This window comes from Verrucosispora sp. NA02020, from assembly GCF_013364215.1.
GTDB lineage: Bacteria > Actinomycetota > Actinomycetes > Mycobacteriales > Micromonosporaceae > Micromonospora.
Genome location: NZ_CP054923.1, coordinates 6,641,357 through 6,755,493 on the forward strand (window position 1 = coordinate 6,641,357; position 114,137 = coordinate 6,755,493).

Genomic DNA, 114,137 nt, shown 5'->3' on the forward strand with positions numbered 1-114,137 from the left:
TGCTGGAACGCACCGGCGCGTTCGAGCTGCTCCGCCAGTCCGGCGCACCGCTGCGGGAACAGAAGATGAAGGGCATCAGCAAGGCCCACACCGGAGTCGCGTACGGCGGGGCGGCACCCGAGGTGCGTACCACGGCCGACGACGCGTGGAGCCCGATCGCCAAGCTGCCGGCCGCCATCTACGACAACGCCGCCGCGTGGCTGGGCGGAAAGATCTACTCCGTCGGTGGTGGCGGTGACACCGGCACCGAGCGGCGGGCCTGGGCGTACGACCCGGGTGCCGACGCCTGGACCGCCCTGCCGGACCTGCCGGTGGCGCGCTCCAAGCCGGTCGCGGCAGCGGTCAACGGCAAGCTGTACGTGTTCGGGGGCTGGGGCGCGGACGACCGTCCGGTGGCCACCGTCGACGTCTTCGACCCGGTCGCCGGCACCTGGAGCACCGTGCCGGGGGCGACGAACCCGGCACCGACCGCAGCGGCCGGTGGGGCGGTGGTCGACGGGAAGGTCTACCTGGTGGGCGGCTGTGCCGACGCCACCTGCACGGACTCCGACCGACTGGTGGTCTTCGACCCGGCGACCGGCACGTTCGGCACCCGGGCGGCCTACCCGCACCCGGTGTCCTGGCTGGCCTGCGGTGGGCTCGGCGAGACGGTGCACTGCGCCGGTGGCACCGGCAGCACCGAGTACACCGACGCCTACCGGTACGACCTGACGGCCGACGCGTGGAGCCCGCTGCCGAGCATGCCGACCGAGCTGTGGGGCTCCCAGTACGCGGCAGCCGGCGGGATGCTCGTGCTGGCCGGTGGCGTGACGGCCGGTTCGACGGCGGTCAGCAACCGCACCATCGCCTACGACCCCGCCACCGGGGCCTGGCGTGACCTGCCCAACGCCCAGTTCGGCCGGTACCGGGGCGCCGCCGCCTGCGGCGCGTACAAGATCGGTGGTTCGCCCAGTTCCTTCGTGGGCTCGGCGGACAGCGAGCTGCTCGGTGGTCTGGAGCAGTGTGCCGCCGCAGCGGACGTGCCCTGGCTGTCCAGCTCGCCGGCGACCTTCACGCTGGCACCGGGCGCGTCCCGGACGGTGACGGTGACGCTCACCGCCACGGCGGCGGCCGGACTGCAACAGCCGGGACGGTACGACGCCGAACTGGTGGTCGCCTCGGACACCCCGTACCCGGTGACACCGGTGTCGGTGGAGATGAACGTCTCGCCGCCGTCGAGCTGGGGCAAGGTCCGGGGCACCGTCACCGGCACCACCTGCGGTGGGGTGACGGTGACGGTGGCGGCGACCGTCCGGGTGAACCTGATCTCGGCCGGCACCGGCACGACGTTGACCTCCGGCGCCGACGGCACGTACGCCTGGTGGCTGCCGAAGGGCCGGTACGAGGTGATCGTGGCCAAGGACGGCTGGGTGCCGCAGGTCAAGCGGCACCAGATCGAGGCGGGCATCGTCGGCTCCCTCGACTTCGCCCTTGATCCGGCATCCACCTGCACCAGAGCGACCGGTATCTGACGCACTACCCCTGGTGGCCGCCGGTTCGTCACGAACCGGCGGCCATCGCCGCCCTGTCCGCCCGGAATACAGGTCAGGGCTTGCGAAGCCAGGTGCTCGGACGGTCACGACAACACCCTTGCCCTGCCGCCTGTCGATCATTTCGAGCGCCTCAAGGCGAGCAGAAGCGCGGGGAACCCGGGCGGTTGAGAACCGGGCGAAGGCAGCCGAGTCAATGCCAGCCGGACGCATGAACGCCGGACCAATGGCGGTAGCCGGACCAATGGCGGCACGCCGGACCATGGCGGCAGGGCGCGTGACCGTCGGACGAATGACCGGCGGGCGCATCGCGGTCGGGCGGACGAAACCGGACTGCGGCATGACGCCTGAACCGTTCTCGCCGTCAGCTCGAAAGGACCCGACCCGACAGGGTGCGCACCCGCCACCCACCGCCGCCGTCCACCCACCGCCGCCGTCCAGCCACCGGGCGGCGTCCAGCCCTGTCGCGCGTCAGACCACCCGACTGTTTCTCCTGGTCATCGGCGTTTCCGACCGACCGGAGGGCCATCCGGCCGTCGGCCGAACGGACGAAAGCGATCACCGCTCTTGGCGACCAGCGGTCCGTCACTTAGCGTTAGCAGCACGCCTCAACGCGAGCGGCGTTCACATCCCCTCCCGCCTGCGGATTGGCTGTCATGCTGGAAGTCCTCCTGGCCTCGACCATCACTGTGAGTGCCGTCGCGCTGCTGCTGATCGTCGGGTCTTTCGGCTACGGCTTCGTCCGCCCCGAGGTGGCCTACCGGCCGCGTCACGCGCTCCGGTCGCCGCGCTACGGCCCGGTACGCCCGGACCAGGTGGCCGTCCTGATCGCCTGCCGTAACGGCGCCGCGACCATCGCCGAGACGGTACGCGCGGCACGCGCCACCGGCAGCGACGTGTACCTCGTCTCCGACGCCTCGACCGACGACACCGCTCACCTCGCCGAGTCCGTCGGCGCCCGGGTGCTGGCCCTGGCCCGCAACGTCGGCAAGCCGGCCGCCCTGCACGCCGGATACGTCGAGTTCGGTCTCGGTACGCACTACCGCGCGGTCGCCATCCTCGACGACGACGTGGTGGTCGCGCCGGACTTCGTCAGCGCCGCCCTGGCCGAGCTGACCGAGGAGGTCGGCATCGCGGTGGGCCACAACGTCACGTGGTGGCCGCCGGAACGGCGGTGGAACCCGTGGCTGGCCAAGCGCGCCTACAGCTACTGGATGTATCAGGCGGTGATCCGCCGGATCCAGAGCCACTTCAACGTCATGAACTGCATCTCCGGCTCGAACTCGGTGTACCGCACCGAACTGCTGGACGCCGTGCTGCCGCAGCAGCCGCCCTACATCGTCGACGACACGTACTGGGTGCTGGAGACGCACCGGCGCCACCTCGGCCGGGTGGTGTACGCGCCGCGCGCACTGGCACACCTCCAGGACCCGACCACGCTGCCCGACTGGTACCGGCAGAACCTGCGCTGGATGTGGGGCACCTTCCAGGGCGTCATCGGGCACCGGGTGGGTCGGCACACGAGCCGCTTCGACTTCGCGTACCTGCTGCTGATGCTGCACTGGGTGCTCTATGTGGCCGGCGCCCCGATGACCCTCTGGCTGCTCGCCACCGCCGGTCCGGGGCTGTTGGCCGGGCTGGGGCTCATGCTGGCCGGGCAGAGCCTCTGGGTCGGGCTGGCCGCCTGGCGGCTCCGGCGCCCCCGCCTACCGCTGTTCCTCCCCGTGATCGTCTTCGCCGACCTGCTGTACCGGGTGATCCTGGTGCACGCCCTGGTGAAGGCGATCCGACAGCCGACGGTCGACCGGTGCGTCTGGGATTCCCCGGCGCGCATGGCGGTCGGCGTGAAGGGCTGAGGGAGGTGACAACATGTCCGCGAACCAGGACCTCCCGCTGACCGGCGCCTCCACCGCCACCGTCGGCCTGCTCGGCAGCATCCTGCTGGGGCTCGGCGCCCTGCTGGTGACCGCCGCCAAGTGGGGCGCCAAGGCCCGCCGCAAGGTCGGCTGACGTACCGCGTCGCGGAAGGGCGCAGACGGCTCGTGGCCCGGGTCCCCCGGTGGTATGGGGGACCCGGGCCACGAGGCCGATCAGAGCGTGGGTCAGTCGGTGACCGTGACGGTCACCTCGTTGACGCCCCGTCCGGCGGTGACGGCGGTGTCGCCGTTGCCGTGCCGGGACAGCGCCCGCAGGGTCCAGTTGCCGGGAGCGGCGAAGAACCGGAACTGACCGGCCGGAGAGGTCACCACCTCGGCGGTGAACTCGCCGGTCGAGTCGAGCAGCCGGACGTAGGCACCCGGCACCGGCTCACCCTCGGTGGAGCGGACGAGGCCGGTGATGACCGTCTCCTTCTCCAGGTCGATGCTGGCCGGCAACGGCGCGGCCTGATCCGGTGCGGCGCAACCGGCGGCGGTCGGTGCGGTCATCTCAGGCCTCCCCGGGCTCGTCGCCGAGCGCCACCGGCACGCCGACCAGCGAGCCGTACTCGGTCCAGGATCCGTCGTAGTTCTTCACGTTGCGGTGGCCGAGCAGCTCCTGGAGCACGAACCAGGTGTGCGAGGAGCGCTCGCCGATCCGGCAGTACGCGATGGTCTCCTTGCCGTCGTCCAGCCCGGCCTCGCCGTAGATCTTGCGCAGCTCGTCGTCGGACTTGAAGGTGCCGTCCTCGTTGGCCGCCTTCGACCACGGCACGCTGATCGCGGTGGGGATGTGGCCACCCCGCTGGGCCTGCTCCTGCGGCAGGTGGGCGGGGGCGAGCAGGCGACCGGCGAACTCGTCGGGGCTGCGCACGTCGACCAGGTTCTTGGTGCCGATCGCGGCGACGACCTCGTCGCGGAAGGCCCGGATGCTGTTGTCCGGCTCCTGCGCGACGTACTGGGTCGCCGAGCGGGTCACCTCGTCCCGGACCAGCGGACGGCCGTCCAGCTCCCACTTCTTGCGACCGCCGTCGAGCAGCTTGACGTCGCCGTGGCCGTAGAGCTTGAAGTACCAGTACGCGTACGCGGCGAACCAGTTGTTGTTGCCGCCGTACAGGACCACGACGTCGTCGTTGCCGACGCCACGCTCGGAGAGCAGCGCCTCGAACTGGGCCTTGTTGACGAAGTCCCGGCGGACCGGGTCCTGCAGGTCGGTCTTCCAGTCGAGCTTGATCGCACCGGCGATGTGACCGGTGTGGTAGGCCGAGGTGTCCTCGTCGACCTCGACGAAGACGACGCCCGGGGCGTCGAGGTTCTTCTCGGCCCACTCGGCCGAGACGAGTGCGGTGTCGCGACTCATCAGATCACTCCCTGGTGAGGATGGATGGTGAGCCAGCGCGCGGAATTCGCTGTGATGAAGGAGTCGCACCACGCGCGGGACCCATAGCTAGGAACGGATCACGGGATTCGTGCGACGGCGCCGCTGCCGGGCGTCCGGTGGGGTGCACCGGGATCAGGTACGCGTACCCCAAGTGCCGAAGGCCGCTAGGCGGCCCGAAACAGCCCCGCCGTCAGATGACGGGGCGACACAGGCAGGTGGCCACGCGGCACAGGTCGACCGCGCGCCGTTTGGTGAGGAGCGTCCCCATGACCAGGGAGCCTATCAGCGATCTCACGAATCTCCACCGGCCCGACCAGCATCCGGGACGTGGGCGCCGGGATCAGCCGACCGAGTTGATCGGCACGTCCCGTGCGTCCGCCGTCACCGTCAGCCCCTCCGGCCTCGGCACGACCTCCCGGACGGTGAGCTGGAACGGCAGCTCCGGCAGGGGTACGTCGACCGAGATGCTGCGGGCGAAATTGTTCAGCAGGGTGCGGGCGATCGGCAGGCTGGGCAGGCCCTCGGCGTCCAGGTCGTCGAAGCGGAGCGCGATCTGCCCCTGCTCCCCGACGACGATCTCGGCGGTGCCGGTGACCGTGAGGCGCTGGCCGAGCACGTCCAACGGGGCGGTCACCGAGAGCTTGCCGTCCTGCTCGCCGAGGGTCAGCCCCTCCCGGTCGAGCAACGCGGCGAGACTCTGGTAGTCGATGGTGCCGGTCCCGTTGACCGTCTCGGCCACCACGTCGCCCTGGCCGGTACGCAGCGTGTCCAGGCTGGCGCGGACGTTGCGGGCGTCCACGTCCAGGCTGGGCAGCGCGACCGCGTCGCCCTGCACCGAGCCCTGCACGTCCCGCAGCCGGATGGTGACCCGCTCGTAGCGGCCGTCGAGCACCTGGGTGAGGAAGGGGAACCCGCCCAGCTCGACCTCGGGCGGGGAGGACTGCGCACCCTGCTGGGCCACCTGCTGGCGGACCTCGTCGGCGATGGTGCGTTCGGCCACGTTGGCCGCGACCCGGTCGGCGATCGCGAGCAGACCGACGAGTACGACCAGCAGGACAACGAAGCCGATCAGTACCTTGCGCCCCCGTCGCCGCGGGCGCCGTCCATAGGTCTGCTCGTGCTCCACACCTTCTCCTTGTCCTGTCGCACGTCGATCCCGGCCGAATCGCCGGTACGCCCGGCGGCGCACCGGTGTTACCCGATGTCCGGATTCCTCAACCGCCCGCCGCAGCGGCCGGCTACAACACCAGTCGGCACATCAGGTACGCGGCCGGGGCGGCCATCGCGAAGCCGGCGAGCGGCCCCTGCACGTGCCGCGCCGCCCACGCGTCGGGCAGCTCGCCCGCCATCAGTCGACCGGCCTCGGCGTATCCGGAGGCCAGGTCGGCCAGCACGGCGACGACTGCGGTGACCAGGGCGATGATCGCGGCCCGGGTCGGGGTGAACGGGGTGACCAGATAGCCGCCGAGCAACGCGCTCCCGAGCGTACCCACCATCGCGCCACCGACCACCCCGGCGGCCCCTCGCGGCACCTGGGGGGCGAGCCGGGGCCAGGCCGCGACGGCGTCGGTCAGCCGGGCCACGGTGAGCGCGACCGCGCTCGCCGCGAGGCAGACCACGATCGCCTGGGTGCCGGCGGGAACCCGGGTGAGCACGATGAGCGTGGCGAAGGCGACCGGGCCGAGCACGATGGTCGCGGTGGTCCGCACCGAGTCGGTCACCCGTAGCCGGTCCACCCGCCGGACCAACTGGCCGAGCACCGCCACGAGCACCCCACCGGCCGCGACGTAGAACAGCGGCAGGATGCGGGGTTCGGCCGTCCGGATGGCCACGGTGTCGGCCACGGCGGCGGCCAGTACGCCGGCACCGATCACCACCGCGGCGGCGGGCGGCCGGTTCACCACCGTCCAGACCAGCACGAACAGCACCTGCACGAGGAACACCACGATGGCGAAGGGCACCCGGTCGCCGGGTCCGGAGGTCTGCGCGCCGATGATCAGCCCGATGCCGAGCAGCGCGGCGAACCCGCCGACGGCGAGGGAGAGCTTCGTGGGGACCTCGACCGGTGGCTCGTCGTACTCGTCCTCCTCCTCGTCGAGCGCGTCGTCGGCACGTCGGGGCGAGCCGCCGCGCCTGAGGCGTCGCGGGCCCCGGGAGCGGCCCCGCTCCTCGGTTTCCACGGCCGGACCGGTACGCGGTGCCGAGCCGTCCCCGGGGGGCACGTCGTCCACCCACTGTTCGCGGTCGGCCTCGGGCGAGTTGGAGGGAAACACGCACCGATCGTGCCAGACCAGATGCACAACTCGGGTGCCACGGTTTCCACGACGTTAAAACCTTGGCCGCGATCATGGGCAGAAGGGGCAAACCGGAAACCATTACGCGGTCCAAGCAGGGCCATCGGCTACTCTCAAGCCGAAACCCGCCCGTCAGCGACGCCGGGACCCACGGAAGTTCCCAGCGCCCACTCGTCCTGAGTGCCGCTGGTCGCGTGCGGCCACACCGGCCGCCGGGACGGAGGTGATCGTGGAGATCCTGCTGCTGGTGACCGCACGGGCAGGCGAACCATCCGCTGTGCTGCCCGCACTCGACCTGCTGCCGCACTCGGTGCGCACCGCACCACGCGACGTCCGCACCCTGGTCGCCGGTCCGAGCCCGGACGCCGTGCTCGTCGACGCCCGCTCCGAACTCAGCGAGGCCCGGGCGACCTGCCGCATGCTGCACGCCACCGGGCTGGGCGTACCGCTGGTCGCGGTCGTCACCGAGGCCGGCCTGATCGCGCTCAACGCCGACTGGGGCGTGGACGACGTCATCCTCGCCTCCGCCGGTCCGGCCGAGGTGGAGGCCCGGCTGCGGCTCGCGGTCGGCCGGTTGAGCAACGCCACGGCCGGTGCCGGCGGCTCGATCCGGGCCGGCGAGCTGATGATCGACCCCGACACGTACGCCGCCAAGCTCAAGGGCCGCCCGCTCGACCTCACCTACAAGGAGTTCGAGCTGCTGAAGTTCCTGGCCCAGCACCCGGGCCGGGTGTTCACCCGCGACCAGTTGCTGCGCGAGGTCTGGGGCTACGACTACTTCGGCGGCACCCGGACGGTGGACGTGCACGTGCGTCGGCTGCGGGCCAAGCTCGGCTCCGAGTACGAGTCGATGATCGGCACCGTGCGCCAGGTGGGCTACAAGTTCGTCGTACCGTCGAACCGGGCGCTGGCCGAGGCCACCGAGCACGCGTCCCTGGCGTTGCACCCTCTCACCGTCGAGGGCTAATTCCCCCATATGCCCCTTTTGGGCAACTCGTCAGCCTTATGGTGACTGCCGAGTTGACCAGCAAAAGGGGCTGCGGTGGGCACGTATTACGGGAGCTCGGCACGACGGCCGGTGAGTACGACACAGGCGGTCGGCATCATCGTGCTCGTGGTGTCCGCGGTGCTCGGCTCGACGTACCTGCTCGGGCGCAACCTGCTGCCCCAGGAGCCGCGCGACAACTCCGCGGTCACCGCGACCGGTGCCGAGCATCCCGAGTACGCCGACCAGGTCCCGCCCTCGGCGGACGCCCCCGCACCCACCGGCACGCCCGGCGCCGTCCCGCCCAGCGGCGTCCCGCACGACCCGGACCAGGGCGAGGCCCAGGACCCCAACTTCGGTCCGATGGGCACCCGGGTCACCACCGGCACCGGCACCGTCGCCCTCACCTTCGACGACGGGCCGAACCCGGACTACACCCCGCAGGTGCTCGCCCTGCTGCGGGAGCACCGGGTCACCGCGACCTTCTGCCTGGTGGGCCAGAACGCCCAGGCGTACCCGTGGCTCGTCCAGCAGATCGTGGCCGACGGCCACACGCTGTGCAACCACAGCTGGGAACACGACGTGACGCTGGGCGCGCGGTCACCGGAACGGATCCGGAACGACCTGCTGCGCACCAGCGAGGCGATCCGCGCCGCCGTGCCGGACGCCCCGATCGCCTGGTACCGCCAGCCCGGCGGCGCCTGGACGTACTCGCTGATCGCCACCGCCCGGGAACTCGGCATGACGCCGCTGCACTGGACGCTGGACACCTCCGACTGGCAGCGGCCCGGCGCGAACCGGATCGCCGCGTCGGTGCTCGACGGGGTGCAACCCGGCTCGATCGTGCTGCTGCACGACGCCGGAGGCGACCGACAGGGCACAGTGGACGCCTTGTACCGCATCCTGCCCGAACTGCGTGGCCGACTCGACGTCCAGGCGCTACCGCGTCACGGATTCTGACCGGCGCCGGCCCGCCCACCGCCGCGATGTCGCCGGTGACCCGGATACGGTGACGGGATGAGCGGCACTCGATCGACCGGCGACCAGGTCCACCGCACCGAACGGCTCGGGCCCACGGAGATCGCCGAGGTGCTGGCGCTGGCCCGTACGGCGGGCGACACCGACGGCGCGGACCCGTTGGACGAACACGTCCTGCTCCGGCTGCGCGACGAGCGGGCACCCGCGATCCACCTGCTGACCCGCGCCGACGACGACACCCTCACCGGGTACGCCCACCTGGACACCGGCGACCCGGCCGACGGGATCGGCGCGGAACTCGTGGTGCACCCCGCGTACCGCCGACGCGGCATCGGTCGGGCGCTGGCCCGCGAGATGGTCGTCGCCGCCACCGGGCCACTGCGCGCCTGGGCCCACGGCGACCACCCGTCGGCCGCCGCGCTCGCGGTGGACCTCGGTTTCCGCCGTGCCCGGGTGCTCTGGCAACTGCGTCGACCGCTGACCGCACCACTGGACCCGCCGCGCCTGCCCGACGGGGTGGAACTGCGCGCGTTCCGACCGGGTCAGGACGACGACGCCTGGCTGGCCCTGAACGCCCGCGCCTTCGCCGACCATCCCGAGCAGGGCCGCTGGACCGCTGACGACCTGCGCGTACGCCTCGACGAGCCGTGGTTCGACCCGGCCGGTTTCCTGCTCGCCGTCGAATCGTCGACCGGGCGGCTGCTCGGCTTCCACTGGACGAAGGTGCACGCGCGGGAAGGGTCGGCGCGCATCGGCGAGGTCTACGTACTCGGGGTCGAGCCCACCGCGCACGGCGGCGGGCTCGGTCGGGCGCTGACCATGGCCGGGCTGGCGTACCTGCGGGAGCAGCGCGGGCTGGACCGGGTGATGCTCTACGTGGACGAGTCCAACACCGGCGCGGTGGCGCTCTACGAGCGGACCGGGTTCGCCCGCTGGTCCGCCCACGTCAACTACCACCTCGGCTGAGGTGGGTCAGCGCGTCGGCGGGGTATCCAGATAGAAGCGGGGATCGGCCTCGTCGGAGAGGTCCAGGACCGGCGTGATCGGGCTGCCCGCGTCCCGGGCCGCCGCCGCCCGCGCCACCGCCGCCAGGTCGGCACAGGCGGCCACCTCGGCGAGGGTGACCTGGGTCGGCGGCAGCATCGTCAACTCACCGGCCGCCGCGCGCTCGCAGGCGTCGCCGGGCCTGATCCACAGGGCGTGGTCGGCCTCGCCGGAGACCTCCCGGGTCCGCTGCCCCTCGGGCAGCAACGCGACGAAGAAGTACGTGTCGAAGCGGCGCGGCTCGAAGTCCGGGGTCACCCACCGGCTCCACGGCAGCAGCAGATCGGACCGGAGCGTCAGGTCCCGCGCGGCAAGCAACTCGGCGAAGCCGGTCCGGCGCTGCTCCAGGTCGACCCGGGCGGCCTCCCAGCCGTCGTCGCTGACGTCGCCGACCACCCGTTCCGCGTCCGGACCGGCGAGCAGCACCCCGGCCTCCTCGAACACCTCCCGGGCCGCCGCGCAGACCACCGCCTGCGCGGCCTGCGGCGGCACGCCGAGGCGTACGCCCCAGTCGGCCGGTTCGGGCCCCGCCCAGTCGAGGTGCGCGGTCGAGTCCGAGGGGTCGACCCCGCCGCCGGGGAAGGCGTACATGCCGCCGAAGGCCATCGCCGCGACCCGGCGGATCAGGTAGACCTCGAAACCCTCGTCGGCGGGACGAAGCAGCAGCACGGTGGCGGCCGTCCGGGGCACCGTGGGAACCCCGCCCGACGCCTGGAACCGGCGGGCGTGCTCCACCAGTGCGGGCGGCGCGGGATAACCACGGTCCAGGGTCATACGCCGAGCTTAGAGCGATGTCCCGGCCGGTGGATCAGCGGTGCCGCCCGGAGGTGATCTTCGGTAGCGTCACGCCATGACTCGTTGGGGCATCCTGGCCACCGGCCACATCGCCGCCCGCTTCGCCGAAGACCTCCGCCTGGTGCCGGGCGCGGAACTGGTCGCGGTCGGCTCACGGACCACCGCCAGCGCCGAGCGCTTCGCCGAGCAGCACGGCGCGACGCGGGCGTACGGCACCTGGGACGATCTGGTCGCCGACCCCGAGGTGGACGTGATCTACGTGGCCACCCCGCACGCCGCCCACCACGAGGCGGCCCGCACCTGCCTGGTGGCCGGCAAGCCGGCACTGGTGGAGAAGCCGTTCACGCTCGACCTGGCCACCAGCACCGAGCTGGTGGAGATCGCGCGCGCGGGCAACGTCTTCCTGATGGAGGCCATGTGGATGCGGTGCAACCCGCTCATCCTGCGTGCCTGTGAGCTGATCGCCGAGGGGGCGATCGGCACCGTCACCGGCGTACGGGCCGACTTCGGCGTGGCCGGGCCGTTCCCGCCCGAGCACCGGATGCGGGCCCGGGCATTGGGTGGGGGTGCCCTGCTCGACCTGGGCGTCTACCCGGTGAGCCTGGCCCACCTGATCCTCGGTGTGCCGCAGCACCTTCGGTCGTGGGCGAAGCTGGGGCCGGAGGGCACGGACGAGAACACCGGCATCGTGCTCGGGTACGACTCCGGTGCCGTCGCCACGCTGAGCTGCGGCATGGTCGGAGCGACCGGGCTGACCGCCTCGATCGTCGGCACGACCGGGCGGATCGAGCTGCCCGATCCGTTCTTCCGGCCGGACGGCTTCACCCTGCACCGGGCGGACGAGCCGGCCGAGACGATCACCGCCGAGCTGGTCGGCAACGGCTACCAGTACGAGGCGATCGAGGTGCAGCGCTGCCTGACCGAGGGGCTGACCGAGAGCCCGTTGGTGCCGCACTCGGCGACCCTGGAGATCATGACCCTGCTGGACGACGTCCGCGCCCAGATCGGCGTCTCCTACCTCTGAGCGATGTTAGGAAGGGTCCCCTGCCATACGCGAGGCGTTAGCAGGGGACCCTTCCTTTCATCTCAGCTGAACAGGGGGCGGACGATGAAGTACATCAGCGCGCCGATCGAACCGGCGGCCGGGAATGTCAGGATCCAGGCGCCGACGATGTTGCCGGCCACGCCCCACCGCACGGCGGAGAGCCGCTTGGTCGCCCCGACGCCCATGATCGCCGAGGTGATCGTGTGCGTGGTGGAGATGGGCGCGCCGAGCACCAGCGCGTTGAAGTAGAGCACGCCGCTGGCCACGGTCTCGGCCGCGAAGCCCTCCGGCGGGCGCAGGTCGATGATCTTCCGACCGAGGGTCCGGATGATCCGCCATCCACCGGCGTACGTGCCGGCGGCCAGCACGGCGGCGGAGGTCCAGAACGCCCACTCCGGGATGTAGGTGGCGTCGTCCTGGTAACCACCGACGAAGAGGGCGAGCACCACGATGCCGATGGTCTTGGCGGCGTCCTGCATGCCGTGGCCGACCGACATGGCCGCCGCCGAGGCGGTCTGCGCCCAGCGGAAGCCCCGGTTGAGCTTGCCCGGGTGCCCCTTCCGGAAGATCCACTGCACGGCGATCATCGCGATGTAGCCGAGGATGAAACCGACCATCGGCGAGAGGATCATCGGAATGATCACGCTCTCGCCGATGCCCTTCCAGAGCACGGTGCCCGAGGCCGCGACGGTCGAGCCGACCAGACCACCGATCAGGGCGTGCGAGGAGGACGAGGGAAGTCCGAAGTACCAGGTGATGATGTTCCAGGTGATCGCGCCGATCACACCGGCGAAGACGATACCGAGGCTGGACACACCGGTGGGCAGGTCCACCAGCCCGCTGCCGACGGTCTTGGCGACCTCGGCGCCGAAGTGCGCGCCGATGAAGTTGCCGACCGCCGCCATGGCGAGCGCGACCCGGGGTGTGAGCGCCCGGGTGGAGATGCTGGTCGCGATCGCGTTGGCGGCATCGTGGAAGCCGTTGGTGTAGTCGAACACCAGGGCCACCCCGATCACCGCCAGCACCGCGATGAGCTCGGGACTCACAGGATCAGGACTCCTTGACCGCGATGGTCTCGACGGTGTTCGCCACGTGCTCGAAGGCGTCGCAGGCGGCCTCCAGCTCGTCGGCGACCTCCTTCATCTTCAGCACGGTCAAGGCGTCGTACTCGCCGGAGAAGAGTCGCACCAGCAGCATCCGGTACGCCTGGTCGCCGTCGTTCTCCAGCCGGTTGATCTCGATCCAGTAGTCCTCCAGGTCCTTCATCGACTTCAACCGGGGCATCGCCTCGGCGGTCAACTTGGCCTGCTGGTCGAGGACGTGCACCAGCTCGTGCATCTCCCGGGGCAGCGAGGGCAGCTTGGTCAGCCCGTAGAGGTAGAGCAGGTTGCCGACCGCCTCCAGGTGGTCCATCACGTCGTCCAGCAGCGACCCCAACCGGTAGATGTCCTCCCGGTCGAACGGAGTGACGAAGGTCGAGTTGATCTTCTTGAACAACTCATGTGTGATCTTGTCACTGTCGTGCTCGACCTCGGTGAGCCGCTCACTGACCGACTGCACCTCGACGTCGGGCAGGGCCAGCTCGTTCAGCAGCGCGGTACCCCGGACCAGGTTCTGCGCAGCCCTGGTGAAGAGCTCGTAGAAGGCGCCCTCGTTGGGGCGAAATGAAAACCTCACAGCACGGACCTCGTCGTGTCGGTGGTAGGGGTGCAGCCGCCGTCCGGCGCCCTGCTGAGGGAATGCTAGGGAACCCCCCGAGCGGACCTTCGGCGGCCCACCCCTGGCCAGGTGCCATTCACCGCTCGTTCAACTTCCGTTCACCTTCAGCAGACCCGTTGTCCTCAGCAATCGCTCCCGTTCCCCCGCGATGTCGAAGTCCGCGGGCGGATACCCCAGCGGGAGGGTGTCGAACGTCTCACGCAGCAGGTGCGCCACCGCCCAGTCCCGGTACCACTTCCGGTCCGCCGGCACCGCGTACCAGGGCGCGGCGTCGCTGCCGGCGCGGCCCAGCAGCTCCGCGTACGCGGACTGGTAGTCGTCCCAGCGGGCGCGGGCGTCGATGTCGGAGGGGTGGTACTTCCAGTGCTTCGTCGGATCGTCCAGCCGGGCCAGCAGCCGACGCGCCTGCTCGGTGTGGGAGATGTGCAGGAAGACCTTGACGATCGCCACCCCGTCGTCGGTCAGCTCCCGCTCGAAGTCGTCGATCTCGGCGTACCGGGGGCGCCAGACGTTCTCCGGTGCGCGTTCCTGCACCCGGGGCACCAGGATGTCCTCGTAGTGCGAGCGGTTGAACACCCCCAGGTACCCCGCCGGCGGCAGCGCCTGTCGGATTCGCCACAGGAAATGGTGTCGGAGTTCCTCGGCGGTCGGCGGCCCGAACGCCCGGATGTGCACGCCGAGCGGGTTCATCGCGCCGACCACCCGCTTGACCGTGCCGTCCTTGCCACCGCAGTCCATCGCCTGGAGGACCAGCAGCACCCGCCGCCCCGACCCCGGGTCGGCCTTCGCACCCGCGAACAGCATCTCCTGCTGGCGGGCCAGTCCGGCACCGACGTACCTGACCTGCCGACGGGCCCACCCCTTGCGATCCGGCCCGGTCACCTCCGGGCCGGGCAACCCGGGCGTCGCGCGCGGATCGATCGCCCCGAGGTCGACCGGCGCTCCGGGTGGCACCCGGAGCAGGTCGCGTACCGCGCCGCCGATCGGCGCCACCACGTCAGTTCCACCGTCGTCGCCCATCGCAGCATCATCGCGCGCCGACGGTGGTGGCGCGCGGCGACGCCGGAGCCGGTCGGGCTCAGACCACCAGAGCCAACCACTTGCGGTACGAGGAGGCGAACGGCTCGGTGCCGTCACCCAGGGCGCCGAGCAGCCACCGTGCCGCCGCCTCGGCCTCCGCAACCAGGTCGTCGGGGTAGCCGAAGCGGGCCCGGTGCTCGGCGAACTCGTCCTCGTCGCGCAGCTCGACCAGGCCGGTCTCCCGCCGCCGGACCACGTCCAGGTCCAGGTCGATCAGGTGCACCGTGTCCTCGCCGTCCCAGCGGGCCGGGCTGGTGATGTCGCAGTAGACCTCGCTGGTGCGCGGGGGCGGGTTGAACATGCCGGTCCACCAGGCGTGATGCGGCACGAGCAGCACGAACGGGATCTGCTCGACCGACGGGCGGCCGTGGTAGACGGAGCTGGTGCCGGCCGACACGCCGAGCCAGACCCCGAGGTCGTCCTCGGTCAGTCGGCGGGCCGGGTAGTCGCGGTGGGCGCTGCCGTCGTACTTGCGGTAGATCACGCGGACCACGTCGCTCGGCATGAGTCGCACCCTAACCGATTTCGCCCACCCGTCGCCGTCAGGAAGTTACCGGACGACGGGGAGATATGTGCCGCACCGTGACGCCGCAACACGGCCGATCGGTACGGCCCGCGTCAGCCCCGCCGGGTACCGTGCCACGGTGACTCCGCCCCGCGCCGCCACCGGCTCCGCCCGCGCCAAGGCCCGCCGCCGAGGTGACCGGCCCGGCGGGGCCGACCTGCTGGCCGCCGCCGTCGGCGCGGTGCCCGGCGGGGCCGCCCGCCCCGGGCAGCAGCAGATGGCCACGGCGATCGAGGAGTGCGTCGCCTCCGGCGACCACCTGCTGGTGCAGGCCGGCACCGGGACCGGCAAGTCCCTGGCCTACCTGGCGCCCGCCCTGACCGTCGACGGGCCGGTGGTGGTCTCCACCGCCACCCTGGCGTTGCAGTCCCAACTGGTCGAGCACGACCTGCCGCGACTGGCCGACGCGGTGGAGCCGGTGCTCGGTCGGCGGCCGACCTTCGCCGTGCTCAAGGGCCGCCACCACTACCTCTGCCTGGCCCGGTTGGAGAACTCCAACGAGGACGAGCCGGAGGACACCCTCTTCGACGCCCCCACCGAGCGCCCCGGCGGTGGCGCCAAGTGGCTGGGCGAGGCCGGTCGGCTCGGCAAGCAGATCCAGCGCCTGCGGGACTGGGCCATGGAGACCGACACCGGTGACCGGGACGAACTCGACCCCGGCGTCGACGACCAGTCCTGGCGGCTGGTCTCCATGCCGGCCCGGGAGTGTGTCGGCGCGAGCCGCTGCCCGTACGGCGCGGAGTGCTTCGCGGAGGCGTCCCGGGCCCGCGCCCGCGAGGCCGACATCGTGGTGACCAACCACAGCCTGCTCGCCGTCGACATGCTCGCCGGACGGCACATCGTCCCGCCGCACAAGCTGCTGGTGGTGGACGAGGCGCACGAGCTGGCCGACCGGGTCTCCTCCGCGGCCCAGGCCGAGCTGACCCCGGAGCTGATCGACCGTTCCGCCCGGCGGGCCCGTCCGTTGCTGCGGCCGGAAACCGCCGAGGCGCTGACCGCGTCCGGTGACGCCCTCGCGGTCGGGCTGGCCGAGGCACCGGCCGGACGGATCACCGACGGCCTGCCCGACCCGCTGCGGAATGCCTGCACGCTGCTCGACGCGGCGACCCGCGCGGCGCTGGACGGCATCGGCGACATCAAGGCCGACGACCCCGACCCGGTACGCAAACAGCAGGCGAAGTCCGTGCTGGACGAACTCTCCACCACCGCCCAGCGGCTGCTGGACGAGGCGGAGCACGACGTGGCGTGGGTGGAGCGCAACGACAACACCGGGCGGCGGGCCCTCGTCGTCGCGCCCCTCTCGGTCGCCGGCACGCTCGCCACCCACCTCTACGACGAGCGGACCGTGGTGGCCACCTCGGCGACCCTGGCCCTGGGTGGGCGATTCGACACCGTGGCCCGTGCCCTGGGTCTGGACGCGCCGCCGCCCACCCCGCCGACGCCGGCCGCCGCCGCGCTCGCCGACACCACCCGTCGACCCCGGACGGCACCGGGTGACGCGGCCCCCACCGAGACCGGGTCGGGCGGCGCTCCCGTCGGGTCCGGCGCGGCGACCGACTCCGGCTCCGGCTGGCGGTCGCTGGACGTCGGATCTCCCTTCGACTATCCCCGCCAGGGCATCCTCTATGTGGCCGCGCACCTGCCCCGGCCCGGTGTCTCCGGGCTACCGGACGCCGCCGGGGAGGAGTTGCTTTCGCTGGTCACCGCGCTCGGTGGCCGTACGCTCGGGCTGTTCTCCTCCCGGCGGGCCGCGCAGCAGGCGGCGGAGTTGCTGCGGGCACGCACCGACCTGCCGGTGCTGCTCCAGGGCGAGGAGGCGCTGCCGCTGCTGGTGCGCAGGTTCCGCGAGGAGCGGTCGAGCTGCCTGTTCGGAGTGATGTCGCTGTGGCAGGGGGTGGACGTGCCCGGCGACTCGTGCCAACTGGTGGTGATCGACCGGTTGCCCTTCCCCCGGCCAGACGAGCCACTGGCCGCCGCGCGGGCGGCGGCGGTGGACGCCCAGGGCGGCTCCGGCTTCGCCGCCGTCAGCGTCCCCATCGCGGCGGTCCGCCTGGCCCAGGGGGTCGGGCGGCTGATCCGGGCCAACGGTGACCGGGGCGTGGTGGCGGTGCTCGACTCGCGGCTGGAGACCGCCCGTGGGTACGGGCCGTTCCTGCGCCGGTCGCTGCCGCCGTTCTGGTACACGACCCGCCGTGAGGTGGTCCAGGGCGCGCTGACCCGGCTCGCCGCCGACTGACCGGGCCGGGCAGGGCCCGGCCCGGCGCTGCGGGTCAGGGGGCGCGGGAGGCGACGACCACCGCGTCCGGCGGGGTGTCCGGCACGGTGCGCGCGGCGAGGCGGCGGACCGCCGTGTTGAGCACCGCGATCAACGGCACGGCGACCAGGGCGCCGGTGATCCCGGCGAGCACCACGCCGGCGGCCAGCCCGATGATCACCGCGAGCGGGTGGATGGCCACCGCCCGGCCCATGATCAGCGGCTGGAGGATGTGCCCCTCCACCTGCTGTACGCCGATCACCACGCCGAGGATGATCAGCGCGGTCACCGGGCCGCTGTCGACCAGCGCCACCAGCACCGCCACGCCACCGGAGAGGGTGGCGCCGACGATCGGGATGAACGCACCGAGGAAGACCAGCGCGGCCAGCGGGAACGCGAACGGGATGTCGAAGATGACGAGGAAGATGCCGATGCCGACGGCGTCGATGAACGCGACCAGCACCGTGGCCCGGACGTAGGCGCCCAGGGTCGCCCAGGAGGCCCGGCCGGCGTCGTCGACCTTCCAGCGTGCCGCCACCGGCAGCAACCGGACCAGGAACCGCCAGATGACGGTGCCGTCGCGGAGGAAGAAGAACGCCGCGAAGAGCACCAGGACCGTGCCGGTCAGCACCTCGGCCAGGGTCGCGGCGGTGGAGAGGGCGCCGCTGGTGAAGCGCTCGGTGTTGTTGTTGACGAACTGCTGGACCTCCTCTATGTACCGGTCGAGGTCGTTGTCGGAGAGGTGCAGCGGCCCGGTCTTGAGCCAGTCCTGGATCTGTTGCAGGCCCTGGGTCGACTTCGCGGCCAGCTCCGGTACGCCCTTGATGAACTCGTTGACCACCAGGGTCAACGTGCCGATCACCGCGGCCAGGCCGGCGACCAGCACCACCGCCGTCGCCAGCGACCTCGGGAACCGGGCCCGCAGCAGCCACCCGACGGCAGGCGCCAGCAACGCCGACAGCAGCAGGGCGACGGCGAGCGGAATGATCACGATGCTGATCGTGCTGACGACCTTCACCAGCGCCCAGAACACGACACCGACCACGATCAACCGCCACGACCAGCCGGCGGCGATGCGTAACGCGTGCGGCACGTCCGCGTCGTCACGACTGGAGGTGGAGGCGGGCCCGGGCTCCGGGGACTCCTCGTCGACCACGGTGGCGGTCGGCGACGCCACCGGACCGGGCCGCGACGGCGAGGCCGTAGCGGCGGGCTCCGGGACGTCCGGCGGCCGGTTCCGGGCGGTACGCACCGAATCCCGACCCGACTCGTACGCGCGACGCACGCGGCTGCGGATCCGCTCGAACCGGCTCACGGGCACCTCCAGGCAGATTTCGGCCCGCGCATGGGCGCCAGGGGCGGACAGGATACGTCCGACCGCTCCACGGTAGGGCAAACTTCCGCCACACATTGCCCCCACGGACGGCTGCCCAACCCGGGTGACCACCGGCGGCGCGCCGGAGGCGACACGGTAGCGTCTGCGGCGTGACAGCGGACCCGAATCTCGACTCCGGCCTGCCCATCCGGCTGCTGCACGACCGCGTGCTGGTGCGGGTGGAGGGAAGCGAGGGCGAGCGCCGTTCCACCGCCGGCATCGTGATCCCCGCGACCGCAGCCGTGGGCAAGCGCCTGGCCTGGGCCACCGCCGTGGGAGTCGGGCCGCACGTTCGCTCGATCGTCTCCGGCGACCGGGTGCTCTTCGACCCGGACGACCGCTCGGAGGTGGAGTTGCACGGGCGCGGCTACGTGCTGCTGCGCGAGCGTGACGTGCACGCGGTGGCCGCCGAGCGGGTCGAGGAGGACGCCACCGGGCTCTATCTGTGACCCCGGCGGCACCGAGACACCCGAAGGCACCAGGACACCCGGCGACGACTGCGCCCCTCGTGGGCTGCCCGACCGTCCCCGGACGGCACTGACACCGTCCGCGTCGTTTGCCACGCTCCCCGGCGGGAAGCCAGCCGCACCACCGGCCCTGGGGAGGGACGATGCCGGTATTCGTGAAGAAGGTGCTGGCCTGGGGCAGCCTCGCGTTCCTGATCTATTTCATGGCCTTCCGGCCGGAGGGCGCCGCCCAGATGTTCCGGTCGATCGGAGCGGCCCTGATGATGATGGCGCAGGGGCTCGGGGACTTCCTGACCAGCCTGATGGCCTGACCGGGCACCCGTCCGCTCAGCGGTGGCCCGGCGGCCAGTGCGCGGGCGGGTGCTGCCCGTGCCAGCCGTACGGGCCGTACCCGGCGGGGTAGGCGGGCGGCGGTGGGGGCGGGGGCGTGAGCACCACCGGGATGGGCACCACCGGCTCGTCCGGTGCCTCGACCGCCCGCTGGGAGCCGTCCGGGAAGCGCAGGTGGTACCGCTCGCCGTCCCAGACTCCCACCGGGGTCTGCGGATCCCGGCCCACGAAGTACGACCGGTACAGGCTGATCGAGTCCAGTAGCTCCCGTTCCTCCCGCGCCGTCCGTTCCCGGTCGGCGGGCCGACGGTCCAGGCCCCGCGTCACACCGTCGCGCAACAGCGCCAACCGGGTCGCCGCGAACTGGTAGCCGCGCATCGCCCGCAGCCCGGCCTCGCCACCCACCCGCTGGGCCCACACCCGGGCCGCGTGCCGCCGCCCGAGGCTGCTCAACGCCGCCACCTCCGGCGGGGTCAGCCAGCCGGCGCGGACGTAGTCGGGCAGGGTCCGCTCGGTGAGCCGGCCCTCCCAGGCCCTCAGCCAGACCGCGAAACCGACCATGCCGAAGAAGATCGGCACCATCACCCCGACGATGCCGACCACCGAGATCAGCACCTCGCCGGTGGCCTCGGCCAGCGTCGGCAGCAGGTTCCACGCGCCGTGCAGCATCATCGCCAGCAGCAGACCGGCGACCGGGGCGAAGAAACGGACCCGCCGGTCCGCCGCCCGGGCGGCGATACCGAGCCCGATACCCGCCAACGAGGTGAACAGTGGGTGGGCGAAGCCGAACAGCAGGATCCGGCCGATGAAGATGGCGATGACCTGCTGCGCACCGGTCGCCGGGCCGTACTGCTCGACGCCGGAGGCGTACCCGAGGCCGCCGAGGTAGAGGATGTTCTCCACCATCGCGAAGCCGATCGCGGAGAGTCCGCAGTAGACCAGCCCGTCGGTGATGCCCGACCACTCCCGCCGCCGGAAGATCAGCAGCAGGATCGGGCCGAGGGTCTTGGTCAGCTCCTCGATGAACGGCGCGACCAGCACCGCGGTCAGACCGGCGGGCAGTCCCTGGTCGTCGAACCAGTTGGCGGCCGTCTCGTTCACCAGCAACGAGATCGAGGTGGAGACGAAGGCACCCCACGCGAAGCAGAAGACGAGGTATTTCAACGGCTCCGGCTCGTACCGGTCGAGCCAGAGGAAGCAGGCCACCAGCACCGGGACCGGCAGGATCGCGGCGGCCGTACCGACCAGCAACGCCTCCCCGCCGAGACTGGCACCGAGCGTGAAGATGATGAAGATCGCGCTGGCCGCGATCACCAGGATCACCCCGGCCAGCACCAGCGCCCGCCGCCAGCGGAACCGGCGACGCGGCATGCCGGGCGTACCGGGGCCACCGGGTGGCGCGCCGGGCACGGGAGGCGACGGCGGCAGGTATCCGCCGGACGGGGTGTCGGCCATGCGGTCAGCGTAGTCATGCCGAGCCCACCCGGCCCGGCGCATCGGCACCCCGCCCCCGGCTCAGCCGACCGGGGGTGCGGTGGGCGCCTTGGCGGCCGGTTCCGGGCCGGACGGCGCACCCGGCCGGTCCAGCTCACCGAAGGACTGCCGGACCAGCCGGTTCGCCTCCTCCTGGCTGATCCCCGACGCCACCATCAGGTCGCTGGCGGTGGTACGCACCTGGGCCACCACCACGCTGCCGGAGAACCCGACCCCCTCGGCGTACGCCCGGCCGGCCTCGCTGACCGCGCGCAGCGACCGTTCCCGGGCCTGCTCGGGCTCCTCGCCCTGGGCGAACTCCTTCTTGAGCAGACGGACCGACTCGGCGAGGTGTGCGATCGCGTCCGGCATCGGCCCCGGGACCGGTTCGTCGTCCTCGACGAGGGTGACGGCCCGCCGGATCAGCGTGCCGCTGTTGCGCATCGCCCGGTCGATCGGCTCGGCCGCCTCCGCGTAGTGGGTCAGTTCGCTGCGCCGGTGCCAGCGTGCCGGGGAGAGCAGGGCGGTCTCCTTCGCCCCCTCGATCGCCTCGCTGAGTGCGGACAGTTCCTCCTTGTTGTTCCGCAGCCGGTCCAGCGCCTCCTGGATCCGGTCGCGGTCCCGGTCGCGCAGGCCGCCGGCGGCGTTGTCGAGTTGCTCGGCGAGCAGGTCCAGGGCCGGCCGGGCGGCGCGGTTGAGCACCCGTAGCGGGTTGAGCGGCAGCAGGACGGCGGTGACCAGCAACGCGATGCTGCCGCCGACGAGCGCGTCGATGAACCGGGGGATCTCCAGGTCCTCGACGGAGGGGCTGAGCGTCGCGATCAGCACCGCGGTGGCCGCCGCCTGGATGACGATGGCGACGCTGCCACCGGCGAAGATGGTGAGCAGGATCGCCGAGGTGACGATCAACGCGAGCTGCCACGGACCGGTGCCCAGGAAATAGACCAGCAGGTCGCCGACGAACACCCCGACACCCACCCCGATGATCAGCTCGGCGGTCCGGCGGAACCGCTGGCCCACCGAGACGGCGAGGGTGCCGACCGCCGAGATCGGGGCGAAGACCGGCTGCGGGTTGCCCAGCAGTTCGTGCGCGGCCACCCAGGCCAGCCCGGCCGCGAGACCCGCCTGGAGGGCCAGGGCGAGCGACATCCGGACCCGGTGCAGGCGGTCCTTGAGGGTGGCCTTGCCCCGGTGGTGCAGTTGCGCCACCGTCTCCGCGATCCGCTGGGTGTCCACGTCCGACAGGCCGTCCCGCATGCGGTTGCCGCGTAGCAGGGTGAATCGTCGGTCCCGGGCCACCGCCATGGCCGCGACTACCCGCCGCACGTCGGGACATTCCTCGCCGACCGGGTGCATCCTCCCGTCGGGTGACGGTCCGCCCGTCCCGGAACACTGCCGGACGCGACGCCCGCCGGAGGCGGTTCGGGCCGGGCCGGCACGGATCCGGAACCGCCGCGACGCGGACTCCCGGCCGGTGCGGCAGACTCGTCCGGGTGACGGGGTTGACGCACCGGTGGCGCGCTGCCGCCCTCTCGGCGGGCGCGACCCGGCCGACGGCGGTGGACGACGCCGGGGCCGAGCTGGTCGCCCGGTGGCAGGAGCCGCACCGCCACTACCACACCCTCGCCCACCTGACCGCCGTGCTCGACGTCGTCGACCGGTACGCACCCGCCGCGCACCAGCCCGATCTGGTCCGGCTCGCCGCCTGGTGCCACGACGCGGTGTACGACCCCCGGGCGCCCGGCGACCGCAACGAACGTGACAGCGCGGCGCTCGCGGAGGTCCTGCTCACCCGGGTCGGGCTGCCCGCCGCCGAGGTGGCCGAGGTCGGCCGGTTGGTCCTGCTCACCGCCGGGCACGCGGTGGACCCGGCGGACGCCGACGGCGTACTGCTCTGCGACGCCGACCTGGCGGTGCTGGCCGCACCCGAGCCGGAGTACGACAGGTACGCGGCGGCGATCCGGCGGGAGTACGCCCACGTGCCGGAGCCGGACTACCGGGTCGGTCGGGCCCGGGTGCTCTCCGGGCTGATCGCCCTGCCCACGCTGTTCCGGTCAGCTCCGCTGGCCGACGCCGGACAGGCGCGGGCCCGGGCCAACCTGACCCGCGAGCTGGCCGCCCTCACCGGCCGGGAACCGGGCGGCGAGGTGTTTGGGGCGACGTAGGCCGGTGGCCCGCAGGAGCCGGGCGATCTCGCGGCTCGGCACCACCTGCGCGCCGAGCCAGACCGCCATCGCGAAGCGTTCCGCCGGGATGTCGTAGTGGTCCCGGTCGAAGCCGCGCCGGGGCGCACCGAGCGCCTCGGCGAAGGCGTGCAGCTCGGCGACGGAGACGTCACTGATCAGGTGGGACCAGAGTCGACCCCGTGCCGGCCAGGCCGGCCGGTCCACGTAGATCACGGCAGCCACGGTACCCGGCGGCGACCCGAGGTTGATGATCACCATCGGCCGGTCGTAGCCTCGGCCCCATGGCCAGCCTCCTCGACGACCTCCGCGCCGCGCTCGGCCCGGACGCGGTCCTCACCGACCCGGACCTGCTGCGCGGGCACGAGCGGGACGAGGCCGACCTGTGCGCGTCCGGCACCCCACTGGCGGTCGTCCGGCCGCGCAGCACCGAGGAGGTGGCCGCCGTGGTCCGGGCGGCCGGGCGGCACGGCGTACCCGTGGTGCCGCAGGGCGCGCGGACCGGTCTGGCCGGCGCGGCGAACGCCGTCGCGGGCGCGGTGGTGTTGAGCACGGTGGCGATGGACACCATCCTGGAGATCGACCCGGTGAGTCGGATCGCGGCGGTCCAGCCCGGCGTGGTCAACGCGGCGCTCAGCGCCGCCGTGGCCGAGCAGGGCCTGTGGTATCCGCCGGACCCGGGTTCCTGGGAGTCGTCCACGATCGGCGGCAACGTCGCCACCAACGCGGGCGGGATGTGCTGCGTCAAGTACGGCGTCACCACCGAGTACGTGCTCGGCCTGGAGGTGGTGCTCGCCTCCGGTGAGGTGCTGCGCACCGGCCGGCGTACCGCCAAGGGGGTCGCCGGGTACGACCTCACCCGGCTCTTCGTCGGCTCCGAGGGCACCCTCGGGGTGGTCACCGAGGTGACCGTGGCGCTGCGGCCCGCTCCGGCGGAGTCGTTGACGATGGTGGCGGTCTTCGGCTCCACCGCCGAGGCGGGCGACGCGGTGGCCCGGATCGCCGCCCGTGGCCTCTCCCCCAGCCTGCTCGAACTGCTCGACCGCACCCACCTGGTGGCGATCGAGGCGTACCGGCCGATGGGGTTGCGCACCGACGCCGAGGCGCTGCTGCTGGCCGCCGCCGACACCGGTCCCCGCGCCGCCGAGGACCTGGCCGAGCTGGCCGCCGTCTGCACGGCGGCCGGTGCCGCCGAGGTGTACGCGGCCACCGACGCGGTGGAGGCCGCCGCCCTCCTCCAGGCCCGACGCCTGGCGCACCCGGCGATGGAGAAGTACGCCTCGGACACGTATCCGGACGGCAACGGTGGGCTGATCATCGACGACGTGGCGGTGCCCCGGGCGGCGTTGGCCGCGCTGCTCGACGGGGTCGCCCGGATCGCCGCCGAGTGCCGGGTGCCGATCGGTGTGGTCGGTCACGCCGGTGACGGAAACATGCACCCCAACATCGTGGTCGACCGGGCCGATCCGGCCAGTCTGGAGCGGGGCCGCCGGGCCTTCGACGAGATCATGCGACTCGGCCTGGCACTCGGCGGCACCTGCACCGGCGAGCACGGCGTCGGGCTGCTCAAGCGGGAGTGGCTGGCCCGCGAGATCGGGCCGGTGGGCGTCCGGGTGCATCAGGCGATCAAGGACGCACTCGACCCGGCCGGGCTGCTCAACCCCGGCAAGGTGCTCTGATCCGGGCCGTCCGGGGGCGGGGTGCTTCTGACGGGCCGCCTCAGCCGACCATCTCGGCCGGGGTGTTCTGGGTGAGCAGCAGCAGGATCTCCTCGGCCACCTCGGGTCGTTCCTCGCCGGGGCAGTCCTGCGAGGTGATCAGGCCCGCCGAGGTGAGCAGGCTGGACGTCAACGCGCCGACGCAGGTGACCCGGTAACCCCGGGCCTCGTCGGTCTCCCGGGCCAGCCTCGGATCGGCGAGCAACTGCTGCAACCGCTCGCGGAGTTCCTCGTTGAGTGTGCCGGTCGAGGTGACGCCGTCGCCGGCACAGTCGATGCACTCCCAGCGGCCGTCGGGGGTCACGTTCAGGGTGCGCAGCGGCCCGTCGCTGCCGAGGTTCTGCAACAGGCTGACCCGCCCCTGGCCGCTGGTCGCGGCGCCGCCGGCACCCGGCTGGTCGGCGGCCGGTCCGCTCACCGACGTCTCCGGTTCGGCGCGCTGGCCGAACGGGGCGCATCCGCTCAGGGCGACCACCACCAGGGCGGTGACGGGCAGGGACAGCAGCCGTGACCAGGGTTGCGCTATCACGCGCGGAACTTACCCTACCGTAGGTAGGGCACGGAACCGTCCGGACGGACATCCACCGGCAGCGATATCCAGAATGGACCTGGTCAGCGTGGCAGCCCCGCCGCCCCGTCGTCGGCACCACGGTCCGCCGGATAGCCGCGCACGTCCGGCGCACCCAGCCGGGCGGCGTCCGCCGTCGCGTCGTCCGGCATCAACTGCGACTGCCGCTCCGCCTCCACCCGTGCCCGGTAGTGCGTCACCTCGCGCTCCCGCCGTGCCTCGTCCCAGCCCAGCACCGCACCCATCAACTCGGCCGCGTGTCCGGCCGACTCCAGCCCCCGGTGCGTGGTCTCGAAGGAGACCCGGGTACGCCGGGTGAGCACGTCCTCCAGGTGCAGCGCGCCCTCGGCACGGGCCGCGTAGGTCACCTCCGCCGCGAGGTACTCCGGCGCACCGGCCAGCGGAGACGCCTGCAACGGGTCGGCGTCGATCAGGGCGAGCAGGTCCATGGCCAGGCTGCCGTAACGCTCCAGCAGGTGCTCGACCACACCGACCGGCACCCCGTGCCGGCGGGCCAGGTCGGCCCGGTCCCGCCACATCGACGCGTACCCGTCCGCGCCGAGCAACGGCAGGTCGGCGGTGCGCGAGGGACGTTGTGCCCCGAGCCGGTGCGCGGCCCGGTCGACCACGTCCGAGGCCATCACCCGGTACGTCGTGTACTTGCCGCCGGCCACCAGCAACAACCCGAGCATCGGCTCGATGACGGCGTGCTCCCGGGACAGCTTCGAGGTGGAGTCGGCCTCGCCGGCCAACAACGGGCGCAGCCCGGCGTAGACGCCCTCGATGTCGGCCGTGGTGAGCGGCCGGTCCAGCACGGTGTTCACCTGTTGTAGCAGATAGTCGATGTCGCTGGCGGAGGCCGCCGGATGCGAGCGGTCCAACTGCCAGTCGGTGTCCGTGGTGCCGATGATCCAGTGCCCGCCCCACGGGATCACGAACAACACGCTCCGGGCGGTACGCAGGATCAGCCCGGTCTCACCGGTGATCGCCGAGCGGGGCACCACCAGGTGCACCCCCTTGGACGCCCGGACCCGGATGCCACGCCGCAACCCGACGTCGTCGAGCATCCGTGACATGTCGTCGGTCCACACGCCGGTGGCGGCGATCACGGTGCGGGCGCGTACCTCGAACTCGCCCTCCGGGGACCCGGCGGGCGACTCCAGGTCACGGACCCGCACCCCGGTCACCTCCCGGGCCTGCCGGATCAACCCGACCGCCCGGGTGCTGCTCACCACCGTCGCGCCCAGGCTCGCCGCGGTCCGGGCCAGCGTCACCACCAGGCGGGCGTCGTCCACCTGGCCGTCGTAGTAGCGGATCGCGCCGGCCAGTCCCTCGGTCCGCAGGCTCGGGAAGACCCGGCGGGCGCCCTCGCGACTGAGGTGCCGGTGCAACGGCATGCCCCGGCCACCGCCGAAGAGACCCGCGAAGGCGTCGTACGCGGCCACCCCGGCGCCGTAATAGGCCCGCCGCAGCACCCGGGCCGGAAGATCGCGTACGCCCTGCCCGGCGGGAAGCGGCACCAGGATCGGCACCGGACGCACCAGGTGCGGCGCCAGCCGGGTGGCCAGCAGACCTCGCTCGGTGAGCGCCTCGTGCACCAGGTGGAACTCCAACTGCTCCAGGTAGCGCAGGCCGCCGTGGATCAGTTTGCTGGACCGGCTGGACGTGCCGGCCGCGAAGTCGCGGGCCTCGACCAGGGCCACCTTCAGCCCCCGGGAGGCCGCGTCGACGGCGGCACCGGCACCGGTCACACCACCGCCGATGACCAGAACGTCGAAGCGCTCGGCCCGTAGCCGACGCAGGTCGTCGGCCCGGCGGGCGGGCGAGAGCTGGCCGGCAACGGATCGCAAGACGTGGGGATCGCGCACCCGTCCACGGTAGCCGCAGCGATCACCTGGTGGCATGCCACGGCCGCCGGGGACGACCGGTGGAGGCCGGACCGTAGGGTGTGCGGATGCGTGACGATCACTTGACGTCCGGTGACGCCGGGAGCCCCTGGGCCGTTGTCGCGGCGGTGCTGGTCGGCGGGGCGACAGTCACCATCGCCCTGCTGACACAGGCCGGTGGCTGGCTGGTCGACCAGGTGCTGCTGCTCAGCGGGCTGGACCGGTTCGTGCCGCTCTGGCCGCTGGCCGCACTGTTCACCGTGCTCCTGATCGGTGCCGCCACGCTGCCGCTGGCCCTGGTCCCCCGCTCGACGACGATCCGCGCCGCCGGCCGGGGCTGGCTGGTCGGGGCGCTCGCGATGGGCGTGCTCGGGCTGCTGCGGACGATTCCCCCGGTGCACCACGAGGCGTACCTGGCCGCGCTGGCCGTGACCGCCGCGCTGCTGGCGCTGCTCGCCCACCGGCTCTCCCCCCGTCTGGCCCCCGCTCCCCGCCCGGCCCGTCCCGGTCCCCTCCCGCCGCCCGGGTGGCACACCACACCGCCGGGTTGGCCCACGACACCGCCGGGTCCGACCGGGGCGGGGCCAGGTCCGACCGGGGCGGGGCCGGAGTCGTCCGGCGAGCAGCCCGTCCCCGCGCCGGGCGGCGATCGGGCCGAGCCGGTGGGTGATCCGCCGGGCACGGCCGGACCCGACCCGGCCGCTCCCCCGGCTTCCCGGCCGACCCCGGTGACCCTGCTCGGCATCGCGGGCGGGCTGGTCCTGCTGATGCCCTGGGTCCGGTTCGGCGCGCTCGGCGGGCTGCTGGAGACGGTGCTGGCCGGGCTGGCCGCCGCCGCCGTGGGCGCGCTGGCCGCCGAACTGCTGGACGCCCGCTTCTGGGGCCACCACGAGGTCGGCGAGCCACCCCGACCGGCCCGGCTGGTGCTGCTCGGCGGGCTGGTCGCCGGCGTGGTGCTGCTGCTGGTCGGCGCCGGTACCGGTCAGTCGGGTGCCCAGTTGCCGCTGCTGCTGACCCTGCCACCGGCCGCCTTCGCGCTGGCCGCGCTGCGGGCCCTGGCCCGGCGTACCGACCGGCGGCACGGTCGCCTCCCCACCGCCTGGCTGGTCGGGCTGGGCGTGTTCGGTCCGCTGGCCTTCACCGACCCGGAGGAGGTCACCCTGCTCCTGTCGGGCAGCCGGGACATCCCGTTCTGGGTGGCCGTCACCACCGGCGCCGGGCTCCTCGTCGCGCTGCTGCTGTCGGCCGCGTACGCGGTGGTGCTGGCCCGGCCCTCGGCGCGCCCGCCACGCCGGGCCACCGCCTGGACGACCGCCGTGGTGATGCTGCTGACGGTCGGCGTCGGTGGCGTCGTCGCCGGCCAGCCCGGGCTGCACGGGGAACGGTTGTTCGTGGTGCTGCGCGAGCAGGCCGATCTGACCGGTCTGCCCGCCGGGGCGGGGAAGGCAGGTCGGGACGCCCGCGCCGAGGAGGTCTACCGGCGTCTGGTCGACACCGCCGAGCGGACCCAGGCCGACCTGCGCCGGGACCTGCGCCGGCTAGGGCTGGACCACACCGCCTACTACCTGGTCAACGCGATCGAGGTGGACGGCGGGCCGGTGACGCGAGCCTGGTTGTCGACCCGACCCGAGGTGGCGAAGGTCCTGGTCAGCCAGCGGCTGCGTCCGCTACCGGTGCCGGACGGTACGACGCGCGGCGACGCGTCCGCGCCGACCGGCCCACCCTGGAACATCACCATGATCGGTGCGGACCGCGTCTGGTCCGAGCTGGCGGTGACCGGCGCCGGGGTGACGGTGGGGAGTTCGGACTCCGGAGTGGACGGTGGACATCCGACCCTCGCCCCGGGTTTCCGGGGCGGTGACGACTCGTGGTTCGACCCCTGGAACGACACCCGTACGCCGACCGACCGCAGCGGGCACGGCACCCACACGGCGGGCAGCGCCGTCGGGCGGGGTGGTATCGGTGTGGCACCGGGGGCGCAATGGGTGGGCTGCGTGAACCTCGACCGCAACCTGGGCAGCCCCGCCGCGTACCTGGACTGCCTCCAGTTCATGCTGGCGCCCTTCCCGCCCGGCGGCGACCCGTTCGCGCAGGGGCGCCCGGCCCGGGCCCCGGAGATCCTCACCAACTCGTGGGGCTGCCCACCGATCGAGGGCTGCGACCCCCGGGTGCTGCTGCCGGCCGTCGACGCGCTGGAGGCCGCCGGGATCCTGGTGGTGGCCGCCGCCGGCAACACCGGCCCGTACTGCCGGTCCATCCAGGACCCGCCGGCCCCGTACCCGGACGTGCTGACGGTCGGTGCGGTGGACGAGCGGCGGCGGGTCACCGACTTCTCGTCCCGGGGACCCACCCCGTCGGGCGTGAACAAGCCGGACCTGGTGGCGCCGGGCGCGGACGTCCTCTCCGCGATGCCCGGGGGCGGTTACGCCACGCTCGCCGGTACGTCGATGGCGACCCCGCAGGTGGCCGGCGTGGTGGCGTTGATGTGGTCGGCCAACCCGGACCTCGTCGGTGACCTGGACCGGACCCGGCGGATCCTGCGCGAGACGGCCACCCCGATCGACGCCCCGACCGGCTCCGGCAACTGCGGCGGTACGGCGAACGTGGCCGGTGCCGGGCTGGTCGACGCGTACGCCGCCGTCGAGGCCGCCCGGGACTGACGCCGGACCACGGACTGACACCGGACTCGATGTGATCTAGGGTCGGCTGCCATGGACGCGACCACCATCGCCGAGTTGACCGTCGAGCGGGCCGCCGAGGGGGTCGAGCTCTGTCGCCGGGCGCTCGACCTGCCGGAGGACGCGGCCGAGGCGGAACCGCTCGTGGCGACGCTCTGGCACCGGGCCGCCGCCGACCGGCCGGTGCGGGTGTTCGGCGCGTACCGGGGTGACGACCTGGTCGGGGTCCTGATCGGATCGCACTCCGGCGAGGCGGGGCACGTCGACCTGCTGGCCGTGCACCCGCGGGTACGCCGTCAGGGCGTGGCCCGGGCCCTGCTCGGGCACGCCGAACGGGCGCTGGCCGAGTCGGGCGCGGTCGAGATGGTGCTCGCCGGCAACCCGCCGTACTACGGCTGGCCCGGCATCGACGTCCGCTACACCCCGGCGATCTGTCTCGCGCTCGCCCTCGGCTACCGCCAGGACCGCACCGCGTGGAACATGACCGCCGACCTGTCGTCCGACTCGTCACCGGCGCTGCGCGCCACCGAGGCGGCCGAGGCCCGGCTGGCCGGGCAGGGCGTGACGGTACGCCGGGCCGAGCCGAGCGACCTGCCGGCGCTCACCACCTTCGCCCGTACCACCTTCGGCGGGGCGTGGGACGGCGAGCTGGCCGGTTCGGTGGGTCGCCCCGACGCCGGCTGCCATCTGGCCGAGCGCGACGGCGAGCTGCTCGGCTTCGCCGCGTACGGATCGTCCCGGCCGAGCTGGTTCGGGCCGATGGGCACCGTCCCCGCTGCCGAGGGGTCCGGCATCGGCGGCGTCCTGCTGCGGCGCTGCCTGCGGGACCAGCGGACGGCCGGCATCGAGTTCGCGCAGATCGGCTGGGTCGGTCCGGTGCCCTTCTACTCGCGCAGCGCGGGTGCCCGGATCGAGCGGGTCTTCTTCCTGTACCGCAGGGCGCTCGGCAGCCCGAACGAGTCAACCGGCGCATAGGCGCCGATACCACCGTTCACCCTCCCCGGTCATCGACGCCCCCTACGGTTTTGCGTAGAGGAGGCAGCCATGACCACGGATGACGAGCAGACCCGGGACACCCTGGCGGTGCCCTTGGTCGCGGTTCCCGAACTCCCGGCCCAACTGCCGATCGACCGGCTGGACTACGGCGACGCCGAGCAGTTGGCGGAGATGACCGGGGCAGCCGAACCACCCGAGGAGCCGCTCATCCTGGTCGACGAACCGGCACCGCACCGCCCACCGTACGACCGGGCGCAGCAGCGGCGCGACGAGCGGCCGCTACCGACATAGGAAAAGGGCGGACCGCTGACGCGGCCCGCCCTTTCCGGCGTGTGGAGCTGGACTCAGAAGTCCATGTCCCCGCCACCCGGACCAGCCGGGGCAGCCGGGGTCTTCTCCGGCTTGTCCGCCACGACGGCCTCGGTGGTGAGGAACAGCGCGGCGATCGACGCGGCGTTCTGCAGCGCCGAGCGGGTCACCTTGGCCGGGTCGATGATGCCCGCGGCCAGCAGGTCCACGTACTCACCCGACGCGGCGTTCAGGCCGTGACCGGCGTCGAGGTTGCGGACGCGCTCGACGACGACGCCACCCTCCAGGCCGGCGTTGACGGCGATCTGCCGCAGCGGGGCGTCCAGCGCGATCTTGACGATCTGCGCGCCGGTCGCCTCGTCGCCGGCCAGGTCCAGCTTGTCGAAGGCGGTCTTGCCGGCCTGCACCAGCGCGACACCACCACCCGGGACGATGCCCTCCTCGACGGCGGCCTTGGCGTTGCGGACGGCGTCCTCGATGCGGTGCTTGCGCTCCTTGAGCTCGACCTCGGTGGCCGCGCCGACCTTGATCACCGCAACACCGCCGGCCAGCTTGGCCAGGCGCTCCTGCAGCTTCTCCCGGTCGTAGTCGGAGTCGCTCTTGTCGATCTCGGCCCGGATCTGGTTCACCCGGCCCTGGATCTGCTCGGCGTCACCGGCACCGTCGACGATGGTGGTCTCGTCCTTGGTCACCACGACCTTGCGGGCGCGGCCCAGCATGTCGAGACCGGCGGCGTCCAGCTTGAGGCCGACCTCCTCGCTGATGACCTGACCACCGGTGAGGATGGCGATGTCGGTCAGCATGGCCTTGCGGCGGTCACCGAAGCCCGGCGCCTTGACGGCGACCGACTTGAAGGTGCCCCGGACCTTGTTGACCACCAGGGTGGCCAGGGCCTCGCCCTCCAGGTCCTCGGCGATGATCAGCAGCGGCTTGCCGCCCTGCATGACCTTCTCCAGGATCGGGAGCAGGTCCTTGACCGACGAGATCTTGCTGTTGGCGATCAGGATGTACGGGTCGTCGAAGACGGCCTCCATACGCTCCGGGTCGGTCATGAAGTAGGCCGAGATGTAGCCCTTGTCGAAGCGCATACCCTCGGTGAGCTCCAGCTCCAGCCCGAAGGTGTTGCTCTCCTCGACGGTGATGACGCCTTCCTTGCCCACCTTGTCCATCGCCTCGGCGATGATCTCACCGACGGTGTTGTCACCGGCGGAGATGGAGGCGGTGGAGGCGATCTGCTCCTTGGTCTCGACGTCCTTGGCGAGCTTCAGCAGCTCCTCCGAGACGCTGGCCACGGCGGACTCGATGCCACGCTTCAGGGCCATCGGGTTGGCGCCGGCAGCCACGTTGCGCAGACCCTCGCGAACGAGAGCCTGGGCCAGGACGGTCGCCGTCGTCGTGCCGTCACCGGCGACGTCGTCGGTCTTCTTGGCGACCTCCTTGACCAGCTCGGCGCCGATCTTCTCGTACGGGTCCTCGAGCTCGATCTCCTTGGCGATGCTCACACCATCGTTGGTGATGGTGGGGGCACCCCACTTCTTCTCGAGCACGACGTTGCGGCCCTTGGGGCCGAGGGTCACCTTCACGGCGTCGGCGAGCTGGTTCATGCCCCGCTCGAGGCCGCGGCGAGCCTCTTCGTCGAACGCGATCATCTTGGCCATACGGCGTTGTCCTCCTGGACACTCACGGACCAGCCGGGGTGTGCCCCGGACGGGCCGTCTGGTGTACGCACCTTGGGACGTCGCCACCTGGCGACGGCGACGTCTCCTCGGCCGGGCCGGATAGCCCGCGACGACCGGCCACTGCCCCGCCCGAGGTGATCCCCCGGGTGCGACGGTGGCCCCACCGTCCCGACCAACTGGCACTCACGCCATGCGAGTGCCAATGACTTGTTTAGCACTCTGCCCTGCCGAGTGCAAGCACGACCGCCGTGATCAGCCGAGTTCATGGGCCAGTTGGGCGTCGTTCACCGGCCCCTCGTGTCCCCGCTGCTCGGCGTACGTGACGACCAGCCCGACCAACTGGGCAAGCTGGCCCGGCAGGGTGAGCAGCGCCGCCAGCACCGTCACCACGACCGTGCCCGCCGTCACAGTCCGGGTCTCCATCGGGCCGGTGCCGATCAGCAGCAGGCCCACCTGCTCGATCGCAGCCGCGACCAACGACACGGCGATCACCGCGCCGATCACCAGCGCCAACCGGCCGAGCAGCAGGCCCAGGCGCTGCCGCAGCATCTGGTGCGAGCGGCCGATCGGGTTGTCCCGCTCGAACAGGTAGACCGGGCCGACCATGGCCAGCGCGAACACCGCGTAGATGCCGGGCAGGAAGCAGAGGCAGAGGCCGAACAGCACGATCATGCCGAACAGCAGGGTCCACCCCCAGAGCCCGAGCGCCCGCCGGACCCCGTAGCGCATGGCCGCGCCCAGGTCGACCGGCGCACCGGCCGCCTGCCGGGCGATCACCCAGGTCCCGGCCGCCCAGCCCACACACTGCACCAGGCTCGCGATCAGACCCGCCCCGAAGAGGCTGCCCACCCACACGAGGCTGTCGGCCCAGAATCCGGAGGGCAACGCGCTGCTGTCGTCGGCGAGCTGCTCCTCCCAGCGCGCGGTGGGGTCGATCACCAGCGCGAGCACCGCCAGCACCACCGCCGGCAGCACCTGGGTCAGCAGGACGATCGGCAGCAGGAGCGACCAGCCCCGGCGGAGCGCGCCGACACAGCGCGCGTACCAACCACCTACACCGGCACCGGGCGGATTCACCAACGGGCTGGCCGGGTCGAGGCCGTACCCCGGTTGCGGGTACCCACCGTAGGGCGACGTCGGATATGGCTGGCCCGGGTAGGGCTGGCTTGGATAGGGCTGGCTTGGATAGGGGGCGGTCGGGTCGACCGGTGGCCGCCCGTCACCCCGATCGGGCTCGTTCGCCGGCGGGGTCGGCTCGTTCGCCGGCGAAGGCCGGGCCGGCTCGTCGGGGGACGAGGACGGACCCGCCGGGGGCGGCTGGTCGGACATGGACGCTCCTCAGCGATGGCTGGATCGGCCCATGATCTTCCCTGGTCGGCCCCGGCGCCGCTGCCCTGCACCGGCCACGATCCCATAACCCCACCCGAGGATCAGCCGGCGAGGTGGACGCGGCGGGTGACTCAGATGGCGCGTACCCGCTCGGCCTGCGGGCCCTTCTGGCCCTGGCCGATCTCGAACTCCACCCGCTGGCCGTCGTCCAGCGCCTTGTAGCCGTCCATCTCGATCGCGGAGAAGTGAACGAAGACGTCCTGCCCGCCGTCGACGGCGATGAAGCCGTAACCCTTCTCGGCGTTGAACCACTTCACGGTGCCCTGTGCCACGGTGTTGTCCTCACTCTGCGCGGCGTACCACAACTCCGGGCACCGGCACGCCGAACACCCGGAGACCACCGGTTTCAGCGATCCGCGACGACCCCGAAAAACGGTGACCGAAATCGCACGGTACACGAGGCGTGACGACCGCGCACGACCACAAATCGGGCATATTCCGACTGACGGCATCGCCGTACGTCATTGTGGTAAGCATGCCGACATGACCAGCGCCATCGACGAGACCAGCACCCTGCGGGCGGACGTCCGTCGGGTCGAGCCGGCGGACGCCGCCCGGATGCGGGCCCTCCGTCTGGAGATGCTCGCCGACGCCCCGCTGGCCTTCCTGGAGACGATCGCGGAGGCCGCCGCCCGCCCGCACGCCGAGTACGCTGCCCGCGTCGCCCAGGTCTCGGCCGGCACCCACACCGCCCAGTTCGTGGCGGACCCCGGTGGCCGACTGGTCGGGCACGCAGGTGGCGTCGCCCATCCCACGGAACTCGCGGTCACCGTGGTCTACGCGGTCTACGTCACCCCGACGTGGCGCGGCACGGGCCTGCTCGCATCCCTGATCGACGCGGTCGGCGCCTGGTCACGGGAGTGCGGGCGGCAGGAGCTGATGCTCGAAGTCGTGGTGGGCAACGACCGTGCCTACCGCGCCTACCAGCGGATCGGCTTCGCCGACACCGGCGTACGGGTGCCGCACCCGACCGTCCCCGCCCTCCGCGAACTCCAGATGCGCCGCCGGGCGTAGTGGGGGCGGGGTGGGGATTTCCGGGCAGCCCACCCTGCTCCGGGCGGTCAGGCTTGATCCCGCCGCAGGGTGGGCTGCCCGGAAACCCGACGTGGTCCGGCTGATCGGGTGGGCCTGCCCTCGGATCGGACCGACCCACTCCCCTCGCCCTGCTCGGTAGCGACGGTCGCGGGCTGGCCAGGGTGTCCGGCGGATGCGGCGGGTGCCAGGTCTCCCGCGCCGCCTTTGCTCTGCTTCAACCCACGCAACGAACAGGGCGATTCGTTCCTCCTGGCAAATGCCGCACTGGCAAAGCTATGACAATTGACCAGAACCGGTGCGTTCTCCCGAAAGTATTGCGTGGAGTGAAGCAGAGCAAAGGCGGCAAGGCGCAGTACCGCCGCCCACCGTCCGCCTCCGCACCGCACCGCACCGCACCGCACCGCCCAAGCTCAACTCAGCTCAACTCAGCTCATGCTCCAACGGTGACCCAGCAGGGTTCCGGGGCAGCCTGACCCGCGCAGGGATCAAGCCTGACCGCCCGGAGCGGGTCAGGCTGCCCCGGAACCCCCACCGTGAGAAGACCCGACCCCCCCCACCGTGAGCAGCAGACCTAGGCGTGCCGCCGACTCTGCACGATGCGGAAACGGTTGGCGACGTACGCCCCGTCGGTGAGGGCCGAGTTGGCCGCCGCGTTCGCCCCGCTGCCGTGGAAGTCGGAGAACGCCGCCGACTGGTTCACGAAGACGCCTCCGGTGAGGTTGCCGGACAGGTGCACTCCGACCTCGATCGCGGCGTTCTCGGCGGCGTCCAGCACCGCCTCGTCGGTGGAGTAGACGGCTGCCGTGAGCGCGCCCTTCTCCCCCACGGTCGCCCGGAGGATGTCCAGGCTGTGCGTGGTGGAGTCGGTGGCGATGGCGAAGGAGATGGGTCCGAACCACTCCCGCGAGTAGGTCGCGGTGTCGCCGGCGTCCAGCTTGACGACGGTGGGCGTACGGACCACCGCGTCCGGGAACGACGGGTGCGTGACGGTACGCGACTCCAGCACCGGCGTACCGACCTTGGTGACCTCGTCGAGGCGGTCCAGGACGCCGTCGTTGACGATGGCGCCGGTCAGCTCGACCCCACGCGCCGGGTCGGCGGTGAGCTTGCCGACGGCGGCGGCGATCCCGGCGGCCACCTCGTCGAAGCTCTTGTGTCCCTGGTCGGTGTCGATGCCGTCGCGGGGAATGAGGATGTTCTGCGAGGTGGTGCACATCTGGCCGCTGTAGAGCGTCAGGGTGAACCCGAGGTTGCGGCACATGCCGGCGAAGTCGTCGGTGGAGTCGACCACCACCGTGTTGAGTCCGGCCTTCTCGGTGTAGACCGCCGCCTGGCGGGCGTTGGCCTCCAGCCAGTCGCCGTACTCGGTGGAACCGGTGAAGTCCACGATCTTGACGGCCGGGTGCAGGGCCAGGGTCGAGGCCAGCTTCTCGCCGGGCGCCTCCGGGGCGAGCAGGACCAGGTTCGGGTCGAAACCGGCCTCGGCGAGCACCTGCCGGGCGTAGCGCACCGTCACGGCCAGCGGGAGTACGGCGCGCGGGTGCGGCTTGACGACCACCGGGTTGCCGGTGACCAGCGACGCGAACAAGCCCGGGTAGGAGTTCCAGGTCGGGAACGTGTTGCAGCCGATGACCAGGGCGACTCCTCGCGGCACCACATGGAACGTCTTGGTCATCCGCAGCGGGTCGCCCTTACCGGCGGCCTTCTCCCAGGCGGCGGTCCCCGGGTGGCGGGTCATCTCCGCGTACGCGTAGGCGACGGCCTCCAGCGCCCGGTCGAGCGCGTGCGCGCCGCCGGCCTGGAAGGCCATCACGAATGCCTGCCCGCTGGTGAACTGCACCGCGTTGGCCAGTTCGAAGACGTTCTTGTGCAGCCGGTCGAGGATCTCCAGGCAGACCCCGACCCGCGCCTGCGGACCGGCGTCCCGCCACGCGGGCAGCGCCGTGGACGCGGCGGCGACGAGCTGTTCGGCGGTGGCGTGCGGGTAGCGGACGTCCAGCGGGACGCCGAAGGGGCTGGTCTCGGTGGCGACCTGGTCGCCGTCGCCCGGCTGGTCGAGCGGGAAGCCTCCACCCAGGTACGCCTCGAATGCGGCCTTGCCGTCGGCGGCTGCGGTCTCGCCGTACACCCGGGGGCTGGGTGATTCCGGGTAGGCGGACCAGTACCCGCGCTCCGTGATCGCGGTCAGCGCGCGGTCGAGGGTCTCGGCGTGCCTGTCGTACAGGGGGTGCGGGGTCTCCGTCATGCCCGCCATCATGCAACAGGAAGCCCCGCGATCAGTAGGGGCGTGTCACAGCTCAGACGTCGAGTTGCCAGTTGCTCCAGCGATCCATCACCCGGAAACCGAGCTGCTCGTTGATCGTGATCATGTGATCGTTGCTGTCAGCGTTGAAGGTGTCGATCACCTGGATCGCGGGTTCGTGGGCGAGCAGGTGACGAAGGTTCTCGATCTTCGTGAGCAGGCCGAGGCGGCGGCCCCGGTGCTCCGGGTCGACGATGGTGATCTGTTGGAAGGCGTGCCAGTCGGCGGTCGGTGACATGTCGAGCAGGGTCCAGGCGACCAGCCGACCGGACTCCTGATGCCGTACGCCCGCGTGGTAGCGCCGCTTGCCGCGCGCTTCGAGCGCCCGCTCGGTGCCGCGTACCCGCTCCGCGTCGACCTGCTCGGGCTCCCATGCCAGGTCACCCATGGGCGCGTCGGCCAGCAGCCGCCCGTCCAGGTACGCGACGTCGGCGATCAGATCGTCCGGCGTACCCCCGCGCCAGAACAGCACCTCGTAGCCGGTGGCCCGGGATCGTGCGTCGGCCAGCAGCGCGTCCAGGGCGGCCTGGTCCAGTTCGGCGACGTGCAGTCGCCGTCGTACGTCGGCCAGGGCGTCGACCGCGCCGACGGTGGCGGCGAACCGGGCGGCCGGGGCGGGGTGGTCGGGATCGTCGCGCAGGTGCGCCCGGCTCAACGCACTGACCCGTTTCCGCCCGCGCTCGCGCAGTACGCGCAGGCCGCGCTCGAACAGCGCCCGACCGACCCCCCGGCTGCGATGGTCCGGGTGCACGACCAACTCGCCGGAGGCGTTCTCGGTGTTGTCGAGTTGCGGCAGGTCGAGCAGCAGGTAGCCGGCCGGGGTGCCGTCGACGTGGGCCAGCAGGGCGAGGGTCTCGGTGCCCGGCATCGGCTGGTGGAACAGCGAGGTGAACCGCTGCCGACTGAACGGGGGGTAGTCCGGCAGGTCGGTCGCGGTGTAGTCGGCACCGATCCGGTACGCCTGTTCGATGGCCGACTCGTCGTCGGGACCGAAGGAGGTGATGGTGATGGCCATCTCCGCAGCCTGCGGGACGACCGACGAAGGGGCCAGCGATTATTCGCCGGCCCCTTCGGAAAGCTTGGTCGGGAGGGACGATCGCACAACGCCTCCGGCGCTGGGTCGTAAAGACTGAAAGTCTACGGCGAAACGCCCTCCCGCACGAAGCATCTTGCGCCGCCCGGTTCCTGCCGTCAAGTACTCGACGGCGTGTTTTCCGCACTCACCGCTAAAAGCCCGTTACCCGGCGGATCGGTCGGCGTGCAACATGCCACTCGGGCGACGGGCTCGCGGTGTGTCTCAGCCGAGCAGGCCGGCGTCGCGGGCGGCCCGCAGCGACGGCTTGATCCGGTGGGTCGGCCCGACCTCGCCCGCGACCGCGTCGAGCGTCTTGAGCCCCTCACCGGTGTTGTAGACCACCGTCTCCGCGGTCGGGTCCAGCTTTCCGGACTCGACCAGCTTGCGCAGCACCGCGACGGTCACCCCGCCCGCCGTCTCGGCGAAGACCCCGGTGGTACGCGCCAGCAGCCGCACGGCGGCACGGATCTCGTCGTCGTCGGCGTAGTCCATCCAGCCGCCGGTCCGGCGTACCGCCTCCAGGGCGTACAGACCGGCCGCCGGGTCGCCGATGTTGAGCGACTTGGCGATCCCGGTCGGCTTGACCGGGGTGATGGTGTCACCGCCGCCGTGCAGGGCGGTGGCGATCGGGTTGCATCCGGCCGACTGGGCGCCGAAGACCTTCCACCCGCCGGCCGGCACCTCGACCAGGCCGATCTCGACCAGTTCGCTGAACGCCTTGTCGACCTTGGTGAGCAGCTCACCGGAGGCCATCGGGATGACCACCTGGGCCGGGATCCGCCAGCCGAGCTGCTCGGCGACCTCGTAGCCGAGCGTCTTGGAGCCCTCCGCGTAGTACGGCCGGACGTTGACGTTGACGAAGGCGGTGTCCTCGAACTCGTCGGTCTCCACCAGCTCGCCGCAGAGCCGGTTCACGTCGTCGTACGAACCGTCGATGGCGACCAGCTCGCCGCCGTAGACGGCGGTGGTCACGACCTTGCCCTGCTCCAGGTCGCTGGGGATGAACACCACCGACGGGGTGCCGGCGCGGGCCGCGTGGGCGGCGACGGAGTTGGCCAGGTTGCCGGTGGAGGCGCAGGCGAACCGGGCGAAGCCGAGCGCCCGGGCGGCGGTCAGCGCGACCGAGACGACCCGGTCCTTGAACGAGTGGGTGGGGTTGGCGCTGTCGTCCTTGATCCAGAGCGGGCCGGTGATGCCCAGCTCGGCGGCGAGCTGGTCGGCGGCGACCAGCGGCGTGAAACCGGGGTCCAGGGTGACCCGGGTGGCCGGGTCCTGGCCGGCGGGGAGCAGCGCCGCGTAGCGCCAGATGTTCTGCGGGCCCGCCTCGATCTGCTCACGGGTCACGGTGGCGAGGGCCGCCGGGTCGTAGTCGACCTCCAGCGGGCCGAAACACTCGTAACAGGCGTGCTGCGCGGCCAACGGGTAGCGGGCGGAACAGGCGCGGCAGACCAGGGCGCGGGCGGGGCTGGCGGTGGTGTCGATCCCGGTAGGGGCGAGCGTCGACGTCATGTCCGAGTCCTCTCATCTTCCCCCACATCGCACCCTGCGGCGGGGACGGAATTGGCACCTGCCCCACGGGACGCTCAGCGATGAGCGCGCGGGGTGGTTGCCGGGGCGTCTTCGGGCCGTATCCCTCAGCCCCTCTGGATGAGGTATTCAGTTGTGCCGCCGAGTCTAGGCAATCCCGCCGCGCTCGTCAGCGTTCGATCTCAGCCTGTGAGCGATTCCTCACCGCCGCCACCACCCGCGCAAGCGCGTCGACCCTGGATCGGGCAGCCCCGGCAGCGCCGGGGTGACCTGGTCCAGGGTCGCGCACGAGCGTCGGTCGGTCACCGCACCGGCCGGGTCAGGCCGGTACGGACCTGCGTTCGGCCGCCTTCAGGTCCAGTGCGGCACCGTTGCGCTGGCGCAGCAGGTTGTCCAGCGCCCAGCTACCCGGGCCGAGCACCGCGATCAGCAGGAACGACCAGCAGAACAGCACCGACAGCTCGCCGTGGTTGCGCAGCGGCAGCAGCGCCTCGGGCTGGTGGACGACGAAGTAGGCGTAGGCCATCGAGCCCGACGCCACCAGTGCCGCCGGTCGGGTGAAGAGACCGAGGAGCACGAGGGCACCGCAGACGGCCTGGATCAGCGCGGCCCACCAGCCCGGCCAGGTGCCGAGCGGGACGGGTTCACCGCTCCCCCGGGCACCGCCGAAGACGCCGAACAGAGACGACAACCCGTGGCAGAGAAACAGCAGGCCGATGACCATGCGGAACAGGGACAGGGCCGGCCCGCCGAACCGGTCAGTACGCATTCCGAAACCTCCATTGTGGATGGACGAGGGCAACCAGAATGCGGGACTGATAAATATTTGTCGATGCAATCTCTTCCTTTGGGAACGCTCCCACATCGATGGTAGCGACTGAAACTCCCGAGGGAACCCCCCTCGGCGAAGATCATTTCGATCACCCTCCGTAACGACTCCCTGTACACCCTGGACATCTGACGGCAACAAGTCGCGGTCATCCGATCCGGGGCCGCGCGCCCACCCGGGTCCGGAAGCGGCCACCGTCGTCCCACCAGCCGGTACGCGGGGCGGTCCCCGACCGACCGGGAGGCCGTCCCGAAGCGCCCACCTCGCCACCCCGACTGCCCGCCGAACGATCGAGGACCGTGATGCGACGATGGGCCGATGCGAGAAATCCACGGGGGATCGATGCCGGATACGACCACGAGACGCGGCGACGGAGGCCGGGCCTACCGGCGTCCTCGGCTCGTCGCGCTGCTGACCGCCTTCGCGCTGCTCGCCGGCTGCGCACCGACCGACGCGTCCGGCAACGTCCCGGGTGACGGACCGACGGAGCAGGCCGACCCGGCCACGAGCCCGACCACGGCCGGCCCGGACGCGCCGGAGGTCTGTCCCGAATCGGGGGTACGGATCCGCTACCTCGGCGTCAGCGCGGCCATGGGGCTCCGGGCGATGGGCGTGGAGCTGGTCAACTGCGGCGACCGCCCGTACAAGCTGCGCGGCTATCCGGCGCTGCGTCTGTTCGACGGCGAGGGGGCACCGATCACCGTCCGGGTGGTCGAGGGGGCGGCCGGAATCGCCTCGGGCTTCGACGACCCACCCCGGCCGCTGGTGCTGGCACCGGGCGCCACGGCCGGAGCGGCCGTGATCTGGCGCAACCTGGTCGACGATCCGACCGTGGTCGCCACCGACGCCGCGCGGGTGGAGATCGCGGCGGCCAAGGGGCAGCCGGGGCAGGAACTCGACATGGAGGGGCCGATCGACCTCGGCAACACCGACCGGATCGGAGTCAGCGCCTGGAAGAAGCGGACGGGCCCGACGCCGACGCCCACCGAGTCGGCGGACGACGGCGTCGACGCCGCACTCAGCTGGTGATGTCCTTGCGGGTGAAGCGCCAGAAGGCGAGCCCCCAGAAGAGGGTGGCGTAGCAGATCGCCGAGACGGCGCCCCGGACGATGTCGTCGGTCTGCACCGGCGTGGAGAGCAACCCCAGCCAGGCGGTGCTGTAGTGGGTCGGCAGGAACGACCGGATCGCGCCGAGCGCGGTGATCTGGTCCAGGATGCTGGAGAGGATCCACAGCAGCACCGCACCACCCACCGCGCCCAGCGCGGCATCGGTGACCACCGAGAGCAGGAACGCCAGACCGGCGACGACCAGCAGGACGACCGCCAGGTAGCCGAGCACCGCGAGCAGGCGGAGCAAACCCTCGCCGGGTTCGAGCTGTGCGGCGACCGTGCTGCGCAGCGGCGACCAGCCGTACCGCAGGGTGCCGATCAGCAGGGCCGTACCGGCGAGCAGCACCAGCGCGAACGCCGAGTAGGCGAGCGCCACCAGCAGCTTCACCGTCAACAGCCGGGCCCGGGGCACCGGCACCGCCAACAGGTAACGCAGGCTGCCCCAACTCGCCTCGCTGGCCACCGTGTCGCCGCAGAACAGCGCCACCACCACGACCAGCAGGAACGAGGCGGAGACGAAGATGGTGAACAGGGTGAAGTTCAGTCCGCCGGAGGTGGCGAACGAGACGAGGCTGCCGAACTCGCCCCGGCCGCTGTCGTCGTCACCCGAGTCGAACTGGAAGGCGATCAGGATGATCAACGGCAGCAGCACCATGAAACCGAGCGCCAACTGGGTACGCCGCCGCGCCGCCTGACGGCGGAACTCGGCGCCGAACGGCAACGTCCTCGACGGCCGGTAGCCGGCGGCGGCACCCGACGGAGCCACCCCGGACTCCTCCCGCGTCGGCTGCACGGTCGATCCCGCCATCACCGGTCCCCGCTTCCCCGAGAGTTCTCGCCCACCAGGGCGAGGAACGCGTCCTCCAGGCGGCGCCGGGGCACCACCCGGTCCACTCCGATACCGGCCCGTACCAACTCGGCGACCACCTCGCTGCGCGCGGTGCCGTTGGTGTCCACCACCAGGTGCCCGTCGGCGTCGTCCAGCACCCGTACGCCACCGAGGTCGTTGAGCACGTCCCGGGCCGCGGTCGGGTCGCTCACCTCGAACAGCACGCTGGGCGAGTCACCGACGATGTCCTCCACCGGCCCGGAGGCCACGATCCGGCCCTTGTTGACCACCACGGCGTGGGTGCAGGTCTGCTCCACCTCGGCGAGCAGGTGACTGGAGACCAGCACCGCGCGCCCGTCGGTGGCGTACCGCTGGAGCACCCGGCGCATCTCGGCGATCTGTGGCGGGTCCAGCCCGTCGGTCGGCTCGTCGAGCACCAGCAGCTCGGGCAGGCCGAGCATGGCCTGGGCGATGGCCAACCGCTGCCGCATTCCGTGGCTGTACTTGCGGACCCGCCGGTGCACCGACGAGCCCAGACCGGCGATCTCCAACGCCTGCTCGAAGTGCGCGTCGGCCTCCGGCCGTCCGGTCGCCCGCCAGTACGCCCTGAGGTTCTCCAGGCCGGAGAGGTGCGGCAGGAATCCGGGCCCCTCGACGAGCGCGCCGATCCGGGAGAGCACCGGCGAGCCCGGCACCAGCCGGTGCCCGAAGACGTAGATCTCCCCGGCGGTCGGCTGGGTCAGCCCCATCAGCACCCGCAGGGTGGTGGTCTTGCCGGCGCCGTTGGGCCCGAGCAGGCCGACCACCTGACCGGGGTGCACCTCGAAGTCCACCTCGGAGACGGCCACGAAGCCGTCGGCGTACTCCTTGCGCAAGTGGCGCACGGCCAACGGGGTGTCCGCGTACTCGGGATGGATCGAGGTGTCCTGGCGGCGGTGCCGCAGGCGCAGCACGGCCACGAGCACGACGAGCCCGATCACGATCGCGGCGATCAGCCCGACCAGCACCCAGCGCCAGAGCGCCGCCTCGGTGGGGATCGGGTCGCTGTCGACCGTCGGCAGGCTGACCGGTGTGTCACCGACCGCGACCGTGTACACGGCCGGCTCGATCGGGGTCGTGTAGGCCTGGTCCGAGGTGGCCACCACCAGCCGGAGCCGGTGCCCGGCCTCCACCCGGTGCACGATCGCCGGCAGGGTCACGGTGACCGGCGCGGCGGCGTCGACGGTGGCCGGCAGACCGCTGAGCCGGATCGGCGCGATGAGTCCGCTGGGCAGGGTGGCCGCCCCCTCCGGGTCGACCACGTAGAGCTTGGCGAAGAGGACCGCCTCGCCGCTGCTCGACGCGGCGCGCACCGACACGGTGGGCGCGCCGACGATGTCGACCGCCTCGGTCAACGGCTCGGACTCGAACCGGGCGTGCTGCCCGGGTATGTCACCGGCCACCCCACTGAGCAGTGAGCTCAACGAGCCGGCGAACGGCACCGAGGAGATCGCGGCGGGGTTGCCGCCGGGCGGGTTGGCCACCGGCTGGGGCGGCCCGGCCACGGTCACCTCTCGGCGGGCGTCGCCGCCGAGACCGGGGTAGTCGTCGGTGCGGTAGCCGGTGGCGACCAGCCCCCGGTCCATCGCGTCGAAGCCGGCGATCCGGGAGAAGGTGAAGGTGTCGCCGGGCGCGTCCCCGGTTCCCGCGACGTAGTGGTCGAGCCACTGCGCGGTCAGGAACTTCACCCGGTCGGAGTCGGTCTGCGGGCCGGAGCCGCCGTCGTGGCCGCCGGTGAACCAGGCGACCCGCACCGGGGTGCCGTTGGCGGCGATGCCCCGGGCGTTGGCGTCGGCCTCGCCGAGCGGGAAGAGGGTGTCCGCCGCGCCCTGGACCAGCAGGGTGGGTGCCTCGATCCGGTCCAGTACGCCGGCCGGGCTGGACCGGCGCAGCAGGTCGACGGCGGCCTGGTCGGCCTGACCGGTGGCGGCGATGCGCAGGTACGCGGCGCAGACGTCGGAGGCGAAGCGGCCGCAGGAGGGGTCGGGCAGGCCGCCGGCCATCGGGGCGACCGGCGCGGTGCCCGGTCCCTGGCCCGGCGCGGGGCTGGGCGGCCCGGCGTCCGGCGCGCCCTCCGGCGACTCGGCGCCGGTGCCGGAGATCCCGGCCGGTCCGGAGCCGGCGGCACCGCCGCCACCGAAGAAGATGCCGGCCCAGCCGGACTTGAACACCCCGGCGGTCGGTTCCCCTCCGGTGCTCTCCGGCAGGAAGGAGCGGGACAGGTCGTTCCAGGTGATCATCGGGACGATCGCGTCCACCCGCTGGTCCTGGGCGGCGAGCAACAACGCCAGCGCGCCGCCGTAGGAGCCGCCGACCACGCCGACCCGGGGGTCGCCGGTCGCGTCGGTCCGGATCTCCGGGCGGTCGGCCAGCCAGTCCAGCAGTCGTTGCGCGTCGCGGACCTCGTGGTCGGGGCTGTCCAGGTGGATCTGGCCACCACTGCGGCCGAAGCCCCGGGCGGTCCAGGTCAACACCGCGTAGCCCCGGTCGGCGAGGTCCTCGGCGTCGGTGCGGACCGAGTTCTTGGTGCCGCCGAACCCGTGCGCGAGCAGCACCGCGGGCACCTTCTGGTCGGCGGCGGCCTCGCGCGGCAGGTACAGCGTGGTGTCCAGGTCGACGGGCTCGTCGCCGTTCGGCCCGGACCGGACGGTGAGCATCGCGGACTCGGTCCGGAAGCTCGGCCGCTCCGGCCACACCGCCCAGACGACGACCGCCGCGAGCAGGGCGACGGCCACTGACGCGGCGACGGCCCGGCGGCTGGTGGGCAGGGCACGGCGGATCCGCGCGGCCGAGAACGGCGATCTCATGCGGCACACGGTACGGCGCGCAACCTGAGTGGTAGCTGAGATCCGCCGTACGTCCGTCCTACTCGGCCGATCGTCATCCGCAAGAGGTCGACCGCACATCCTCCGCAGGCGAACCTTTGGGATGAGTTCGCATCATGGAAATTAATGCCTTTCACTGGAAAATACGCGTAACCACGACGTACCTCCACGGAAAGAGCCACCCACCGTAGTCAATCAGTTAATCCTCCGTCACATCGCTCGAAGTGACGCAAACCTGACCCGGAGAGACCGATACAGACAGTCCCGGTTCGATTAGTTTTCCGGTCCGGCGCACGGGACCGGCTCCTTGACGCCATCCCCCGATCGTTGCGCCACCCGGAGGAGTAACCATGACCGTTCCCGCTTCGCGGGTCCGTCGCCGGCCCCCGACACCGGGCCGCTTGTTGCCGCTGCTACTCGCCACCGCGCTGCTGCTGCCGGTGGCGTTCCTCGTCGTACGGGCCCACCAGTACATCGACGCCGACCGGGAGGCCCTCAAGCAGGAGCGGTTGGGCGTGGAGTACCTGCGCGCCCTCGGACCGGTGACCGAGGCGCTGGTGGACGCGCAGAGCGCCGCCGTGGCCGACCGCCAACCGCCCCGGGAGAACCTCCAGAAGGCCGTCGAGCGGGCCGCCGCCGTCGACGCCCGCATCGGTGCCGAGCTGAGCACCAGCGAACGGTGGGCCGGGATCCGGGCCAAGCTGGAGGCGCTGCCCGAGCGGTCGCTCGACCCGGAGGCGGCCTTTGGCGCGTACCGGGAGGTCACGGACCTGCTGCTGGCCCTGCACGGCAAGGTGCGCGAGACCTCCGGCCTGATCCGGGACTCCGGCGCCGCCTCGTACTTCCTCCAGGACGGCGTCGGCGAGGAGATGCCGGAGGCGACGGTGGCCGGCGGGCGGCTCGTCGACATGGCCGTCCTGGCCGCGCAGCGGCCCGTCGCCGACCGGGTACGCACCCTGAGCGAGCTGGCGACCCTGCGGCTCGCCGCGCTGCAACCCGCCAACGACCTGGTGAACAACCTGCGCGCGGTGGTGGACAGCTCGGCCAGCGCCGACCTGGGCGCGAGCGTGCTCACGCCGTTCGACGCCTACCAGCGGGCGACCGAGGCGATGGCGGTCCACTCCCAGCCGGACAACCGGACCGGCACGATCAACCTGGTCCGGCTGACCAGTGCGCGGGACGACGCCCAGCGGGCCGCCACGCAGCTCCAGCCGATCCTGCTCGACGAGATCGACCGGCTGCTGGTGGAACGGATCGACCAGCTCGACCGGGACGACCTGCTGACCATGGTCGCGGGCGGCGTGGCCGGTCTGCTGCTGATCGCCCTGGCGGTGACCGGATGGCTGTCCCGTTCGAGGGACACCACCGGTCGACCGCATGCCACCGACGCCGCAGCCGGGGACCCGGAGCAGCCCGTCGACGACCGGTGGGAGCCCGCTCGTCCGCCGGGCGACCGCGCGCTCCAGCCGGTCGGACACGGCCACGACCCGGATCGGTGGAGGCCCTTCGATGCTGCTCGATAGGCTCCGGATCCGGGGCAAACTCGCCCTGTTGGTGCTCATTCCCCTGCTCTGCATGCTCGGGCTGACGTTTCCGGTGGTATGGGAGCGCGCCGGGGTCGCCCAGCGGGCAGGCGACATCGAGAGCACCGTCAAGGTCGCCAGCCGGATCGGCACCCTGCTCCAGCACCTCCAGCGGGAGCGGATGCTCGCCATCGGTCTGCTGCTGCGGCAGGTCGAGCGCACCGATCTGGTGCAGGAGATCGCGGAGGTGGACGACCTGATCGTCGACCTGCGCACCGAGTTGGCCGACGACCTGTCCCCCGACGTGTCGACCGCGCTCGACGGGGTCCGGCAACTCGCCCCGGTACGCACCGCCACGCTGGCCGGACAGGCCAGCCCGGACCAGGTCATCGGCGCGTACGGGCCGGTCCACCTCAAGCTGATCGACTCGTTGCGGCTGCCGTACGACGTGGACACCCGCACCTCGGCCGGGCGGCAGGTGCTGGCGCTGGACGGGATCCTGCGCAAGAGCGAGGGGCTCGGCAGCGGCGCCGCCCTGCTGGTGCTGGTCGCGGCCAAGCCCAGCCCGCAGCTCGCCACCGTCTTCGTGGCCAACATGGCCACCCTCCAGTCGGAGACCAACCAGTTGCTCGGCCTGATCACGCCCGAGCAACTGGCGCTGATGGACGTCGAGCAGGCCGCCCTGGACGCCCGGACCGGGCCGGGCTTCCTGGACCAGAGCTCGCTGGACCCGGTGGGCGCGGTGTCGCAGACGCCCGTCGAGGTCCTCTACCCGACCATCTCCTCTCTGATCACGCTGGGTCAGTTCGTGGAGAAGAAGCTGGTCGCCGACGTGACCGCCGAGGTGCGGGCGGACCGGCAGACCGCGATCGCCGAGGCGTACTGGGTGGCCGCCCTGGTGCTGCTGATCCTGGTCGTGGTGGTGCTGCTCGCCCTCGCCATCGGCCGGACCGTCGCCCGGCCGCTGACCCGGCTCACCCGCTCCGCCGACCGGGTCGCCCGGGTCGCCGAGTCCGAACTGGTGCGGGTCGCCGACGACGAGACCGACGCCGCCCAGCCGATCCGGCTCGACCGGGTCGACGTCCGTGCCCGGGACGAGATCGGTGACCTGGCCCGCGCCTTCGAGCGGGTGCAGAGCACCGCCGCCCTGCTGGTGGAACGCCAGGTGGCCAGCCGGCGCAACGTGGCCCAGATGTTCGGGCACGTCGGCCGACGTACGCAGAACCTGGTCGGTCGGCAGATCGCGCTGATCGACCGGCTGGAGCAGCAGGAGGCCGACCAGGGGCGGCTGGAGAGCCTGTACCGCCTCGACCACATCTCCAGCCGGCTGCGGCGTAACGCGGGGAACCTGGTGGTGCTCTCCGGCGCCACGGGCGACGTCACCCACGTCGCGCCGGTCCCGCTGGCCGACGCGGTCCGCCTCGCGCTCGGTGAGATCGAGGACTACACCCGGGTCGACGTCGCGGTCCCGGCCGAGGTGTCGGCGGCCCCGGCGATCATCGGTGACCTGGTGCTGGCGCTGGCCGAGCTGATGGAGAACGCCACCGTCTTCTCCCCGCCGCACACCCGTGTGGTGGTCGGCGGTGAGATCACCGACGACGGCGCCCGGCTGACCGTGGTCGACCACGGGATCGGCATGACCGAGGCGCGGCTGGCCGCCGAGAACGTCCGGCTCACCCGCCGGGAACGGCTCGACCTCGCCCCGACCGAGGTGCTCGGACTCTTCGTGGTGGGTCGACTGGCGCGCCGGCACGGCTGGGGCGTCGGCCTGTCCGCGACGCCGGGCGGTGGCGTCACCGCCACCCTGCTGATCCCCCGGTCGTCGCTGGTCTTCGGCACCGGCGGGGCGACACCCACCGCCCGGGCCAGCGTGCCCGTCGCGCTGCCGACCCGGCACCAGCCCGAGCCCGGCATCCCGATGTCGCCGCCGGTGCCGACGCTGGACGGCCCGGCCCCGGCCGAGCCGGTCCACGTCGGCGCGGGCGGTCCGACCCACCTGCCGGCCGAGGCCGCCGCATTGCCCGGCTTCGACCAGAAGCTGCTCAGCCGGGCCACCGAGAGCATGGAGGTGGGTGCGTCCTGGGACGCCTTCGCCACCGCTCCGGGCGCCGTCGAACCGGACGGCACCGTCACGCCGGACCGACCGGCCGACGGCGACACCGCCGTACCGACCGGGAGAGGGCCGGCACCGGCGGAGACCCCGCCGCCCGCTCCGACCGGTCCGGTGCCCGGCATCCGGCAGCGGGTGCCCGGCGCCAGCCTGTCCAGGAGCGCACCCCGGGTGGGTCCGGTGGACGCCACCCGCGCCGACCCGGTCGCCGCCCGCGCCCTCGTCGAGCAGTTCGAGTCGGGCGTACGGCGGGCCGAGCAGAGCCGGGCGGCGGCACTTCCGCAGCCGGTCGAGCCCGCGCCCTCCGGCGCACCCACCCAACTGAGTCGGCGGGTGCCGGGCGCGAACCTGATCGCCACCACGCCCCGCCAGACGATGGCGCAGAACCCCGGCGACCCGGCCGAGGTCCGCGATCTCCTCAACGCGTTCGAGACCGGCGTCGCCCGGGCTCTGCGCGATGTCCGTCCCGACCACAGCGACGAAGAAGGAACGCCACTTTGACCAGCCCGCACGTACACGAGAACCTCGACCACCAGAGCCACCCGGCCGGGGACCTCAGCCCCGAGGCCCGCACGTTCAACTGGCTCCTGGACACCTTCACCTCGAGCACGGCAGGGGTGCTGGAGGCGATCGCCGTCTCGTCGGACGGGTTGCTGATGGCCATGTCCGCGATCAAGGACCGGTCCAACGCGGAGCGGCTCGCCGCAGTGGTCTCCGGCATGACCAGCCTGGCCGGCGGCGCCGCCAGCTGGTACGCGTTGGGCGGGCTGAACCGGGTCGTGGTGGACATGGCCGAGGGCTACCTGCTCATCAGCGCGATCAGCAGCGGCTCGGTGCTCGGTGTGGTCGCCGACCGGTCGGCCAACCTCGGCACCGTCGCGTACGAGATGACCCTCTTCGCCGGTCGGGCCGGAAGCGCGCTCACCCCGCGCCTGATCGCCGAACTCAAGAACTCCGTTCAGCAATGAACCCCGACGCCGCCGGTGCGGAACAGGAGCCGGTGTTCCGGATCCGGCCCTACCTGCGTGAGCCCTCCTCGGTCGGCGACGCCGCCCCGGTGGACGCACCGGCGGCGGTCGGATCGGCGGCGGCGTCGGTCGTCGGATCGGAACCCGAGGCGGCCGGTCCGACCGGACTCCGCCCGTTCGTGCTCACGGCCGGGCGGGTGGCCGGCGCCGACCCGTCGATCGGCCTGGAGACCCAGGTGACCGCCCGGCCCGGCCCCGAGCCGTGGACCAGTGTGACCGCGCGGCTGACCCCGGAACTCCAGGCGATCGTGGCACTCTGCGGCGACCCGATCTCGGTCGCCGAGATCTCCGCCAAGACCCGGTTGCACTTCGGTGTGACCCGGGTCCTGGTGGGCGACCTGCGGGCCGCCGGCCACCTGGACGTACACGTCAACGACGCCGACGACGCCCTCGACCCCGACGTCATCCTGCGAGTGATTGATGGACTTCGTGCAATCTCCTGACTGGCCGGTCGCCCCGCAGGGCGCGCTCGCCGCCAACAGCGCCACGGCCCGCTACGGCGGCTCCGCGCCGGTCCCCCCGTCGGTGGGACGGGCCACCCCGCCGCCGCCCCCCGCACCGGTTGCTTCGCCACCGCCGTACCGGCCGCCCGCGGCGACCGGCGGAAGGGGTGCGCACCGCCGGACCCCGCCGATCCCGGTCAAGATCCTGGTGGCCGGGGGCTTCGGGGTGGGTAAGACGACCACCGTGGGTGCCATCTCGGAGATCGTGCCGCTGACCACCGAGGCGGAGATGACGATCGCCGGTATCGGGGTCGACGACCCCGGCCAGCGCTCGGACAAGACCACGACCACCGTGGCGATGGACTTCGGCTGCGTCACCATCGACCGCAGCCTGAAGCTCTACCTGTTCGGCACGCCCGGCCAGGCCCGCTTCGGCTTCATGTGGGACGACCTGGCCCGGGGCGCGCTCGGCGCGCTGGTGGTGGTGGACAGCGCCCGGCTGGACGACTGCTACCCGGCGATCGACTTCTTCGAGCGGGCCGGCCTACCGTTCGTGGTCGGGGTGAACGCCTTCGACGGGCAGCTGGCGCACGACCTCAACGCGATCCGGTGGGCCCTGGCCATCGGTGAGCACGTACCTCTGGTGCAGTTCGACGCCCGGGACCGGCTCTCCGTGCGGGACGCCCTGCTGGTCGTCCTCGATCGGGCGTTGGACCGGGCGATCCGGGACAAGCGGGCCTGAGCCGACCGGCTCACGGCCGCTCGTGGGAAGGGGTGAGGCGGATGAGGGGCGGACTGGACGAGACACTGGCCCGGATGCGTCGGCGCGAGGAGGCGCTGCGCCGCCGGTCCACGGATCCGTCGACCGACGACCAGCCCGATCCGGGGCCGGACGCGCCGTCCGGTGCGGCGGCGAGCCGGACGGACAGCCGGAACGCGGGACCCGGCTGGACGGGTGCGCCGGAACGCGTACCCGGGACGTCTCCGCGGCAGGTCGCGGAGGAGGTGGCCGAGGCGTTGCGCGCCGTGGTCGCGGCCCGTCCGGGCACCAGCGTCACCGCCCGGGTCGACCACGACGGCACCGCGTACGACCTGCGGGTGGCCTGGATCGGCCAGGAGGTCGTGGTCAGCGGGCAGCCCGCCACGCCGCCGCCGGCCTGGCCGGTACCGATCAGCGACGCGACCGGCTGGTCCGACGCTCCGGAAGCACCGCAGCCGGACCCGGCGGCCCGGCTGGCCGAGCTGATCCGTCGTGACCCGTCGCTGCTCACCGGTGAGGATCAGCCGGGCTGATCGCACGGGGGGTGACCGGGCCGGTTAGGGTCGCTCGGGTGGGCGAACCCGAGTTGACCCTGATCGCCAGTCTGCGTCCGGCCGCGCTGGACGCCCGGCGTGGCATCGTCCGGCTGCACCCCGAGGCGCTCACCGCGCTCGCGCTGCGGCCAGGCGATCCGGTCCGGTTGACCGGCAGGCGGGTGACCGCCGGCATCGCCGCCGAGGCCGAACCGGGCTCCGGTGCCGGCCTGCTGCACGCCGACGACCTGACGCTGGGCAACCTCGGCGTCCGCGACGGCGGGGAGGTCACGGTGCGCCCGGCACCCGTCACCGCCGCCCGCCGGGTGCTGCTCTCCGGCCCGGCCCAGATCGTCGCGGTGGTCTCCCCGGAGATGCTGCGACTGGCGTTGCTCGGCAAGGTGGTCACCGCCGGGGACGACGTCTCCCTGCTGCCCCAGGACGTCCTCCCGGACGCGTCGACGCGCACGCTGGTGGAGGCGGCCCGACGCAGCCTCTCCACCCGGGTCGGCTACGCCTGGACCAGCACGCTCCTCCGCGTCGTCGACGCCGACCCGGCCCCGGGGGCGCTGGTCACCATGGACACCCTGGTCGGGTGGGAGCACGGCCCGGAGACCCGGGGAAAGACCGACGCCCGCAGGTCGGCGACCGCCGTCTCCGCCGGGCTCGGGCGACCGACCGGTGGGCGTACGACGGTGGGCGCTGACCGGCACACCGACGCGGACGCGGAGACCGGTGCCGAGGTCTGGGCCGACAGCGAGGTGCACCAGGAGCACCTTCCGTCGGTGGACGAGCTGCCCGGCCTGCGGTCCCAGGCGGAGGAGCTGACCGAACTGCTGGACCTGGGCTTCCACCACGGTGAGGTGCTCGGCCGACTCGGCACCACCGTCGCGCTCGGCGTACTCGTCGCCGGTCCGGCCGGCTCCGGGAAGTCCGCGCTGGTCCGGGCGGTGGCCGCGCAGGTCGGTGCCCGGGTGCACCAGCTCTGGGCTCCCGAGGTCGCGGCGCTGACCAACTCCTCGGCCGCGGCCCGGCTCCGGGCGGTGACCGCCGAGGTGGTCGCCGGTGGCCCGGCCGTGCTGCTGGTCTCGGACGTGGAGGCGCTGGCTCCGGCGGACAGCCCCGGCCCGGTGGGGACCGTGTTCCGGCAGTGCCTGGCCGAGGTCGTCCGGGCCGGCTCGGCGGTGGTCTGCACCACGGGCCGACCGGAGGCCGTGGACCCGGCGCTCCGCGCCCCGGACCTGCTCTCGCTGCGGATCGACGTCCCGCTGCCGGACGCCGCCCTGCGCCGGGAACAGCTCACCGTGCTGACCCGCCCGGTGCCGCTCGCCGAGGACGTACGGCTGGACGAGGTCGCCGGGCGTACCCCCGGGTTCGTCGCCGCCGACCTGGCCGCGCTGGTGCGGGAGGCCGGCGTGCGCGCGGCCCTGCGGCAGAAGTCGGTGGAGAACCCGACCGTCGCGATGGCCGACTTCACCGCCGCGTTGGAGGTGGTACGGCCGACCACCATGGCCGCCTCCACGCTCGAACTGGCCCGGGTGACCCTCGACGACGTCGGTGACCTGGTCGAGGTCAAGCAGACGCTGACCGAGTCGGTGCTGTGGCCGCTGACCTACCCGGACACGTTCGCCCGCCTCGGCGTGCAGCCACCGCGTGGCGTGCTGCTCTACGGTCCGCCCGGCTGCGGCAAGACGTACCTGGTGACCGCGCTGGCCGGGTCCGGCCGGGCGAACGTGCTCTCGGTCAAGGGCGCCGAACTGCTGTCGAAGTGGGTCGGCGAGAGCGAACGCGCGGTCCGTGAACTGTTCCGGCGGGCCCGGGAAGCCGCGCCGACGCTGGTGTTCCTGGACGAGGTGGACGCCCTGGCCCCGGTACGCGGCCAGGCCAGCGACGGCGGCACCACCGACCGGGTGGTGGCCGCGCTGCTGACCGAGATGGACGGCGTCGAGTCACTGCGCAACGTGGTGGTGATCGGCGCGACGAACCGGCCCGACCTGATCGACCCGGCGCTGCTGCGGCCCGGACGGCTGGAACGGCTGGTCTACGTACCGCCGCCGGACGCCGAGGCGCGGACGGCGATCCTGCGGGCCGCGGCCCGCAACGTACCGCTCGCCGAGGACGTCGACCTGCCCTCGCTCGGCGCGGAGCTGGACGGCTTCTCCGCCGCCGACTGCGCGGCGCTGGTCCGGGAGGCGGCGCTGGCCGCGATGCGCGAGTCGCTGACCGCCGCCACGGTCACCGCCGACCACGTCGCCACCGCCCGATCCCGGGTACGCCCGTCCCTGGACCCCGACCAGGTCGCCTGGCTGGCCGCCTACGCCGACAAACGCAGCTGACCCCACCACGGGGGTGGGGTCAGGGGGCGGGGTTGAGGGCGATCTCGGCGTACACCCGGTCGCCGTCCTCGCGCAGTTTGGCGCCGCACCTCTCCAGCACGTACAGGGCACCGTGGTTGTCCGCCGTGGTGTCCGCGACCACGGTCCGCACTCCGACGTCCGGCGCGAGGTTCATCAGCTCGCACAGCGCCGCCCGCCCGATGCCCTGGCCCCGGGCGGACTGGCCCAGCCACATGCCCACCTCGACGGTGTCCGGGGCGTCCCGCCGGGTCATCCGGATCATGCCGACCACCTCACCGCCGGCCAGGATGGCGTACATGGCGGTGCGTGTGGGCCCGTCGAGCCCGCCGAAGCTGGCGCGGTGGAACTCCCGGAACGCCTCCCGCCGCGCGTGCGACCAGCCCGCCGGTGCCTCCACCGGCGGCATCACCTCGGCCGGTTCCGCCTCGGCCGCCGCTACGGAGAGCAACGGTTCGAGGTTCTTCTCGTCTACCGGCTCCAACCGGACCGCACCCGTCACGTGCCGCAGTCTCCCGCGCCCGACGCCGCAAGTCCACCCGGTCCGCGTCGACCGACCCCTCCGGCGGACGGGTTCGACCGGTCGGACCGGATTTCGTCCGACCTCACGCTCCGCTGTCGTCCGACCGAGTGAATTCGCAGTAGACGGCAGACGCGTCGTCGGCCGGCTTGTGCCGGCGCAGCCGGTCGGGGTGCTCCCGCTCGGCCGACCGGACCAGGTCGACGAGCGCGCCCGGACCGCCGGTGGACACCACGTCCAGCAGGCCGGCCCAGTCGAAGAGGCCGAACTCCTCGACGGCGGCGGAGGCCCCGTCGGTGAGCAGCACCGCGCGCCGCAGCGCCTCCGGGCCCCGCAAGGGCAGTGTGCCGACCACCGCCTGGTAGGCGGCGTCCGGATCGGCGGCGGCGACCCAGTAACCGTGCGTACGGTTCATCCGCTCGCGCTGCGCGGTGACGGCGTGCCGGAAGCGGGTCGCCCGGTCCGTCGAGTCGGGCAGTGCGGTGGCGACGGCGCGCAACCGGGCCACCGAGGCGGCCAACCGGTCGTCGGTGACCACCCCGACCCGACCACCGATGTCGAGCACCAGGGGGCTGTCGCAGAGCACCAGGTAGTCGACCTGGTCACCACCGTCGCGCAGCAGGCACACCGTGCTCGACGGCGTTCCGGGGTGGTCGAGATCACACTGCCCGCCGTGGTCGGAGCGGACCGCCAGGATCGCCGCCGCCAGGTTGCTCACCAGCGTCGCCGCCGGGCGCGCCGCCTCGGCCAGCCCCAGTCGGGCGGCCAGGTGCCGGACGTACCACTGCGGCCCGTGTACGCAGCCGGTGTCGAAGCCCTCCGGCACGGTCGCCCCGTCCAGGACCCCGACCAGCGGGCCGAACCGGAACACCAGGTCCTCGTTGACCGCCCGGCCCGGTGGCGGGGCGGACGCGGAGCGTACCCGCATGGTCGGCGCGGCACCGACCGCCGGGCCCCGCCGACGTTCCTCGGAGACGGCCTCGGGCAGCCCCGCGTCCGTCCTCGGATACGTCACCTGTGCGGTACGCCCCGGTCGCGTCGGGCCTGATCCGGTCATCGTCGCCACCTCCGTGCCCCGGCTACCCGCCGCACGGTCCGACATTCTCCCCGGTCAGCGGCGCCTGTTGCGTGCGCGGGAAGCGCGCAGCCGGACCAGCCGGCCCACCAGCACCGGGTCTGCCGCCAGCGCGGCCGGGTTGTCCAGCAACGCGTTCAGCAACTGGTAGTAGCGGGTCGCGGAGAGCCCGAAACGGTCCCGGATGGCCTGTTCCTTCGCACCGGCGTGTCGCCACCACTGGCGTTCGAAGGCGAGGATCTCGCGGTCCCGGTCGGCGAGCCCCCCGGCGGGCGGAACGGCTGCCTCGGGGGCACTCTCCGCTGCGGCGTCCTCGGCGGTGTCCTCGGATCCTTCGGGGCCGACGACACCCGCGTCCGGCGCCCGGGTCGACTCCACCTCGGGGGCGGACCGTGGCGGCGGCACCGTGACGGCGTCCGGACCGGTCTCCGCTGTCTCAGCGGCGTCGGCGGGCTGCATGGGGCTCCTCTGCGAGGGGCGGCCGGCACGAGCAGCGCCGACCGGGTCCACCAGCCTAACCAGGGGCCTCTTCCGACGCATCGCGACGCGTACGCACCACCGCCACCACCGACCCGAGGGCGGTGGTGGCGGTGGCGTCCGCAGTCGGTCGAGTCAGTTGATGTCGCGGCGGCGCATCGCCCACATCGCCGCGCCGAGGAAGAGCACGACGCCGACCGTGAACAGCAGCGACGAGTGCTGCCAGGTGATCGCCAGCGTCGCCGGCTCACAGTTGCCCGTGTACGAGGCGTCGCAGGAGCGCCAGTCCTGGAGCTCGATCTCCTTGGTCATCCAGGCGTACGCGTAGGTGGGCAGCAGCCACGCGTCGAGGTACCGCACCTGGATCATGCTCAGCAGGACGGCGATCGCCATCTGACCGACCACCAGCACCCCGATCGCTCCGCCGAGCGCCATCGCGGTGTGCCGACCCAGCGACGCCAGGGCGAAGCCCACCGTCGCCGCCACCAGTGCCAGCACGATGCCGCGAAGCCCGGTGAGCAGGAACGACTGCCAGGCGCCGGAGGTCATCTGCTCGGTGCTGCCGCGCAGGTTGGCGACCAGCCACATGCTGCCGAACCAGGCCACCGTGGCGGGCAGCGCCAGGGCGAGCAGCCCGGTGAGCAGCGCGCCGAGCTTGGTCAGCAGCACGGTCAGCCGTTTCGGTCGCCAGAGCAGCAGGTTCATCATCCCGCCGGTGCTCCACTCGGCGCCCACGAAGGAGGCGCCGACCACGAACCCGATCAGGGCCAGGATCGCGGCGAGCGGGATCAGCATGTCGCCGAAGCTCTCGCGGAAGTCGAACGTCGAGGGCAGGAACCACTCCGCCTCGATGTCCTCACGTGCCGGCGGGCTGATCTCCGCGCAGTTGGTGGTGTAGAACTCCTCGCCCGTCGTCTTCGCCCGCTCGCAGGCGACGCGCTCCTGCTCGGCCCAGCGGACCTGCTCCTGGTACTGCCGGTCGGCGGACCGTTCCGCCGCGGCCCACTGGTCCGGGCCGATCTTCTGGTTGCTGACGAACATGCCGACCACGACGACGGCCAGCACCAGCAGGCCCCCCACCGCCATCCAGCGGGCGAAGCGTCGTTTGGCGAGCCGGCGCAGCTCGGTACGGAAGAGACTCACGCGCCCCAACCTCCTGCGGTGGGCGCGGACGGTGCCGCCCCGTCGATTCGTACGGACTGGTCGACCTGCCGGTGCTGACCGGGGACCGGTGCGGTGGCGGTCAGTTCGAGGAAGACGCTCTCCAGGTCGACCGCGATCGGTGCGAGTTCGCTGACGTAGAGCCCCTGCTCGGCGAGGAGCCGGGTGACGGTGGCCGGCTTGTCCACCCCGGCGAGCATCAGGTGGTCGGCGTTCGTGGTGACCCGTACGCCCGCCTGGGTCAGCGCGGCGGCGGCGACCGGCAGGTCGGTCACGGCCTCCAGCCGGACCCGCACCCCGCCCGAAGAGTGCTGCGCCAGCACCTCGTCGACCGGGCCGAAGGCGACCCGGCGACCCAACGAGATGATGGTGACCGAGTCGCAGATGAGCTGGATCTCGCCGAGGATGTGGCTGGACAGCACCACCGTCATGCCGGATTCGGAGAGATTGCGCATCAGGGAGCGCATCTCCCGGATGCCGCCCGGGTCGAGGCCGTTGGCCGGCTCGTCCAGGATCAGCAGCCGTGGGTTCTTGAGCAGCGCCGAGGCGACCGCGAGCCGCTGCTTCATGCCGAGCGAGTACGTCTTGACCCGCTCCCCGGCCCGGTCGCGCAAGCCGACCAGTTCCAGCACCTCGTCGACCCGCTGCGCGGGCACGTCACCGGCGCCGGCCAGCAGCGACAGGGTGTCCTTGGCGCTGAAGTGCGGGAAGAACTGCGGGCTCTCCACGATCGCGCCGACCTGACCGGCGACCTGCGGCAGCGCTGCGGGCACCTCGTGCCCGAGGATCGCCATCCGGCCGCCGTCGGGCCGGATCAGGCCGAGCAGCGTACGCAGTGTGGTGGTCTTGCCCGACCCGTTGGGGCCGAGGAAGCCGTGCACCTGTCCCGCCTCGACGCGCATGTCGAAGCCGTCCAAGGCGTTGCGGGTGCCACGGCGTCGGCTCCGGTACGTCTTTCGTAGACCTTCGATTTCCAGGACAGCTGGCAAGCTGCACCTCCCCCGTTGGTGTGTGGGCGACGACGACACCATACGCGGTATGCAGCGGAAGGCAATACCCGGTATGCAGTGCCACGCCGGGGGTGTTGTTAGCAGGGGTCCCCTGCTCTACCGGAGGCGTTAGGAGGGGGCCCTTCCTTGCACGTCAGGCGCAGATGACGTGGACACCGGCGACGCGGAAGGCATCGACCACCTCGGGTGCCGCACCCGAGTCGGTGACCAGCGTCTCGACCCGTTCCACGGAGCAGATGCGGGCGAAGGCGTGACCGCCCAGTTTGGACGAGTCCGCAATGATCACGACCCGCTTGGCGCGGGCCACCATCAGGTTGTTCATCGCCGCCTCACCCTCGTGGTGGGCGGCGGCGCCGAGCTGCGGATCGATGGCGTCCACGCCGAGCAGCGCCACGTCGAGAGTGACCTCGCGCAGCAGCGCCCCACCCAACGGGCCGACCAGCTCGAACGACTTCGGCCGCACCACCCCGCCGGCCACCACGACCTTCATCCGGGACCGGACCAGCAGCTCGTTGGCGATGTTCAGGGCGTTGGTGACCACGGTCAGCTGCGCGCCCTCGGCATTGGTGTTGAGATCCGGGCGGACGGCCAGCGCCCGCGCCACCTCGGTGCTGGTGGTGCCGCCGTTGAGGCCGACCACGGTGCCCGGGGACACCAGCGCGGCGGCGGCCGCGCCGATCCGCTGCTTCTCGGCGGAGTGCTTGGCGGTCTTGTAGCGCAGCGGCAGGTCGTACGAGACACCGTTGGCGACCGCGCCACCCCGGGTACGCGTGATCATCTGCTGTTGGGCGAGCTGGTCGAAGTCGCGGCGGATGGTGGCCTGCGAGACGTCCAGGCGTTCGGCGGCCTCCTCGACGGTGACCCGACCGGAGTCGGTCAGCATTTCGAGCAGGGCGTTCCATCTCGCGTAGCGGTCCACCCCGGAGCCTCCGTCACTGCACGATCCGTGATTGGTTGCGTGCACAGTAGTGCGCGAAACTACGATGAGGCAAAACCTCTGGCTGCGCGTTCACCCCTGCGGTTGCCATTACCACCGCGTTTCGAGCAGAATGGCGCTCGAAAGATGCGGTTAACGAGCCGTATTGCGCAGCCAGCGGCAACACACGTCGAGCCGCACTGCGCAACAAGCCGTGCTACGCGACAAGCTGCACTGCGCAACGAAGGGCATGACGCAGCGAACTGGCCTGCGAGGAGTTCTCATGGCGTACGTTTCCGCGGAGATCACGAGCCAGCCGGACTGCTGGCGCCAGGCGGCCGACCTGGCCCCCTCGGTGGTCGACCGGCTCCCCCGCACCGGCGAACGGGTCGCCGTCGTCGGCTGTGGCACCTCGTGGTTCATGGCCACCGCGTACGCGGCCCGCCGCGAGGCCGTCGGGCACGGCGAGACCGACGCCTTCCAGGCCAGCGAGTTCCCCGCCGGACGGCGGTACGACCGGCTGCTGGCGATCACCCGCTCCGGCACCACGACCGAGGTCCTCGACCTGCTCACCGCCGTACGCGGACAGATCCCGACCACCGTGCTGGTGGGCGACCCCGCCGCACCGGCCGTCGACATCGCCGACGCCAGCGTCACCATGCCCTTCGCCGACGAACGTGCGGTGATCCAGACCCGCTTCCCCACCACCGCGCTGGCGCTGCTCCGCGCCCACCTGGGTGACAACATCACCGCGCTGGTCGCCGACGCGGAGGTCGCGGTCCGCGCCCCGCTGCCGATCGACCCGAGCCTGATCGAGCAGGTCACCTTCCTCGGCCGGGGCTGGACGATCGGGCTGGCCCAGGAGGCGGCGCTCAAGTGCCGCGAGGCGGCCACCTTCTGGGCCGAGGCGTACCCGGCGATGGACTACCGGCACGGCCCGATCTCCGTCGCCGCACCGGGCCGGCTGGTCTGGGCCTTCGGCGAGCTGCCCGACGGGCTGCCCGAGGACGTCGCCGCCACCGGTGCCGCCTTCGCGCACAGCCGCACCCACGGTGTCCGTACCGTGCTGGGCCGCTGGGCCGCCGGGCGTACCCCGGTCGACCCGATGGCCGACCTGATCCTGGCGCAACGCTTCGCCGTCGCCCTGGCCACCAGTCGCGGGCTCGACCCCGACGCACCCCGGCACCTGAGCAGGTCCGTGGTACTCACGTGACCGCAGATCACGAGCGGGTCGTCGTCGCGTTGGACGTCGGCGGCACCGGGATGAAGTGCGCGCTGATCCGGCCCGACGGTGCCGTGGTGCACGCCGAACGGCACCCCACCGAGGCGGCCCGGGGTGCCGAGGCGGTCGTCGACACGATCCTCGCCGTGGCCGAGGGGCTGGCCGACAAGGCCCGCGCCGACGGCCTCGCCCCGGCCGCGCTCGGCGTCGTGGTACCGGGCGTCGTCGACGAGGCACGCGGCGTCGCGGTCTGGTCGGCGAACGTGGGCTTCCGGGACGTACCCCTGCGGGAACTGGCCACGGCACGCCTCGGCCTGCCCACGGCGCTCGGGCACGACGTGCGGGCCGGCGGGCTCGCCGAGGCGCGCCTCGGCGCCGGCCGCGACGCCGGGCACGTGCTCTTCGTGGCCATCGGCACCGGCATCGCCGCCGCGCACGTGGTCGCCGGGTCGGCCGCCACCGGCGCACACGGCGCGGCCGGGGAACTCGGCCACATCCTGGTCCGCCCGGACGGCCCGCCCTGCGGCTGCGGCCGGGCCGGCTGCCTGGAGTCGATCGCCTCCGCCTCGGCCGTCGCCCGCCGCTACGCCGCACTCACCGCCGGGTCGGACGTCGGGTGCGCCACCGGTTCCGGTACGCCGCCGACGATGGTGAGCGCCGCCGAGGTGGCCGCCCGCGCGGCTGCCGGTGAGGAGATCGCCAGCCGGGTGTGGCGGGAGGCCGTCGCGGCATTGGCCGACGGGCTGGCCACCGGCCAGGCCCTCTTCGACGTGGAGACGATCGTCCTGGGCGGTGGGCTCGCCCAGGCCGGTGCCGGGCTGTTCGACCCGCTGCGTGCCGCGCTGCGGGACCGGCTGACGTTCCACCGGGAGCCACGACTGGTCCCGGCCGCCCTCGGCGACGAGGCGGGCTGCCTCGGTGCCGCCCTGCTCGCCCTCGACCAGCTGGAGACGTGATGACCGTACGGGTTAACGGCAAGGTGGTGACCCCGAGCGGGGTGATCCGGCAGGGTTGCGTCGAGGTCCGGGACGACCGGATCAGCGCTGTCGCCGAGTACCCGTCGGTCCAGGACGGCCACTGGGTGGTGCCCGGCTTCGTCGACATGCACACCCACGGCGGCGGTGGGCACACCTTCACCACCGGCGACGCCGACCAGGCCCGTGCCGCCGCCGCGTTCCACCTGCGGCACGGCACCACCAGCCTGCTCGCCAGCCTGGTCAGCGCGCCGTTCGACCTGATGCGCGCGGCCACCACCGCGTTCGCCCCGCTGGTGGGCGACGGCGTGCTGGCCGGTATCCACTTCGAGGGGCCGTACCTCTCCGCCGCCCGGTGCGGCGCGCAGAACCCGGAGTTCCTCCGCGATCCGTCCACGGACGAGCTGAACGAGTTGATCAAGCTCGGTGACGGCGCGGTGCGGATGGTCACCCTCGCCCCGGAGCGCCCGGGCGCGCTGGAGGCCATCGAGCTGCTCACCCGGCAGGGCGTGGTCGCCGCCGTCGGGCACACCGACGCGACGTACGAGCAGACCGTCGCCGCGGTGGCGGCCGGGGCGAACGTCGGCACCCACCTGTTCAACGGGATGCGTCCGGTGCACCACCGCGAGCCGGGACCGGTGGTGGCGTTGCTGACCGCCCCGAACGTCGTGTGCGAGCTGGTCGCCGACGGGGTGCACCTGCACCAGGGCACGTTGACCTTCGCCACCGGCACCGCCGGTCCGGAACGCTGTGCGCTGATCACCGATGCGATGGCCGCCGCCGGGATGCCCGACGGCGAGTACGAGCTGGGCGGGCAGGCGGTGACCGTGACCGACGGAGAGGCCCGGCTGGCCCGGGACGGGGCGATCGCCGGCAGCACCCTGACCATGGACGCGGCGCTGCGCAACGCGGTGGCCGCCGGGATCCCGGTGCCCGACGCGGTGCGCATGGTGTCCACCACGCCGGCGCTCGCGATCGGCCTCGGCGACCAGGTAGGCGCCCTCCAGCCCGGCCTCCGCGCCGACCTGGTGGTGCTCGACGACGACCTGCGGGTCGTCCGGGTGATGCGCGGTGGCGACTGGGTCGAGTGACCTGGCCGGTCAGCGGGGCGCCGGGATCTCCACGCCGAGCACCGCCTGCTCGTCGGGGCGGTGCACCAGCACGTCGCCGAGGAACGAGTGCACGGCGTGCCGCATGCCGACGTCCCGCCCGGCCTCCTCGGAGAGCAGCCACTTGTGCTCGATGATCTGCGCGAACAGCTCCTGCGGCTCCAGCTTGCGCCGCAGGTGCGCGGGCACGGCGCGGACCACCGGCTCGAACACCTCGGTCAGCCAGCGGTGCGCAGCCTGCTGCTCGTCGATCAGGTCGCTCTCCGCCCGGTACGCGTCGAGGTCGTTGAGCAGCCGGCGGGCCTGGTTCTCCTCGGCGTCCAGACCGGTGAGCCGGAGCAGCCGCCGGTGGTGGTAGCCGGCGTCGACCACCTTCGGCCGGATGAGGTACCGCCCGTTGTCGATCGTCGACATGGCCACCTCGGCCACGTCGAAGCCCATCTCGTTGAGTCGCCGGATCCGGCCCTCGACGTCGTGCCGACCGTCCCGCTCCACCTGCTGTTCGTAGGTGATCTCGTGCCAGAGCCGCTCGTACCGCTGCACGACCTCCTCGCAGACCACCTCCGGGTCGATCGAGTCGTGCAGCAGGCCGGCAGCGGCGAGGTCGAGCGCCTCGCCGAAGATGTTGACCCGGGCGATCTCCAGGTCCTCGCCACGCTGGCCGTTGGAGAGCGCGCTGCGCAGCGCCCCGGTCTCGGCGTCGACCAGGTACGCGGCGAACGCGCCCGCGTCCCGCCGGAACAGCGTGTTCGACAGCGAGCAGTCGCCCCAGAAGAAGCCGGTCAGGTGCATCCGGACCAGCAGCGCGGCGAGCGCGTCCAGCAGCCGGCCCATCGTCTCCGGCCGCAGCGTGTGCGAGAACAACGCCCGGTACGGCAGGGAGAACTGGAGGTGCCGGGTGATCAGCACCGGGTCGAGCGGCTCACCGGCGTCGGACTGCCGGTCGGCGACGATCGCCACCGCCTGCACCGACGGGAAGTCGATCCGTTCCAGCGCCCGCAGCAGGTCGTACTCCCGCTCGGCCACCCGCTCGCCGGTCTCCTTGACCGCGTAGACGAACCCGCCGAGGCGGACGAAACGCACCACGTGCCGGGAGATGCCCTGCGGAAGTGCGACCAGATGTTCGGCCGGCCACTCCTCCAACGGTGTCGACCAGGGCAGGTCGAGCAACGCCGGGTCTACGAGGGCCGAAGTGATCCGCACGGCGTCAAGTCTGACGGCTCGCCGCCCGGAACGCTTCCCCGCGTGGTCGGCCCCACAGTGCCGGGACGGAGGCGCGGTCGATCCACCCCGACGGCCCGGTAGCGTGGCGGGGTGCGGGAAACGACACCCCGGAGGCTGCGCCCGGCGCCGGTACGCCCGGCCGGCTGGTGGTGCGACGCCCTGCTGATCGCCGGGTTCGCGGCGCTGACCGCCGTGCTCGCCACCGGCCGGTTCTACGGCCTCGACCTCGCGGTGAGCGAGTGGGCCTTCGCTCACGCACCCACCCCGCTGTACTGGATCGCCCGAGCGTTCAACCTGCTCGGTCAGGGCGGTGGGCTGCTGCTGCCGCTCTCCGGCGGACTCGCGGTGGCGGTGGCCTGGCGACGCCGTACGATCCGGCCGTTCCTGCTGGTGGGTGCCGCTCTCGTGGTCACCACGCTGACGATCGGTCCGCTCAAGCTCTGGACCGACCGGGCCGCCCCGACCGCCTCGGTCAAGGAGCCGTTCCTGGCACCGGAGGAGGCGGTACGGATCTTCCACGAGCTGCCACCGGACGCCTACTCGCTGTCGTACCCGTCGGGCCACGTCGCGAACGCGATCGTCTGGTACGGCGTGATCGCCGCACTGCTGCTCGCGCTGACCGCCGGCCGGCTCCGGACCGGGCTCTACCGACTGGTCCGGTACGCGCCCCCGGCGATCCTGCTGGTCACCACCACGTACCTGAACTTCCACTGGCTCACCGACGGGCTCGCCGCCCTGCTGCTGGGCCTGCTGCTGGACCGGCTGCTGCACCGGGTGCCCTGGGACGGGTTGCCGCTCCCCGAACGGCTACGCCACTGGAGCGCTCCGTTCACCGAACGCCCCTAGGCTGCGGGCCGTGGAACGGTTGGTGCGGCGGCTGGGCGTACCGGATGCGGTCGTCATCGGTCTGGGCTCGATGCTCGGCGCGGGCGTCTTCGTGGTCTTCGCTCCGGCCGCCGCGGCAGCCGGCGGCACCGGACTGCTGGTCGCGCTGGCGCTGGCCGGTGCGGTGGCGTTCTGCAACGCGACCAGCTCGGCCCGGTTGGCGGCCCGCTACCCGGAGTCCGGCGGCACCTACGTCTACGGGCGGGAACGGCTCGGCCCGTTCGCCGGGTTCGTCGCCGGCTGGGGGTTCGTGGTCGGCAAGACGGCGAGTTGCGCGGCGATGGCGCTGACCGTCGGGGCGTACCTCTGGCCCGGACAGGCCCGGCTCGTGGCCGTCGCCGCCGTCGTCGCGGTGACCGGCGTGAACCTGCGCGGCGTCGCCAAGACCGCCACCGCCACCCGGCTCCTGGTGCTGGTCGTGCTGGCGGTGCTGGCCCTGGTGGCGGTGGCCGGCGCGACCGGCGTCCAGCTCGCTCGGATCGACCAGCCCGGCGGCTCCGCGCGCGGCGTGCTCACCGCCGCCGGCCTGCTCTTCTTCGCCTTCGCCGGATACGCCCGGATCGCCACCCTCGGCGAGGAGGTCCGGGAGCCGGAGCGGACCATCCCCCGGGCGGTGCCGCTGGCGCTCGGCCTGGTGCTGGTGGTCTACCTGGTGCTGGCCGTGATCGCACTCGGTGTGCTCGGGCCGGACCGGCTCGCCGGGTCGACCGCGCCGCTGGCCGACGTGGTGAGCGCCGCCGGGCTGCCCGGCCTGGCCTGGGTGGTCCGCGCCGGGGCGACCGTCGCGGTGACCGGGGTGCTGCTGTCCCTGCTGGCCGGGGTGGGTCGCACCACGCTGGCGATGGCCCGCCGCCGCGACCTGCCCGCCGCCCTGGCCACCGTGCACCCCGTACACCGGGTGCCGCACCGCGCCGAACTGGCCGTCGCCGCCGTGGTGATCCTGGTGGTGGCGCTCGGTGACGTCCGGGCCGCGATCGGCTTCTCCAGCGTCACCGTGCTGGTCTACTACGCGATCACCAACGCGGCGGCGCTGACCCTCGGCCGGGACCCGGAGCGGAGACTGCCGGTGCGGGCCCTCGCCGTGCTGGGGCTGGTCGGCTGTGTCCTGCTCGCGGTCAACCTGCCGCTGACCAGCGTGCTCGCCGGCCTCGGCGTACTCGCCCTCGGCGCCGCCTGGTACGCGCTGCGCCCCACCCGCGCCTGACCCGAGCTGCTCACTCGGTGGTGGCCGGTGCCGTCACTCCTCGGCCTCGCGCGGCACCGGTGGGCCGGTCGGTGCCGGCGGCTCCGGCTCGGGTGGAGCGACCTCGCGGAGCAGGGAGTTCAGCCCGGCCCGGCGGGCCATCACGGTCAGCCGGTCCCCCGCCGAGACCATCATCCGCCGGTCCGGTGACCAGTCGAGACGCTGCCCGACCCGGGCGTGCGCGAGCAACCGGACGCTGCCCGGTCGGCCGACGCTGGCGAGTGTCCGGCCGTCCAGCCTCGAACCGGCCGCCACCGCGACCTCGGTGACCAGCAGCGCGTGCCGGCCGACCGGGATGGTGGCGATCACCGCGCGGTCCAGCAGGGCCGCCGCGAACGACGGTGCCGCCAGATAGGAGACGCTGCGGGAGGTGCCGATGCCGAAGGCCCGCTGCACCCGCTCGGCGAAGTCGCCGTCGAAGAGCCGCAGCACCACCCGGAGCTGGTCGTTCACCGTCCGGCCGTTCAGCGCCGCCCGCAGGTTGGCGCCGTCGTCGGTGGAGACCACCACCAGCGCCTGGCAGGTGGCGATCGAGGCGGCGCGCAGCGTCTCCTCCTGCGCCGCGTCGCCCACCACCAGCGGTACGCCCAGCCGCCGGGCCAACCCGGCACCCCGGGCGTCGGCGTTGCTGTCGATCGCGACCACCTCGACGCCGAAGTCGTTGAGCTGGGCCATCACCCGGGTGCCGATGTTGCCCAGGCCGACCACCACGACGTGCCCGGAACGCTCGACAAAGTTCCGCCCGGCGTGCAGGGCCAGCCTCGCCCGGACCACACCGTCGACGACCACCGCCGTGATCAGCGGGATCAGGGCCACCCCGGCGAGGTTGAGCACCACCTGCATGACCTTCTCGGCCCTGTCCTTCTCGATGTCCGGGTCCTGCCCGGTGAGCGTGGTGACCATGGTCAGGTAGAGCGCATTGGCCCAGGAGACGTGAGCGGCGCGCCCGTAGAGGGCACCAAACGCGGCGATCACGGCGAGCAGCACGAACACCGCGATGCCGATCTTGCGGGTGGCGAAGCCGCGTACGGCCCCGAGCAGCATCGCCACCGGGCGCCGTCGACGCCGGGCCCGGACCAGCCGGCGGGCGGCCAACTCGGTGCCGGCCGGGCGGCCGACGGCCTCCGCGAGCACCACGTCGGCGTCCTCGTCGTCGGCGGGAAGCACCAGGTCCTGCTGGGGGTCGCGGGTGTCGGCCACCCCGCAGACGATCTCGCTCGGGCGGACGTCGTCGCGGCGGGCCACGTACAGGGTGCGCCCGCCGTGTCGGAAGTGCGTCGGCGCGACCTCGCCGAGCGCGGCGGCCACGAAGGCCGGGGCGGCCATCGAGGCGTCGGAGAGCACCGACGAGTCGGGGAAGATCTGCCGTACGCCGTTGGCCAGGCCGGTGTTGAACATCCGCACGACCAGCCGCAGCCGGGGCTCGACCTCCTGCGCGCAGAGGGCGGCCTGCATGTTGCCCACGTCGTCCTGGTGCAACAGGGCCAACCCGGCCGCGCCGGCCAACCCGGCCCGGCGGAACGTCGCCTCGTCCAGCCGGTCGGCCGGGACCACCTCGATGCCGGGCAGGTCACGCCCGTCCGGGCCGGGCGACCGCTGCCGCTCGGGCACGACGAGGGTGATCCTCAACCGCCCGGTCTGCGTCTCGCTGGCCAGCATCGCCCGCACCACCCAGTACGCCAGCGGATCCTGGCCGCAGACCACGTAGTGCGCCCGTGGCTCGCCGTTGACCCGCAACCGGCGGCCTGCCCGCCGGGCGCGATCGATCAGCGGCTCCGCCATGCTTCGCATGGTAAACAGCCGGTCGCAGTCCGCGCAGCCCCGCGACGATCATGAAGACCCCTGCCCGGCATGTCCGGGTCGAGGACGGGTACGGCAAGCCCCATGCAGACCTTCCTGCCGTACCCGGACTTCCTGGCCAGCGCCGGCACGCTGGACCAACGGCGGCTCGGCAAGCAGCGGGTGGAGGCGATCCAGGTGCTGCGTGGACTGACCCGCCCCGGGTACGGCTGGCGGCACCACCCCGCGGTGAAGATGTGGACCGGCTACGAGGAGGCCCTCACCCGGTACGGCCTGGACGTCTGCGCGGTCTGGAGCGCCACCGGACGGGCCGACACCTGCGCAATCACGCTGACCGTCGACCTCGCCGACGCCCGGGACATCACGCGGGTCCGTACCCAGCAGGAGCTGGCCGAGGCGGGTGAGCTGCCGCCCTGGCTCGGTCGCGCCGACCTGCACCTGAGCCACCGCTCGTCGCTGCTGCGCAAGGATCCCGCGCACTACCGCCCGATCTTCGGGGACGACACCCCCATCGACGTCGAGTACGTCTGGCCCGACTCCGACCGCCGCCCCGCCGTGTAAGGAAGGGCCCCCTGCTATCGCCTCGTGTATTACAGGGGTCCCCTCCTTACACGCGGCAGGGCGCTGCCGACCGCGTCGGGCAGACTGTGGGGCGATCGGGAGGTGCGGTGTGAAGCTGTCTCAGGTGTTCGGTCGGCTCATCGGCGTACGGCCGCACCAGGTGGACCCGGGCGGCGGTGGCGCGACCCGGGTGCCGCGTCCCGTGCAGGCGGTCGTGGTCGGTGGCGGCATCGCCGGCATGTCGGCGGCGGTGGTGCTCGCCGAACGCGGTGTCGAGGTGACGGTGCTGGAGGCCGCGCCGACGCTCGGCGGCCGGCTCGGCGCCTGGCCCGACGCGCTCGCCGACGGCACCCCGCAGGTCGACGAACACGGCTTCCACGCCTTCTTCCGGCAGTACTACAACTGGCGCAACATCCTGCGTCGGGTCGATCCGACGCTGCGGTTCCTGCGCCCGATGCCCGGTTACCCGGTGCTCAGCGCGCAGTGGCCGACCGAGGAGTTCGGACGGTTGCCACCCGCCCCGCCGGCCAACCTGCTCACCCTGCTCGCCCGCAGCCCCAGCCTGCGGCTGCGTGACCTGCGCACGATGGACCGCGACGCCGCCCTGCCGCTGCTGACCTTCCACCCGGAGCGCACCTACGCCGAGTTCGACCACCGCACCGCCGACGAACTGCTCACCTCGCTGCGGCTGCCGGACCGCGCCCGGGCCATGCTCTTCGAGGTCTTCTCGCACTCGTTCTTCAACCACGAGGCGCAGATGTCGGCCGCCGAGATGATCGCGCAGTTCCACTTCTATCTGCTCGGCAACCCCGAGGGGCTGGCCTTCGACTGCCCGGACGAGGACTACGCCACCGCGATCTGGCAGCCGCTGACCCGGTACGTGGAGCGCCACGGCGGTCGCGTCCGCACCGGTGTCGCGGCGACCGCGCTGGACCGTGAGGGCACCGGCTGGCGGGTACGCACCACCGACGGCTCGTACCCGGCCCGGCACGTGGTGCTGGCCCTCGACCCGCCGGCCCTGGCCGACCTGGTCGCCGCCGCACCGGCACTGGCCGAGGAGGCACCGACGCTGGCGGCGGCGATGCCCGCGTACGGTCGGCCCGGCCCGCCGTACGCGGTGGCGAGGCACTGGTGCGACGGGGACGTGGCCCCGGGTCGGGCGACCTTCAACGGGGTGTCCCGGCAGGCCACCCTGGACTCGGTGACGCTGTACCACCGGTTGGAGGAGGAGCCGCGACGCTGGGCCGCGCAGACCGGCGGCTCGGTGATCGAGCTGCACGCGTACGCCTGCGATCCGGACGTGCCCGCCGACGAGGTGGCCGACCGGATGTGGGCCGAGCTGGGCGCGCTCTGGCCGGAGGCGCACCGGCTGCGGGTCCGCGAGCGGCGTGCCCGGGTCGAGGCCAAGGCCCCCGCCTTCACCCCCGGCAGTCATCCCGGCCGGCCCGGGGTACGCACCGAGGCCGCCGGGCTCTACCTGGCCGGCGACGGCATCCGCACCGACTTCCCCAGCGCGCTGATGGAACGGTCCGCGGCCACCGGCATCCTGGCCGCCAACCACATCCTGCGGGCCGAGGGGGGCGCGGCCGAGCCGATCCACTCGGTACGCCCCCGAGGTCTGCTCGCCCGTCCCTGAACCGTCGGGGCGAGCAGGTCAGCCGGTGGTCGGCGGGGTCCAGCCGAACCGGGCCGGACGCCGTTCGTGGAAGGCCGCGACGCCCTCCCGAGCCTCGCCGCTGTCCCGCGCCTGCCCGTGCCACCAGGCGACGCGGTCCGCGTCGGCCCGACCGTCCACGATCTCCTTGGCGGCGGCGACGCTGAGCTGTGAACGCTCGGCGATCGTCGCGGTGAGTGCGTCGACCCGGGCGGCCAGACCGTCGCCGGGCAGCACCTCGTCCACCAGGCCGGTCCGCAGCGCCCGGCCGGCGTCGACCAGCTCACCGGTGAAGAGCAGGTGTTTGGCCGTCGACGGGCCGACCAGCCGGGTCAGCCGTCGGGTGGCCGGCGCCGGATAGACCAGGCCGAGCCGCGCAGGCGGTACGCCGAACCGCGCGTCGTCGGCGGCCAGCCGCAGGTCACAGGCGACGGCGAGCAGGCAGCCGCCGCCGACGCAGGCACCCCGCACCGCGGCGACGGTCGGCTTGGCGACGTCGGCCAGCCGTTGCTCCGCCACGTCCACCACGTTGCCGTCACCGGGGTCCAGCACCTCGTCGAGGTCACCCAGATCGGCACCGGCGCAGAAGGCGCCGTCCGCGCCGGTGAGCACCAGGACGCGTACCGCCGGATCGGCCTCCAGGCCGTCGAGCAGCACCGGCAGCTGCCGCCACATCGCCGTCGTCATCGCGTTGCGGCGACCCGGGTTGCGGATCACCACCGTGGCCACCGGGCCGGTCACCTCGACCACGAGTTCCGCGTCCGCCACCGTCCACCCCCTCCTGCCGACGGCCTGAGGGTAACCCGCACCGCCGCCGGGTCCGCCGGCCGTCCGGTGACCCGAGGTGTACGCCTGGTAGCTGCCCGGCATTCACCGGCGGGCCGCCCACGCCTGACAGCGTCGTCCTGCGCGCACCTCCCACCCGGCCCGAGCGAGCAGGTGAGCATGGTTTCCACACCCCAGGTCAGCGTGGTCGTGCCGACCTTCGCCCGGCCCGCGTTGGTGACCCGCGCGGTCCGCAGCGTCCTCGCCCAGACCGTGACCGACATCGAGGTCATCGTGGTCGTCGACGGACCGGACGCCGCCACCGGCGCGGCCCTCGCCGAGATCGGCGACCCCCGGGTACGCGTGGTGGAGCTGCCCGGCCGGGGCGGCGCGCCGAACGCCCGCAACACCGGCGTACGCGAGGCCCGCGCGCCGTGGACGGCACTGCTCGACGATGACGACGAATGGCTGCCCACCAAGCTCGCCGTCCAGCTCGACCTGGCCCGACGCACCCGCGTGCCCAGCCCGGTCGTGGCCAGCCGTCTGATCAACAAGACGCCCCGGGCGGAGTTCGTGCTGCCCCGCCGCCTCCCCGAGCCGGGCGAGCCGATCAGCGAGTACCTGACCGTGCGCCGGGGCCTGTTCCACGGTGACGGCTTCATCCAGACCTCGACGATCATGGCACCGACCGAGTTGCTGCGCCGGGTCCCGTTCACCGTCGGCCTACGCCGGCAGCAGGAACTCGACTGGACCGTCCGCGCCACCGGCCACCCCGACGTCGCACTGGTCTTCGCCGCCGAACCGCTGGTGCTGTGGCACCAGGACGAGGACCGTCCCCGGATCAGCCTCAGCTCGCCGTGGGAGGCGCAACTCGCCTGGCTGCGCGGCATCCGGCCGCTGATCACCCCGCGCGCGTACGCGGCGATCACGATGAGCATCATCAGCTCGATGGCCGCGCCCACCCGCAGTCTCCGGGTCTTCCGCCTGCTGCTGGCCGAGGCACACCGGCACGGCGACCCGGGGCCGGTCGACTACCTCACGTTCGCGCAGATCTGGCTGATCCCACCGTCCCTGCGCCACCGGGTACGCGATCGCATCCTCGGCCGTCGACCCGTACGCCCCGTCCCTGCCCCGCCTCCCACCTCGGGCCCGGTGGCGGCGGAGCCCGGAGCCGATGTCCGGCGATAGGGTCGTGGTGGTCTGGCGGAGTTGCCTGCTGCCCGGGTCGGAGACGTTCGTCCGCCACCAGGCAGACGCGCTGCCCACCTGGCGCGCGGTCCACCTGGGTGCGGTCCGGGTCGACTCGCCGTTGAGCCGGGACACCGACGTCCTGCTCTGCCCGGACACCCCCCGTGGCCGCCGGGACTGGCTGCGGCTCCGGCTGACCGGCGAGCTGCCCCGCCTGCACCGGATGCTGGCCCGGCTCCGGCCCGACGTGGTCCACGCCCACTTCGGCGGAGACGGCTGGCTGGTCAGCCGCACCGCGACCCGGCTCGGCATCCCGCTGGTGATCACCCTGCACGGGCTGGACGTCACCCGACAGCCGTCCACCCCGGGTTGGCGGGGCACCCGCCACCGACGTCACCTCCGGACCGCCTTCGACCGGGCCGCGGTGATCCTGGCCGTCTCCGGCCCGATCCGCGACCGGGCGCTGGAGCTGGGCGCGGACCCGACCAAGGTACGTGTCCACCACACCGGCGTACCCGTACCGGCCGAGCCGCCCACCGGCCCCAAGAACTGGGACGTCGTCTTCGTCGGCCGCTTCGTCGAGAAGAAGGGCGTGGACGACCTCGTCGAGGCCGTGAGCCTGCTCGACGATCTGCGCCCCCGGGTACTGCTCATCGGCACCGGTCCACTGCACGCCCACGTACGCGCCCAGGCCGAACGGTCGGGAGTGGACGCCACCTTCGCCGGGGCACTGCCACCGGACGAGGTGATGCGACACATCGCCGGATCCCGGGTGCTCGCCGCCCCGTCCCGTACCGCCGCCGACGGCGACACCGAGGGGCTGCCCACCACGATCCTGGAGGCGGCGAGTCTGGGCGTACCGGTGGTGTCGACGCACCACAGTGGCATCCCCGAAGCGGTCACGCACGAGGTGAACGGCCTGCTCGGACCCGAGGCCGATCCACCCGCTCTCGCCGCCAACCTCCGTCGGCTCCTCACCGACACACGCCTACGCCACCGTCTCGGTGACCAGGCTCACCGTCACGCCGCCACCCGCTTCGACCTCCACCGCCAAACCCGCACCCTGGAATCCCTCTACGCCGCCCTCCGCTGACCTCGTCGCCCCGCCCCCGCCCCCCTCTTCCCTCGGCGATCATGGAGTGGTGGTAGGCGATACGCACCTTTGAGCCCTCTTTGCACTCACCACCACTCCATGATCGCCGGAATCCGGGCGGCGCGGGGCGGGTGGGGTGGGGTCAGGTGGGGTGGCGGAGGTGGTGGAGGGCGGTGCGGGCGGTACGACGGGCGGTGCGGGCACCGGCCAGCAGGATTCGGCCGGCACGGGCGGTCGGGGTGCCACTCACCAGCGAGACGATCCGCCGCAACCGGGTCAACTCGCGGTCCCGCTCGGTCAGCGTCCGCTCGTACCACTGCGCCAGGGCGCGGGCCTCGGCCACCTCCCGGGCCAGATCGTCCCGGTCGACGAGCAGTTCCCGCCACCCCCCTGCGACCGCCTGCGCACGGTCGTCGGCGAACGGCACCGGATCCCGCCCCGCCAGGGTGGCCAGAGTGGACGCCAGCTCACCGGCCGGCCAGAGGTACGCCAGCCCGGCATCGGTCATCCGGGACGCCAACCGGCGCAACACCACGTCCGACCCGACCTCCCGCGACTCCCCCTCCACCGGCCCGGTCGGGGACTCGGTGCGGCCCGTCGCCTCGGCGTACGCCCGCCGGACCACCTCGGTCGGCTCGGCCGCCGTCACGGCGTGCCAGGCACCGTGCGGTGGGACCACCACCTGGTCCGCCGGCACGTCCGCGAGCGGACCGGCCTGCCAGGCCGTCAACAGCGCACGCAGCGCGGGCACCTCCCGCCGCGCCGTCGCGGCAAGCACCAGATCCTCGGCGGTACGCCCCGACGGCACCACCGCCCCGTCGGCGTACCGCCATCCGCCAGCCGGACCACGGTGGACCTCTCGCCCCCGCCGGCCGCCCCAGCTCAGCACCGCCGTCGGCGGTCGACTCCCGACCGGATCGGCGCCCTCGTCCGAGTCGTCATGCCGTTCCGGAGTGGTGTTGGTGCCGGAGAGTCGCTCGGCCAGCACCACCCAGCCGGGGGCCAGCTCCGTGGCGCCCCCGTGCCGGAGCGCCACCACGGCCAACCGCGCCGGATCGGCGAGCGGCGGCACGGATCGGCCCAGTTCGGCGAGCGGGCCCAGGTCGGCGGGCGGAGGCACGGAAGGTCCCGGATCGGTCGCGCTCAGGGCTGCCTGGAGAAAGCCGGTCAGGTCGGTGTCGGCCAGCAGGTTGGTACCGAGCAGGGCGGTCGGCGTACGCGGGCCGGGGAACGTGGCCCAGGTGCCGACGGTCCACAGACCGGACGCGGCCAGCCGGTCCCGCAGCCGGGGCAGGCCGCCAGGGCGGGTGTGGTCGTACTCCTCCGGCGCGGTCCAGTCGGAGTCGGTGCGTTCCGGCGGCGGCCACGGCAGCCGGTGCAGCCCGAGGAGGTTCTCCGCTCCGAGCAGCAGTCGACCGGTGGGGCGCAGCATCGACACCAGCAGGTCGAACAGGTCCGTCCAGCTCAGATCCGACCCTTCGACCGAGGTGAGCCGACCCAGGCCGTCCAGGGCGACCAGGGTGTCGTACTGCGGCGAGGCGGGCAGCTTCTCGGGGCTGCCGCAGTACACCTGGACTTCCGGCCGATCGGCGTACCGGGTGGTCAGTGTCTCGGCGTCCGGCAGCCCGCGTACCAGGATCGTCAGGTCGGGCGACGGCACCGCGTCGAGCAGGTCGGGGTGGTGCGGGCCGACCACCAGGGTGCGTCCGCCGACGGCGGTCAGCAGCCCGGTCAACGTCGGACCGCCCACCGGGCCGGGGCCACGCGATCCGTCGAGGTCCGACCAGGCGAGCATCTCGCCGCCGAGCAGGCGCGGGCTTCCGGAGGTCATACCGGAGCCGGTACGACGGCAGGGTGCGGCCAGCGGAACAGGTGGCGCATCTCGGCGGGGGTGAGCAGGCGGTCGGCACCCAGCTCGGCGTCGGCCAGTTCGCGGGCGACGGTCACCTCGACCCGGGAGCCGTGCAGGTCGGCCCACTGGCGACGGATGCGTGGCTGGCCGCCCCAGACGGGAGTCTCCCCGGCCAGTTCCATCGGGTCGCCGTACACGGCGGGCTCGCAGCCGGCCAGGACGCCGTAGAGGATCGCGCTGCACAGCCGGTTGGAGGCGACCCGCCGGTGCCGGCGCAGTTCGGTGAGCTGCCGGCCGAGGAACTCCGGGTCGAGGTCGGTCCACCGGCCACCCCGGTAGCCGTGGCAGACGACCCGGAACCCGGCCCGCTCGTAGTACGTGCGGACCCGCTTCGACCGGTGCTCCTGCCAGTAGAGGCAGACCGTCACCGGGCCCGGCTCCACGGCCCGGATCTCGTCGACCAGCCGGCCGTGGTCGCCGAGGATCCGCTGTCCCTCCCAGCCGTGGAAGGGGTACCAGATGGTGCCCTCCCGCCGGGACGGCTCCTCGGGCGTCAGGGCGGCCAGGTACGCGAAGGGCGCGCCGACCACGTACGTCCGCCGGTGCCCGAGGGACCAGGCGCGTCGACGCGTCCGCTCGGACCAGAGGAACAACGGCACCCCGGGTACGAACTCGTGGTCGGGAGCCATCCCGTCGCCGATGTTCCAGCCGTGTTGCAGGTAACCGGGTACGCGGGGCGGCTCCCGGTCGTCGAGTCCGCAGTAGCGGGACAGCACGTGGGAGTGCCCGTAGTAGTGGTTCGCGTGGTGCACGGCGGTGGGTGTCCCTGGTGGTGGCGGGGGCGTTCAGGCGGACGGTAACCAGCCCGCCTGAACGCCCGGCCACGACGAGGTGTCGCCCGGTGTTCCGTGCGCGATACGGATGGAGCCCCCGGCCGGGATCGAACCGGCGACATCCCGCTTACAAGGCGGGTGCTCTGGCCAGCTGAGCTACAGGGGCGTTGTTTCCCGGTCAGCATAGCGACCGACGTCTGCTTTTCCCGCTCGGCAGGGGTCCCGAGCACGGGAAACGTCAACATCCCGACCCGCAGGCGTCGATTCGTGTCCGACCGTGCCCGAGTGACCGGAATGCGAATGCTCTCAGTCCCATGCATCGTCCCGAACCTTGGCATTGCGGCGAAAGCCGTTTACCGTGCAGTGACACGGACGACACCGGGGTTCGCCTCACGTCGTCCGTCGCGCCGGTACGGGTCTCCTGTGCCGGTCGCTCCTTCACTCGGATCGTCCGGCACGTTCCTGCCGGTGAAAGGAAGCGCACCCCCTCATGGCTACGGTCACGTACGCGAAGGCGTCCCGGATCTACCCGGGCACCGAACGCCCCGCGGTCAACCAGCTCGACCTCCAGATCGGCGACGGGGAGTTCCTCGTCCTGGTCGGCCCCTCCGGTTGTGGTAAGTCCACCAGCCTGCGCATGCTCGCCGGCCTGGAGGACGTCGACGACGGCGCGATCTACATCGACGACCGGGACGTCACGCACCTCCCCCCGAAGGCCCGCGACATCGCGATGGTCTTCCAGAACTACGCCCTGTACCCGCACATGACGGTGTACGAGAACATGGCGTTCGCGCTCAAGCTGCGCAAGACCTCCAAGGCCGAGATCGACCGTCGGGTCAAGGAGGCGGCGGCGCTGCTCCAGCTGGAGGAGTACCTCAGCCGTAAGCCCAAGGCGCTCTCCGGTGGTCAGCGCCAGCGGGTCGCGATGGGCCGGGCCATCGTCCGGGAGCCCCAGGTCTTCCTCATGGACGAGCCGCTGTCGAACCTCGACGCCAAGCTCCGGGTGCAGACCCGTACCCAGATCGCCTCGCTGCAGGCCAAGCTCGGCGTCACCACCGTCTACGTGACGCACGACCAGGTCGAGGCCATGACCATGGGTCACCGGGTGGCGGTCATGCTCGACGGTGTGCTCCAGCAGGTGGACACCCCGCGTGCGCTCTACGACACCCCGGCCAACGTCTTCGTCGCCGGCTTCATGGGCTCGCCCGCGATGAACATCAAGACTGTGCCGCTCACCGAGCAGGGCGCGGCGTTCGCCGAGCTGTTCGTCCCGCTGACCCGCGAGCAGGCCGAGGCGGCCCGCGCCGAGGGTGGCGACGGCAAGGTCACCGTGGGCTTCCGCCCGGAGGACTGCGACATCGTCAGCCCGACCGAGGGCGGCATGCCGGTCGTCGTCGAGCTGGTCGAGGACCTCGGTTCGGACGCCAACGTCTACGGGCACGCCGCCCTGGACGGCTCCTCCGAGCGCTTCGTGGTGCGGACCGACCGGCAGCACAGCCCGAACATGGGCGACACGATCTTCGTGAAGCCGCGTACCGGCCGCAGCCACGTCTTCCACGCCACCAACGGCAAGCGGATCTGACGTAGCAACCGCGAAGGGGCGGCCCGCCGATCGGCGGGCCGCCCCTTCCGCGTACTCCTCGTGGCTCGTGACGGGGTCAGAGCTCGACGGCGCGGCGACGCGCCACCTCGGCGAGCGTCACCGCGGCGGCGACGCTCGCGTTGAGCGACTCCACCTCGGAGATCATCGGGATGCTCACCGTCAGGTCACAGGTCTGCCCGACCAACCGGGACAGCCCGCGCCCCTCCGAGCCGACCACCACGACCAGCGGGCCGACGGCGGCCTCCAGGTCGTAGAGGTCCGTCTCACCGTCGGCGTCCAGGCCGACGACCAGGAAACCGGCGTCCTGGCACGCCTTCAGCGAACGGGTCAGGTTGGTGACCTGCGCCACCGGCACCCGGGCCGCCGCGCCGGCACTGGTCCGCCAGGCGGTCGCGGTGATCCCGGCAGCCCGCCGCTCGGGTACGAACACACCCTGCGCGCCGAACGCGGCGGCCGAGCGGATCACCGCGCCGAGGTTGCGCGGGTCGGTGACGCCGTCCAGCGCCACCAGCAGCGGCGCCGCCTGCTCCACCGCCGCCGCGACCAGGTCCTCGAACGGCTGGTACGCGAACGGCGGCACCTGGAGGCCGACGCCCTGGTGCAGCACGCCCCCGGTCATCCGGTCCAGCTCGGCGCGGCTGACCTCAAGGATCGCGATGCCCCGGTCGGCCGCCGTCCGGACGATCTCCTTCATCCGGTCGTCGACGTCGATGCCCTGCGCGGTGTAGAGCGCGGTGGCCGGCACCTGGGCGCGCAGCGCCTCCAGCACCGGGTTGCGCCCGACCAGCAGCTCCGGCGTGTCCTTCGCCGGGTTCGACTTGCGGCCCGGCGCGACCCGGGGGCCGCCACGCCCGGCGGGCTGCTTACCCCGGGCCGGTTTGGCCGCAGGGGTGCCCCGACCGCCGCCACGACCCCAGGTGGTGTCCTTGCTGCCGGGCTGGCCGATCTTGGGGGCGCGCCCCTCCTCGGCCGCCGCCCGACGCTCCTTCTCCTGCTTCCAGGCGGTGCGCTGGGGCAGCTTCTCGGTGCCCGAGTAACCCTTGTGCCAGGGACGTTCGTCGGCCGGCAGGGTCCGGCCACGCCCGGCGAGGGAGTCCCGGTTCTTGCCGCCGGAGCCCTTCGGGGCCCCCGCCTTCGACGTCATCCGCCGGCCACGGCGTTGCGAATTGCCGGCCATCAGTCATGTTCTCCAATTGTCCAACGCGGGCCCTGCGGGGTGTCCTCGACCACCACACCGGCTCGCTTGAGTTGATCCCGCAGCGCGTCGGCGGCGGCCCAGTCCTTGCGGACCCGGGCCTGTGCGCGCTGTTCGAGTGCCAGGGCGACCAGGGAGTCCACCACACCACGGAGGTCGCTCGCCCGGGCGCCGCCCGCCCACGCCGGGTCGAGCGGGTCGACGCCGAGGATATCCAGCATGGCCCGGACGTCGGCGAGCGTCGTGCGGACGGTCACATCGTCCGCGCACGCCAACGCGGAGTTGCCGTCGCGCAGCACGTCGTGCAGCACGGCCAGCGCGGCCGAGGTGTTGAGGTCGTCGTCCATCGCCGCCGCGAACGCCGCCGGCACCTCGCCGACCTGGCCGACCCCGACCCGTTCGACGGCCCGCTGGACGAAGCCCTCGATCCGCCGGTACGCGACCGCAGCCTCCCGCAACGCGTCCTCGGAGTAGTCGATCCGGGAGCGGTAGTGCGCGGCCACGTAGTAGTAGCGCAGCTCGACCGGGCGTACCCCGAGCGAGGCGACGTAGGCGAGGTCGAGGGTGTTGCCCAGCGACTTGCCCATCTTGGTCCCGCCGATGCCGAGCAGGCCGTGGTGCACCCAGTACCGGGCGAACGGCAGGTCGGCGGCCTGCGACTGGGCCAGCTCGTTCTCGTGGTGCGGGAAGATCAGGTCCAGCCCGCCGCCGTGGATGTCGAACTCGGCGCCGAGGTAGCGCCAGCACATCGCCGAGCACTCGATGTGCCAGCCGGGACGTCCCCGTCCCCACGGCGACGACCAGTAGGCGTCGGTCGGCTCGTCCGGTTTCGCACCCTTCCAGAGTGCGAAGTCACGCGGGTCCCGCTTGCCGCGTTCCGGGCCCTCGCAGGCGGAGAGCATGTCGTCCGGCGACTGGTTGGACAACGCGCCGTACGCCGACCAGGACCGCACGTCGAAGTAGACGTCCCCGGAGTCGTCGGTGGCCGGGTACGCGTGCCCCCGGTCGATCAACTCCGCGATGAGCTGGTGCATCTCCGGGATGTGCCCGGTGGCGCGCGGTTCGTAGGTCGGCGGCAGCACGTTCAACGCCCGGTACGCCTCGCCGAGCTTCAACTCGTTGGCGTACGCGATCGACCAGAACGGCTGCGCCTGCTCCTGCGCCTTGACCAGGATCTTGTCGTCGATGTCGGTCAGGTTGCGGACGAAGGTGACCTCGAAACCGGCGGCCAGCAGCCAACGCCGTAACACGTCGTAGTTGACGCCGGAACGGAGATGGCCGATGTGCGGCGGTGCCTGGAGGGTGAGACCACACAGGTAGACCCCCACCTTGCCGGCTTCCCGCGGGACGAAGTCCCGCACCGATCGGGTGGCGGTGTCATACAGGCGTAGCGTCACCGTACAAGGGTAGCCGTCCGTCGTTTTCCGGGTCCGCCGGAGCCGGGTCGTACGCTGCTGCTCGTGGACTCCGCAGCGACACCCGACATCGATCCGCCGTCACCCGCCGTACCCGGTGGCGAGACGTCGCAGACGTTGGACCGGGGTCTGCGGCTGCTGCACCTGGTCGCGGAGGCGTCGGGCGGGCTGACGGTCACCGAGGCGGCGACCCGGCTGGGCATCGGTCGGGCGGCCGTCTACCGTCTGGTCGGCCCGCTGGCCGGGCACGGGATGCTGCGCCGGGACGCCGCAGGTCGACTCCGCCTCGGTGCCGGCGTGCTGCACCTGGCCCGGCGGGCCCAACCGCTGCTCGCCGAGGGGGCGCTGCCCGCGCTGCGTCGCCTGGCCGAGCAGGCCGGGGCCACCGCCCACCTGACCGTGGTGGAGGGCGGCGAGGGGGTGGCGCTGGCGGTGGTCGAGCCGAGTTGGACGTCGTTCCACGTCGCGTACCGGACCGGGGCCCGGCACCCGCTGGAGCGGGGTGCCGCCGGGCAGGCCATCCTCGCCGGGCGGACCGGCGCCGTCGGCCCGGTGAGCACCGCCGGTGAGCTGCAACCCGGCGCGTACGGGGTGGCCGCGCCGGTGCTCGGGGTGCCCGGTCTGGAGGCGAGCGTGGGGGTCGTCGCGCTGGCTCCACTGGATGCCGAGGCGGTCGGTGCGCAGGTGCTCGCCGCCGCCACCGCGATCGCCACCGCGCTGAGCTGACCGCATACCACATCACGCGCACTCGGTGAGCGTTGTCCGCAGGCGGTGGTCCCGGTCGTCGTCGCGGTTGTCCACAGGGGTCGCCCGGTCGGTGAGCCGGACCGCAGGCTGCTGTCATGCCAGTTCGCACACAGCCACCGGACGCCCTGGCGTGGCAGGTCTTCCGCGGGTCGGACGTCGTCCGCCGAGGTCTGCTCACCGCCCACCAACTCCGCAACTCCGCCTGGGTCCGACTGCGGCACGACGTCTACGCCGACGCGCGGCTCGACCGCGACCACACCCTGGCCTGCCGCGCAGCGGCCCTGCAACTGCCCGCCGGGGCGGCCGTCGCCGGGCCCTCCGCGGCCTACCTGCACGGCATCGGGCACGCCGCCGACTTCGACCAGGCCGTCCACGTCCTGGTGCCACCCCGGGCCGGGCTGCGCAGTCAGCGTGGGCTCCAGGTGCACACCGAGCCCCCGCAGTCGCTGGCCGGGTTGACGATCAAGGGCGTCCCCCCGCACACCGACACCGCCCGCGCCGCCTGGGAGAGCGCGGTGTGGTTGGAGCCGAGCCGCTCGGTCGGCATCGTGGACGCGCTGCTGGGCCGGGGGCTGACCACCCGGGCGGCGTTGGACGAGGTGGCGGCCGTGAACGACGACCGTCCCGGCGGACGCCGGGCGCGCTGGGTGTTCGATCTGGCCGACCCGGCCGCGCAGTCCCCCGACGAGTCGCGGCTGCGGGTCGGGCTGGTGTTGGCCGGTCTGCCCCGCCCGGTCGCCCACCATCCGGTGCCCCTGCCCGGCGGCGTGGTGCTGCGGCCCGGCCTGGCCTGGCCGGAGCAGCGCGTGGCGGTGGAGTTCGACGGTCAGCGGCTCTATCCACTGGTCGGTGCGGGCTGGCTGGTGCGACATGTGACCGGCCGGCGCCTGCACCAGGACCTCCCCGGGGTCGCTCGCGAGATCGGCAGCGCGCTTCTCGACGGTGACCGCCGGTGACGGAGCAGAACGGGGGACGGCCCGGCCGGGGGCAACCCGGCCGGGCCGTGTGTTCGCCCGTCGAGGGCGGGTGTCCTACCCGGTCACCGGCGCAGCGGGGCGGTCACCGCCGCGTACGCGTCGATGATGCCGTGGCCGTAGAAGCCGTTGAAGTTCACCGAACCGTCGCAGTACGCGTCGAACTCGGCCGGCCGGCCCTCGTCGGTGTAGGTCTGCAACCGAGGTTCGGGGCAGGCCCGCTCGGTGGCGGTGCGGAGCAGGTGCTTCTCGACCAGCTTCGGAGCCAGGCCGAAGCCGCCCCGGCCCTGCGGCTTGCCGAACCTGCTCACGATGAGCGCGGCCACGCCGGAGGCGTGCGGAGCGGCCATCGAGGTGCCCTGGAGGTACGTGTAGTAGCCGCACTGCCCGTTGGCCTTGCACTCCTTGAACACGAAGGTCTCGGCGCCCGGCACCACGTTGCCGGCCTCGTCGACCGTCCCCTCCTCCTGGAGCACCTTCTTCGGGTAGGTGGAGAGGATCATGTTGGCGTCGGTGCGGAACGTGTCGGTGCCGAACCCGTCGCGGAACCATCCACCCGGTGCGGCCACCGCCGTCTGCTCGGTGCCGTAGTTGGAGTAGTCGGCCTTCTTGCCGGACGGGCCGACCGAGGACACGCTGATCACGTGCGGCCCCTCGGCGGGCAGGTCCCAGCAGCTGTCGTTGTCGATCTCCCGGGGGTACGGCGCGACGTCACCGTAGTTCGGGCTGGACACGTCGGTCCGGGGGTCGCCCAGGTCCTCGTGGTTGTTGCCGAGCGCGCCGACCAGGGTCACGCCCCGGTTGTGGGCATAGGTCAGGGCCCGCTTCATGGCGCGGATGGTGGCCCGCTGCGCCGCCTGCGCCTCCGGGGAGTCGGCCGGGTTGGCGGTGCAGTTATAGAGCCACGGGTCGACGTAGAACGACATGTTCACCACGTCCAGGCCCGACCGGCCGGCGTGCAGCAGCGCGTTGACCACCGGGTTCAGGAAGAAGTACCCGGAGTCCTGGCCGCCCTTGAGGTTGACCAGGGAGACCTTCGGGGCGACGCCGGAGAGGCCGAAGCCGTTGGCGGCGGCACCGATGGTGCCGGCGACGTGCGTACCGTGCCCGCCGTCGTCGGTGCCGGCCGGGTCGAGGCAGCTCGCCACCTCGCACTCCCCGTCGATCTCGGGGATGTCCGGGGCGAAGTTGCGCGACAGGGCCCAGTTGAAGTTGGGCGCGATGTCCGGGTGGGCGGCGTCGACGCCGGTGTCCAGCACACCGACGGTCACCCGACGGTCGCCCGGCTCGATCTTGCGCGCCTTGTCGGCCCGGATCATCTCCAGGCCCCAGAGCTTGTCGTCGAGTGGGTCCAGCTTCTTGCCCCGCTGCTTACCGGTCCCCTTCGCGGCGGCCACGGCCAGCAGGTGTTCCTGCTCGACCCGGTCCAGCTTGGGCTTGCGGCCGATCGCCTTCTGCTCGGCGGCGCCGATCAGAGCAGCGGCGGCCGTCGCCTTCGTCGCGAAGTCGGCCCGGTCACTGGTCACCTGGAACACGCCGACCTCGTCGGTGCGGGACACCACGGTCCCGCCGGCCGACCGGATCGCGGCGAGGGCCGCGTCGGCGGAGAACCCGTCCTCCGCGACCACGGTGAACGTTCGGACGGTCGTCGGCTCGGCGCTGGCCGGCACGCCCAAACCCGTCACCGTGAGTGCCAGTGCCGCCGCGGTCGCGACGACACCGACGGTGAAGCGCTTGCTCACCACATCGAATCCTCTCTTTGAGGGACGTGGCGTCATCAGACATCAACGCATGACGTTTCGCCAGACCGGCGTCGCTTACGCGGAGGAAGATCCGCTTCGCCGGAAAGGCCGACCAGGACGGCAGGCAACTCCGCGAGCGAGGACACTGTCGCGTCCGGCAGCACACCGGCCGGGAGCGAGTCGCCCCGTCGGTTCAGCCAGATCGCCCGCAGACCGGCCCGCTGCGCCCCGACCACGTCGAACGCCGGGTTGTCCCCGACGTGCACCACCTGCGACGGCGGCACCCCGGCAGCTGCGCACACCGCTTCGTAGAACTCGGGCGCCGGCTTCTTGGGCAGGCCGTCCTCGTGTGCGTACACCTCGAAGGAGAACTCACCGGCCAGGCCGCAGCGTTCCGCGCGGCTGTTGCCGTTCGTCGCGAAGCCGAGCGCCCACCGCGCCCGCAGTGCGGTGAGCGCGGGCAGCACGTCGGGGAAGGGCCGGGTGAGCGCGAAGCGGCGGGCGAAGAAGACCCCGGCCAACTCGTCCAGGTGGCCGCCGAGGTCCGCACGGGCCAACGAACGGGCCAGTGCCGCCCGACGGATCTCCGTCACCGGCGCCGAGGCCAGATCACCGAAGACGGCGTCCCAGTCCGACTCCAGGTCGGCGAGCGACACCTCGGCCGCCGCCGGGGTCAGTCGCCGCATCTCGTCGAGTACGGTCACCAACCCGCCGGCGACGGCCGGACGCAGATCCAGCAGAGTCTCGTCGGCGTCGAACACCACCGTGCTCAGCATGCCGAAAAGGGTGTCATGTCAGGGCGGGCTCCGCCGCCTTCGCCTGGTCGGGGATGACGGGTGCGCGCAGTTCGTCGAGGCGGACCAGGGCCACCCCGGCGACGATCAACGCCCCGCCGAGCAGTTGCACGACCGTCGGCAGCTCACCCAGCACCAGCCAGGCGATCAGCACCGCGAACATCACCTCGGTGAGCCCGACGAAGGAGGCCATCCGGGCACCGAGGACGCGGGCCGCAGCGATCCCGGCCAGATATGCGACCACCGCCGCCACCAGCGCGAGGCCGACGATCGGCACCAGCCAGCTCGTCTCCCGCCCGGCGAACTCGACCGTGCCGAAGTCGGCCCGCAGTGGTAGCGCGCCGAGCAGGCCGAGCAGCAGCAGTGCGCCGGCACCGACGGCCATCCCGCCACTGGCCATGACCACCGACGGCAGTGCGGCGTCGACCCGGCCGGCCAGTACGAAGTAGCCGGCCAGCCCGACCGCCGCGCCCAACCCCCAGAGCACCCCGATCGGGTCGAGCCGCCCGGCTCCGGTGAGATCGAGCACGAAGAAGAGGCCGGCGAGGGCAGCCGCCGAGCCGGCCACGGTCAGCCGGCGGGGGCGCTGCCCCTGGATCAGCCAGGTCCAACCGACCACGAGGATGATGCCGAGGTACTCCAGCAGCAGCGCGACCCCGACCGGCAGGTAACGGACCGCGTTGAAGAAGCACACCTGGGCGAGCGCCACCCCGAGCAGCCCGAAGACACCGATCGAGGCGATGTTGCGGCGCAGCACCGCCCACCGGCCCCGCAGCACCAGCAGAGCCGGCCCGGCCAGCACCAGAGCCGCGATGCCGACCCGGGCGACGACGACCGCCTCGGCGGACCAGCCATCATTGATCAACGAACGGGCGAAGGTGCCCGAGGTGGCGAACGTGACCGCGGAGAGCAGGGCCAGGGCGAGCCCGGCCCCCGCGACGGGGGAATGACGCATCGACTCTCCTTGGCACGGTCGCCCGCCATGGGCAAACTAGGCTTACACCGATGACGCTAAAGCGGGGCCACGACAGGAGTCAAGTTGCTTTTCGCCCATGACACCGAATGTTCGCTCACCGCCGCCGCCGCGCTGGTCAACACCGACGGGCGGGACGGCGACAAGCTGCCCGACGTCGCCGCGCTGGACGCGTTCTACGTCACCCACTCCTACAGCGGCCGGCACGAGCACAGCGAGGCCGAGCTCCGCGCGGTACGCGCCCTGCGCCCCCGGCTGCGACGATTCTGGTCCGCCGACATCGACGAGATCGTCGAGATCGTCAACGGGCTGCTCCGCGAGCATCGCGCGCTGCCGCAGCTCATCACGCACGACGACGAGCCGTACCATCTGCACGCCGTCCCCCGCGACGCCCCACTGGCCACCCGGATGGCGGTCGAGGCGGCGATGGCGATCGCCGACGTGGTCCGGGGCGGCGAGCTGCGCCGACTGCGGACCTGCGACCACCCCGCCTGCGACAACGTACTGGTCGACCTCTCGAAGAACCGGTCCCGCCGGTTCTGCGAGGCGGGTTGCGGCAACCGGGCCGCCGTCAGCGCCTACCGCGCCCGCAAGGCCGCCGCCCGCACCTGACCTGCCCGTCGCCCCGTCCTGCCCACCGCGCCAAGCTGCCCGTCGCCCCGTCCTGCTGAGCTCGGAGTCAAGGTCTAGCCACCAAGGCCACGCTCAGGGTCGAGGTCCTGCCCCAAGGCCACGCGGGGTCGGTGTCTCCGCCAAGGTCACGCTCGATCCAGGATCGAGTGGCATCGGCCGTCCGCGATGACCACTCGATCCTGGATCGAGCATGTTCATGGCGTCCCGAGGCACACGGAGCCGACGGGACAGCATGCCTCGCCCTCCGCCCGCTCCCCCGGCCGGGCGGTCCCACTGCCGGGGGCGATGGCATATCCGACTCAGCTCGACAGGACACCCGTGCCGTGTCCTGGCCCGCCCGCGCGACCTGGCTCCGCAGCATCCGCCGCAATCAGCGGCCCGCCGCACCCCCGCAGAACCGTCCCTCGCGGGGCCTCAGGGGTGGGTCATCCGGAGCAGGTCGAGCGCCTCGTCCAACTGGGTTTCGCTGAGTTTGCCGGACTCGACGTGGCCACGAGAGACCACCACCTCCCGGATGGAGACCTGCTTCTCCAGCGCCTCCTTGGCGATCGAGGCGGCCTCGTCGTACCCGAGGTGGCGGTTGAGCGGGGTGACGATCGACGGCGAGCCCTCGGCGTACGACAGACAGACCTCGGCGTCCGCGACCAGGCCGACCACGCAGCGGTCGGCGAGCAGGCGGCTCGACGCGGCGATCAACCGGATCGACTCCAGGAGGTTGCGGCCCATCACCGGCAGCATGACGTTCAGTTCGAAGTCGCCCTGCGAGCCGGCGAAGGCCACCGTGGCGTCGTTACCGATCACCTGCGCGCAGACCTGCCGGACCGCCTCACAGACCACCGGGTTGACCTTGCCCGGCATGATCGACGAGCCCGGCTGGAGGTCGGGGATGCGCAGTTCGCGCAGGCCGGCGCGCGGACCGGAGCCCATCCAGCGGATGTCGTTGGCGATCTTGTAAAGCCCCACCGCGACGGTCCGCAACTGGCCCGAGGTCTCCACCAGGGCGTCGCGGGCGCCCTGCGCCTCGAAGTGGTTCCGCGCCTCGCTCAGCGGCAGCCCGGTCGAGTCACGCAGCTTGTCGATCACGCGGGCGGCGAACCCGAGCGGCGTGTTGATGCCGGTGCCCACCGCCGTACCACCCAGCGGCAGCTCGGCCAGCCGGGGCAGCACGCCCTCCACCCGCTCCAGGCCGTAGCGGATCTGGGCGGCGTACCCGCCGAACTCCTGCCCGAGGGTCACCGGCGTGGCGTCCATCAGGTGGGTACGCCCGGCCTTGACCACGGTCTCGAACTCCGACGCCTTCGCCTCCAGCGCGGCGGCCAGGTGGTCGAGTGCCGGTAGCAGGTCCCGTACGACGGCCTCGGTGGCCGCCAGGTGGATCGAGGAGGGGAAGACGTCGTTGCTGGACTGCGAGGCGTTGACGTCGTCGTTGGGATGGACGGCGTTGCCCAGTTCCCGCCCGGCCAGCGTGGCGATCACCTCGTTGGTGTTCATGTTGGACGACGTGCCGGAGCCGGTCTGGAACACGTCGACCGGGAACTGGTCGTCGTACCCGCCGTCGGCCACGTGCGCGGCGGCTGCGGCGATCGCGGCGGCCACGTTCGCGTCGATCACGCCCAGATCCCCGTTGACCTCGGCCGCCGCGCCCTTGATCTGCGCGAGTGCCCGGATCTGCGCCGGCTCGATCCCCCGGCCCGAGATCGGGAAGTTCTGCACCGCCCGCTGCGTCTGGGCCCGCCAGAGCGCCTCGGCGGGCACCTCCACCTCGCCCATCGAGTCGCGTTCGATCCGGTAGCCCGTCGTCTCTGGAGTCGTCACGCGTTCCATCCTGCCCCGCCGGGCGGGGACGTGCAGATGATCGCCCCAGCCGCTCGACCTGAGATCGAACAGCAACCGGCCGGGAGGCACCGTTCCACCCGAAAGTGCGGCGCGGCCAAGACAACGATTCTTTTAAGATCTTCGAGGTCTGCCACTCTCATCGAAGGGTTCACGCCTTGCAGGACAACGGGGGCAACACCGGCGTGCGTGCCGCGCGCCGACGGCGTACACCGCGTCGATTCCTCATCACGGGCGCGGTCGCCCTGCTGACCGTACCGGTCGCCGTGCTCGTCACCAGCGCGCCGGCGACCGCCGGGGTGACCAGGTTCGAACGCCCGACGAGCATCAGTCACACCGACCTCAAGCAGCCATCCGTCGCATTTCCGGTGGGCACCACCGACAAGGTGCCGGTCGGCACCTGGACGTCCGACGGAGGCAAGCACACCTCGCGGGCGTACTTCACCTTCGATCTCACGCGCTATCAGGGCAAGGAGATCATCAACGCGTACGGAGTCGTCGGCGAATCGTCGGTGACCGACTGCGGCCAGCCTCGCAAGATCGAGATCTGGCGTACCGACACGCCGTCGACGCCGCCCACCTGGCAGACCGCGCCGCAGGTGCACGAGCGGGGTGGTGACGTCTACAACTCCCCCGCCTGCCCGGCCAGTCGCCTCGAACTCGATCTCACCGAGACGCTGCGCCAGGCACTAGCCGGCGGTCAGGACAGCCTCACCCTGATGGCTCGGATCGCCGGGAACCACGAGAAGAACAAGCGCCTCAGCCGGTGGATCACGCCGCTGGGCATCTCGATCGAGGCCAACGCCGCACCCGACGTGCCCAGCGCGCGGATGGTCGCTGGCCTGGCCTGCGCGGACGGCCGCCGGATCGGCACCACCGAGCCGGTGCTCAGCGCCCAAGTCACCGACCCGGACGCGGTAGACGGGTTCGCCGGAGATCCGGTGACCGCGACCTTCGCCTGGTGGCCCGTCGATCGGCCCACCGAGCGCACCGAGTGGACGTCCTACCGCATCTCCGCGCCGAGCCGCTTCTTCTACACGGTGCCGGCGGGTGGGATGGTCAACGGCGGCACGTACGCCTTCTCGGTGCGCGCCGCCGACCAGCACGCCAGTTCCGACTGGTCGCCGGAGTGCCGGTTCACCGTCGACACGGTACGCCCACCGGCCCCCACGGTCGCCTCCACCGACTACCCGTCCGGCTGGGGCCAGCCAGGTCACGGCGGTCCGGGTATCCCCGGCACCTTCCACTTCTCCGCGCCAGGCGCGGACGACATCGCCGGCTTCTACTACGGCGAGAGCAGTCCGATCCACTATGTGGCCGCCGACGGGTCGGGGACGGCCACCATCAGCCACACGCCGACGCACAGCCGCTTCAACCAGCTGTACGTGCAGGCCGCGGACCGGACCGGCAACCGCTCGGCGCAGATGAGGTATGAGTTCACGGTGCGCGACACCGCACCTCAGGTAACCGACGGGAACCCGGACGGCGCGATCGGCGAGCCCCGCGAGCTGACGTTCACGCCCGGCATGGATGACGTAGTCGAGTACACCTACCGGCTCAACGACGGCGAGCCGGCCACCGTGCCCGCCAGCGCGAACGGCACTGCCACGGTGACGATCACCCCCCGCAAGTCCGGCATGAACCGGGTCACCGTGACCAGTCGGACCTCCGGTGGACTTCCCAGCGGCGAGGCGCGGTTGGAGTTCTATCTAGCGACTGAGCCCACCGTCTCGTCCGAGCAGTACCCCATCGGCGGCGGCGAGGGCGCCTTCGTCGGCACCGCCGGCACGTTCGTCTTCCGCCCTGGCATGCCCGGCGTGACCGAGTACGTCTGGTCGGTGGCCGGCGGGCCGGAACGGACGGTCATGGCCGAGGCGGACGGCACGGCGAGCGTGACCTTCACCTCCACCTTCGGCGGGTTCCACTGGATGGAGGTCTACAGTCGGACCGCCGACGGCACCGTCTCCGGGACCGCCTCGGCGTACTTCCAGGCGACCTCGTGGGCACCGACGATCGAGTCGGCGGACTATCCCGAATACCAGGCGAGCGGCGGGCCGGGGGTCACCGGTGAGTTCACCTTCCGCCCGGCCCGTGAAGGGGTGACCGGTTACGTCTACACCTTCGAGGGCGAGGAGGAGCGGACGGTCACGGCGGGCGCCGACGGAGTGGCCAAGGTCGACTGGACGCCGCAGTCCTACCCCACCGATCGTTCCGGCTGGGTGCGGCTGACCGTACGCGCCACGTCGGGATCGCTGGTCTCGGACCAGGTCGAGTACGCCTTCGCCCTCAACTCGTTGACGCCGACGGTCACCAGCGCGGACTATCCGCCCACCGGCGGCGGTGCCCCGAACGTTCCAGGTCAGTTCACGCTGACCGCGCAGATGCCGGGCAGCACCGAGTTCGTCTACCGGTACAACGGGGAGGAGCGGACGGTCGCTGCGGGAGCCGACGGCACGGCCACGATCACGCTGACCCCGCAGTACGACGGCGGCAACTACCTGTTCGTGTCGAGCAGGACCGCGTCGGGCATCACGTCCGGCGAGGACTACTACTACTTCTACGTGCGCAGCCAGAGCTGACCTCCGCAACGACAGGGGCGCCGGGCTTCCGCCCGGCGCCCCTCGTCATGTCGGGTGTACTCAGCGGCGACCGATGCTGAGGACCGGCTTGGTCACCTCGGCGAAGAAGTCGTTGCCCTTGTCGTCGACCACGATGAAGGCCGGGAAGTCCTCCACCTCGATCTTCCAGACCGCCTCCATGCCGAGTTCCGCGTACTCCAGAACCTCGACGTGCTTGATGCAGTCCTGCGCGAGCCGGGCCGCCGGCCCGCCGATCGAGCCGAGGTAGAAGCCGCCGTGCTGCTCGCAGGAGCGGGTCACCTGGTTCGACCGGTTGCCCTTCGCGAGCATCACCATCGAGCCGCCGGCAGCCTGGAACTTCTCCACGTACGCGTCCATCCGCCCGGCCGTGGTCGGGCCGAACGAACCGGAGGCGTACCCCTCCGGGGTCTTCGCCGGACCGGCGTAGTAGACGGCGTGGTCGCGGAGGTACTGCGGCATCGACTCGCCCGCGTCCAGCCGCTCGGCGATCTTCGAGTGCGCGATGTCACGGGCCACCACCAGCGGGCCGGTCAACGACAGACGCGTCTTCACCGGGTACTTCGACAGCTCGGCGCGGATCTCGTCCATCGGGCGGTTCAGGTCGACTCGGACCACCTCGGTGGCGTCCAACTGCCCCTCGGTGACATCGGGCAGGTAGCGGGCCGGGTCGGTTTCGAGTCGCTCCAGCCAGACACCCGACGGGGTGATCTTCGCAACCGCCTGACGGTCGGCCGAGCAGGACACCGCGATCGCCACCGGGCAGGACGCCCCGTGCCGGGGCAGCCGCACCACCCGCACGTCGTGGCAGAAGTACCGCCCACCGAACTGCGCGCCGATGCCGAAGTTGCGGGTCAGCTCCAGCACCTCGGCCTCCAGCTCCAGGTCCCGGAAGCCGTGCGCGGACATCGAACCGGAGGTGGGCAACGCGTCGAGGTACTTGGCGCTGGCGTACTTGGCGGTCTTCAGGGCGTACTCGGCGCTGGTGCCGCCGATCACCACGGCCAGGTGGTACGGCGGACAGGCCGAGGTGCCGATCAGCCGCAGCTTCTCGTCCAGGAACTGCATCATCCGCGTGGGGTTCAGCAGCGCCTTGGTCTCCTGGTAGAGATACGACTTGTTGGCCGAACCGCCCCCCTTGGCCATGAACAGGAACTTGTACGCGTCCGGGTGCCCATCCGGGTCCTCCGCGTACAGATCCACCTGGGCCGGGAGGTTGCTGCCGGTGTTGCGCTCCTCCCACATGGTGAGCGGGGCGAGCTGGGAGTAGCGCAGGTTCAACCTCGTGTACGCCTGCCACACACCCCGCGAGATCGCCTCGGCGTCGCTGCCGTCGGTGAGTACGTGCCGACCACGCTTGCCCATCACGATCGCGGTGCCGGTGTCCTGGCACATCGGCAGCACCCCGCCGGCCGCGATGTTGGCGTTGCGCAGCAGGTCGAGCGCCACGAACCGATCGTTCGGCGAGGCCTGTGGGTCGTCGACGATCGACCGCAGCTGGGCCAGGTGCGCCGGACGCAGGAAGTGCGCGATGTCGTGCATCGCCTCGGCGGTCAACGCGGTCAGCGCCGCCGGGTCCACGGTGAGGAAACGCCGACCACCGGGCCCGTTGACGACATCGACGCCCTCGTCGGTGATCAGGCGGTACTCCGTCTGGTCGGGACCGGTCGGCAGCAGGGGGGCGTACGAGAAGTCCACGGCACTGCTCATGACCGCACTCCGCTTCGCTCCGCGCCGCCATGAGGCACCGCCGCACTGCGCTGATTATTCGCTCGCTGGCGCTCGCTCATGACGACACTCCGCTCCGCTGCGTGCCGCCATGAGGCCATCACCGCACCGAATTGATGATTCGCTCGCTGGCGCTCGCTCATGACCGCAAAGCCTAGGGCAGACAGGTCGGTCGGTCCCACCCGCCGGGTGAGGTGGTGGGGCGTTGCACTCGGCCGCCCCGCCGACCGGCTCACTTGCCGGAATCGGGAGCCGTGCAGAGTTCGTTCTTGGGGCCGCAGCTTTCCTGGGGCTGCGGCACCTGCCCGGTACCGGCGGGACCCGGTACTCCCCCGTTACCGTCGCGTGCCGGGTCGCCCGTGGCGCCGAAGCGGACGTACCCGATCTCGCGGCCCTCGCCGATCACCATGCCGGCGGGGCCGACCGCGAGGGCGTTGGCGGAGGTCCGCAGCACGACCAGTTCCCGGCCGGTACGCGGATCGAGCGCCACCAGCCGGTTCGGTTTCTCGTCGGTGAGCACGGTCGCGTACGGGGTCAGCGCGGCGCCCGTCTTCTCCCCGGTGGGCCGGTTCCACCTGGTCCGGTCGGTGCCGAGTTCCCGGCCGGAGACGGTGTCCCCGTCGGCGGTCCGCACCACGGCGTACCGGTCGTCGACTGCCAGTACCCGCTCCCCCTCGGCGGCCACCAGCAGCAGCCGCCCGTCGTAGCCGTCGAGGACCGTCTCCCGGCCGTCGGGCGCTACTCCGATCAGCACGTTGCGGGCACCGTACGGGTCCTCCCGCTGCACGCAGCCCGCGCTGTCGGCGGTCCGCAGGTTGATCCCGGACCGCCGCCACGCCTCCTGGCCGGTGGCCGGGTCGCGGCCGGTGATGGCGAAGTAGCAGTTGCCGTCCTGCGAGCGGGCGGCGATGTGCAGCAGGCGCCCGCCGATCACGGCCAGCCGCTCGTCCCGGCCGGGCTCGACGTTCTGGAGTACCCGGCCGGTGGCGGTGTCGACCACGTGCACCCGGCCGTCGACCGGGAACCCGAGCAGCGGCGGCACCGACTCCGGGCCGGCCACCTCCTCGTGGATGCGGTTCGTGCCGAGGCGGCGGGTGTCCAGCAGGTTCGGGTTGTCGGCGAGCAGGCCGCTGCTGACCCCGGGCAGGAACGCGGTCCAGATCGGGGCGGTGCCGCGCGGGTCCCAGGCGCTCAGCGTGCAGTCGGTGGCCTCCACGCAGCGCGCGTCGAGCAGCAGGTTCCGGTACGTCCAGACGGCCACCGCGTCGTCGTCGCGTCGTCGCGTCACGCCGGTGCTCGGGTCGAGGACCTCGTACCCCTTGACCAGCAACTTGCCCACGGCGACGACGGACTCCGGGCCGACGCCGGCCACCGCGCTCCAGTCGGCCTTGCGTTCCCAGAGCTGGGAGCCGGTGGCCAGGCTGCGGGCCTCGACGCGGGTGCGCTGCTCGACGATCACCGCCTCACCGGCGATCGTGACGCTGCGCGGGGTGCCGCCGATGCGCTGCTGCCACTGCACATCAGGGGAGGAGATGGGCTGTCGCCGGTTCACCCAGTCCCACATGGTCGGGAAGGGGTTCCAGACGCCGGTCGCGGCGAGCGCCACCACCGTGGCGAGGCCGAGCAGCAGCCAGCCACGTACGCCGAGCCCGCTGCCCTTCGCCACCGGATCACGGTAGCCACCCGCGCCCCCAACCGCCCGCACCACCCCGCGTGTCGTGAAAGGAAGGGACCCTTGCTAACGCCTCCGGTGGTAAAAGGGTCCCTTCCTAACCGCACACCGCAACCGCACACCGCAACCGCACACCGCAACCGCACACCGCAACCGCACACCGCGACGGCGCACGGCGGCAGCACACGGCGACCGAACGCCGCGACCTCATGCGGCGGCACCTCCCGCGCCGACCGAACGCGGGCGGCCGGTCGGGGCGAGCACCGGCCACAGGATCAGCGTCGCCGTGGCCGACGCCGCGCCGGCCAACGCCATCACGAGGCCCGGCGCGAGCACCTCGCTGAGCGCGCCCGCACCCGCCGCAGCCAGCCCCTGCATCGCCATCATGCCGGTGCTCACCAGCCCGAACGCCTGCCCACGCCGGCCTTCGGGCACCGCGGCGAGGAACCGTCGGGCCAACCCGAGCTGGTAGGCGAAGCCTGCGGTCGCCACCGCGAACAGGGCTGCCGCCGGCACCAGCGACGGCCGGGCCACGAACGCGAGCATCGGTACGCCGAGCAGCAGCGCGAGCCAGGGCGTCCACCGTTCCCGCCGGGCCGGCGCGACGAACCGCCCCACCAGCAGGTCACCGACGAGCATGCCGCCCGCCCCGGCCATCAGCAGTACGCCCGCGCTGGCGCCCGGCCCGAGGTCGGCCGCGTACGGCACGGCCACCCCCTCCGCGCCCACCAGCAGCGAGCCGGGCAGCCACTGGGCGAGCAGCAGTCCCCGGATCCGCCGGTCGGCGAGCAGGCTCCGGTTGACCCGCAGGGTCTCGCGTACCGCCCCGCGCGCCGGCTTGTCGGTCGCCATCGGGGCGTAGTGGATGCGGGCCGGGCGTCGGGTGAGACCGATCCGCACCAGCAGCGCCGAGAGCCCGCAGGTCACCGCAGTCAGCCAGAGCGCACCGTACGGGCCGACGAGCCCGAGTAGCAGCCCGCCGACCGCGAACCCGGCGACCTGGGTCCCGCCGGAGGCGACCGAGAGCAGCGAGCGTCCGAGCACGTACGCGTCGCCGTGCAGCACCTCGGGCAACAGCGCGGTGCGGGCGGCGTTGCTGACCGGGCCGAAGAGGGCCACCACCGCGACCAGCCCGAGCATGGCCGACGGGGAGAGCGCCCCGACGGCGAGTACCGCCACCATGACCATCCGCAGCAGGTCGTAGCCGACCATCATGGCTCGGGCCGGCCACCGGTCGGCCAGCGCCAGCAGGAACACCCCGCCCAGGGCGTGCGGCAGGAACCCGGTCACGTACGCCAGGGCGGCCAGCAGGCCGGACCCGGTGCGCTCGTAGACGAGCACGGACAGGGCGAGCATCTTCACCGTCTCGCCGATCATGAAGACGCTGAAGCTGGCGAAGATCACCCGGAACTCGCTGACGGCGAAGACGTCCCGGAACGTCGCCGGACGTTCGGCAGCCCTCTGAGCTGCGGTGGTGCTGGTGCTGTTCACGCCGGCAAGCTTCGTGCGCGTACCCGGTCCGGCTCTATCCTTTCGCCAGGGAACGAAAGGTCGTGGTGTGCGGATCGAGGTGACCCCGGCCGACCTGGCGGCGAGCCGGTTCGCCGTCTCACCGCTGGGTGAGACGGTCTCCGCGCTGCGGCTGCTGGCCGGGCTGAACAGCGCCCCCGGGCTCGCCCCCTGGGTGGCCCGGCAACGGCCGGTATACGAGCGGCTGCGGCGCGAGCTGCCGGAGGTGGGCGCGCTGCTGGCGCTGATGCGCCGGGGCGGCTACAACGCCGACTTCATCCATCCGCCACCAGCCGACACCGCCCAGGACTTCGCCGACGAACTGGCGGTGGTCCGGGCCACCCCGCTCGCCCAGGCCCGGGACGAGCTGGCCCGCAACCTCGTCGCCCCGCACACCACACCCCCCGGGTACGCCCTCCGGATCTACCGGTCGCCGCACGTGGTGGACCTGCTCGCGGACGCGATCGAGGCGGCCTGGACGACACTCGTACAGCCGGACTGGCCCCGCCTGCGCGCGGTTCTCGAACGCGACCTGCTGCACCGGGCCGGTCGGCTGCTCGCGTACGGCTGGGGTGCGGCCATCGCGGGCCTGGATCCCCGGATGCGCTGGGTGCCCGGTGGCGACGTGGGCACCATCGAGGTCGACGACCCGCTCCAGGAGGAGACGCACTCGCTGGCCGGGCGGGGACTTCTCTTCGTCCCCACCGTATTCGGCATCCTGATCAAGTACCTCGAACCGCCGTGGCCGTTCGCGATCGTCTACCCGGCCTACGGTGCGGCGGAACTGCTCGGGCCACCCGATCCGAGCCGTCCGGACGACCACCTGGACCGCCTGCTCGGGCGGTCCCGTGCGGCGGTGCTGCGGGCGCTCGCGCTGCCCGCCACCACCAGTCAGCTCGTCGCCCAACTCGGGCTGAGTCTGGGCGGGGTCGGTGACCACCTGACCGTGCTGCGCGGGGCGGGCCTGGTCAGCCGGGTACGTTCCGGCCGGGCCGTCCGCTACCGACGCACCCCGCTCGGCGACGCCCTCGCCGAGCGCTGACCACTCCCGCACCGTCGCGTGCAGCGCGCCCGGATGTAAGCAGGGGTCCCTTCCTATACACCAGGCGTTAGCAGGGGACCCCTCCTTACATCAGCACCCCTCCTTACATCAGCACCCGCTGGGCGGGGGGCTCATGCGACGGCGGAGCGGACCAGGGGGAGGACGCGGTAGGGGATCTGCTCGGCGAGCGCGATGATCGTCGAGGCGCGGGTGATCCCCTCGTACGCCACGATCTGGTCGATCACCCGCTGGAGGTCGGTGTTCGACCGGGCCACGATCCGGCAGAGCACGTCGCCCGAGCCGGTGATGGTGTGCGCCTCCAGCACCTCGGGGATCGCCGCGAGGTGGCGGGTCACCGGGTCGTGCCCGAGCCGCTGGCTGATCTCCAGCGTGACGAAGCTGGTCACCGTGAAGCCGAGGGCGGCGGGTCCGAGGTCCGGTCCGAAGCCGGCGATCACGCCCCGGCCGACCAGCTTGTCCAGCCGGGCCTGGACGGTGCCCCGGGCCACCCGGAGTCGGCGGGAGCACTCCAGCACACCGATCCGCGGTTCCTCCGCGAGCAACTCGATCAGTCTCGCGTCCAGCGCATCGAGCTGTACAACCTGTCCAGGGTTCATGCGTGAACACCATACCGTTTGCGCAACCTGACCAGCGTAGGCGGAGAGTGTTGCCCAGTGAGCCCGCTCACCGCGATGCTCGCAGCAGCAGACGACCCCGTCGGCCCACGAGGCCGGCCGGTACGCAAGGGAGGCCACCATGACCCAGGCGATCGACCGACCCCAGTCGACCGAGGAGGTCGACGTCGACGCCCTCGTCGGCGCCGTCGACCACGACACCAGCAAGGACCCGTTCCCGGTCAAGGGCATGGACCACGTGCGCTTCCTGGTCGGCAACGCCAAGCAGGCCGCGCACTACTACTCCACCGCGTTCGGCATGACCTGCGTGGCCTACCGGGGCCCGGAGCAGGGCTATCGCGATCACGCCGAGTACGTGCTGACCAGCGGTTCGGCCCGGTTCGTGCTCACCGGGGCGGTACGTCCCGACGCCACCGGCACCGCGCACGTGGCCCGGCACAGTGACGGTGTCTCGGACATCGCGCTGGAGGTGCCGGACGTGGACGCCGCGTACGCGCACGCCACCGCCCAGGGCGCGACGGGGCTGGCCGAGCCGCACGACGTCACCGACGAGCACGGCACCGTACGGCTGGCCGCCATCGCCACCTACGGCGAGACCCGGCACACCCTGGTGGACCGTTCCCGGTACACCGGCCCGTTCCTGCCCGGTTTCGTCGCTCGCAAGCCGATCGTGGACCGGCAGCCGATGATCGACGCCGGGGTGCAGCCCAAGCGCTTCTTCCAGGCGGTCGACCACGTGGTCGGCAACGTGGAGCTGGGCCGGATGGACGAGTGGGTCGAGTTCTACCGGCGGGTGATGGGCTTCACCAACATGGCGGAGTTCGTCGGCGACGACATCGCCACCGACTACTCGGCCCTGATGAGCAAGGTCGTCGCGAACGGCACCCGCAAGGTGAAGTTCCCGCTCAACGAGCCGGCGGTCGCCCGGAAGAAGTCGCAGATCGACGAGTACCTGGAGTTCTACCAGGGTCCGGGCGCGCAGCACATCGCCGTCGCCACCAACGACATCCTGGCCAGCGTCGACGCGATGCGCGCCGCCGGGGTCGACTTCCTGGACACCCCGGACTCGTACTACGAGGACCCGGAGTTGCGGGCCCGGATCGGTGAGGTCCGGGTACCGATCGAGGAGTTGAAGTCCCGCAAGATCCTGGTCGACCGGGACGAGGACGGCTACCTGCTCCAGATCTTCACCAAGCCGGTGCAGGACCGCCCGACCGTCTTCTTCGAGCTGATCGAGCGGCACGGCTCCCTCGGTTTCGGCAAGGGCAACTTCAAGGCGCTCTTCGAGGCGATCGAGCGGGAGCAGGAGAAGCGCGGCAACCTGTAACACTGTCCAGCGTGACCCAGCCTCCCGTGCACCCGTCGCCGGCCGGCGGGCCTACGCCCCCTGCCGGCGGCGCACCGCCGCCCCTCGGCCCGCCGCATCCGATTCCGCCCCAGTACGCACCACCGGGCCACTCGCCACCCGGTCATCCGCCACCGCCCGGCTGGCCGGGTCCACCTGGACCGCAGCAGCCGCCGGGCGCGGGCTGGGCGGGTCCGCCCGGACAGCAGCAGCCGGGCTGGGCACCGGGAGTGGCGCCACCGGTCCTCGGGCCGGGCGGGCAGCCGCTGGCCGGCTTCGGCGAGCGGCTGGCCGCGTACATGATCGACTCGTTGGTCGCCGGCGTGGTGCTGATGGTGCTCTTCGTGCCGGCCTTCGTCTTCATCTGGCTCCGGATGTTCAGCGCGATGACCCGGACGAACCCGGACGGCACCCTGGCCGAACCGGACCCGGGAACGGTCTTCACCGAGTTCCTGCTGCCGCTCCTGCTGCTCCAGGTCGGTCTCTTCGTGGTGATGTTCGCGCTGTACTGGGTCTACCACGTGGAGTACCTGATCCGGAACGGCGGGCAGAGCGTCGGCAAGCGGGTGATGAACCTGCGGGTGGTGATGCTCGACCCGACGCACGGCCTGGACCGCCGGGCGGCCGGCAAGCGGTACCTCGTGCAGTTCGTCGGCGGTTCCCTGGTGCCGGGTGGCAGTTACCTCGACGGGCTCTGGCAGTTGTGGGACAAGCCCTGGCAGCAGTGCCTCCACGACAAGTTCGCCGGGACCGTCGTCGTTAAGGTGTCGAGGTGAACGAGCGCAGCGAGGCCGCGACGTGAGCGTGGCACCCGGTTGGTACGTCGACCCCGCCGATCCCGAGACCCGCAGGTACTGGGACGGCGAGGGTTGGATCGGCGCGCCCATCCCGGTGGACGTCACCCCACCCGAAGGCCCACCCCCGCCGGAACCCGAGCCCACGCCCGAACCCGAGCCGGCGACCCCGGCCGCCGGGACCGCCTCGCCGACCGGCGCACCCGCCGAGCCGGGCCCGCACACCACCTGGCCCGGCCAGCCCACCGGCACACCCGGCTGGCCCGGCCAGCCCGGCGGCACGCCCGGACCACAGCCGGGCCCACCTGGCGGCACACCCGATCAGCACGGCGGCCACCCCGGACAGCAATCGGGCTGGCCGCCCGGCTCGGGACCGCCTCCCGGCTGGCCGTACCCGACCTGGCCGGGCACACCACCACCGCCCCGGCCGCACGGGTTGCCGCTGGCCTCGTTCGGTGCCCGGTTCGGTGCCCGGCTGATCGACTTCGGCATCGTCTTCCTGCTCAACGTGTTCGTGAACGGCTTCTTCGTCTATCGGCTGGCGCAGGAGTACGCCACTCCGCTGAACGAGTTCTGGCGGCGGGTCGAGGCGCAGGACCGCACCACCGACCCGCTGCCCCCGGCGGGCGACCAGGCCGGCTCGCTGGTGGTGGTGATCCTGCTGCTGGCCACCGCGCTCTGGTTGGCGTACGAGGTCCCGGCGATGGCGGCCAGCGGGCAGACCTTCGGCAAGCGGCTGCTCCGGGTCAAGGCGGTGCCGATGGAGGCGGACGCACCGCTGGGCTTCGGTCGGGCTCTGCGTCGCTGGAACACGCTCGGCCTGCCCACGCTGCTCTGGTACTGCTGCGGCCTCGGCCTGTTGCTCCAGTTGATCGACGCGCTCTCGCCGCTCTTCGACCATCCGCTACGGCAGGCCCTGCACGACAAGCGGGCACAGACCGTGGTGGTCCAGCTTTCCCGCACCCCCGACGACCGCACCCCCGACCACCGCAGCCCCGACCACCGCAGCCCCGACGACCGTGCCGACACATCGGGAGACACCCCATGACCGACACCGGACGACAGCCGGCACCCCGGTTGACCCGCGCCGACCTGGACGCACTGCCCAACTACGTACCCGGACGCAGCCCGGCCGACCTGGCCCGGGAGCTGGGTCTGCCCGAGGCCATCAAGCTGGCCAGCAACGAGGTGCCGTACGGCCCGCTCCCCGGGGTCGTGGAGGCGGTCGCCGAGGCGGTCGCCGGTGTGCACCGCTACCCGGACATGGGCGTCGTCGCGCTGCGTCAGGCGTTGGCCGACCGGTACGACGTGGCCCCGGACCGGATCGCGACCGGCTGCGGCTCGGTGGCGCTGGCCGAGCACCTGGTCCGGACCACCTGTCTGCCCGGTGACGAGCTGGTCTACTCGTGGCGTTCCTTCGAGGCGTACCCGATCATCGCGGCGACCAGCGGCGCGACCAGCGTGCAGGTGCCCAACGCGGCCGGGCACGGGCACGACCTGTCCGCGATGGCCACGGCGGTGACCGACCGGACGCGGATGATCCTGGTCTGCAACCCGAACAACCCGACCGGCACCGCGGTACGCCGGGCCGAGCTGGACCGCTTCCTGGACGCCGTCCCGGACGACGTGCTGGTGGTCATCGACGAGGCGTACCGGGAGTTCGTCACGGATCCGGAGGTGCCGGACGGGCTGACCTACGCCGACCGGCCGAACGTGGCGGTGCTGCGCACCCTCTCCAAGGCGTGGGGCCTGGCGGGTCTGCGGATCGGTTTCCTCGTCGCGCAGCCGCAGGTGGCGGCGGCGGTCCGCAAGGTCGTCACGCCGTTCTCCACCAGCATGGCGGCGCAGGCGGGCGCGCTGGCCGCGTTGGCCCAGGCCGACGAGGTGCAGCGACGGTGTGCGCTGGTGGTGGCCGAGCGGGACCGGGTCACCGAGGCGCTGCGCAAGCTCGTCCCGGACGTGCCCACCAGTCAGGCGAACTTCGTCTGGCTGCCGTTGGGCGACCGGTCGGTGGCGTTCGGCAAGGCGTGCGAGTCGCGGGGCGTGATCGTCCGGCCGTTCGCGGGTGACGGGGTGCGGGTGACCGTCGGTACGCCGGAGGAGAACGACGCGTTCCTGGCCGCCGCCGAGTCCGCCCTGGTCTGAGCCACGAGCGGTGCCGGGCCGATCCGCCATCCCCCAGCGGACCGGCCCGGAAGCCCACCGAGAGCATACGTAACTTTTGTCCGATTTGCCCGAGACTCGCTGTCGCCCCGCCGGTCAGGTAGCCGCCAGCACCAGCGGCTCCGAGGTGAGGAAGTAGCGCTGGTCGTCGGCGTCCGGAACCGGCGGCTGCCGGAGCCGCTCCAGCGCCAGGTAGCCGCCGCTCGCGTACGCCGCCCCGGGCGCCCAGCCCACCCCGTCGGCCCCCACGTTCAGCACGAAGCGGGACCGCTCGACCCCGGTGGCCGGGTCCACGGTGATCAGGTCGTTCGTCTCGGTGAGCAGGTGCACGCGGCCGGGCTGGACGGCCACGATCCGGACCGCCCCGAGGTCGGCACGCCGCCAGACCTCGTCGCCGTCGCGGGCGGAGCGTCCGGTGACCACGCCGTCCGCAGCCCGGACGACCCACTCCCCGTGCAGTTCGGCGTCGGTCGGGTCGAGTGCGGGTGCGGCCACCGGGCCGTCGGCGGCCAGCAGCCAACCTCGCCCCCCGTCGTCACCCGGGCCGGTGACGCGCAGGCCACCACAGCGCACGCCCTCGGTGACGCAGCCGACCGGCGTGACGCTCCACTCGGCAGCGGCGCCCGGCGGCTCCCAGCGGTCCACCGGCGTACCCGTGCGCACGTCGAGGAACTCGACCACCGCCGGCCCCCCGCACCGGTCCACCACAGCGAACCGACCGGTCGTGGTGGTGCCCACGTCGCTGCGGCAGTCGTCGTCCACCTCCGTGGACCAGAGGAGCCGGCCGTCGTCGAGCGCGAAGGCGGCGAGGCGCTCCGGCCCGGAGACCACGAGCGTCGACGCGCCGCCGGCTCCGGTATGGAAGAGACCGGCCGGGCTCCAGACCGCCCCGGCACCGGTGCGGCGCGCGGTCCACCCCTCGGCGGGCACCGGGCCGTCGACCTGCCAGGCCACCCGTCCGGTACGCGCGTCCAGCGCCACCAGCTTCCCGTCCGACCAGTGGCTGACCACCGTGGTCCCGTCCGCCACGACCCCGCTCACCTCGGCCGGCCACCGCCGGTACGACCAGTACGGCGTACCCCGGTGGCGGGCGTCCACCGGCCCGTCGGAGTACACCTGGCGCTGTGCGGCGTACACCCGGAGGCGGCCGTCGACGATCAGCGGCGCCACCGGCAGCCGGCCGACCACCCCGGCCTCCCGGTCGGCGGCGGCCGGATACTCGCCCCGCGCGGTCGTGCTGACCTCGGCCGGAGCGAGCACGCGGTACGCGGTGACCGCGGTGACCGCGACCATGACAGCCACGGACACCACCGCCACGATCCGTCGCCGGCCCGTCGTCAACCCCATCCCGCACCTCCGACCGGCACCCTATCCAGCCGGGCTGAGTGCGCGGGGGTACGGCCCCGAGGGCGGGCGTCACGCTCCGGTCGGGGCCGACGCGGCACGGGAAGCGGCCGTGTCCCACGAGAGCGGTGCACTCGCGGGACACGGCCGACGGCGTCAGCGGGTGAAGTGCCCGGCCCGGATCGCGCCGACGAACGACGTCCAGTCCGGCGGGCTGACCACCAGGACCGGCCCGGCCTGGTCCTTGGAGTCGCGTATGCCCACCACACCGTGGACACGGGCCAGGTTGTCGGCCACCTCCACACAGAGACCCTGGTCGTTCGAGCGGCTGCTGGTACGCCAGACCGCGCCCACGAGTTCGTGCATCGTCATCTCCTCGGTTTGTGACGTGTCGCCACCGGGCCGGGCCGACCGGAACGGGGGGCACCGGCCGGCCCGGCGCGTCGTGGCGACGCGATTCCGAGGGCATCAACGAAGAGAGTGACGGTCCTTGATCGCACATCGAGTGCGATCAAGGAATTGTGTCGGGTTGGGGTCAGTTCGCGGGCGTGACCGTGCCGGTGACCTCACCCAGCTCGACGGTGCTGCCGTCCGGTCCGGGAGCGGTCGCGGTGACGGTCACCGTGTCCCCGTCGGCGAGGAAGGTGCGCTCCGCCCCGTCGACCACGACCGGCTCGGTGCCGCCCCAGGTGAGTTCCAGGAACGAACCGACCTGGTCCCGGCGCGGGCCGGAGACGGTGCCGGAGGCGTACAGGTCGCCGGTGCGCAGCGAGGCGCCGTTGACGGTCAGGTGCGCCAACTGCTGGGCCGGCGTCCAGTACATGCCGGCGAACGGCGGCTCGCTGACCGCCTCGCCGTTCCAGCGCACCGTGAGCCGCAGGTCCAGCCCCAGGCGGGACTCCTCACGCAGGTAGTCGACCACCGGCGGGTCCTGCTCCGGGGCGGGCACGAAGGCGTGTCGCAGCGCGTCCAACGGAGTGATCCACGCGGCCACCGAGGTGGCGAACGACTTGCCGAGGAAGGGCCCGAGCGGTTGGTACTCCCACGCCTGGATGTCCCGGGCCGACCAGTCGTTGACCAGCACCACCCCGAAGACGTGGTCGGCGAAGTCGGCGGCGGCCACCCGCCGGCCGAGTGGACTCGGTACGCCCACCACGAACCCGACCTCGGCCTCGATGTCCAGGCGCGCGGACGGTCCGTAGACCGGCCCCTGCGGACCGGGCCGCTGGCCGTGCGGGCGGATCACCGGGGTGCCGGAGACCACCACCGTGCCGGCCCGGCCGTGGTAGCCGATCGGCAGGTGCTTCCAGTTCGGCAGCAGCGGCGGCTGGCCCGGCCGGAAGATCAGTCCGACGTTCGAGGCGTGGTGCTCCGAGGAGTAGAAGTCGACGTAGTCGGCCACCTCGAAGGGCAGTTCCATCGTCACCTCGGCCAGCGGCACCAGCAACGGTTCCACCGCCGCGCGGTGGGCCTCGTCGGTGAGCAGCTCGGTGATCCGCTGCCGGGCGGCGGTCCACTGCGGGCGACCCAGCGCCAGGAACGCGTTGAGCGTGGACTGCCGCAACGCGCCACCGGCCAGCACCAGGCCGGCCTCCTCCGCGCCCGCCAGGTCCAGCACGAGGTCCCCGACGCGTACGCCGATCCGGGGCTCGCCGGAATCCACCCGGAACACCCCGTACGGCAGGTGGTGCGTCCCGTACCCGGAGCCCTCGGCACCCGTCACCCAGCTCACGCCGACCCTCCGTTCCACCGTGCCCACTCGCTCATGCCTCGAATCCTCCGTTCACCAGCCCGAGCCGGATCAGGTCGGTCAGTGGTTCACTGATGCTGCACGAGCCGAAGCCCACCCAGAGCGGACGCGCCGAGTCGTGGCGTCCCTCGGTGCCCTGGACCAGCGGTCGCTCGTCGCGCACGGTGAGCAGATCGGCGACGGTCTCCACCGTGGCCCCGTCGGCGGCGGCCAGCGTGGCGGCCAGCACGTTGCCGAAGCCGTGGTGGGTGAAACCGGTCTCCGGATCCACCTGCCGCACGGCGTGGTGCAGACCGGCGGTCAGCTTGAACGGCAGCCGCCGGTCCCGGCAGGCGCAGATCACCGCGGCCAGTTCGGCGGGGGTGGGGAACAGCTCGGCGGCGAGCCCGCCGGTGCGGAACTTCGCGGCGACCGGCAGCCCACCGGCCCGCGCCTCGGCCAGCGCGTCCAGCGCCCCCATCAGCCCGAAGGTCAGCGGGATCTCCGCATAGACGGGTACGCCGTCCAGCCGTTCGGTCAGCGTCACCAGCTCGGCCAGGCCGGGCTGCGGGTCCTCGCCACGCCGCGCGACGGGCGCCTCGATCTGCCGGGCGGTCACGCCGAGCGGAGGCAGGCAGGAGAGCGCGAGGGGCAGGCGGTCGAGACCGGTGTCGCCGATCAGCCCGATGGCGAGCCCGGGATCGACGAGTCCGTCCAGTTCACCTGCGGCCACGGTCGAGGCCGGCAGCAGCAGCGGGCCGACGAGGTCGGCGTACCAGGCGGCGCGGTGCTGCCGGTGGGCGGCGAGGGCGTCGGGCAGCGACGCGCTGCCCGGCGGGAAGACGGCGGCGTCGTCGACCAGTCCGGTGACGAGCGCGGGCAGCTGCGTTGACACGAGACAAGAATGTACGGGACGCTCTAAGAAGCGGACAACAGCGTCCGATTATCGGACGCGCTGGTGACGGGAGGCGAGATGCCGTACTACCGCAGCGTCGGTGAGGTGCCACGGAAACGTCACACCCAGTTCCGGCAACCCGACGGCAGCCTCTACACCGAGGAGCTGATGGGCCAGGAGGGCTTCTCCTCCGACTCGTCCCTGCTCTACCACCGGTACGCGCCGACCGCGATCGTCGCCGCCGAGGAGTTCACCCCACCGGCGGTGACCCGTACGCCCAACCTGCCGCTCAAGCCCCGGCACCTGCGGACCCACAAGCTCGACGGCACCGGCGCCGACCCGGTCCTCGGCCGGCGCTACCTGCTCGCCAACGACGACGTCCGGATCGCGTACGTGCTGGCCGACCGGCCCTCCCCGCTGTTCCGCGACGCCACCGGCGACCACTGCCTCTACGTCGAGTCCGGGGCACTACGGGTCGAGTCGACCTTCGGGGTGCTGGACGTGACCGCCGGCGACTACGTGATCATCCCGACCTCGACGGTGCACCGGCTGGTACCGACCGGTGACACGCCGACCCGGCTGCTCGCCGTCGAGGCGTCCGGCCACATCGGCCCGCCCAAGCGCTACCTCTCCGTACGCGGCCAGTTCCTGGAGCACTCGCCGTACTGCGAGCGCGACGTCCGGGGACCGGACACGCCGCTGCTGGTCGACGGCACCGACGTGGACGTGCTGGTCCGTCACCGTCGCGGGTGGACCCGACACGTCTTCGCGAACCACCCGTTCGACGTGGTCGGCTGGGACGGGCACATGTATCCGTGGGCGTTCTCCATCCACGACTTCGAGCCGATCACCGGCCGGGTCCACCAGCCGCCACCGGTGCACCAGACGTTCCAGGGGCCGAACTTCGTGATCTGCTCGTTCGTCCCGCGCAAGGTCGACTACCACCCGGGCGCCATCCCGGTGCCGTACCACCACCACAACGTCGACTCCGACGAGATGCTCTTCTACACCGGCGGCAACTACGAGGCCCGGCGCGGCTCCGGCATCGAGCAGGGGTCCATCTCGCTGCACCCGTCCGGCTTCACGCACGGCCCGCAGCCCGGCGCCGCGGAGCGCTCGATCGGCGTGGACTTCTTCGACGAGCTGGCGGTCATGGTCGACACGTTCCGGCCACTCGACCTGTGCGACGCGGCGAGCGAGTGCGAGGACGACGCGTACGCCTGGACCTGGGCCCGCCGCCCCTGACCCGGCCCCGACCCACCCGGCCGGTCAGGCGACCGGTCGGGTGATGATCGCGAGTTGCGCGGCCATCGCCACCCCGATCGCCAGCACCAGCGGCCACGGGGTGCCCAGCAGGGCGTAGAGCAGGATCAGCACCGGTGCCACGCAGGCCCCGTAGACGGCGAACGCGAGCGTCCGGTCGGTGCGCCGCAGCACCGGCAGGACCGTCCGGGTCAGCCCGGGCAACCGCGACGCCTGCCGCCACACCACGAAGCCGCCGCCGGCTGCGGCCAGCACCGCCATCATGCGGGAGAAGCCGGACCCGGTGGCGGCCGAGCAGGCGACCAGCACGGCGGCGATCACCGACCATCCGGCGCCCCAGACGACGAGCTGCCGCAGCGCCGCCGGCACGGTGCGGTCGGCGATCGGACCCACCGGACCCGCGCCGCCCGGCGCGGCGAAGGGATCACCCTGGTACCCGCCGGCCGACCCGCTCTCGGACGGCCACGTCGGCGGCTCGTCCCGCCCGTCGGCGGACCGACCGACGCCCTCCCCGGCCTGATTCGCGCCACCCTGACCCGGTCCGCCCTGGGCCCCGCCAGGCCCGCTCAGGCCGTCCGGCTGGCCGGTGACGGGGTCCGGCCGACCTGTCCCGCCCTGACCCGCCGTGGGCCAGCTCAGCCCGCCGGTGGGCCAACTCAGGCCGGTCTGACCCGCCGTCGGCCCGCCAGGCCCACTCTGGCCCGGTTTCCGCCCGTCCGGGGTCTCCGGGTCGTTCCGGGACTGGTCGAGACCGCTCAGGTCGTCCGGGACAGTGTCGGTCCGGTTCGGGTTGGTTCGCGTACCGTCGCGGCGGTTCGGGTCGTTCGACGGCAGGCTGGCCACCGCCGCCTCCGCGAGCTGTTCCAGCGTCGCGCTCCACCGGCGCTGCTCCAACCGCAGCACACCGACGTCGTCGCCCACCTCGGCCAGCCGGGGGTCCAGCCGCAGCGCCTCCCGGTAGGCGCGCTCGGCCAGGTCGTACATCTGCATGTTGGCCGCCACCAGGCCGAGCACCAGATGTGCCTGCGGCTCCTCGGGCGCCAGCTCCACCCCGTGCCAGGCCGCGTTCAGCGCCGGCTGTCCGTTGCGGGAGCCGGCCAGGATCGCCGCCGCGCTGCGCTGCGCGTACGCGTCCTCCGGCCCCAACGCCAGGATCTCGTCGGCGGTACGCGCGGCGTCTGCGTACCGTTCCAGGTCGCCCAGGGCCAGGCCCCGCACGACGAGTGGGGCGAGCTGTCCCGGCGCGGCTGCCACGGCGGTCTCGGCGGCGGTCAGCGCCTCGGCCGGGCGGCCTGCGGCCAGGTGCACCCGGGCCAGCATCGTCGACACCTCGACGGCGGCCGGGTCGAGGGCGAGGGCGAAACCCAGCTCGGCGGCGGCCTCGTCGTAACGGCCCAATTCGCCGAGGAGGGTGGCGCGCTCCAGGTAGCCGTCGGCGGCGGGCGGATCGGTGGGGACGTCGGCGGACATCGCGCGAGCCTAGCTCGCCTGCTCGTGGACCAGGGCCACCGCGATGCCGGCGAGCCCCTCACCGCGCCCGGTGAAGCCCAGGCCGTCGGTGGTGGCGGCGGAGACGGTGACCGGTGCGCCGACCGCCTCGGAGAGCACCCGCTCGGCCTCCGCGCGACGCGGGCCGATCTTCGGGCGTACGCCCACCACCTGCACCGACACGTTGCCGATGGCGAAACCGGCGGCCCGGACCCGACGGGCCGACTCGGTCAGCAGCGCCACCCCGCTGGCACCCGCCCACTCGGGCTGGTCCACTCCGAAGTTGGCGCCCAGATCACCGAGACCGGCGGCGGAGAGCAACGCGTTGCAGGCGGCGTGGGCGGCGACGTCCGCGTCCGAGTGCCCCGCCAGGCCATCCTGGTCGGGCCAGTGCAGACCGGCCACCCAACACGGCCGACCAGCCTCGAAGGCGTGCACGTCGGTGCCGATGGCCACCCGAGGAACGATCATGAAACGAGGGTACGCGCTAGGCGCCGACGGAGAGCAGGTGCTCGGCCAGCGCCAGGTCGAAGGGCCGGGTGATCTTCAGGGCGTGATCCGACCCGGGTACGCAGTACACCGGTGTCCCGCGCTTCTCGACCAGCCCGGCATCGTCGGTGAGCGGGTCACCGGCGGCGGCGTGCGCGTCGGTCAGCACCGCCCGGCGGAAGCCCTGCGGGGTCTGCACGGCCCGCAACGCGGCCCGGTCGACGGTGCCGAGCACCACCTCGCCCGCGTCGACCTCCTTGATCGTGTCGACCACCGGCAGCACGGGGATCACCGCGTCGTGACCGGTCCGGACCGCGGCGGCCACCGACTCCACGAGTGCCGGTGGGGTCAACGCACGGGCCGCGTCGTGCACCAGGACGATCTCGGGGCCGTCCGGCACGGCGGCCAGGGCGGCGGCCACCGACGCCTGCCGTTCCGCCCCGCCCGGCACCACCGTCACCGGCGCGACCGGGGCGAGCAGTTCGCGTACCGCCGCGACGTCGGCGACCGGGGCGGCCACCACGATCGTGTGGACCGACGGGGCGGCGGCGAGCCGGCGGACCGCGTGCACCAGCAGCGGCTCGCCGGCCAACAGCCGGAGTGCCTTCGGACGGCCGGGCCCCAGGCGTACGCCGGCACCGGCCGCAGGCACGAGGACCGCGACGTCACCGCGCGGATTCAGCTGCGCGGTCACGTCGCGGTCCTCGATGGTTTCTTCGCTACGAAGTGGGTACGACGATGCTGTGCGGACTAGGCCTCGGTCAGCACCTTGTCGAGCAGCGTCTCCGCCTCGTCCTTGGTGCTCTTCTCGGCCAGCGCGACCTCGCCGACGAGAATGTCGCGGGCCTTGGCGAGCATCCGCTTCTCACCTGCGGACAACCCGCGCTCCCGCTCCCGGCGCCACAGGTCACGCACGACCTCGGCCACCTTCAGCGGGTTACCGGAGGCCAGCTTCTCCAGATTTGCCTTGTAACGTCGCGACCAGTTGGTCGGCTCCTCGGTGTGCGGAGCCCGGAGAACGTCGAAGACCTTGCCGAGACCCTCTTCGCCGACCACCTCGCGCACACCCACGATCTCGGCGTTCTCGGCGGGCACCCGGACCGTCAGGTCACCCTGCGCGACCCTCAGGACGAGGTACTGCTTCGGCTCGCCCTTGATGACCCGAGTCTCGATTGCCTCGATGAGTGCGGCCCCGTGGTGGGGGTAAACAACGGTCTCGCCGACACTGAAAACCATAGGTTCGAAACCCCTTTCGCTGTGTCTAGGGTAACACGCTCAGGCACCGATGTCTCACCGCTGTCCTGACCGTTGGCGCAGCTCAGGGGCCCTGTGAGAGGTATTTCTTCGGCTTGACAGACCGCCCAAACAATGATTTGACCACTCTGCGTAATCAGAAGATGACCCCCGGACGTCGTCCGGTGAGGAACATCGAAGATCACGACTGGCATCGCACATCAGGGCCTACGCCACCCGCCCTATGATATCCCGCCGTTGCGGAGTGTGGGCAGCGGTAGCGGGACCCGGGCCTGGTACGGGACGCTGGAGGGTGCCCGCGCACGCGCACCCGCGACGGTCGAGAGCGACCGGCGAGAGGGTGGTGAAGGCAGCGCGGGAACCGTCCGAGGGGGTGGTGATGGACAAGGCCGACGCCGACGGTCCCGGGTTGCCCGACCTGCCGCCCGAGTGGGGCCGGGTGGTCGTACCCGACGATGCCGCCGCGCTCGCGGACGAGGCCGAAGAGCTACGCCGGGAGCTGCGCGGCCGAGCCGCCGGGTACGCCCGCCGGTGGCGTCCGTCCGCGTTGCCCGTGCTCGCGCTGCTGCTCGCCGTCGTGGCGACCGTCGCCGGTCTGGCCGCCGCCACCTGGCCCCGCACCGGCCGCTCGCCCGGACCGACCACCAGCAGCACCCCCGACCCGGCACCGGTCCGGCTCACCGGCCGGTCACTGCCCGCACTGGACCTGGTCGACGGCGGGCAGGCCCCGGTGCCGCTACGCGGCCTGGTGCCGACCGTGGTGCTGCTGGTCGACGGCTGCGCCTGCCCGGAGCGGGTCGCCGAGGCAGCGGCGGCGGCACCGCCCGGAGTGAGCGTGGTCACCGTCGCCACCACCCGCCCCCGGGCCGCGCCGCCCGGCACCGCCGTCCGCGCGCTGGCCGACCCGGCCGGCGGCCTCCGCGACTTCCTGCACCTGCCGGCCCGGTCGGACACCGTGACCGCCCTGCTCGCCGACCGCACCGGCCGGGTCGTCCTGGTCGTGCCCGAGCTCGGCTCCCTCACCGACTACCAGGCCGAACTGGCCCGCCTGGCGGGCTGACCGACCGCGCCTCGCAGAGCCGACCGGTGAGTCGGTGGCCGGACCCGACCCGGCCACCGCCGCGATACCCAGCCTGGCCTGCACGACCGATGTCAGGACCGGGAGACCAGGCGGGCCACCAGTTGGGCCTGCGCCGCCTCGCCGGGATGGAACGTGACCCGCAGCGGGCCACCGGCAGCGGTGATCCCGATCGTCGACACCGCCCCCGTGCACTCGACCCGGTGTGGGTAGAACGCACCCCGGGCACCGTCGACGGCGACGTTGACGTCGCCCGAGCCGGTGCAACTGACGCGCAACACCAACTGGTCACCGTCGGCGGCCCGAGCCGTACGGACCACGGGCTCCTCCGGGCGCAACACCGATCGGTCGAACCACACCACGTTGCCGCCGCCTCCCCGGCGCCGGCCCGACTCTCCGGTCTCGGGAGCGCTGACGTCACCCGAACCCGCCCCGGCCAGCACGCGCACCTTGTCGCCATCCATTTCGAGCACGAGCGAGGAACCGGTGGCCGGATCCACCCAGAACGACGCCCCGGTAGCTGGATCCACCCGGAACGTCGCCGTCACCTCTGGTTGGGGCGAGTCGGTACCGCGATACTGCCGGGCCCCGGTGAGCGGATCCACCCGCCAGCCGGTCGCCTGGGAAACGCTGCTGGGCCCGGCCCCGACACCCGACCCGGTCGGTGCGGTCGCCTGCCACCACACGCCACCGGCAGCCAGCGCCACCACCCCCACACCGGCCAGCAGGACACCTCGGAGCCGATGGCGGGGATCGTCATGCATGCCGAGAAGAGTAGAGGCCCGAACGGCTCAGGACGGCGCGATCAGGCGGGCCTCCAGGTGCAACGGCTCCGCACCGGCGGTGGAGAACGAGATGCGTACCGGGCCGCCGGTGCCGGTCACCTCCGTCGTGGCCACCGCACTGTCGCAGCCGATCGTGATCGGGTCCGCCGCCCGTGCTCCGTCGACCGTCACCAACAGGTCTCCCGGCCCGACGCACCGGAAGCGGAGCCGGAACGACTCGCCGTACCCGATCGGGGCCTGTCGGACCACCGACGCACCCTCGCTGAGCTTCGTCGACTCGGTCCACACCACGTTCTGGACCTCCGCCCGTCGTACGCTCCGATGGCCGGCGTCGGACGAGGCGTCCGCCGGGCCGTCGGGCGGCGCGTACGCCCGGTCGGGAGAGACCGAGACGACGGAGCCGGTGCGCGAGTCGAGTACGCTCATCCTCGCTCCGGGCGCCGTCCGCCACGTCGTCGCGTGCCTGACCGCGGCACCGGAACCGATCGACACCGTGGTGCTCGGGGTCGGTGCCTGCGTCTGCCACCACCAGCCCCCGAGCACCAGCGCGACCGCACCGATCCCGGCGAGCAGAGCGCCGCGCAGCCGATGAACCGGATCGACGTGCATGAGTTCCAGGGTAGCCGCCCGCCCGGTCAGATGTGCCGTTCCAGCAGCACCGCGTAGAGAGTCAGACCGGGTCCGAAGGCGAGCATCACCACCCGGCGGGGCGAGGGCGCGGCCCGCATCAGACGGTCGAGGATCAGCAGCACCGTCGGGGACGAGCAGTTGCCGTGCTCGTCCAGCGTCGCCCGGGACGCCGCCAACCCGGTCGGCGGCAGCTCCAGTTCGCGCTCCACCACGTTGAGGATGCGCGGGCCGCCCGGGTGCACCGCCCAGCCGTCCACCCCGGACACCGTGGCGCCGTGCCGGGCCAGCAGGTCCTCCACCAACCCGCGTACGTGGGTCGACAGCACCTGCGGCACCTTCGGCGAGAGCCCCATCCGGAAGCCGGTGTCGGTCACGTCCCACGTCATGTGGTCGGCGGTGGAGGTGTCGGTGACCGAGGTGACCTCGCGTACCGCGTACCCCCGGCCACCGGGCAGGAGCACGGCGGCGACGGCGGCGTCCGAGAAGAGCGCGTGGGAGACGATCTGCTGGGTGTCCACCCGGGCCGACGAGGGTTGCAGGTGCAGGCTGGTCAACTCGGCGCAGAGCAGCAGCGCCGGGCGGCCCCGGGAGACCACGAAGTCACTCGCCGCACCCAACCCGGGCAGGGCCGCGTAGCACCCCATGTGACCGACGAACATCCGCTGCGTCGTCGGGGACATACCCAGGTCACGGGCGAGCAGGATGTCCAGCCCCGGGGTGGCGTACCCGGTGCAGGAGCAGACCACGAAAAGACCGACGTCCCCGGCGTCCAGGCCGGCCGAGGTCAGCGCACGGCCGACCGCCTCCTTGCCCAGCGGCAGCGCCTCCACCTGGTAGCGGCGCATCCGCCGCTCGGTCGGCCAGTCCGAGACGTCCTCGATCAGCGGACTCACCGCCGCCTGCCGGCAGGTCACCCCCGAGTTCGCGAAGATCCGCTCGGCGAGCGCCCGGGTGGTGCCGGAGTAGTGCCGGGAGAAGAACTTGTCCCATAGTTCCTGCTGGTCGGCCGAGGGCGGATGAGCCGTACCCACACCCGCGATCACCGGTACGGTCACCGTCCCACCTTCCGCTCGCTCGGGCTCCTCACGCTCACCAACGAGGAGCCGACCCGTCACGGTCCGGGTCACCGCCGAGCGCGGCGATCCCCAACCAGTCGGCGCAGACATCGGAGGTGGCCGGGTGCAGTGATCCGCAACGGGCGTCCCGGTAGAGGCGCTCCAACGGGTGACCACGCCGGGTGGCGGAGGTGCCGGCCGCCTCCAGCATGG

At 72.5% G+C, this 114,137-nt stretch carries 102 protein-coding genes, 1 tRNA gene, 1 pseudogene and 1 riboswitch (2 of these 105 running past the window's edge); of the genes and pseudogenes, 45 read left to right on the top strand and 59 right to left on the bottom strand.

Annotated elements, in window-relative coordinates; translation table 11 throughout:
- The 3 genes from HUT12_RS29695 to HUT12_RS29705 all read left to right on the top strand — a co-directional run.
- Positions 1–1,511, top strand: partial view of a S8 family serine peptidase gene (locus tag HUT12_RS29695; RefSeq protein WP_176095352.1) — the end only. Its footprint begins 2,863 nt before the window's first position; the window shows 1,511 of its 4,374 coding nt (coding positions 2,864–4,374); its start codon lies off the left edge, out of view; its stop codon occupies positions 1,509–1,511.
- Between the two features lie 674 nt (positions 1,512–2,185).
- A complete protein-coding gene (locus HUT12_RS29700) occupies positions 2,186–3,385 on the top strand; it encodes a glycosyltransferase family 2 protein (RefSeq protein WP_254876992.1) in 1,200 nt (399 codons plus the stop codon).
- 13 nt (positions 3,386–3,398) lie between these two features.
- Positions 3,399–3,539, top strand: coding sequence for a hypothetical protein (locus HUT12_RS29705; RefSeq protein WP_162854347.1), 141 nt, complete (start codon positions 3,399–3,401; stop codon positions 3,537–3,539).
- 92 nt (positions 3,540–3,631) lie between these two features.
- Here HUT12_RS29705 and HUT12_RS29710 read toward each other — a convergent pair whose 3' ends face one another.
- From HUT12_RS29710 to HUT12_RS29725, 5 genes are all read right to left on the bottom strand, one after another.
- Positions 3,632–3,955 (bottom strand): DUF1416 domain-containing protein, encoded by a 324-nt coding sequence (locus HUT12_RS29710; RefSeq protein ID WP_131052727.1) that lies wholly within the window; start codon positions 3,953–3,955, stop codon positions 3,632–3,634.
- A 1-nt stretch (position 3,956) separates the two neighbouring features.
- The gene (locus tag HUT12_RS29715; protein WP_176095353.1) at positions 3,957–4,805 is read right to left on the bottom strand and encodes a sulfurtransferase; all 849 of its coding nucleotides are present in this window, start codon (positions 4,803–4,805) and stop codon (positions 3,957–3,959) included.
- Positions 4,806–5,016: 211 nt separating this feature from the next.
- Positions 5,017–5,094 (bottom strand): Ms5788A family Cys-rich leader peptide, encoded by a 78-nt coding sequence (locus tag HUT12_RS33410; protein ID WP_311202345.1) that lies wholly within the window; start codon positions 5,092–5,094, stop codon positions 5,017–5,019.
- 72 nt (positions 5,095–5,166) lie between these two features.
- Positions 5,167–5,952 (bottom strand): DUF2993 domain-containing protein, encoded by a 786-nt coding sequence (locus HUT12_RS29720; RefSeq protein ID WP_131052729.1) that lies wholly within the window; start codon positions 5,950–5,952, stop codon positions 5,167–5,169.
- 112 nt (positions 5,953–6,064) lie between these two features.
- Positions 6,065–7,099: a hypothetical protein gene (locus HUT12_RS29725; protein WP_176095354.1), complete on the bottom strand. Its 1,035-nt coding sequence runs from the start codon at positions 7,097–7,099 to the stop codon at positions 6,065–6,067.
- Positions 7,100–7,349: 250 nt separating this feature from the next.
- On the opposite strand from HUT12_RS29725, the gene HUT12_RS29730 reads away from it, so the two are divergent.
- The 3 genes from HUT12_RS29730 (at position 7,350) to mshD (ending at position 10,049) form a co-directional block, all read left to right on the top strand.
- The gene (locus tag HUT12_RS29730) at positions 7,350–8,087 is read left to right on the top strand and encodes a response regulator transcription factor (RefSeq protein WP_131052731.1); all 738 of its coding nucleotides are present in this window, start codon (positions 7,350–7,352) and stop codon (positions 8,085–8,087) included.
- 111 nt (positions 8,088–8,198) lie between these two features.
- Positions 8,199–9,065 (top strand): polysaccharide deacetylase family protein, encoded by an 867-nt coding sequence (locus tag HUT12_RS29735; RefSeq protein ID WP_131052732.1) that lies wholly within the window; start codon positions 8,199–8,201, stop codon positions 9,063–9,065.
- Positions 9,066–9,122: 57 nt separating this feature from the next.
- Positions 9,123–10,049: a mycothiol synthase gene (gene mshD, locus HUT12_RS29740; RefSeq protein WP_176095355.1), complete on the top strand. Its 927-nt coding sequence runs from the start codon at positions 9,123–9,125 to the stop codon at positions 10,047–10,049.
- Between the two features lie 6 nt (positions 10,050–10,055).
- Here mshD and HUT12_RS29745 read toward each other — a convergent pair whose 3' ends face one another.
- Entirely contained in the window at positions 10,056–10,901 is an 846-nt protein-coding gene (locus tag HUT12_RS29745) for an NUDIX domain-containing protein (protein WP_131052734.1), read from the bottom strand.
- 76 nt (positions 10,902–10,977) lie between these two features.
- On the opposite strand from HUT12_RS29745, the gene HUT12_RS29750 reads away from it, so the two are divergent.
- Complete coding sequence (locus HUT12_RS29750; RefSeq protein WP_131052735.1) at positions 10,978–11,946, top strand: Gfo/Idh/MocA family protein; 969 nt, start codon at positions 10,978–10,980, stop codon at positions 11,944–11,946.
- A 62-nt stretch (positions 11,947–12,008) separates the two neighbouring features.
- Here HUT12_RS29750 and HUT12_RS29755 read toward each other — a convergent pair whose 3' ends face one another.
- The 4 genes from HUT12_RS29755 to HUT12_RS29770 all read right to left on the bottom strand — a co-directional run bounded on the left by HUT12_RS29755 (position 12,009) and on the right by HUT12_RS29770 (position 15,271).
- Entirely contained in the window at positions 12,009–13,013 is a 1,005-nt protein-coding gene (locus HUT12_RS29755; RefSeq protein ID WP_176095356.1) for an inorganic phosphate transporter, read from the bottom strand.
- Positions 13,014–13,017: 4 nt separating this feature from the next.
- Entirely contained in the window at positions 13,018–13,644 is a 627-nt protein-coding gene (locus HUT12_RS29760; protein ID WP_131052737.1) for a DUF47 domain-containing protein, read from the bottom strand.
- Positions 13,645–13,773: 129 nt separating this feature from the next.
- Positions 13,774–14,706 carry a PPK2 family polyphosphate kinase gene (locus HUT12_RS29765; RefSeq protein WP_176095357.1) on the bottom strand — a complete coding sequence of 311 codons (933 nt, stop codon included), beginning with the start codon at positions 14,704–14,706 and terminating at the stop codon, positions 13,774–13,776.
- A gap of 58 nt (positions 14,707–14,764) precedes the next feature.
- Positions 14,765–15,271, bottom strand: a complete 507-nt coding sequence (locus HUT12_RS29770) for a DUF402 domain-containing protein (RefSeq protein WP_131052739.1) — start codon at positions 15,269–15,271, stop codon at positions 14,765–14,767.
- A gap of 67 nt (positions 15,272–15,338) precedes the next feature.
- Here HUT12_RS29770 and HUT12_RS29775 point away from each other — a divergent pair, with 67 nt between their 5' ends.
- Complete coding sequence (locus tag HUT12_RS29775) at positions 15,339–17,567, top strand: ATP-dependent DNA helicase (RefSeq protein WP_176095358.1); 2,229 nt, start codon at positions 15,339–15,341, stop codon at positions 17,565–17,567.
- 34 nt (positions 17,568–17,601) lie between these two features.
- On the opposite strand, the gene HUT12_RS29780 is transcribed toward HUT12_RS29775, so the two are convergent.
- The gene (locus HUT12_RS29780; RefSeq protein ID WP_236146039.1) at positions 17,602–18,900 is read right to left on the bottom strand and encodes an AI-2E family transporter; all 1,299 of its coding nucleotides are present in this window, start codon (positions 18,898–18,900) and stop codon (positions 17,602–17,604) included.
- 170 nt (positions 18,901–19,070) lie between these two features.
- Here HUT12_RS29780 and HUT12_RS29785 point away from each other — a divergent pair, with 170 nt between their 5' ends.
- Together HUT12_RS29785 and HUT12_RS29790 are read left to right on the top strand one after the other, a co-directional pair.
- Complete coding sequence (locus HUT12_RS29785) at positions 19,071–19,409, top strand: co-chaperone GroES (protein WP_131057469.1); 339 nt, start codon at positions 19,071–19,073, stop codon at positions 19,407–19,409.
- A 161-nt stretch (positions 19,410–19,570) separates the two neighbouring features.
- Complete coding sequence (locus tag HUT12_RS29790) at positions 19,571–19,738, top strand: hypothetical protein (RefSeq protein WP_162854396.1); 168 nt, start codon at positions 19,571–19,573, stop codon at positions 19,736–19,738.
- Positions 19,739–19,754: 16 nt separating this feature from the next.
- Here the strand turns inward: HUT12_RS29790 and HUT12_RS29795 are convergent, their stop codons facing one another.
- Both HUT12_RS29795 and HUT12_RS29800 read right to left on the bottom strand, forming a co-directional pair.
- On the bottom strand, positions 19,755–21,254 hold the full coding sequence (locus HUT12_RS29795; protein WP_176095359.1) for a PrsW family intramembrane metalloprotease: 1,500 nt from the start codon (positions 21,252–21,254) through the stop codon (positions 19,755–19,757).
- A gap of 18 nt (positions 21,255–21,272) precedes the next feature.
- Positions 21,273–22,487, bottom strand: a complete 1,215-nt coding sequence (locus HUT12_RS29800; protein ID WP_254877090.1) for an aromatic acid exporter family protein — start codon at positions 22,485–22,487, stop codon at positions 21,273–21,275.
- Positions 22,488–22,723: 236 nt separating this feature from the next.
- Here HUT12_RS29800 and HUT12_RS29805 point away from each other — a divergent pair, with 236 nt between their 5' ends.
- Positions 22,724–23,395: a metal-dependent phosphohydrolase gene (locus HUT12_RS29805; RefSeq protein ID WP_176095360.1), complete on the top strand. Its 672-nt coding sequence runs from the start codon at positions 22,724–22,726 to the stop codon at positions 23,393–23,395.
- Here HUT12_RS29805 and HUT12_RS29810 read toward each other — a convergent pair.
- On the bottom strand, positions 23,285–23,674 hold the full coding sequence (locus tag HUT12_RS29810; protein ID WP_368660296.1) for a DUF4031 domain-containing protein: 390 nt from the start codon (positions 23,672–23,674) through the stop codon (positions 23,285–23,287). The genes HUT12_RS29805 and HUT12_RS29810 overlap by 111 nt on opposite strands.
- Before the next feature lie 23 nt (positions 23,675–23,697).
- Here HUT12_RS29810 and HUT12_RS29815 point away from each other — a divergent pair, with 23 nt between their 5' ends.
- Positions 23,698–25,092 (top strand): FAD-binding oxidoreductase, encoded by a 1,395-nt coding sequence (locus HUT12_RS29815; protein ID WP_176095361.1) that lies wholly within the window; start codon positions 23,698–23,700, stop codon positions 25,090–25,092.
- A 40-nt stretch (positions 25,093–25,132) separates the two neighbouring features.
- On the opposite strand, the gene HUT12_RS29820 is transcribed toward HUT12_RS29815, so the two are convergent.
- Positions 25,133–25,660 (bottom strand): hypothetical protein, encoded by a 528-nt coding sequence (locus tag HUT12_RS29820; protein WP_131054855.1) that lies wholly within the window; start codon positions 25,658–25,660, stop codon positions 25,133–25,135.
- Positions 25,661–25,743: 83 nt separating this feature from the next.
- Positions 25,744–27,603, bottom strand: a complete 1,860-nt coding sequence (locus HUT12_RS29825; RefSeq protein WP_176095362.1) for a glycerol-3-phosphate dehydrogenase/oxidase — start codon at positions 27,601–27,603, stop codon at positions 25,744–25,746.
- Positions 27,604–27,653: 50 nt separating this feature from the next.
- Here HUT12_RS29825 and HUT12_RS29830 point away from each other — a divergent pair, with 50 nt between their 5' ends.
- The 3 genes from HUT12_RS29830 (at position 27,654) to HUT12_RS29840 (ending at position 31,550) form a co-directional block, all read left to right on the top strand.
- Complete coding sequence (locus HUT12_RS29830; protein ID WP_176095363.1) at positions 27,654–30,245, top strand: S8 family serine peptidase; 2,592 nt, start codon at positions 27,654–27,656, stop codon at positions 30,243–30,245.
- A 51-nt stretch (positions 30,246–30,296) separates the two neighbouring features.
- Positions 30,297–31,238 carry a GNAT family N-acetyltransferase gene (locus HUT12_RS29835; protein ID WP_176095364.1) on the top strand — a complete coding sequence of 314 codons (942 nt, stop codon included), beginning with the start codon at positions 30,297–30,299 and terminating at the stop codon, positions 31,236–31,238.
- 69 nt (positions 31,239–31,307) lie between these two features.
- The gene (locus HUT12_RS29840) at positions 31,308–31,550 is read left to right on the top strand and encodes a hypothetical protein (RefSeq protein ID WP_236145715.1); all 243 of its coding nucleotides are present in this window, start codon (positions 31,308–31,310) and stop codon (positions 31,548–31,550) included.
- Positions 31,551–31,603: 53 nt separating this feature from the next.
- Here HUT12_RS29840 and groL read toward each other — a convergent pair whose 3' ends face one another.
- The 3 genes from groL to HUT12_RS29855 form a co-directional block, all read right to left on the bottom strand.
- Entirely contained in the window at positions 31,604–33,226 is a 1,623-nt protein-coding gene (gene groL, locus HUT12_RS29845) for a chaperonin GroEL (RefSeq protein WP_131053051.1), read from the bottom strand.
- Positions 33,227–33,499: 273 nt separating this feature from the next.
- Positions 33,500–34,324 carry a hypothetical protein gene (locus tag HUT12_RS29850; protein ID WP_176095365.1) on the bottom strand — a complete coding sequence of 275 codons (825 nt, stop codon included), beginning with the start codon at positions 34,322–34,324 and terminating at the stop codon, positions 33,500–33,502.
- A gap of 383 nt (positions 34,325–34,707) precedes the next feature.
- Positions 34,708–34,908 (bottom strand): cold-shock protein, encoded by a 201-nt coding sequence (locus tag HUT12_RS29855; RefSeq protein WP_131053053.1) that lies wholly within the window; start codon positions 34,906–34,908, stop codon positions 34,708–34,710.
- Positions 34,909–35,119: 211 nt separating this feature from the next.
- On the opposite strand from HUT12_RS29855, the gene HUT12_RS29860 reads away from it, so the two are divergent.
- Positions 35,120–35,650 carry a GNAT family N-acetyltransferase gene (locus tag HUT12_RS29860; RefSeq protein ID WP_131053054.1) on the top strand — a complete coding sequence of 177 codons (531 nt, stop codon included), beginning with the start codon at positions 35,120–35,122 and terminating at the stop codon, positions 35,648–35,650.
- Positions 35,651–36,242: 592 nt separating this feature from the next.
- Here HUT12_RS29860 and paaN read toward each other — a convergent pair.
- The 4 genes from paaN to HUT12_RS29880 form a co-directional block, all read right to left on the bottom strand.
- Positions 36,243–37,916 (bottom strand): phenylacetic acid degradation protein PaaN, encoded by a 1,674-nt coding sequence (gene paaN, locus HUT12_RS29865; protein ID WP_176095366.1) that lies wholly within the window; start codon positions 37,914–37,916, stop codon positions 36,243–36,245.
- Positions 37,917–37,968: 52 nt separating this feature from the next.
- Positions 37,969–38,988, bottom strand: coding sequence for a GNAT family N-acetyltransferase (locus HUT12_RS29870; protein ID WP_176095367.1), 1,020 nt, complete (start codon positions 38,986–38,988; stop codon positions 37,969–37,971).
- A 282-nt stretch (positions 38,989–39,270) separates the two neighbouring features.
- Positions 39,271–40,557, bottom strand: coding sequence for a threonine synthase (gene thrC, locus HUT12_RS29875; protein ID WP_176095368.1), 1,287 nt, complete (start codon positions 40,555–40,557; stop codon positions 39,271–39,273).
- Between the two features lie 9 nt (positions 40,558–40,566).
- Positions 40,567–40,702, bottom strand: a riboswitch (SAM riboswitch).
- 192 nt (positions 40,703–40,894) lie between these two features.
- Positions 40,895–41,344 (bottom strand): DoxX family protein, encoded by a 450-nt coding sequence (locus HUT12_RS29880; RefSeq protein ID WP_131053058.1) that lies wholly within the window; start codon positions 41,342–41,344, stop codon positions 40,895–40,897.
- 402 nt (positions 41,345–41,746) lie between these two features.
- Here HUT12_RS29880 and HUT12_RS29885 point away from each other — a divergent pair, with 402 nt between their 5' ends.
- Entirely contained in the window at positions 41,747–42,433 is a 687-nt protein-coding gene (locus tag HUT12_RS29885; protein WP_176095369.1) for a DUF4232 domain-containing protein, read from the top strand.
- Here the strand turns inward: HUT12_RS29885 and HUT12_RS29890 are convergent.
- Positions 42,423–43,322 (bottom strand): ABC transporter permease, encoded by a 900-nt coding sequence (locus HUT12_RS29890; RefSeq protein WP_131053060.1) that lies wholly within the window; start codon positions 43,320–43,322, stop codon positions 42,423–42,425. The genes HUT12_RS29885 and HUT12_RS29890 overlap by 11 nt on opposite strands.
- On the bottom strand, positions 43,322–46,189 hold the full coding sequence (locus HUT12_RS29895) for an alpha/beta fold hydrolase (RefSeq protein WP_176095370.1): 2,868 nt from the start codon (positions 46,187–46,189) through the stop codon (positions 43,322–43,324). The genes HUT12_RS29890 and HUT12_RS29895 overlap by 1 nt, the downstream gene beginning before the upstream one ends.
- Before the next feature lie 368 nt (positions 46,190–46,557).
- Here HUT12_RS29895 and HUT12_RS29900 point away from each other — a divergent pair, with 368 nt between their 5' ends.
- From HUT12_RS29900 to HUT12_RS29930, 7 genes are read left to right on the top strand one after another with little or no spacing between them, the layout of a single operon-like run.
- Positions 46,558–47,730 carry a hypothetical protein gene (locus HUT12_RS29900; RefSeq protein WP_176095371.1) on the top strand — a complete coding sequence of 391 codons (1,173 nt, stop codon included), beginning with the start codon at positions 46,558–46,560 and terminating at the stop codon, positions 47,728–47,730.
- A complete protein-coding gene (locus HUT12_RS29905; protein ID WP_176095372.1) occupies positions 47,717–50,341 on the top strand; it encodes a nitrate- and nitrite sensing domain-containing protein in 2,625 nt (874 codons plus the stop codon). Before HUT12_RS29900 ends, HUT12_RS29905 begins: the two co-directional genes overlap by 14 nt.
- A complete protein-coding gene (locus HUT12_RS29910) occupies positions 50,338–50,808 on the top strand; it encodes a roadblock/LC7 domain-containing protein (RefSeq protein WP_131055729.1) in 471 nt (156 codons plus the stop codon). Before HUT12_RS29905 ends, HUT12_RS29910 begins: the two co-directional genes overlap by 4 nt.
- Positions 50,805–51,311 (top strand): DUF742 domain-containing protein, encoded by a 507-nt coding sequence (locus tag HUT12_RS29915; RefSeq protein ID WP_131055731.1) that lies wholly within the window; start codon positions 50,805–50,807, stop codon positions 51,309–51,311. Before HUT12_RS29910 ends, HUT12_RS29915 begins: the two co-directional genes overlap by 4 nt.
- Entirely contained in the window at positions 51,289–52,053 is a 765-nt protein-coding gene (locus tag HUT12_RS29920) for an ATP/GTP-binding protein (protein WP_254876993.1), read from the top strand. The genes HUT12_RS29915 and HUT12_RS29920 overlap by 23 nt, the downstream gene beginning before the upstream one ends.
- A 41-nt stretch (positions 52,054–52,094) precedes the next feature.
- On the top strand, positions 52,095–52,604 hold the full coding sequence (locus tag HUT12_RS29925) for a hypothetical protein (RefSeq protein ID WP_176095373.1): 510 nt from the start codon (positions 52,095–52,097) through the stop codon (positions 52,602–52,604).
- Between the two features lie 38 nt (positions 52,605–52,642).
- A complete protein-coding gene (locus HUT12_RS29930) occupies positions 52,643–54,940 on the top strand; it encodes an AAA family ATPase (protein ID WP_176095374.1) in 2,298 nt (765 codons plus the stop codon).
- A gap of 19 nt (positions 54,941–54,959) precedes the next feature.
- Here the strand turns inward: HUT12_RS29930 and HUT12_RS29935 are convergent, their stop codons facing one another.
- The 6 genes from HUT12_RS29935 to HUT12_RS29960 form a co-directional block, all read right to left on the bottom strand.
- Entirely contained in the window at positions 54,960–55,460 is a 501-nt protein-coding gene (locus HUT12_RS29935) for a GNAT family N-acetyltransferase (RefSeq protein WP_131054339.1), read from the bottom strand.
- 103 nt (positions 55,461–55,563) lie between these two features.
- Positions 55,564–56,535: a hypothetical protein gene (locus HUT12_RS29940; RefSeq protein WP_254876994.1), complete on the bottom strand. Its 972-nt coding sequence runs from the start codon at positions 56,533–56,535 to the stop codon at positions 55,564–55,566.
- Between the two features lie 54 nt (positions 56,536–56,589).
- Complete coding sequence (locus tag HUT12_RS29945; protein ID WP_176095375.1) at positions 56,590–57,012, bottom strand: DUF3263 domain-containing protein; 423 nt, start codon at positions 57,010–57,012, stop codon at positions 56,590–56,592.
- Between the two features lie 153 nt (positions 57,013–57,165).
- Positions 57,166–58,173 (bottom strand): ABC transporter permease subunit, encoded by a 1,008-nt coding sequence (locus HUT12_RS29950; protein ID WP_131054337.1) that lies wholly within the window; start codon positions 58,171–58,173, stop codon positions 57,166–57,168.
- Entirely contained in the window at positions 58,170–59,180 is a 1,011-nt protein-coding gene (locus tag HUT12_RS29955; RefSeq protein ID WP_303393508.1) for an ABC transporter ATP-binding protein, read from the bottom strand. Before HUT12_RS29955 ends, HUT12_RS29950 begins: the two co-directional genes overlap by 4 nt.
- Before the next feature lie 154 nt (positions 59,181–59,334).
- Positions 59,335–60,120: a DeoR/GlpR family DNA-binding transcription regulator gene (locus HUT12_RS29960; RefSeq protein ID WP_131054335.1), complete on the bottom strand. Its 786-nt coding sequence runs from the start codon at positions 60,118–60,120 to the stop codon at positions 59,335–59,337.
- Positions 60,121–60,400: 280 nt separating this feature from the next.
- Here HUT12_RS29960 and HUT12_RS29965 point away from each other — a divergent pair, with 280 nt between their 5' ends.
- The 3 genes from HUT12_RS29965 to nagA are packed head-to-tail and all read left to right on the top strand — an operon-like array spanning position 60,401 to position 63,404.
- Positions 60,401–61,330, top strand: coding sequence for an SIS domain-containing protein (locus tag HUT12_RS29965; protein WP_176095376.1), 930 nt, complete (start codon positions 60,401–60,403; stop codon positions 61,328–61,330).
- Positions 61,327–62,295 carry an ROK family protein gene (locus HUT12_RS29970; RefSeq protein WP_303393509.1) on the top strand — a complete coding sequence of 323 codons (969 nt, stop codon included), beginning with the start codon at positions 61,327–61,329 and terminating at the stop codon, positions 62,293–62,295. The genes HUT12_RS29965 and HUT12_RS29970 overlap by 4 nt, the downstream gene beginning before the upstream one ends.
- Positions 62,295–63,404, top strand: a complete 1,110-nt coding sequence (nagA, locus tag HUT12_RS29975; RefSeq protein WP_176095377.1) for an N-acetylglucosamine-6-phosphate deacetylase — start codon at positions 62,295–62,297, stop codon at positions 63,402–63,404. Before HUT12_RS29970 ends, nagA begins: the two co-directional genes overlap by 1 nt.
- A 9-nt stretch (positions 63,405–63,413) precedes the next feature.
- Here the strand turns inward: nagA and HUT12_RS29980 are convergent, their stop codons facing one another.
- Positions 63,414–64,625, bottom strand: coding sequence for a DUF4032 domain-containing protein (locus HUT12_RS29980; RefSeq protein WP_131055663.1), 1,212 nt, complete (start codon positions 64,623–64,625; stop codon positions 63,414–63,416).
- Positions 64,626–64,760: 135 nt separating this feature from the next.
- On the opposite strand from HUT12_RS29980, the gene HUT12_RS29985 reads away from it, so the two are divergent.
- The gene (locus HUT12_RS29985) at positions 64,761–65,492 is read left to right on the top strand and encodes a phosphatase PAP2 family protein (RefSeq protein ID WP_176096039.1); all 732 of its coding nucleotides are present in this window, start codon (positions 64,761–64,763) and stop codon (positions 65,490–65,492) included.
- Between the two features lie 10 nt (positions 65,493–65,502).
- Positions 65,503–66,735 (top strand): APC family permease, encoded by a 1,233-nt coding sequence (locus HUT12_RS29990; protein ID WP_131055659.1) that lies wholly within the window; start codon positions 65,503–65,505, stop codon positions 66,733–66,735.
- Between the two features lie 33 nt (positions 66,736–66,768).
- Here HUT12_RS29990 and HUT12_RS29995 read toward each other — a convergent pair whose 3' ends face one another.
- Entirely contained in the window at positions 66,769–68,565 is a 1,797-nt protein-coding gene (locus HUT12_RS29995; protein WP_176095378.1) for a TrkA family potassium uptake protein, read from the bottom strand.
- A gap of 93 nt (positions 68,566–68,658) precedes the next feature.
- Between HUT12_RS29995 and HUT12_RS30000 the strand changes: the two genes are divergently transcribed.
- Together HUT12_RS30000 and HUT12_RS30005 are read left to right on the top strand one after the other, a co-directional pair.
- Positions 68,659–69,135, top strand: a complete 477-nt coding sequence (locus HUT12_RS30000; protein ID WP_176095379.1) for an MSMEG_6728 family protein — start codon at positions 68,659–68,661, stop codon at positions 69,133–69,135.
- A gap of 109 nt (positions 69,136–69,244) precedes the next feature.
- The gene (locus HUT12_RS30005) at positions 69,245–70,771 is read left to right on the top strand and encodes an FAD-dependent oxidoreductase (RefSeq protein WP_176095380.1); all 1,527 of its coding nucleotides are present in this window, start codon (positions 69,245–69,247) and stop codon (positions 70,769–70,771) included.
- 18 nt (positions 70,772–70,789) lie between these two features.
- Here HUT12_RS30005 and HUT12_RS30010 read toward each other — a convergent pair whose 3' ends face one another.
- Positions 70,790–71,557 carry an enoyl-CoA hydratase/isomerase family protein gene (locus tag HUT12_RS30010; protein ID WP_254876995.1) on the bottom strand — a complete coding sequence of 256 codons (768 nt, stop codon included), beginning with the start codon at positions 71,555–71,557 and terminating at the stop codon, positions 70,790–70,792.
- A 177-nt stretch (positions 71,558–71,734) separates the two neighbouring features.
- On the opposite strand from HUT12_RS30010, the gene HUT12_RS30015 reads away from it, so the two are divergent.
- Positions 71,735–72,742, top strand: a complete 1,008-nt coding sequence (locus tag HUT12_RS30015) for a glycosyltransferase family 2 protein (protein WP_176095382.1) — start codon at positions 71,735–71,737, stop codon at positions 72,740–72,742.
- Positions 72,729–73,835: a glycosyltransferase gene (locus HUT12_RS30020; RefSeq protein WP_176095383.1), complete on the top strand. Its 1,107-nt coding sequence runs from the start codon at positions 72,729–72,731 to the stop codon at positions 73,833–73,835. The genes HUT12_RS30015 and HUT12_RS30020 overlap by 14 nt, the downstream gene beginning before the upstream one ends.
- Before the next feature lie 142 nt (positions 73,836–73,977).
- Here HUT12_RS30020 and HUT12_RS30025 read toward each other — a convergent pair whose 3' ends face one another.
- The 3 genes from HUT12_RS30025 to HUT12_RS30035 all read right to left on the bottom strand — a co-directional run bounded on the left by HUT12_RS30025 (position 73,978) and on the right by HUT12_RS30035 (position 76,686).
- Positions 73,978–75,666 carry a hypothetical protein gene (locus HUT12_RS30025; protein WP_176095384.1) on the bottom strand — a complete coding sequence of 563 codons (1,689 nt, stop codon included), beginning with the start codon at positions 75,664–75,666 and terminating at the stop codon, positions 73,978–73,980.
- Positions 75,663–76,499 carry a hypothetical protein gene (locus HUT12_RS30030; RefSeq protein WP_131051628.1) on the bottom strand — a complete coding sequence of 279 codons (837 nt, stop codon included), beginning with the start codon at positions 76,497–76,499 and terminating at the stop codon, positions 75,663–75,665. The genes HUT12_RS30025 and HUT12_RS30030 overlap by 4 nt, the downstream gene beginning before the upstream one ends.
- Positions 76,500–76,609: 110 nt before the next feature.
- Positions 76,610–76,686, bottom strand: a tRNA-Thr gene (locus HUT12_RS30035).
- Between the two features lie 324 nt (positions 76,687–77,010).
- Between HUT12_RS30035 and HUT12_RS30040 the strand changes: the two genes are divergently transcribed.
- A complete protein-coding gene (locus HUT12_RS30040) occupies positions 77,011–78,102 on the top strand; it encodes an ABC transporter ATP-binding protein (RefSeq protein WP_131051629.1) in 1,092 nt (363 codons plus the stop codon).
- 76 nt (positions 78,103–78,178) lie between these two features.
- Here HUT12_RS30040 and rlmB read toward each other — a convergent pair whose 3' ends face one another.
- A complete protein-coding gene (rlmB, locus tag HUT12_RS30045) occupies positions 78,179–79,300 on the bottom strand; it encodes a 23S rRNA (guanosine(2251)-2'-O)-methyltransferase RlmB (protein ID WP_131051630.1) in 1,122 nt (373 codons plus the stop codon).
- Complete coding sequence (gene cysS / locus HUT12_RS30050) at positions 79,300–80,715, bottom strand: cysteine--tRNA ligase (protein ID WP_176095385.1); 1,416 nt, start codon at positions 80,713–80,715, stop codon at positions 79,300–79,302. The genes rlmB and cysS overlap by 1 nt, the downstream gene beginning before the upstream one ends.
- Positions 80,716–80,778: 63 nt before the next feature.
- Between cysS and HUT12_RS30055 the strand changes: the two genes are divergently transcribed.
- Positions 80,779–81,459: an IclR family transcriptional regulator gene (locus HUT12_RS30055; RefSeq protein ID WP_236145580.1), complete on the top strand. Its 681-nt coding sequence runs from the start codon at positions 80,779–80,781 to the stop codon at positions 81,457–81,459.
- 116 nt (positions 81,460–81,575) lie between these two features.
- Positions 81,576–82,436, top strand: a complete 861-nt coding sequence (locus HUT12_RS30060; RefSeq protein ID WP_131051632.1) for a hypothetical protein — start codon at positions 81,576–81,578, stop codon at positions 82,434–82,436.
- An 83-nt stretch (positions 82,437–82,519) separates the two neighbouring features.
- On the opposite strand, the gene HUT12_RS30065 is transcribed toward HUT12_RS30060, so the two are convergent.
- From HUT12_RS30065 to HUT12_RS30075, 3 genes are read right to left on the bottom strand one after another with little or no spacing between them, the layout of a single operon-like run.
- Positions 82,520–84,196 carry a S8 family serine peptidase gene (locus HUT12_RS30065; RefSeq protein ID WP_176095386.1) on the bottom strand — a complete coding sequence of 559 codons (1,677 nt, stop codon included), beginning with the start codon at positions 84,194–84,196 and terminating at the stop codon, positions 82,520–82,522.
- A 35-nt stretch (positions 84,197–84,231) separates the two neighbouring features.
- Entirely contained in the window at positions 84,232–84,972 is a 741-nt protein-coding gene (locus tag HUT12_RS30070; protein ID WP_176095387.1) for an HAD family hydrolase, read from the bottom strand.
- A gap of 13 nt (positions 84,973–84,985) precedes the next feature.
- On the bottom strand, positions 84,986–85,945 hold the full coding sequence (locus HUT12_RS30075; protein WP_176095388.1) for a DMT family transporter: 960 nt from the start codon (positions 85,943–85,945) through the stop codon (positions 84,986–84,988).
- Positions 85,946–86,029: 84 nt separating this feature from the next.
- Here HUT12_RS30075 and HUT12_RS30080 point away from each other — a divergent pair, with 84 nt between their 5' ends.
- Positions 86,030–86,575, top strand: coding sequence for a CGNR zinc finger domain-containing protein (locus HUT12_RS30080; protein WP_176095389.1), 546 nt, complete (start codon positions 86,030–86,032; stop codon positions 86,573–86,575).
- A 435-nt stretch (positions 86,576–87,010) separates the two neighbouring features.
- Here the strand turns inward: HUT12_RS30080 and HUT12_RS30085 are convergent, their stop codons facing one another.
- Positions 87,011–88,420: a class II fumarate hydratase gene (locus HUT12_RS30085; protein ID WP_176095390.1), complete on the bottom strand. Its 1,410-nt coding sequence runs from the start codon at positions 88,418–88,420 to the stop codon at positions 87,011–87,013.
- Between the two features lie 167 nt (positions 88,421–88,587).
- Between HUT12_RS30085 and HUT12_RS30090 the strand changes: the two genes are divergently transcribed.
- Positions 88,588–91,008 carry a hypothetical protein gene (locus HUT12_RS30090; RefSeq protein WP_176095391.1) on the top strand — a complete coding sequence of 807 codons (2,421 nt, stop codon included), beginning with the start codon at positions 88,588–88,590 and terminating at the stop codon, positions 91,006–91,008.
- Between the two features lie 60 nt (positions 91,009–91,068).
- On the opposite strand, the gene HUT12_RS30095 is transcribed toward HUT12_RS30090, so the two are convergent.
- The 3 genes from HUT12_RS30095 to HUT12_RS30105 all read right to left on the bottom strand — a co-directional run bounded on the left by HUT12_RS30095 (position 91,069) and on the right by HUT12_RS30105 (position 95,917).
- On the bottom strand, positions 91,069–92,736 hold the full coding sequence (locus HUT12_RS30095; protein WP_176095392.1) for a fumarate hydratase: 1,668 nt from the start codon (positions 92,734–92,736) through the stop codon (positions 91,069–91,071).
- A gap of 250 nt (positions 92,737–92,986) precedes the next feature.
- Positions 92,987–94,420, bottom strand: coding sequence for a PQQ-binding-like beta-propeller repeat protein (locus HUT12_RS30100; protein ID WP_131051639.1), 1,434 nt, complete (start codon positions 94,418–94,420; stop codon positions 92,987–92,989).
- A gap of 213 nt (positions 94,421–94,633) precedes the next feature.
- Positions 94,634–95,917 carry an MFS transporter gene (locus HUT12_RS30105; RefSeq protein WP_176095393.1) on the bottom strand — a complete coding sequence of 428 codons (1,284 nt, stop codon included), beginning with the start codon at positions 95,915–95,917 and terminating at the stop codon, positions 94,634–94,636.
- 67 nt (positions 95,918–95,984) lie between these two features.
- On the opposite strand from HUT12_RS30105, the gene HUT12_RS30110 reads away from it, so the two are divergent.
- On the top strand, positions 95,985–96,977 hold the full coding sequence (locus tag HUT12_RS30110; RefSeq protein ID WP_176095394.1) for a helix-turn-helix domain-containing protein: 993 nt from the start codon (positions 95,985–95,987) through the stop codon (positions 96,975–96,977).
- 131 nt (positions 96,978–97,108) lie between these two features.
- On the opposite strand, the gene HUT12_RS30115 is transcribed toward HUT12_RS30110, so the two are convergent.
- Positions 97,109–97,594: an Lrp/AsnC family transcriptional regulator gene (locus HUT12_RS30115; RefSeq protein WP_131051642.1), complete on the bottom strand. Its 486-nt coding sequence runs from the start codon at positions 97,592–97,594 to the stop codon at positions 97,109–97,111.
- A 139-nt stretch (positions 97,595–97,733) separates the two neighbouring features.
- Here HUT12_RS30115 and hppD point away from each other — a divergent pair, with 139 nt between their 5' ends.
- Genes hppD through hisC form a run of 4 tightly spaced genes read left to right on the top strand, consistent with a single transcriptional unit; the run spans position 97,734 to position 101,896 of the window.
- The gene (gene hppD / locus HUT12_RS30120; RefSeq protein ID WP_131051643.1) at positions 97,734–98,939 is read left to right on the top strand and encodes a 4-hydroxyphenylpyruvate dioxygenase; all 1,206 of its coding nucleotides are present in this window, start codon (positions 97,734–97,736) and stop codon (positions 98,937–98,939) included.
- Positions 98,940–98,950: 11 nt separating this feature from the next.
- Positions 98,951–99,733: an RDD family protein gene (locus tag HUT12_RS30125; RefSeq protein ID WP_176095395.1), complete on the top strand. Its 783-nt coding sequence runs from the start codon at positions 98,951–98,953 to the stop codon at positions 99,731–99,733.
- Between the two features lie 22 nt (positions 99,734–99,755).
- Positions 99,756–100,799, top strand: coding sequence for an RDD family protein (locus tag HUT12_RS30130; protein WP_176095396.1), 1,044 nt, complete (start codon positions 99,756–99,758; stop codon positions 100,797–100,799).
- Positions 100,796–101,896 carry a histidinol-phosphate transaminase gene (gene hisC / locus HUT12_RS30135; RefSeq protein WP_176095397.1) on the top strand — a complete coding sequence of 367 codons (1,101 nt, stop codon included), beginning with the start codon at positions 100,796–100,798 and terminating at the stop codon, positions 101,894–101,896. The genes HUT12_RS30130 and hisC overlap by 4 nt, the downstream gene beginning before the upstream one ends.
- Positions 101,897–102,010: 114 nt before the next feature.
- Here hisC and HUT12_RS30140 read toward each other — a convergent pair whose 3' ends face one another.
- The 4 genes from HUT12_RS30140 to HUT12_RS30155 all read right to left on the bottom strand — a co-directional run bounded on the left by HUT12_RS30140 (position 102,011) and on the right by HUT12_RS30155 (position 105,882).
- Positions 102,011–103,261, bottom strand: a complete 1,251-nt coding sequence (locus tag HUT12_RS30140; protein WP_176095398.1) for a PQQ-binding-like beta-propeller repeat protein — start codon at positions 103,259–103,261, stop codon at positions 102,011–102,013.
- A gap of 153 nt (positions 103,262–103,414) precedes the next feature.
- Positions 103,415–103,624: a DUF397 domain-containing protein gene (locus HUT12_RS30145; protein WP_131054730.1), complete on the bottom strand. Its 210-nt coding sequence runs from the start codon at positions 103,622–103,624 to the stop codon at positions 103,415–103,417.
- A gap of 169 nt (positions 103,625–103,793) precedes the next feature.
- Complete coding sequence (gene fahA, locus HUT12_RS30150; RefSeq protein WP_176095399.1) at positions 103,794–104,990, bottom strand: fumarylacetoacetase; 1,197 nt, start codon at positions 104,988–104,990, stop codon at positions 103,794–103,796.
- A gap of 31 nt (positions 104,991–105,021) precedes the next feature.
- A complete protein-coding gene (locus HUT12_RS30155) occupies positions 105,022–105,882 on the bottom strand; it encodes a hypothetical protein (RefSeq protein ID WP_176095400.1) in 861 nt (286 codons plus the stop codon).
- A gap of 78 nt (positions 105,883–105,960) precedes the next feature.
- Between HUT12_RS30155 and HUT12_RS30160 the strand changes: the two genes are divergently transcribed.
- A complete protein-coding gene (locus HUT12_RS30160) occupies positions 105,961–107,127 on the top strand; it encodes a homogentisate 1,2-dioxygenase (protein WP_131054733.1) in 1,167 nt (388 codons plus the stop codon).
- A gap of 861 nt (positions 107,128–107,988) precedes the next feature.
- Here HUT12_RS30160 and HUT12_RS33045 read toward each other — a convergent pair.
- The 4 genes and pseudogenes from HUT12_RS33045 to HUT12_RS30180 all read right to left on the bottom strand — a co-directional run.
- Positions 107,989–108,615: pseudogene (locus tag HUT12_RS33045) on the bottom strand (tetratricopeptide repeat protein); the annotation flags it as partial.
- Between the two features lie 9 nt (positions 108,616–108,624).
- Positions 108,625–109,104, bottom strand: a complete 480-nt coding sequence (gene ispF / locus HUT12_RS30170) for a 2-C-methyl-D-erythritol 2,4-cyclodiphosphate synthase (RefSeq protein WP_131057666.1) — start codon at positions 109,102–109,104, stop codon at positions 108,625–108,627.
- Between the two features lie 16 nt (positions 109,105–109,120).
- Positions 109,121–109,816 (bottom strand): 2-C-methyl-D-erythritol 4-phosphate cytidylyltransferase, encoded by a 696-nt coding sequence (gene ispD, locus HUT12_RS30175; protein WP_131057667.1) that lies wholly within the window; start codon positions 109,814–109,816, stop codon positions 109,121–109,123.
- A 56-nt stretch (positions 109,817–109,872) separates the two neighbouring features.
- A complete protein-coding gene (locus HUT12_RS30180; RefSeq protein ID WP_007073334.1) occupies positions 109,873–110,358 on the bottom strand; it encodes a CarD family transcriptional regulator in 486 nt (161 codons plus the stop codon).
- 397 nt (positions 110,359–110,755) lie between these two features.
- Here HUT12_RS30180 and HUT12_RS30185 point away from each other — a divergent pair, with 397 nt between their 5' ends.
- The gene (locus tag HUT12_RS30185) at positions 110,756–111,436 is read left to right on the top strand and encodes a hypothetical protein (protein WP_176096040.1); all 681 of its coding nucleotides are present in this window, start codon (positions 110,756–110,758) and stop codon (positions 111,434–111,436) included.
- A 92-nt stretch (positions 111,437–111,528) separates the two neighbouring features.
- On the opposite strand, the gene HUT12_RS30190 is transcribed toward HUT12_RS30185, so the two are convergent.
- The 4 genes in view from HUT12_RS30190 to HUT12_RS30205 are tightly spaced (at most 34 nt apart) and all read right to left on the bottom strand, a layout consistent with a single transcriptional unit that may run on beyond the window.
- A complete protein-coding gene (locus HUT12_RS30190) occupies positions 111,529–112,218 on the bottom strand; it encodes a hypothetical protein (RefSeq protein WP_176095402.1) in 690 nt (229 codons plus the stop codon).
- Between the two features lie 27 nt (positions 112,219–112,245).
- Positions 112,246–112,848 (bottom strand): hypothetical protein, encoded by a 603-nt coding sequence (locus HUT12_RS30195; protein WP_176095403.1) that lies wholly within the window; start codon positions 112,846–112,848, stop codon positions 112,246–112,248.
- Positions 112,849–112,874: 26 nt separating this feature from the next.
- Positions 112,875–113,924 carry a type III polyketide synthase gene (locus HUT12_RS30200; RefSeq protein WP_176095404.1) on the bottom strand — a complete coding sequence of 350 codons (1,050 nt, stop codon included), beginning with the start codon at positions 113,922–113,924 and terminating at the stop codon, positions 112,875–112,877.
- Positions 113,925–113,958: 34 nt separating this feature from the next.
- Positions 113,959–114,137, bottom strand: the 3' end of a protein-coding gene (locus HUT12_RS30205) for an acyl-CoA dehydrogenase family protein (RefSeq protein WP_176095405.1). It continues 985 nt past the right edge of the window; 179 of the gene's 1,164 nt are visible here — the last part of the coding sequence; its start codon lies off the right edge, out of view; the stop codon is at positions 113,959–113,961.

Excerpts from the sequence above, each read along its gene's own strand:
- HUT12_RS29700 (WP_254876992.1), top strand. The coding sequence starts at position 2,186 with ATGCTGGAAGTCCTCCTGGCCTCGACCATCACTGTGAGTGCCGTCGCG.
- HUT12_RS29705 (WP_162854347.1), top strand. The coding sequence starts at position 3,399 with ATGTCCGCGAACCAGGACCTCCCGCTGACCGGCGCCTCCACCGCCACC.
- HUT12_RS29710 (WP_131052727.1), bottom strand. The coding sequence starts at position 3,955 with ATGACCGCACCGACCGCCGCCGGTTGCGCCGCACCGGATCAGGCCGCG.
- HUT12_RS29715 (WP_176095353.1), bottom strand. The coding sequence starts at position 4,805 with ATGAGTCGCGACACCGCACTCGTCTCGGCCGAGTGGGCCGAGAAGAAC.
- HUT12_RS33410 (WP_311202345.1), bottom strand. The coding sequence starts at position 5,094 with ATGGGGACGCTCCTCACCAAACGGCGCGCGGTCGACCTGTGCCGCGTG.
- mshD (WP_176095355.1), top strand. The coding sequence starts at position 9,123 with ATGAGCGGCACTCGATCGACCGGCGACCAGGTCCACCGCACCGAACGG.
- HUT12_RS29745 (WP_131052734.1), bottom strand. The coding sequence starts at position 10,901 with ATGACCCTGGACCGTGGTTATCCCGCGCCGCCCGCACTGGTGGAGCAC.
- HUT12_RS29750 (WP_131052735.1), top strand. The coding sequence starts at position 10,978 with ATGACTCGTTGGGGCATCCTGGCCACCGGCCACATCGCCGCCCGCTTC.
- HUT12_RS29765 (WP_176095357.1), bottom strand. The coding sequence starts at position 14,706 with ATGGGCGACGACGGTGGAACTGACGTGGTGGCGCCGATCGGCGGCGCG.
- HUT12_RS29770 (WP_131052739.1), bottom strand. The coding sequence starts at position 15,271 with ATGCCGAGCGACGTGGTCCGCGTGATCTACCGCAAGTACGACGGCAGC.
- HUT12_RS29790 (WP_162854396.1), top strand. The coding sequence starts at position 19,571 with ATGCCGGTATTCGTGAAGAAGGTGCTGGCCTGGGGCAGCCTCGCGTTC.
- HUT12_RS29795 (WP_176095359.1), bottom strand. The coding sequence starts at position 21,254 with ATGCGCCGGGCCGGGTGGGCTCGGCATGACTACGCTGACCGCATGGCC.
- HUT12_RS29800 (WP_254877090.1), bottom strand. The coding sequence starts at position 22,487 with ATGCGGGACGGCCTGTCGGACGTGGACACCCAGCGGATCGCGGAGACG.
- HUT12_RS29810 (WP_368660296.1), bottom strand. The coding sequence starts at position 23,674 with ATGGTGATCATCAACCTCGGGTCGCCGCCGGGTACCGTGGCTGCCGTG.
- HUT12_RS29815 (WP_176095361.1), top strand. The coding sequence starts at position 23,698 with ATGGCCAGCCTCCTCGACGACCTCCGCGCCGCGCTCGGCCCGGACGCG.
- HUT12_RS29825 (WP_176095362.1), bottom strand. The coding sequence starts at position 27,603 with ATGCCACCAGGTGATCGCTGCGGCTACCGTGGACGGGTGCGCGATCCC.
- HUT12_RS29830 (WP_176095363.1), top strand. The coding sequence starts at position 27,654 with ATGCGTGACGATCACTTGACGTCCGGTGACGCCGGGAGCCCCTGGGCC.
- HUT12_RS29835 (WP_176095364.1), top strand. The coding sequence starts at position 30,297 with ATGGACGCGACCACCATCGCCGAGTTGACCGTCGAGCGGGCCGCCGAG.
- HUT12_RS29840 (WP_236145715.1), top strand. The coding sequence starts at position 31,308 with ATGACCACGGATGACGAGCAGACCCGGGACACCCTGGCGGTGCCCTTG.
- groL (WP_131053051.1), bottom strand. The coding sequence starts at position 33,226 with ATGGCCAAGATGATCGCGTTCGACGAAGAGGCTCGCCGCGGCCTCGAG.
- HUT12_RS29860 (WP_131053054.1), top strand. The coding sequence starts at position 35,120 with ATGACCAGCGCCATCGACGAGACCAGCACCCTGCGGGCGGACGTCCGT.
- paaN (WP_176095366.1), bottom strand. The coding sequence starts at position 37,916 with ATGACGGAGACCCCGCACCCCCTGTACGACAGGCACGCCGAGACCCTC.
- HUT12_RS29870 (WP_176095367.1), bottom strand. The coding sequence starts at position 38,988 with ATGGCCATCACCATCACCTCCTTCGGTCCCGACGACGAGTCGGCCATC.
- thrC (WP_176095368.1), bottom strand. The coding sequence starts at position 40,557 with ATGACGTCGACGCTCGCCCCTACCGGGATCGACACCACCGCCAGCCCC.
- HUT12_RS29880 (WP_131053058.1), bottom strand. The coding sequence starts at position 41,344 with ATGCGTACTGACCGGTTCGGCGGGCCGGCCCTGTCCCTGTTCCGCATG.
- HUT12_RS29885 (WP_176095369.1), top strand. The coding sequence starts at position 41,747 with ATGCCGGATACGACCACGAGACGCGGCGACGGAGGCCGGGCCTACCGG.
- HUT12_RS29890 (WP_131053060.1), bottom strand. The coding sequence starts at position 43,322 with ATGGCGGGATCGACCGTGCAGCCGACGCGGGAGGAGTCCGGGGTGGCT.
- HUT12_RS29895 (WP_176095370.1), bottom strand. The coding sequence starts at position 46,189 with ATGAGATCGCCGTTCTCGGCCGCGCGGATCCGCCGTGCCCTGCCCACC.
- HUT12_RS29900 (WP_176095371.1), top strand. The coding sequence starts at position 46,558 with ATGACCGTTCCCGCTTCGCGGGTCCGTCGCCGGCCCCCGACACCGGGC.
- HUT12_RS29905 (WP_176095372.1), top strand. The coding sequence starts at position 47,717 with ATGCTGCTCGATAGGCTCCGGATCCGGGGCAAACTCGCCCTGTTGGTG.
- HUT12_RS29915 (WP_131055731.1), top strand. The coding sequence starts at position 50,805 with ATGAACCCCGACGCCGCCGGTGCGGAACAGGAGCCGGTGTTCCGGATC.
- HUT12_RS29920 (WP_254876993.1), top strand. The coding sequence starts at position 51,289 with ATGGACTTCGTGCAATCTCCTGACTGGCCGGTCGCCCCGCAGGGCGCG.
- HUT12_RS29925 (WP_176095373.1), top strand. The coding sequence starts at position 52,095 with ATGAGGGGCGGACTGGACGAGACACTGGCCCGGATGCGTCGGCGCGAG.
- HUT12_RS29940 (WP_254876994.1), bottom strand. The coding sequence starts at position 56,535 with ATGACCGGATCAGGCCCGACGCGACCGGGGCGTACCGCACAGGTGACG.
- HUT12_RS29945 (WP_176095375.1), bottom strand. The coding sequence starts at position 57,012 with ATGCAGCCCGCCGACGCCGCTGAGACAGCGGAGACCGGTCCGGACGCC.
- HUT12_RS29965 (WP_176095376.1), top strand. The coding sequence starts at position 60,401 with ATGGCGTACGTTTCCGCGGAGATCACGAGCCAGCCGGACTGCTGGCGC.
- nagA (WP_176095377.1), top strand. The coding sequence starts at position 62,295 with ATGACCGTACGGGTTAACGGCAAGGTGGTGACCCCGAGCGGGGTGATC.
- HUT12_RS29995 (WP_176095378.1), bottom strand. The coding sequence starts at position 68,565 with ATGCGAAGCATGGCGGAGCCGCTGATCGATCGCGCCCGGCGGGCAGGC.
- HUT12_RS30000 (WP_176095379.1), top strand. The coding sequence starts at position 68,659 with ATGCAGACCTTCCTGCCGTACCCGGACTTCCTGGCCAGCGCCGGCACG.
- HUT12_RS30015 (WP_176095382.1), top strand. The coding sequence starts at position 71,735 with ATGGTTTCCACACCCCAGGTCAGCGTGGTCGTGCCGACCTTCGCCCGG.
- HUT12_RS30020 (WP_176095383.1), top strand. The coding sequence starts at position 72,729 with ATGTCCGGCGATAGGGTCGTGGTGGTCTGGCGGAGTTGCCTGCTGCCC.
- HUT12_RS30025 (WP_176095384.1), bottom strand. The coding sequence starts at position 75,666 with ATGACCTCCGGAAGCCCGCGCCTGCTCGGCGGCGAGATGCTCGCCTGG.
- HUT12_RS30040 (WP_131051629.1), top strand. The coding sequence starts at position 77,011 with ATGGCTACGGTCACGTACGCGAAGGCGTCCCGGATCTACCCGGGCACC.
- rlmB (WP_131051630.1), bottom strand. The coding sequence starts at position 79,300 with ATGGCCGGCAATTCGCAACGCCGTGGCCGGCGGATGACGTCGAAGGCG.
- HUT12_RS30060 (WP_131051632.1), top strand. The coding sequence starts at position 81,576 with ATGCCAGTTCGCACACAGCCACCGGACGCCCTGGCGTGGCAGGTCTTC.
- HUT12_RS30070 (WP_176095387.1), bottom strand. The coding sequence starts at position 84,972 with ATGCTGAGCACGGTGGTGTTCGACGCCGACGAGACTCTGCTGGATCTG.
- HUT12_RS30075 (WP_176095388.1), bottom strand. The coding sequence starts at position 85,945 with ATGCGTCATTCCCCCGTCGCGGGGGCCGGGCTCGCCCTGGCCCTGCTC.
- HUT12_RS30085 (WP_176095390.1), bottom strand. The coding sequence starts at position 88,420 with ATGGAACGCGTGACGACTCCAGAGACGACGGGCTACCGGATCGAACGC.
- HUT12_RS30095 (WP_176095392.1), bottom strand. The coding sequence starts at position 92,736 with ATGAGCAGTGCCGTGGACTTCTCGTACGCCCCCCTGCTGCCGACCGGT.
- HUT12_RS30115 (WP_131051642.1), bottom strand. The coding sequence starts at position 97,594 with ATGAACCCTGGACAGGTTGTACAGCTCGATGCGCTGGACGCGAGACTG.
- hppD (WP_131051643.1), top strand. The coding sequence starts at position 97,734 with ATGACCCAGGCGATCGACCGACCCCAGTCGACCGAGGAGGTCGACGTC.
- hisC (WP_176095397.1), top strand. The coding sequence starts at position 100,796 with ATGACCGACACCGGACGACAGCCGGCACCCCGGTTGACCCGCGCCGAC.
- HUT12_RS30140 (WP_176095398.1), bottom strand. The coding sequence starts at position 103,261 with ATGGGGTTGACGACGGGCCGGCGACGGATCGTGGCGGTGGTGTCCGTG.
- HUT12_RS30145 (WP_131054730.1), bottom strand. The coding sequence starts at position 103,624 with ATGCACGAACTCGTGGGCGCGGTCTGGCGTACCAGCAGCCGCTCGAAC.
- HUT12_RS30160 (WP_131054733.1), top strand. The coding sequence starts at position 105,961 with ATGCCGTACTACCGCAGCGTCGGTGAGGTGCCACGGAAACGTCACACC.
- ispF (WP_131057666.1), bottom strand. The coding sequence starts at position 109,104 with ATGATCGTTCCTCGGGTGGCCATCGGCACCGACGTGCACGCCTTCGAG.
- HUT12_RS30180 (WP_007073334.1), bottom strand. The coding sequence starts at position 110,358 with ATGGTTTTCAGTGTCGGCGAGACCGTTGTTTACCCCCACCACGGGGCC.
- HUT12_RS30185 (WP_176096040.1), top strand. The coding sequence starts at position 110,756 with ATGGACAAGGCCGACGCCGACGGTCCCGGGTTGCCCGACCTGCCGCCC.
- HUT12_RS30190 (WP_176095402.1), bottom strand. The coding sequence starts at position 112,218 with ATGCATGACGATCCCCGCCATCGGCTCCGAGGTGTCCTGCTGGCCGGT.
- HUT12_RS30195 (WP_176095403.1), bottom strand. The coding sequence starts at position 112,848 with ATGCACGTCGATCCGGTTCATCGGCTGCGCGGCGCTCTGCTCGCCGGG.